General features: G+C 57.9%; 115 protein-coding genes (2 of these 115 cut by a window edge). 66 read left to right on the top strand and 49 right to left on the bottom strand.

The features are described 5' to 3' along the window. Together ACR0NN_RS19020 and ACR0NN_RS19015 are read right to left on the bottom strand one after the other, a co-directional pair. On the bottom strand, window positions 1-399 hold the 5' portion of the coding sequence (locus ACR0NN_RS19020; RefSeq protein ID WP_170725130.1) for a response regulator transcription factor. The gene continues 261 nt to the left of window position 1, outside the view; the window shows 399 of its 660 coding nt (coding positions 1-399); it begins with the start codon at window positions 397-399; its stop codon lies off the left edge, out of view. 38 nt (window positions 400-437) lie between these two features. Further along, window positions 438-1052, bottom strand: coding sequence for a PepSY domain-containing protein (locus ACR0NN_RS19015; RefSeq protein ID WP_480685306.1), 615 nt, complete (start codon window positions 1050-1052; stop codon window positions 438-440). Window positions 1053-1251: 199 nt separating this feature from the next. Here ACR0NN_RS19015 and ACR0NN_RS19010 point away from each other — a divergent pair, with 199 nt between their 5' ends. After that, complete coding sequence (locus ACR0NN_RS19010) at window positions 1252-2334, top strand: hypothetical protein (protein WP_170725131.1); 1083 nt, start codon at window positions 1252-1254, stop codon at window positions 2332-2334. 268 nt (window positions 2335-2602) lie between these two features. On the opposite strand, the gene ACR0NN_RS19005 is transcribed toward ACR0NN_RS19010, so the two are convergent. From ACR0NN_RS19005 to iolD, 7 genes are all read right to left on the bottom strand, one after another. Next, window positions 2603-2791 (bottom strand): hypothetical protein, encoded by a 189-nt coding sequence (locus tag ACR0NN_RS19005; RefSeq protein WP_170725132.1) that lies wholly within the window; start codon window positions 2789-2791, stop codon window positions 2603-2605. Between the two features lie 1364 nt (window positions 2792-4155). Beyond that, the gene (gene iolG, locus ACR0NN_RS19000; RefSeq protein ID WP_170725133.1) at window positions 4156-5145 is read right to left on the bottom strand and encodes an inositol 2-dehydrogenase; all 990 of its coding nucleotides are present in this window, start codon (window positions 5143-5145) and stop codon (window positions 4156-4158) included. Window position 5146: 1 nt separating this feature from the next. Then, complete coding sequence (locus ACR0NN_RS18995; protein WP_170725134.1) at window positions 5147-5977, bottom strand: class II fructose-bisphosphate aldolase; 831 nt, start codon at window positions 5975-5977, stop codon at window positions 5147-5149. Continuing rightward, on the bottom strand, window positions 5974-6831 hold the full coding sequence (locus ACR0NN_RS18990) for a 5-deoxy-glucuronate isomerase (protein WP_170725135.1): 858 nt from the start codon (window positions 6829-6831) through the stop codon (window positions 5974-5976). Before ACR0NN_RS18990 ends, ACR0NN_RS18995 begins: the two co-directional genes overlap by 4 nt. A 12-nt stretch (window positions 6832-6843) precedes the next feature. Continuing rightward, the gene (iolC, locus tag ACR0NN_RS18985; RefSeq protein ID WP_170725136.1) at window positions 6844-7821 is read right to left on the bottom strand and encodes a 5-dehydro-2-deoxygluconokinase; all 978 of its coding nucleotides are present in this window, start codon (window positions 7819-7821) and stop codon (window positions 6844-6846) included. Then, the gene (locus ACR0NN_RS18980) at window positions 7818-8657 is read right to left on the bottom strand and encodes a phytanoyl-CoA dioxygenase family protein (RefSeq protein ID WP_170725137.1); all 840 of its coding nucleotides are present in this window, start codon (window positions 8655-8657) and stop codon (window positions 7818-7820) included. The genes iolC and ACR0NN_RS18980 overlap by 4 nt, the downstream gene beginning before the upstream one ends. Further along, a complete protein-coding gene (gene iolD, locus ACR0NN_RS18975) occupies window positions 8657-10525 on the bottom strand; it encodes a 3D-(3,5/4)-trihydroxycyclohexane-1,2-dione acylhydrolase (decyclizing) (RefSeq protein WP_170725138.1) in 1869 nt (622 codons plus the stop codon). Before iolD ends, ACR0NN_RS18980 begins: the two co-directional genes overlap by 1 nt. Window positions 10526-10654: 129 nt before the next feature. On the opposite strand from iolD, the gene ACR0NN_RS18970 reads away from it, so the two are divergent. Genes ACR0NN_RS18970 through ACR0NN_RS18960 form a run of 3 tightly spaced genes read left to right on the top strand, consistent with a single transcriptional unit; the run spans window position 10655 to window position 13818 of the window. Continuing rightward, window positions 10655-11758 carry a Gfo/Idh/MocA family protein gene (locus ACR0NN_RS18970; RefSeq protein ID WP_170725139.1) on the top strand — a complete coding sequence of 368 codons (1104 nt, stop codon included), beginning with the start codon at window positions 10655-10657 and terminating at the stop codon, window positions 11756-11758. 19 nt (window positions 11759-11777) lie between these two features. Continuing rightward, window positions 11778-12671 carry a sugar phosphate isomerase/epimerase family protein gene (locus ACR0NN_RS18965; protein ID WP_170725140.1) on the top strand — a complete coding sequence of 298 codons (894 nt, stop codon included), beginning with the start codon at window positions 11778-11780 and terminating at the stop codon, window positions 12669-12671. Between the two features lie 13 nt (window positions 12672-12684). Next, a complete protein-coding gene (locus tag ACR0NN_RS18960; RefSeq protein WP_170725141.1) occupies window positions 12685-13818 on the top strand; it encodes a Gfo/Idh/MocA family protein in 1134 nt (377 codons plus the stop codon). Here ACR0NN_RS18960 and ACR0NN_RS18955 read toward each other — a convergent pair. Continuing rightward, window positions 13815-14819: a LacI family DNA-binding transcriptional regulator gene (locus tag ACR0NN_RS18955; RefSeq protein ID WP_170725142.1), complete on the bottom strand. Its 1005-nt coding sequence runs from the start codon at window positions 14817-14819 to the stop codon at window positions 13815-13817. The two genes, ACR0NN_RS18960 and ACR0NN_RS18955, sit on opposite strands and share 4 nt — an antisense overlap. A gap of 187 nt (window positions 14820-15006) precedes the next feature. Here ACR0NN_RS18955 and ACR0NN_RS18950 point away from each other — a divergent pair, with 187 nt between their 5' ends. The 3 genes from ACR0NN_RS18950 to ACR0NN_RS18940 all read left to right on the top strand — a co-directional run bounded on the left by ACR0NN_RS18950 (window position 15007) and on the right by ACR0NN_RS18940 (window position 17934). Continuing rightward, on the top strand, window positions 15007-15957 hold the full coding sequence (locus ACR0NN_RS18950; RefSeq protein WP_170684392.1) for a sugar ABC transporter substrate-binding protein: 951 nt from the start codon (window positions 15007-15009) through the stop codon (window positions 15955-15957). Between the two features lie 74 nt (window positions 15958-16031). Further along, window positions 16032-17144 (top strand): ABC transporter permease, encoded by a 1113-nt coding sequence (locus ACR0NN_RS18945; protein WP_170725143.1) that lies wholly within the window; start codon window positions 16032-16034, stop codon window positions 17142-17144. Between the two features lies 1 nt (window position 17145). After that, window positions 17146-17934, top strand: a complete 789-nt coding sequence (locus ACR0NN_RS18940) for an ATP-binding cassette domain-containing protein (RefSeq protein ID WP_170684390.1) — start codon at window positions 17146-17148, stop codon at window positions 17932-17934. A gap of 36 nt (window positions 17935-17970) precedes the next feature. Here the strand turns inward: ACR0NN_RS18940 and ACR0NN_RS18935 are convergent, their stop codons facing one another. The 5 genes from ACR0NN_RS18935 to ACR0NN_RS18915 are packed head-to-tail and all read right to left on the bottom strand — an operon-like array spanning window position 17971 to window position 22171. Then, a complete protein-coding gene (locus tag ACR0NN_RS18935) occupies window positions 17971-18513 on the bottom strand; it encodes a DUF3833 domain-containing protein (RefSeq protein WP_170725144.1) in 543 nt (180 codons plus the stop codon). Next, window positions 18510-19127 carry a DUF3833 domain-containing protein gene (locus tag ACR0NN_RS18930; protein WP_170725145.1) on the bottom strand — a complete coding sequence of 206 codons (618 nt, stop codon included), beginning with the start codon at window positions 19125-19127 and terminating at the stop codon, window positions 18510-18512. The genes ACR0NN_RS18935 and ACR0NN_RS18930 overlap by 4 nt, the downstream gene beginning before the upstream one ends. Beyond that, complete coding sequence (locus tag ACR0NN_RS18925; protein WP_170725146.1) at window positions 19124-20347, bottom strand: MFS transporter; 1224 nt, start codon at window positions 20345-20347, stop codon at window positions 19124-19126. The genes ACR0NN_RS18930 and ACR0NN_RS18925 overlap by 4 nt, the downstream gene beginning before the upstream one ends. Next, the gene (locus ACR0NN_RS18920) at window positions 20347-20850 is read right to left on the bottom strand and encodes a hypothetical protein (RefSeq protein WP_480685298.1); all 504 of its coding nucleotides are present in this window, start codon (window positions 20848-20850) and stop codon (window positions 20347-20349) included. Before ACR0NN_RS18920 ends, ACR0NN_RS18925 begins: the two co-directional genes overlap by 1 nt. After that, complete coding sequence (locus ACR0NN_RS18915) at window positions 20843-22171, bottom strand: NAD(P)/FAD-dependent oxidoreductase (RefSeq protein WP_480685297.1); 1329 nt, start codon at window positions 22169-22171, stop codon at window positions 20843-20845. Before ACR0NN_RS18915 ends, ACR0NN_RS18920 begins: the two co-directional genes overlap by 8 nt. A 184-nt stretch (window positions 22172-22355) precedes the next feature. On the opposite strand from ACR0NN_RS18915, the gene ACR0NN_RS18910 reads away from it, so the two are divergent. Continuing rightward, window positions 22356-23081 carry an SDR family NAD(P)-dependent oxidoreductase gene (locus tag ACR0NN_RS18910; protein WP_170725149.1) on the top strand — a complete coding sequence of 242 codons (726 nt, stop codon included), beginning with the start codon at window positions 22356-22358 and terminating at the stop codon, window positions 23079-23081. Window positions 23082-23083: 2 nt separating this feature from the next. Here the strand turns inward: ACR0NN_RS18910 and ACR0NN_RS18905 are convergent, their stop codons facing one another. Next, window positions 23084-23371: an I78 family peptidase inhibitor gene (locus ACR0NN_RS18905; protein ID WP_170725150.1), complete on the bottom strand. Its 288-nt coding sequence runs from the start codon at window positions 23369-23371 to the stop codon at window positions 23084-23086. Between the two features lie 129 nt (window positions 23372-23500). Between ACR0NN_RS18905 and ACR0NN_RS18900 the strand changes: the two genes are divergently transcribed. Continuing rightward, a complete protein-coding gene (locus tag ACR0NN_RS18900) occupies window positions 23501-24613 on the top strand; it encodes an S-(hydroxymethyl)glutathione dehydrogenase/class III alcohol dehydrogenase (protein ID WP_010438374.1) in 1113 nt (370 codons plus the stop codon). Between the two features lie 54 nt (window positions 24614-24667). Here the strand turns inward: ACR0NN_RS18900 and ACR0NN_RS18895 are convergent, their stop codons facing one another. Next, window positions 24668-25606 (bottom strand): DMT family transporter, encoded by a 939-nt coding sequence (locus ACR0NN_RS18895; RefSeq protein WP_170725151.1) that lies wholly within the window; start codon window positions 25604-25606, stop codon window positions 24668-24670. Between the two features lie 196 nt (window positions 25607-25802). Here ACR0NN_RS18895 and ACR0NN_RS18890 point away from each other — a divergent pair, with 196 nt between their 5' ends. Next, the gene (locus ACR0NN_RS18890; RefSeq protein ID WP_170725152.1) at window positions 25803-26270 is read left to right on the top strand and encodes a DUF1203 domain-containing protein; all 468 of its coding nucleotides are present in this window, start codon (window positions 25803-25805) and stop codon (window positions 26268-26270) included. Here ACR0NN_RS18890 and ACR0NN_RS18885 read toward each other — a convergent pair. Beyond that, window positions 26267-27259, bottom strand: a complete 993-nt coding sequence (locus tag ACR0NN_RS18885; RefSeq protein WP_170725267.1) for an ABC transporter ATP-binding protein — start codon at window positions 27257-27259, stop codon at window positions 26267-26269. The two genes, ACR0NN_RS18890 and ACR0NN_RS18885, sit on opposite strands and share 4 nt — an antisense overlap. Window positions 27260-27346: 87 nt before the next feature. Here ACR0NN_RS18885 and ACR0NN_RS18880 point away from each other — a divergent pair, with 87 nt between their 5' ends. The 3 genes from ACR0NN_RS18880 to polA all read left to right on the top strand — a co-directional run bounded on the left by ACR0NN_RS18880 (window position 27347) and on the right by polA (window position 31147). Then, window positions 27347-27532, top strand: a complete 186-nt coding sequence (locus ACR0NN_RS18880; RefSeq protein WP_170725153.1) for a zinc-finger domain-containing protein — start codon at window positions 27347-27349, stop codon at window positions 27530-27532. 44 nt (window positions 27533-27576) lie between these two features. Then, the gene (locus ACR0NN_RS18875; protein WP_170725154.1) at window positions 27577-28239 is read left to right on the top strand and encodes a YrbL family protein; all 663 of its coding nucleotides are present in this window, start codon (window positions 27577-27579) and stop codon (window positions 28237-28239) included. Window positions 28240-28342: 103 nt separating this feature from the next. Continuing rightward, window positions 28343-31147, top strand: a complete 2805-nt coding sequence (gene polA / locus ACR0NN_RS18870) for a DNA polymerase I (protein ID WP_170725155.1) — start codon at window positions 28343-28345, stop codon at window positions 31145-31147. 45 nt (window positions 31148-31192) lie between these two features. Here polA and ACR0NN_RS18865 read toward each other — a convergent pair whose 3' ends face one another. Both ACR0NN_RS18865 and ACR0NN_RS18860 read right to left on the bottom strand, forming a co-directional pair. Next, window positions 31193-31423, bottom strand: a complete 231-nt coding sequence (locus tag ACR0NN_RS18865) for a DUF2798 domain-containing protein (protein ID WP_170684372.1) — start codon at window positions 31421-31423, stop codon at window positions 31193-31195. Between the two features lie 73 nt (window positions 31424-31496). Beyond that, window positions 31497-32252 carry a TIM barrel protein gene (locus ACR0NN_RS18860; protein WP_170684371.1) on the bottom strand — a complete coding sequence of 252 codons (756 nt, stop codon included), beginning with the start codon at window positions 32250-32252 and terminating at the stop codon, window positions 31497-31499. Window positions 32253-32431: 179 nt separating this feature from the next. Here ACR0NN_RS18860 and ACR0NN_RS18855 point away from each other — a divergent pair, with 179 nt between their 5' ends. Then, window positions 32432-33367: a DMT family transporter gene (locus tag ACR0NN_RS18855; protein ID WP_480685293.1), complete on the top strand. Its 936-nt coding sequence runs from the start codon at window positions 32432-32434 to the stop codon at window positions 33365-33367. On the opposite strand, the gene ACR0NN_RS18850 is transcribed toward ACR0NN_RS18855, so the two are convergent. Then, window positions 33364-33942 carry a DUF1285 domain-containing protein gene (locus tag ACR0NN_RS18850; RefSeq protein ID WP_170725156.1) on the bottom strand — a complete coding sequence of 193 codons (579 nt, stop codon included), beginning with the start codon at window positions 33940-33942 and terminating at the stop codon, window positions 33364-33366. The two genes, ACR0NN_RS18855 and ACR0NN_RS18850, sit on opposite strands and share 4 nt — an antisense overlap. Window positions 33943-34006: 64 nt before the next feature. Here ACR0NN_RS18850 and ACR0NN_RS18845 point away from each other — a divergent pair, with 64 nt between their 5' ends. From ACR0NN_RS18845 to ACR0NN_RS18820, 6 genes are all read left to right on the top strand, one after another. Then, a complete protein-coding gene (locus ACR0NN_RS18845) occupies window positions 34007-35014 on the top strand; it encodes an AAA family ATPase (RefSeq protein ID WP_170725157.1) in 1008 nt (335 codons plus the stop codon). After that, window positions 35011-35886 carry a DUF58 domain-containing protein gene (locus ACR0NN_RS18840; RefSeq protein WP_170684368.1) on the top strand — a complete coding sequence of 292 codons (876 nt, stop codon included), beginning with the start codon at window positions 35011-35013 and terminating at the stop codon, window positions 35884-35886. Before ACR0NN_RS18845 ends, ACR0NN_RS18840 begins: the two co-directional genes overlap by 4 nt. Then, entirely contained in the window at window positions 35883-38645 is a 2763-nt protein-coding gene (locus ACR0NN_RS18835; RefSeq protein WP_170725158.1) for a DUF4159 domain-containing protein, read from the top strand. The genes ACR0NN_RS18840 and ACR0NN_RS18835 overlap by 4 nt, the downstream gene beginning before the upstream one ends. After that, window positions 38642-40684: a hypothetical protein gene (locus tag ACR0NN_RS18830; RefSeq protein WP_170725159.1), complete on the top strand. Its 2043-nt coding sequence runs from the start codon at window positions 38642-38644 to the stop codon at window positions 40682-40684. Before ACR0NN_RS18835 ends, ACR0NN_RS18830 begins: the two co-directional genes overlap by 4 nt. A 66-nt stretch (window positions 40685-40750) precedes the next feature. Then, window positions 40751-42964, top strand: coding sequence for a response regulator (locus ACR0NN_RS18825; protein ID WP_170725160.1), 2214 nt, complete (start codon window positions 40751-40753; stop codon window positions 42962-42964). A 9-nt stretch (window positions 42965-42973) separates the two neighbouring features. Next, window positions 42974-43432, top strand: coding sequence for a VOC family protein (locus tag ACR0NN_RS18820; RefSeq protein ID WP_170725161.1), 459 nt, complete (start codon window positions 42974-42976; stop codon window positions 43430-43432). On the opposite strand, the gene yaaA is transcribed toward ACR0NN_RS18820, so the two are convergent. The 3 genes from yaaA to ACR0NN_RS18805 form a co-directional block, all read right to left on the bottom strand. Further along, window positions 43423-44193 carry a peroxide stress protein YaaA gene (gene yaaA / locus ACR0NN_RS18815; RefSeq protein WP_170725162.1) on the bottom strand — a complete coding sequence of 257 codons (771 nt, stop codon included), beginning with the start codon at window positions 44191-44193 and terminating at the stop codon, window positions 43423-43425. The two genes, ACR0NN_RS18820 and yaaA, sit on opposite strands and share 10 nt — an antisense overlap. Window positions 44194-44226: 33 nt before the next feature. Next, the gene (gene recQ, locus ACR0NN_RS18810; protein WP_170725163.1) at window positions 44227-46266 is read right to left on the bottom strand and encodes a DNA helicase RecQ; all 2040 of its coding nucleotides are present in this window, start codon (window positions 46264-46266) and stop codon (window positions 44227-44229) included. Between the two features lie 78 nt (window positions 46267-46344). Continuing rightward, entirely contained in the window at window positions 46345-46632 is a 288-nt protein-coding gene (locus tag ACR0NN_RS18805) for a YggT family protein (protein WP_117871642.1), read from the bottom strand. 130 nt (window positions 46633-46762) lie between these two features. On the opposite strand from ACR0NN_RS18805, the gene ACR0NN_RS18800 reads away from it, so the two are divergent. The 10 genes from ACR0NN_RS18800 (at window position 46763) to smpB (ending at window position 54916) form a co-directional block, all read left to right on the top strand. Next, window positions 46763-48130 (top strand): MFS transporter, encoded by a 1368-nt coding sequence (locus ACR0NN_RS18800; RefSeq protein ID WP_170725164.1) that lies wholly within the window; start codon window positions 46763-46765, stop codon window positions 48128-48130. Beyond that, window positions 48127-48990 carry a penicillin-insensitive murein endopeptidase gene (gene mepA, locus ACR0NN_RS18795; RefSeq protein ID WP_170725165.1) on the top strand — a complete coding sequence of 288 codons (864 nt, stop codon included), beginning with the start codon at window positions 48127-48129 and terminating at the stop codon, window positions 48988-48990. Before ACR0NN_RS18800 ends, mepA begins: the two co-directional genes overlap by 4 nt. After that, window positions 48963-49847, top strand: coding sequence for an esterase-like activity of phytase family protein (locus ACR0NN_RS18790; protein ID WP_170725166.1), 885 nt, complete (start codon window positions 48963-48965; stop codon window positions 49845-49847). Before mepA ends, ACR0NN_RS18790 begins: the two co-directional genes overlap by 28 nt. Before the next feature lie 91 nt (window positions 49848-49938). Then, window positions 49939-50586 (top strand): queuosine precursor transporter, encoded by a 648-nt coding sequence (locus ACR0NN_RS18785; protein WP_170725167.1) that lies wholly within the window; start codon window positions 49939-49941, stop codon window positions 50584-50586. 264 nt (window positions 50587-50850) lie between these two features. Continuing rightward, entirely contained in the window at window positions 50851-51270 is a 420-nt protein-coding gene (arfB, locus tag ACR0NN_RS18780) for an alternative ribosome rescue aminoacyl-tRNA hydrolase ArfB (protein ID WP_170725168.1), read from the top strand. Window positions 51271-51330: 60 nt separating this feature from the next. Continuing rightward, window positions 51331-52077 carry an SDR family oxidoreductase gene (locus tag ACR0NN_RS18775; protein WP_170725169.1) on the top strand — a complete coding sequence of 249 codons (747 nt, stop codon included), beginning with the start codon at window positions 51331-51333 and terminating at the stop codon, window positions 52075-52077. 83 nt (window positions 52078-52160) lie between these two features. After that, window positions 52161-53174, top strand: a complete 1014-nt coding sequence (locus ACR0NN_RS18770) for a P1 family peptidase (protein ID WP_170725170.1) — start codon at window positions 52161-52163, stop codon at window positions 53172-53174. Window positions 53175-53287: 113 nt separating this feature from the next. Further along, a complete protein-coding gene (locus ACR0NN_RS18765; protein ID WP_170725171.1) occupies window positions 53288-53701 on the top strand; it encodes a cytochrome c family protein in 414 nt (137 codons plus the stop codon). A gap of 145 nt (window positions 53702-53846) precedes the next feature. After that, a complete protein-coding gene (gene idi, locus ACR0NN_RS18760) occupies window positions 53847-54389 on the top strand; it encodes an isopentenyl-diphosphate Delta-isomerase (RefSeq protein WP_170684345.1) in 543 nt (180 codons plus the stop codon). A 44-nt stretch (window positions 54390-54433) separates the two neighbouring features. Then, window positions 54434-54916, top strand: coding sequence for an SsrA-binding protein SmpB (gene smpB / locus ACR0NN_RS18755; RefSeq protein ID WP_170684344.1), 483 nt, complete (start codon window positions 54434-54436; stop codon window positions 54914-54916). Here smpB and glpK read toward each other — a convergent pair. The 3 genes from glpK to panB all read right to left on the bottom strand — a co-directional run bounded on the left by glpK (window position 54913) and on the right by panB (window position 58149). Next, entirely contained in the window at window positions 54913-56391 is a 1479-nt protein-coding gene (gene glpK / locus ACR0NN_RS18750) for a glycerol kinase GlpK (protein WP_170725172.1), read from the bottom strand. The genes smpB and glpK overlap by 4 nt on opposite strands. A gap of 70 nt (window positions 56392-56461) precedes the next feature. After that, window positions 56462-57313, bottom strand: coding sequence for a pantoate--beta-alanine ligase (panC, locus tag ACR0NN_RS18745; RefSeq protein WP_170725173.1), 852 nt, complete (start codon window positions 57311-57313; stop codon window positions 56462-56464). Continuing rightward, entirely contained in the window at window positions 57310-58149 is an 840-nt protein-coding gene (panB, locus tag ACR0NN_RS18740; RefSeq protein ID WP_170725269.1) for a 3-methyl-2-oxobutanoate hydroxymethyltransferase, read from the bottom strand. Before panB ends, panC begins: the two co-directional genes overlap by 4 nt. Window positions 58150-58318: 169 nt before the next feature. Between panB and ACR0NN_RS18735 the strand changes: the two genes are divergently transcribed. The 6 genes from ACR0NN_RS18735 to ACR0NN_RS18710 are packed head-to-tail and all read left to right on the top strand — an operon-like array spanning window position 58319 to window position 65729. Next, window positions 58319-59806 (top strand): ABC transporter substrate-binding protein, encoded by a 1488-nt coding sequence (locus tag ACR0NN_RS18735; protein ID WP_170725174.1) that lies wholly within the window; start codon window positions 58319-58321, stop codon window positions 59804-59806. Window positions 59807-59826: 20 nt separating this feature from the next. Then, complete coding sequence (locus ACR0NN_RS18730) at window positions 59827-60846, top strand: hypothetical protein (RefSeq protein ID WP_170725175.1); 1020 nt, start codon at window positions 59827-59829, stop codon at window positions 60844-60846. A gap of 40 nt (window positions 60847-60886) precedes the next feature. Beyond that, window positions 60887-61834 (top strand): ABC transporter permease, encoded by a 948-nt coding sequence (locus tag ACR0NN_RS18725; RefSeq protein ID WP_170725176.1) that lies wholly within the window; start codon window positions 60887-60889, stop codon window positions 61832-61834. Continuing rightward, window positions 61831-62646, top strand: a complete 816-nt coding sequence (locus ACR0NN_RS18720; RefSeq protein WP_170684338.1) for an ABC transporter permease — start codon at window positions 61831-61833, stop codon at window positions 62644-62646. Before ACR0NN_RS18725 ends, ACR0NN_RS18720 begins: the two co-directional genes overlap by 4 nt. Beyond that, on the top strand, window positions 62643-64241 hold the full coding sequence (locus ACR0NN_RS18715; RefSeq protein WP_170725177.1) for a dipeptide ABC transporter ATP-binding protein: 1599 nt from the start codon (window positions 62643-62645) through the stop codon (window positions 64239-64241). Before ACR0NN_RS18720 ends, ACR0NN_RS18715 begins: the two co-directional genes overlap by 4 nt. A 36-nt stretch (window positions 64242-64277) precedes the next feature. After that, a complete protein-coding gene (locus ACR0NN_RS18710; protein ID WP_480685288.1) occupies window positions 64278-65729 on the top strand; it encodes an aldehyde dehydrogenase family protein in 1452 nt (483 codons plus the stop codon). Here the strand turns inward: ACR0NN_RS18710 and pncB are convergent. Further along, window positions 65726-67018 carry a nicotinate phosphoribosyltransferase gene (gene pncB / locus ACR0NN_RS18705; protein WP_170725179.1) on the bottom strand — a complete coding sequence of 431 codons (1293 nt, stop codon included), beginning with the start codon at window positions 67016-67018 and terminating at the stop codon, window positions 65726-65728. The genes ACR0NN_RS18710 and pncB overlap by 4 nt on opposite strands. Before the next feature lie 164 nt (window positions 67019-67182). Between pncB and ACR0NN_RS18700 the strand changes: the two genes are divergently transcribed. Continuing rightward, window positions 67183-67716, top strand: coding sequence for a hypothetical protein (locus ACR0NN_RS18700; RefSeq protein WP_170725180.1), 534 nt, complete (start codon window positions 67183-67185; stop codon window positions 67714-67716). Here the strand turns inward: ACR0NN_RS18700 and pncA are convergent, their stop codons facing one another. Beyond that, on the bottom strand, window positions 67717-68310 hold the full coding sequence (gene pncA, locus ACR0NN_RS18695) for a bifunctional nicotinamidase/pyrazinamidase (protein ID WP_170725181.1): 594 nt from the start codon (window positions 68308-68310) through the stop codon (window positions 67717-67719). Between the two features lie 96 nt (window positions 68311-68406). On the opposite strand from pncA, the gene trhO reads away from it, so the two are divergent. Further along, window positions 68407-69312 carry an oxygen-dependent tRNA uridine(34) hydroxylase TrhO gene (trhO, locus tag ACR0NN_RS18690; protein WP_170725182.1) on the top strand — a complete coding sequence of 302 codons (906 nt, stop codon included), beginning with the start codon at window positions 68407-68409 and terminating at the stop codon, window positions 69310-69312. A gap of 64 nt (window positions 69313-69376) precedes the next feature. Then, window positions 69377-69877: a potassium channel family protein gene (locus ACR0NN_RS18685; protein ID WP_170684331.1), complete on the top strand. Its 501-nt coding sequence runs from the start codon at window positions 69377-69379 to the stop codon at window positions 69875-69877. 6 nt (window positions 69878-69883) lie between these two features. Here the strand turns inward: ACR0NN_RS18685 and ACR0NN_RS18680 are convergent, their stop codons facing one another. Next, entirely contained in the window at window positions 69884-70213 is a 330-nt protein-coding gene (locus ACR0NN_RS18680; RefSeq protein ID WP_170725183.1) for a hypothetical protein, read from the bottom strand. Between the two features lie 189 nt (window positions 70214-70402). Here ACR0NN_RS18680 and betB point away from each other — a divergent pair, with 189 nt between their 5' ends. The 3 genes from betB to ACR0NN_RS18665 all read left to right on the top strand — a co-directional run bounded on the left by betB (window position 70403) and on the right by ACR0NN_RS18665 (window position 75766). After that, complete coding sequence (gene betB / locus ACR0NN_RS18675; protein WP_480685284.1) at window positions 70403-71857, top strand: betaine-aldehyde dehydrogenase; 1455 nt, start codon at window positions 70403-70405, stop codon at window positions 71855-71857. A gap of 118 nt (window positions 71858-71975) precedes the next feature. Next, window positions 71976-74417: a GcvT family protein gene (locus ACR0NN_RS18670; RefSeq protein WP_480685282.1), complete on the top strand. Its 2442-nt coding sequence runs from the start codon at window positions 71976-71978 to the stop codon at window positions 74415-74417. Then, window positions 74414-75766, top strand: coding sequence for an MmgE/PrpD family protein (locus tag ACR0NN_RS18665; protein WP_170725186.1), 1353 nt, complete (start codon window positions 74414-74416; stop codon window positions 75764-75766). The genes ACR0NN_RS18670 and ACR0NN_RS18665 overlap by 4 nt, the downstream gene beginning before the upstream one ends. A gap of 90 nt (window positions 75767-75856) precedes the next feature. On the opposite strand, the gene ACR0NN_RS18660 is transcribed toward ACR0NN_RS18665, so the two are convergent. Genes ACR0NN_RS18660 through ACR0NN_RS18640 form a run of 5 tightly spaced genes read right to left on the bottom strand, consistent with a single transcriptional unit; the run spans window position 75857 to window position 80553 of the window. After that, on the bottom strand, window positions 75857-78019 hold the full coding sequence (locus ACR0NN_RS18660; protein WP_170725187.1) for a hypothetical protein: 2163 nt from the start codon (window positions 78017-78019) through the stop codon (window positions 75857-75859). Next, on the bottom strand, window positions 78016-78885 hold the full coding sequence (gene motA, locus ACR0NN_RS18655; protein ID WP_170725188.1) for a flagellar motor stator protein MotA: 870 nt from the start codon (window positions 78883-78885) through the stop codon (window positions 78016-78018). Before motA ends, ACR0NN_RS18660 begins: the two co-directional genes overlap by 4 nt. A gap of 46 nt (window positions 78886-78931) precedes the next feature. Then, window positions 78932-79525: a MotE family protein gene (locus ACR0NN_RS18650; protein WP_170725189.1), complete on the bottom strand. Its 594-nt coding sequence runs from the start codon at window positions 79523-79525 to the stop codon at window positions 78932-78934. Beyond that, complete coding sequence (locus ACR0NN_RS18645; protein WP_170725190.1) at window positions 79522-80046, bottom strand: hypothetical protein; 525 nt, start codon at window positions 80044-80046, stop codon at window positions 79522-79524. The genes ACR0NN_RS18650 and ACR0NN_RS18645 overlap by 4 nt, the downstream gene beginning before the upstream one ends. Window positions 80047-80055: 9 nt before the next feature. Beyond that, window positions 80056-80553 carry a flagellar basal body-associated FliL family protein gene (locus ACR0NN_RS18640; RefSeq protein WP_170725191.1) on the bottom strand — a complete coding sequence of 166 codons (498 nt, stop codon included), beginning with the start codon at window positions 80551-80553 and terminating at the stop codon, window positions 80056-80058. Between the two features lie 119 nt (window positions 80554-80672). Here ACR0NN_RS18640 and fliF point away from each other — a divergent pair, with 119 nt between their 5' ends. The 4 genes from fliF to fliP are packed head-to-tail and all read left to right on the top strand — an operon-like array spanning window position 80673 to window position 83863. Then, on the top strand, window positions 80673-82262 hold the full coding sequence (gene fliF, locus ACR0NN_RS18635) for a flagellar basal-body MS-ring/collar protein FliF (RefSeq protein ID WP_170725192.1): 1590 nt from the start codon (window positions 80673-80675) through the stop codon (window positions 82260-82262). Beyond that, entirely contained in the window at window positions 82262-82858 is a 597-nt protein-coding gene (locus ACR0NN_RS18630) for an ABC transporter ATP-binding protein (protein ID WP_170725193.1), read from the top strand. Before fliF ends, ACR0NN_RS18630 begins: the two co-directional genes overlap by 1 nt. Continuing rightward, window positions 82851-83138, top strand: a complete 288-nt coding sequence (locus tag ACR0NN_RS18625) for a FliM/FliN family flagellar motor C-terminal domain-containing protein (protein ID WP_170684319.1) — start codon at window positions 82851-82853, stop codon at window positions 83136-83138. Before ACR0NN_RS18630 ends, ACR0NN_RS18625 begins: the two co-directional genes overlap by 8 nt. Next, window positions 83135-83863: a flagellar type III secretion system pore protein FliP gene (fliP, locus tag ACR0NN_RS18620; protein ID WP_170725194.1), complete on the top strand. Its 729-nt coding sequence runs from the start codon at window positions 83135-83137 to the stop codon at window positions 83861-83863. The genes ACR0NN_RS18625 and fliP overlap by 4 nt, the downstream gene beginning before the upstream one ends. A gap of 2 nt (window positions 83864-83865) precedes the next feature. On the opposite strand, the gene ACR0NN_RS18615 is transcribed toward fliP, so the two are convergent. Together ACR0NN_RS18615 and ACR0NN_RS18610 are read right to left on the bottom strand one after the other, a co-directional pair. Next, window positions 83866-85308 carry a sensor histidine kinase gene (locus tag ACR0NN_RS18615; RefSeq protein ID WP_170725195.1) on the bottom strand — a complete coding sequence of 481 codons (1443 nt, stop codon included), beginning with the start codon at window positions 85306-85308 and terminating at the stop codon, window positions 83866-83868. Further along, entirely contained in the window at window positions 85305-86042 is a 738-nt protein-coding gene (locus ACR0NN_RS18610) for a response regulator transcription factor (protein ID WP_170613366.1), read from the bottom strand. The genes ACR0NN_RS18615 and ACR0NN_RS18610 overlap by 4 nt, the downstream gene beginning before the upstream one ends. 217 nt (window positions 86043-86259) lie before the next feature. Between ACR0NN_RS18610 and ACR0NN_RS18605 the strand changes: the two genes are divergently transcribed. From ACR0NN_RS18605 to ACR0NN_RS18585, 5 genes are all read left to right on the top strand, one after another. Next, the gene (locus ACR0NN_RS18605; RefSeq protein ID WP_170725196.1) at window positions 86260-87504 is read left to right on the top strand and encodes an ABC transporter substrate-binding protein; all 1245 of its coding nucleotides are present in this window, start codon (window positions 86260-86262) and stop codon (window positions 87502-87504) included. 57 nt (window positions 87505-87561) lie between these two features. Then, window positions 87562-88434 (top strand): carbohydrate ABC transporter permease, encoded by an 873-nt coding sequence (locus ACR0NN_RS18600; RefSeq protein ID WP_170684314.1) that lies wholly within the window; start codon window positions 87562-87564, stop codon window positions 88432-88434. Beyond that, the gene (locus ACR0NN_RS18595) at window positions 88427-89326 is read left to right on the top strand and encodes a carbohydrate ABC transporter permease (protein WP_170725197.1); all 900 of its coding nucleotides are present in this window, start codon (window positions 88427-88429) and stop codon (window positions 89324-89326) included. The genes ACR0NN_RS18600 and ACR0NN_RS18595 overlap by 8 nt, the downstream gene beginning before the upstream one ends. A gap of 5 nt (window positions 89327-89331) precedes the next feature. Further along, a complete protein-coding gene (locus tag ACR0NN_RS18590; protein WP_170684312.1) occupies window positions 89332-90429 on the top strand; it encodes a sn-glycerol-3-phosphate ABC transporter ATP-binding protein UgpC in 1098 nt (365 codons plus the stop codon). Between the two features lie 84 nt (window positions 90430-90513). Next, window positions 90514-91323 carry a methyltransferase domain-containing protein gene (locus ACR0NN_RS18585; protein ID WP_480685279.1) on the top strand — a complete coding sequence of 270 codons (810 nt, stop codon included), beginning with the start codon at window positions 90514-90516 and terminating at the stop codon, window positions 91321-91323. 59 nt (window positions 91324-91382) lie between these two features. On the opposite strand, the gene ACR0NN_RS18580 is transcribed toward ACR0NN_RS18585, so the two are convergent. Continuing rightward, window positions 91383-91991, bottom strand: coding sequence for a Tgt2/MlaC family protein (locus ACR0NN_RS18580; protein WP_170725199.1), 609 nt, complete (start codon window positions 91989-91991; stop codon window positions 91383-91385). Further along, the gene (locus tag ACR0NN_RS18575) at window positions 91981-92751 is read right to left on the bottom strand and encodes an MlaA family lipoprotein (RefSeq protein WP_170725270.1); all 771 of its coding nucleotides are present in this window, start codon (window positions 92749-92751) and stop codon (window positions 91981-91983) included. Before ACR0NN_RS18575 ends, ACR0NN_RS18580 begins: the two co-directional genes overlap by 11 nt. A 343-nt stretch (window positions 92752-93094) precedes the next feature. Between ACR0NN_RS18575 and ACR0NN_RS18570 the strand changes: the two genes are divergently transcribed. Genes ACR0NN_RS18570 through ACR0NN_RS18555 form a run of 4 tightly spaced genes read left to right on the top strand, consistent with a single transcriptional unit; the run spans window position 93095 to window position 95852 of the window. Then, on the top strand, window positions 93095-93550 hold the full coding sequence (locus ACR0NN_RS18570; RefSeq protein WP_170684309.1) for a RidA family protein: 456 nt from the start codon (window positions 93095-93097) through the stop codon (window positions 93548-93550). Beyond that, window positions 93547-94317, top strand: coding sequence for a glycerophosphodiester phosphodiesterase family protein (locus tag ACR0NN_RS18565; RefSeq protein ID WP_170725200.1), 771 nt, complete (start codon window positions 93547-93549; stop codon window positions 94315-94317). The genes ACR0NN_RS18570 and ACR0NN_RS18565 overlap by 4 nt, the downstream gene beginning before the upstream one ends. Window positions 94318-94362: 45 nt before the next feature. Beyond that, window positions 94363-95550, top strand: a complete 1188-nt coding sequence (locus ACR0NN_RS18560; RefSeq protein ID WP_170725201.1) for a GNAT family N-acetyltransferase — start codon at window positions 94363-94365, stop codon at window positions 95548-95550. Then, the gene (locus ACR0NN_RS18555; protein WP_170684306.1) at window positions 95547-95852 is read left to right on the top strand and encodes a 4a-hydroxytetrahydrobiopterin dehydratase; all 306 of its coding nucleotides are present in this window, start codon (window positions 95547-95549) and stop codon (window positions 95850-95852) included. Before ACR0NN_RS18560 ends, ACR0NN_RS18555 begins: the two co-directional genes overlap by 4 nt. Here the strand turns inward: ACR0NN_RS18555 and ACR0NN_RS18550 are convergent. The 4 genes from ACR0NN_RS18550 to ACR0NN_RS18535 all read right to left on the bottom strand — a co-directional run bounded on the left by ACR0NN_RS18550 (window position 95835) and on the right by ACR0NN_RS18535 (window position 97365). Next, window positions 95835-96143 carry a hypothetical protein gene (locus ACR0NN_RS18550; protein ID WP_170725202.1) on the bottom strand — a complete coding sequence of 103 codons (309 nt, stop codon included), beginning with the start codon at window positions 96141-96143 and terminating at the stop codon, window positions 95835-95837. The genes ACR0NN_RS18555 and ACR0NN_RS18550 overlap by 18 nt on opposite strands. A 28-nt stretch (window positions 96144-96171) precedes the next feature. Then, window positions 96172-96519, bottom strand: coding sequence for an EF-hand domain-containing protein (locus ACR0NN_RS18545; protein ID WP_170725203.1), 348 nt, complete (start codon window positions 96517-96519; stop codon window positions 96172-96174). An 11-nt stretch (window positions 96520-96530) separates the two neighbouring features. Further along, window positions 96531-96776, bottom strand: coding sequence for a glycine zipper 2TM domain-containing protein (locus ACR0NN_RS18540; protein WP_170684303.1), 246 nt, complete (start codon window positions 96774-96776; stop codon window positions 96531-96533). A 103-nt stretch (window positions 96777-96879) separates the two neighbouring features. Beyond that, window positions 96880-97365 carry a peroxiredoxin family protein gene (locus tag ACR0NN_RS18535; protein WP_170684302.1) on the bottom strand — a complete coding sequence of 162 codons (486 nt, stop codon included), beginning with the start codon at window positions 97363-97365 and terminating at the stop codon, window positions 96880-96882. A gap of 99 nt (window positions 97366-97464) precedes the next feature. On the opposite strand from ACR0NN_RS18535, the gene ACR0NN_RS18530 reads away from it, so the two are divergent. From ACR0NN_RS18530 to ACR0NN_RS18515, 4 genes are read left to right on the top strand one after another with little or no spacing between them, the layout of a single operon-like run. Then, on the top strand, window positions 97465-98676 hold the full coding sequence (locus tag ACR0NN_RS18530) for an FAD-dependent oxidoreductase (protein WP_170725204.1): 1212 nt from the start codon (window positions 97465-97467) through the stop codon (window positions 98674-98676). Continuing rightward, the gene (rsmD, locus tag ACR0NN_RS18525) at window positions 98673-99230 is read left to right on the top strand and encodes a 16S rRNA (guanine(966)-N(2))-methyltransferase RsmD (RefSeq protein WP_170725205.1); all 558 of its coding nucleotides are present in this window, start codon (window positions 98673-98675) and stop codon (window positions 99228-99230) included. Before ACR0NN_RS18530 ends, rsmD begins: the two co-directional genes overlap by 4 nt. 1 nt (window position 99231) lies before the next feature. Beyond that, entirely contained in the window at window positions 99232-99867 is a 636-nt protein-coding gene (locus ACR0NN_RS18520; protein WP_170725206.1) for an HAD family hydrolase, read from the top strand. Window positions 99868-99892: 25 nt separating this feature from the next. Then, window positions 99893-100072 carry a hypothetical protein gene (locus ACR0NN_RS18515; protein ID WP_170725207.1) on the top strand — a complete coding sequence of 60 codons (180 nt, stop codon included), beginning with the start codon at window positions 99893-99895 and terminating at the stop codon, window positions 100070-100072. Here ACR0NN_RS18515 and map read toward each other — a convergent pair. Further along, a complete protein-coding gene (map, locus tag ACR0NN_RS18510) occupies window positions 100060-100872 on the bottom strand; it encodes a type I methionyl aminopeptidase (protein ID WP_170684298.1) in 813 nt (270 codons plus the stop codon). The genes ACR0NN_RS18515 and map overlap by 13 nt on opposite strands. Before the next feature lie 410 nt (window positions 100873-101282). Further along, window positions 101283-101996 carry a DNA/RNA nuclease SfsA gene (gene sfsA / locus ACR0NN_RS18505; protein ID WP_170725208.1) on the bottom strand — a complete coding sequence of 238 codons (714 nt, stop codon included), beginning with the start codon at window positions 101994-101996 and terminating at the stop codon, window positions 101283-101285. Between the two features lie 51 nt (window positions 101997-102047). On the opposite strand from sfsA, the gene ACR0NN_RS18500 reads away from it, so the two are divergent. From ACR0NN_RS18500 to ACR0NN_RS18485, 4 genes are read left to right on the top strand one after another with little or no spacing between them, the layout of a single operon-like run. Beyond that, window positions 102048-102770, top strand: a complete 723-nt coding sequence (locus ACR0NN_RS18500) for a molybdopterin-binding protein (RefSeq protein WP_170725209.1) — start codon at window positions 102048-102050, stop codon at window positions 102768-102770. Then, window positions 102767-103477, top strand: a complete 711-nt coding sequence (locus ACR0NN_RS18495) for a GNAT family N-acetyltransferase (protein WP_170725210.1) — start codon at window positions 102767-102769, stop codon at window positions 103475-103477. The genes ACR0NN_RS18500 and ACR0NN_RS18495 overlap by 4 nt, the downstream gene beginning before the upstream one ends. A 25-nt stretch (window positions 103478-103502) precedes the next feature. Continuing rightward, a complete protein-coding gene (locus ACR0NN_RS18490; RefSeq protein ID WP_170725271.1) occupies window positions 103503-104060 on the top strand; it encodes a peroxidase-related enzyme in 558 nt (185 codons plus the stop codon). After that, on the top strand, window positions 104057-104956 hold the full coding sequence (locus ACR0NN_RS18485) for an OmpA family protein (RefSeq protein WP_170725211.1): 900 nt from the start codon (window positions 104057-104059) through the stop codon (window positions 104954-104956). Before ACR0NN_RS18490 ends, ACR0NN_RS18485 begins: the two co-directional genes overlap by 4 nt. Here ACR0NN_RS18485 and ACR0NN_RS18480 read toward each other — a convergent pair. Then, window positions 104949-105911: a sodium-dependent bicarbonate transport family permease gene (locus ACR0NN_RS18480; protein WP_170725212.1), complete on the bottom strand. Its 963-nt coding sequence runs from the start codon at window positions 105909-105911 to the stop codon at window positions 104949-104951. The genes ACR0NN_RS18485 and ACR0NN_RS18480 overlap by 8 nt on opposite strands. 99 nt (window positions 105912-106010) lie before the next feature. On the opposite strand from ACR0NN_RS18480, the gene ACR0NN_RS18475 reads away from it, so the two are divergent. Beyond that, window positions 106011-106928 carry a hydrogen peroxide-inducible genes activator gene (locus ACR0NN_RS18475; RefSeq protein WP_170725213.1) on the top strand — a complete coding sequence of 306 codons (918 nt, stop codon included), beginning with the start codon at window positions 106011-106013 and terminating at the stop codon, window positions 106926-106928. Window positions 106929-106979: 51 nt separating this feature from the next. Here ACR0NN_RS18475 and ACR0NN_RS18470 read toward each other — a convergent pair whose 3' ends face one another. Then, the gene (locus tag ACR0NN_RS18470) at window positions 106980-107885 is read right to left on the bottom strand and encodes a LysR family transcriptional regulator (protein WP_170725214.1); all 906 of its coding nucleotides are present in this window, start codon (window positions 107883-107885) and stop codon (window positions 106980-106982) included. Between the two features lie 228 nt (window positions 107886-108113). On the opposite strand from ACR0NN_RS18470, the gene ACR0NN_RS18465 reads away from it, so the two are divergent. Beyond that, entirely contained in the window at window positions 108114-108554 is a 441-nt protein-coding gene (locus tag ACR0NN_RS18465) for a DUF4399 domain-containing protein (RefSeq protein ID WP_170725215.1), read from the top strand. A 6-nt stretch (window positions 108555-108560) separates the two neighbouring features. Here ACR0NN_RS18465 and ACR0NN_RS18460 read toward each other — a convergent pair whose 3' ends face one another. Further along, window positions 108561-110588 carry an FAD-dependent oxidoreductase gene (locus tag ACR0NN_RS18460; protein WP_480685271.1) on the bottom strand — a complete coding sequence of 676 codons (2028 nt, stop codon included), beginning with the start codon at window positions 110586-110588 and terminating at the stop codon, window positions 108561-108563. A gap of 136 nt (window positions 110589-110724) precedes the next feature. On the opposite strand from ACR0NN_RS18460, the gene ACR0NN_RS18455 reads away from it, so the two are divergent. Further along, window positions 110725-111216: an RNA pyrophosphohydrolase gene (locus tag ACR0NN_RS18455; RefSeq protein WP_170725217.1), complete on the top strand. Its 492-nt coding sequence runs from the start codon at window positions 110725-110727 to the stop codon at window positions 111214-111216. Window positions 111217-111272: 56 nt separating this feature from the next. On the opposite strand, the gene ACR0NN_RS18450 is transcribed toward ACR0NN_RS18455, so the two are convergent. Then, on the bottom strand, window positions 111273-111299 hold the final stretch of the coding sequence (locus ACR0NN_RS18450; protein ID WP_170725218.1) for a hypothetical protein. 309 nt of this gene lie beyond the right edge of the window; 27 of the gene's 336 nt are visible here — the last part of the coding sequence; its start codon lies beyond the right edge, outside the window; its stop codon occupies window positions 111273-111275.

Here is a 111299-nt window from a genome sequence, read left to right as displayed (position 1 = left end):
AGAGACGTCCCCCATCTCGATCACAGGATTCAACTGACCGCTCTGTCGGCGCAGGATCGCGCGGACACGTGCGGCCAGTTCTGGCATGTGAAACGGCTTGGTCATGTAATCATCCGCGCCTGCGTCAAGGCCGTCCACGCGTTCGCTCCACCCATCGCGGGCTGTTAGGATCAACACCGGCGTCTTGATCCCTGCGCCACGCCATTCGCGCAGGACGGAGATGCCATCGCGCTCGGGCAATCCAATGTCTAGGATTATCATATCGTACGGCTCGGTCGCCCCCAAGTGAAGCGCATCCGTTCCATTGTTGGCCACGTCCACTACGCGGCCTTCTGCACTCAGAAGCTTTTTGATCTGCTCGCACAACTGCGGCTCATCTTCGGCCAGAAGTACTCTCATATTCAAAAACTACAGTCACAATGGCTCTGATTTAAGCCCTAATTTTTACCATTGCCCTTGCCGTTCCCGCCGGAATTGCCATTGCCGCCGCCTTTTCCGTTGCCACCGCTGTTGCCATTCCCTCCGGAATTACCATTTCCGCCACCGTTGCCATTTCCGCCACCGTTGCCATTTCCGCCACCGTTGCCACCGCTATTGCCGCCCCCGTTTCCGCCGCCACTGTTGCCGTTTTCGCCGCTGTTGCCACGGCTCACAGAAGTCCCACGGTTGTTTTTGGTGTTGCGATTGCTGTTGGTGTTGACATTGGCAGGGCCAGACCGGGCAGCTTTTGATATCTGCCGGGCAACACTGGACCGGTTGGAAACGACAGTACCGGTTTGTGCATTCACAATGACGCTGACAATTTTTCCGTCGGGTTTCTTAACCAGAATACGATAGTATATCTGGTCCGCCTGAAAGGCGCGCGCATCGACGGGCGTGCCACCGAAAGCTTTTTCGACACCATTGATGACCCGCTTCAGCCGGATCGTGTCACCCGTCAGAGTCGCCTTGCGCAGTTCGCCTTGCTTGAGCTCACGCGTTTGCGCTGTCGCTTCTCCACTGGGCAAAGCAACAAGCACGCTTGCAATCAACAAGAACACGTACGCACGCATGAAAGCTCTCTGTGTTTCCTGGTGCAAGCTTACGCCGTTCGACATGAACCGGTGATGAACAGGCAGTTAGCTCTGCGTTCAAGCGCACTCAAGTTTAATGGCCAGGAAGACGTTCGATTCGTGAATGAAGCGAGACCTTTGAACACAGTGACCCGGTTCTGAGAACGGGTGCCGGCCGCTTTTCGGCAAGGAGATCGATATGAAAACCACTGCTTTGGGACTGATAAAAGCCTCAACCCTGGCAATTGCATTGCTGGGATCGACAGCCATTGTCGTTACGATTGCCGTTCCGGATGTTGCTTTCGCCAAGGAAGGCAAAGGCAAGGGCGGAGGAAACGGTGGTGGAAACGGCAAGGGTGGTGACAACGGGAACGGCGGCAAAGGGAATTCTGGCAAAGGAGACCGCGGCGACAATAGCTCTGCCGGAAACAAAGGTGGCAAAAAGGGTGCAGACAAAAGCCGCGGTGGTCGGACTGCGGGAAAATCCACCACTGGCAAATCGAAGTCAAAATCGTCGCGTTCGACAGCGGGTAAGAGTGGCGAGTTTTCATTGAAGGACATCTTTGGCGGCAAAGGTAAATCGCGAAAGGTTGCCACGTCGAAGAAAGGCTCGACCACTCGCGGCGCAAAGCAAGAGCCCCGGACGTATGAAAAACCCTCAAAAACAGTGGTTGTTGAAGAATCCATTCGTCCAGCCGTCAGGACCAAAGGCAACAAGATGGCTGACCTGCTTGGTGCCCACCCATCCGAGCTGGGTGCTTTGAACGCAGCCAACGCCAGCGCAACTGCATTGGCGAATGCATCTCCAAATTCTCGGGTTGGTCGAATTGCCAACTACCGAGATACCGTGTTGGCCGGAGAGCCATTGCGCGAGGAGCTGGCGGAACAATTGGAAGAACTTGCAGGTCTTGAGCCGCCCGAGCGGACTCTTCCCGAGATCGAAGAGGATCTGGAAACTGCATTGGGCGACGTTCAGGAAAATCAGGAACGCGTCGAAGAGCTTGAGCAAGCGCTGGAAGAAGCAGGCGGAACTGACCCAGAGATCGAAGAGCAACTAGAAGAAGCACGCTCAGATTTGGAGAGTTCGGTTAACGAGGCGCAAGACCTGAACGATGAGAGGCAAGCCGCAGTCGAGTACGAAGAAGCGACGGCGGAGGTTCAGGAATTGGCTGATCAGGTCGAAGAACAGGAACTGACCGAACGGGAAGCCTTGGAAGCCGCAGCTAACAAGCCAGTCACCGATGCCGTTGAAGAAGAGGTCAAATTACTTCTGGGTCTGTAGGTACAGATCGCGGTTTCAATGTTTTTTTGGATTCTCAGTGCTGACTACTCACGGAAGTGCTGAATGCTGGGCCAGCCACATGCTTTGCAGGGATGGAAAGCGGCTGGCCCACAATTATTGGAGCCATACCAACACACCTTAAATAGAAAGCGTCGATCTTGCTGCGCAGAAAAAAGAAATCCCGCCCCAAGATGGAGCGGGATTCAGTTTTCAATTCCAATACTTAGGACAGATATCGGGAATTGTTTGGGGGTCTGCTGAACTGCCTTCAGACGTTGTTATGTGCCTCGGAAAGCCGCTTGTTTTTGACGATCTGTGTTAATGCATTTTCGATAGGAGGGAAGCGACCACTGCTCGATTTGGTCGTGGTTGACAAACGTTCTTCGGCACGTTGGCCGGAAGTTCGCATCACAGCTGTTTTGCTGGACTCTTCAGTCACAAAGGCAGGCTTATTCATGCGTTCCCCCTTGTCAGCGATCAAACGGTTTGCGACTCGTTCGATCCAACAAGATTACTTTGACTCAATTTGGTTGAACACTCTGAGAATACATTGTTCACCTTCTGTTAATGTTGTTCGCAAAACGAAAACAAATGACTAAGTGGTTGATTTCGGGGATCAATAGAACCGTTTCGATGCCTTAGGCAGGCCGGTTGCGCCTGTGCTGCGATCAATTTCGTCATTCAATTGCTTAGGTTTCTATGGTCACTCGCACATCGCGTCTGCCTCAAGTTCGTACAAGTCAGGGTAGGTCGTTGCGAATTGCTGGTTGACGCATACCGCGCGCCATGCTTGGTTTTAACTGAGCACCCTGTTTCCAGATCGCGAACTGTAAGTTTCATATTTAGCCGTGGACACAATTTCGCCACAATGCCATATTGATACAGTGGGCGGTATGTCTTGATTTTAGCACGTTCTAGTTTTTCCGACTGGATTTGAGGGGGTTACCTAGTTCGACATGCCGCCCCACGAAATTTCCTGACATGTGTTTGCGTTTGAAGCTGTGGCCGTAAGGAAAGTCCTAATTTTCTGTTTCGTAGGGAGAATCTGGTCTTGCATTTCAGCGACCTGCTTCCCTTCAAGGTTTGATCAACGTTTAGTCCATTTGCTGATGCAGGTTGGATATGTCGCTTTAGCGATGCTTTGCTGCAACAGGTCAAGTCAGAATTGAGATCAATTCGATCGGAATAATCATCCGTGAGCGGTATCTGAGCGATTATGCGCTGTATCGATAGCGAGTTTCCGCAGCGTAAACATGTGCTCACTTTTCGATCCAACAAACATGAACTATGTCGAGCATAGCATATTCGTGAGGATCAAAATGAAACTCAGTGCATTGGAAATCGTTTGCGTGGTTCTGGCTAGTGCCGTGGCTGCTGCGGGATTTGCTGGCGCTTTGAGCGCTCTCTTGTCAGCGATTTGATACCTCGGAATATTAGCAAAACTCTCTGCAATTTAGTCGGCAGCCCCTGTGAGCAAGGAAGAAACTAAAAAATGTTCGCTTTACATGGCTCCAGACCGCTTGCCTGGCGGCAGAGTTTCATAGTTCACTTGGCAGAGGGGTTGGTGAGGGGGTCAGACCAACCCCTCTGAAGGGGAATAACGGATCAATGAAAGTGGCCCGTTGAATACAAGCTAATCGATTCCGACCAACGCGCATATTGGGGGTTCCCCGTAGTCGGAATTTAATCTTTCCGACATAATCCGGACACGTGATGCATTTATTGAAAACGTGCGGCGCGCCTAGAAGATGTCTGATGATTTCTTGAGGGGGTACGAGTTTGGCGCGTCGTACCTTGCCCTCTATCGATCAACCCAACACATTATGTAAGGTGGATAACCTCACCCTGCTTAAATGATCTGTCTGCTGCGTCGGCCAGAACCTGCGCGCGGAGACCGTCAATGATACCCGGTGAAAGCGTTCCTGAACCATCGACCGCAGCGATGAAATGCGCCATCTCGGCGCGATAGGCCGCCTCATAGCGTTCCAGAAAGAAATGCTGCGCGGGCGCTTTGCGGAACCCGGACGTGGTGGCAACCTCTACCGCATTCTCCAACACGTTCTCGGCACGCAACAAGCCCTTCTCACCGTGGACTTCGATGCGCTGGTCATAGCCATAGCTGGCCCGGCGCGAATTCGAAATCTGGCAAATCTTGCCGCTGGCGGTTGTCAGGGTTACGGCTGCAGTGTCGATGTCACCGGCCTTGCCAATCTCGGGATCAACCAGCGATGAGCCGACGGCGTAGATGCTGATCGGTTCTTCGCCCAACAAAAAGCGCGCCATGTCCAGATCGTGGATCATCATATCACGGAACAGGCCACCGGAGCTTTCGATATAGCTGATCGGCGGCGGAGACGGGTCGCGCGACAGGATGGTGACAATCTCGACGTTTCCGATCTCTCCGTTGGCGATGCGCGACTGAATGTTGGCAAAGCTCGGGTCAAAGCGGCGGTTAAAGGCTGTCAAGAAGGGAACGCCCGCAGCCTCGACTACTTTGATGCAGTCGCGGATACGGTCGGCAGACATGTCCACCGGTTTCTCGCAAAAGATCGCTTTGCCAGCTTGTGCAGCATGGTGGATCAGCTCGTAGTGGGTATCGGTTGGGGTTCCAATGACCACGGCGTCGACATCAGCGCATTCGATCAGGTCGTTCGCGGGCAAGACCTGTGCACCGGTTTTCTCGGCCAGTATCTGAGCCGGTTCCGCAAATGCGTCCGCCACCGCCGTGACTTGTGCGTTGTCGATTTGCCCGATCGAGCGCGCATGAACCTGCCCGATCCGCCCGCAGCCTAGTAAGCCCATTTTCAGCATCTCATGCCCCCTTGAAGGCTTGCAGAACCCGACGAGTCGCCTCGACCACGGGTTCGTGTGTCTCTTTCAGTATTTGCACGCGATCGAACCGGTCTGGATCGGCGTTTACAGCCGTGCGCAAAGCGTTCCCAAAGGCCATCCGCAGTTCGGTCCCAATATTGAATTTGCAGATCTTCGACCCACGCGCGAGCACGGAGCGCTGCGTCACTGGTACGCCCGATCCACCGTGGATAACCAAAGGAACCTCGGTCACGGCTTCGATAGCGCGGATTCGGGCCTCGTCCAGGCCGCCTTCTTTGTTCTGCTGCAGATGTACGTTGCCGACCGAAATCGCCATCGCATCCACACCCGTCTCGCGTGCGAATTGTGCGGCCTCATTCGGGTTGGTTCCATCCGAACCTTCGCCGCCGGAATAGCCTACAAATCCGATCTCTCCTTCGCACGAGACGCCAGCGGCATGGGCCATCGCTGCAATGGCTGCGGTTTCTTCGATGTTCTGCGACAGGGGTTTGCGCGAGCCGTCGAACATGACCGAGGTAAAACCGCTGTCGATGGCGATGCGGCAGTCTTCATGGGTATATCCATGGTCCAGATGGGCAACGATGGGCACGCTGGCCCCCTCGGCCAGATGGCGGAACATCTTGCCTAAGATCGGCAGCGGCGTGTGTTCGCGACAAGATGGGCCGGCTTGAAGGATGATGGGCACGTCTTCGGCCTCAGCAGCGGCCACATAAGCGCGCGTATCCTCCCAGCCCAGCGTCACCAGTCCGGCCACGGCATAACCGCCACGCAGCGCCGGTTGCAGCACGTCCGATAATGTCACAAGGCTCATTTGAACTTGGCCACCATATCCATGATGCCCGGGATCGTATGCAATTGATCCGCATGTGTCGGCTGGAAATACTGTTTCAGCGAGCGTTGGCTGAGGCCGCCGAGAATGGTGAAATAGTACATCTCGTACCCGGGCAGAACTGCACAGGGGTGATAGCCCTTGTCGATCATAATCGTTGAGCCATCCATGATGTGATAGGCATCACCCGGTTTGTTATCCTCGCGTTGCAGCATTTGGATGCCCGAGCCGTAATTGGGCCGGAAGCGGAAATTATAGGTTTCGTCATGGCGGGTCTCGATCATCTCGCCATCGTCACCGTTGCGATCAGTGTCGTGCTTGTGGCTGGGGAATCCGGACCAGCCGCCCTGACCGACCGTGAACAGCTCGGACACCAGCAGACGCCCGACTTTGTCATGGTGATTTGCACCCAGGATGTGCTTGATCTTGCGATGGGTCTTGGTGTCGTCCGAGCCGTACTGCACTAGGTCCAGCTCGGGTACGCGGACGTCGAAGGGTTCCAGCACTCGGTCGAACTTTGCACCTGCGATAAAGGTTTCGGTTTCGTCCGTTACGCAGGTGATCCGGACTTTGGCGCCAACCGGGACGTAAACGCCTTCGGGGTCGCCATCCCAGACATCAATGGTGCGGTTGCCGAGATTGGTGAACTCGGCGCCATCCACGTCTACATCCACAGTTCCGGTAGCGGGAACAATGCAGGTCTCGTACCCCGGCACGGCATATTCGAACACCTCGCCCTTTTTCAGTTTGACGATGTTGAAATAGTTGAGCGGCACCAGATCGTGATCGGCATCAACGATGGGTTTGTTCTGGTTGTCATGGGGCGCGATATGCATCTGCGTCTCCTTTCAGGTATCCGTAGGGCCCGGGTGCCGAGCCAGAAAATCGTCAAGCTGGGGCGTCGTTGGCATGGCTCCGGCGCAACCGGGTTTCGACACGACGATCGACGCGCAGGCCGAGCCGCGCAGCACTGCATCGCGTAAGTCATGCCCTGCAGCGATCGAGGCCAGAAAACCAGCCAGGAAACTGTCGCCAGCGCCATTGGGCTTTACGGCGGTCACCGGGTAGATGCCGGTGCGAATTTCTTGCCCCTCGGTTAACGTGATGGCTCCTTCGTGGCCCATCTTGTAGATCACCATTTTGCCTTTGGCGGCGAGTTCGCGGGCTTTGTCCAAACCTTTTTCGATACCCCCGGCCATAAAACCGAATTCTTCGTCATTGCCGACGATCAGATCGCTTTCGTGTCCCGCGCGGGTCAGAACTTCTGAGGCGACTTCGGGCGACGGCCAGCTATAGGGCCGATAATCGATGTCGAAGATCACCGGCAACCCGGCGGCGCGTGCGTTTTCAAACGCTCGGAACGTGGCCGAGCGGGAAGGCTCTGCCGCAAACACGGTGCCCGCCGTTATCAGGGCCGAGAACGCTTTGAAATCGACCGCGTCCATATCCGCCTCGGTTACCTGAAAATCGGCAGCGCCATTTCGGTAGATAACGTTCTGAAAATCCTCGATGCAGCTTTCATAGACTGCCAGAGAGGTTCGCGCTTCGCCCCCCACAGCGCGGATATACCGTGTCTCCACGTCATATTCTTGCAGCCGGTTCACGCAGAACCGCCCCACAGCATCATCAGAGACCGAGGTGACCAGCGCCGCTTGTGATCCCAGCTTTACCAGTCCGGCGCAGATATTGGCGCTCGACCCGCCCAGATCGGCGCGAAACACTTGTGCATCCTCGCTTTTCGTTCCGACCGGATCGGCGAACATGTCCATGCCTGCCCGACCAAAAACAGCAAAGCGGTTGCCTTTTATGCCCTCGATGAGTGTCACTTGCGCCCCTCGGTGTTGCCTGCCCGTGCAGCATCCAGCACTTCGGGGTAGGGATAGTTCAGACCCAGCAATTGCCGCAGGTCGGGGCTGGCCTGATCAATGAATTCCTGAGGCAAGGCTGCGGGCATATCTTCCATCGGTTTGACCCATTTGGGCAGATATTGGATCAGGATCGCGCTGCGGTCGTGATCTGCGTTGTTCGGCATCGCGCAATGCCATGTCACGCCATAAAACAAAGCGACATCGCCGGGCTCGCCCGTCATGCGTTCGCATTTGTCATAGAAATTGTCTTCGGGTGTGGGATACCGCAGCTCTTTCTGCGACCCCGGAACATAGCCGGTCGCGCCGCTTTCCTCGGTGAACGGGTCCAGCAGGATCGAGACCTGTGCGTTCATCGGAAAGGATCCGTTCAGACCCACAGGATGTGTTTCAGGGCTGTGAAAATCCCAATAGGGATAATCGACATGTGGCTCTTGCCCGGGGCCGCCCGGCAGCAGGCGGTTGGCGGCGATCGAGCCCATGATGAACTCGGTTCCAAGAAACTTGCGTAAGATTTTCATCAGAACCGGATGCGCTGCCATGCGGGAAAACACATCGCCTTTGGCCAGCAGGTTCCAGACCCTTCGCTGCAGGTTCAATTTACCGTCTTCCTCGGCAGCACCTTGAAAATGCGTCACCTTCTCGGCCGCTTCTTCGGAATGCTCCATGATGATGGTGCGCGCCTCGGCGATCTCCTCGAGCGTGAAGAGGCCCGAGATGGCAACGGCTCCGCCGCCGTTCAGCAGTTCATCGACGATAACGTCAGGATCAGCGGTTTCTGCGGTGAACCGTTTCATCAGATGCCCTTACGTTGTTTTTCGCGGGTTGTTTCCCACTCGACATGCGCGTCACGGACTTTCTCGTCGGCAGAGGTGTGGGGTGTGCCAACCTCCCACCACGTATGGCCTTCGGTGGTCCAGCCTTCGTAGGCGTCCACATCCATCACGATCACATAGGTCTTGTCGCAGGCCTTGGCGCGCGTGAACGCCTCAGCCAGTTCCGCCGGGTTTGCGACCTTTTCGCTGGTCGCTCCCATAGAGGCCGCGTGGGCCGCGAAATCAACACCAAAGGCTTCGGGGATGGTCGGGCAGTCTGCCAGCAGGTTGTTGAAGCTTTCATTGCCGGTGTTGTTCTGCAGCTTGTTGATGACCGCAAAGCCGCCATTGTCCAGCACCAGAACGATCAACTTCTTTTGGCTCAGAACCGAGGAGTAGATATCCGAGTTCAGCATCAGGTAAGAGCCGTCGCCGCAAAAAGTGATCGTGTCCTTCTCGGGCTCACGCTCGGATTGGGCAATGCGCGCGCCCCAAGCGCCTGCGATCTCATAGCCCATGCAGGAAAAGCCAAACTCGACATCGACTGTGCCGATATCCTGGGTGCGCCAATTGGCAGTGACCTCGGCGGGCAAACCTCCGGCAGCGGCGACTACACGGTCGCGCGGGTCGCAAAGCTCGTTCACAACGCCGATGGCTTGCGCGTAAGAACTCGGACGGTTTCCGTAAGAGACATTCTCGGCCACATAGGCATCCCACTTGCGCCGTTCGTCCTTCGCCAGAGATACCCAATCGGATGGCGCAGTGTAATCAATCGCCTGTGTTAGAGCCTGAATTGACAGTTTAGCATCCCCGACAATCGGCAATGACATATGCTTGCCCGCATCATGTCGCGCGGCGTTGATCGAGATGAACTGGGCGTCCTTGGAAAAGGCCGTCCATGATCCTGTCGTGAAATCCTGCAGCCGGGTTCCGATGGCAACGATCACATCGGCCTGTTCCGCAATCGCGTTGGCACTGTCCGATCCAGTGACGCCGATCGGGCCAATGTTCAGCGGATGGGTCGCCAGCATATTCGCGCGGCCAGCGATGGTTTCGACCACCGGAATCTGGTGCTTTTCAGCAAACTCGGTCAGCTCGGCAACAGCTTGCGAATATTGCACGCCGCCACCCGCGATGATCATCGGGCGTTTCGCCCCCGCCAACGCCGAAGCGGCATCGGCGATCTCATCCGCATCGGGCGACTGGCGGCGAATGCGGTGCACTTTTTTCTCGAAGAACTTCACCGGGTAGTCATAGGTCCAACCCTGCACATCTTGCGGCAACCCGAGGAACGCAGGCCCGCAATCGCCGGGATCCAGCATTGTCGCAATGGCGGCGGGCAGAGACTGAATCACCTGCGCCGGATGGGTGATGCGGTCCCAATAGCGGCTGACCGGTTTGAACGCGTCATTCAGGCCGAAGGTCGGATCGTTGAAATTCTCCATCTGCTGCAGAACAGGATCGGGCAGGCGGGTGATGAAGGTATCCCCGCACAGCATCAGCATCGGCAGGCGGTTGGCATGGGCCAGTCCAGCAGCCGTCAGCAGATTCGCAGTGCCAGGCCCCGCACTTGCAGTGCAGAACATGAATCGTTGACGCAGCCATTGCTTGGCATAGCCCGAAGCGGCGAATCCCATGCTTTGTTCGTTCTGCCCACGATACAGCGGCAGCTCATCCCGCACTGTGTTCAGGGCTTCACCCAGGCAGGTCACGTTGCCATGGCCAAAAATCCCGAAACCCCCGCCACATAGGCGATATTCTTGCCCGTCGATCTCGATGAACTGGTTCGACAGCCAGCGAATGATCGCCTGCGCTGTTGTCAGGTAAACAGTGTCGTGTTGCGCGGACATGTCTGCGGGCTCCTTTAGGAAAATTGCGGTGCAGTGCCGAATGCAGCTTGCGAGAGTCCTATTCTCACGATACAAGTTTTGCAACCGGTTGCAAATGGTTTTCAAGAAAAAGCGGAGGAGCGCGTCGGAATGGCAGAAATCGGCATTGGCATTCTGGGCGGCGGATATATGGGCAAGGCCCATGCGGTGGCGATGTCCTCGGTCGGGGCTGTATTCAACACCGCGTTGCGCCCGCGTCTTGAGATGGTGTGCGCCTCTTCGCCCGACAGCGCCGAACGATACCGCAAGGCTTATGGCTTCGCGCGTTCGACCGATGATTGGCGTGTTCTGGTGAATGACCCGAAGGTTGAGGCCATTGTCATTGCAACACCTCAGGAGACCCATCGTGAGATTGCGTTGGCCGCGTTTGCGCTGGGCAAGCCTGTACTATGCGAAAAACCTCTGGGCGCATCGATGGAAGATGGCGCTGCAATGGTGGCCGCTGCCGCTGAGTCCGGCCTGCCGAATATGGTTGGCTTCAACTACATTCGTACACCTGCCACACAATTCGCCCGCCAGCTGATTGCGGATGGAGAGATTGGTGATGTCACTTGGTTCCGGGGTGAACATACGGAAGATTTCTATGCCGACCCGGACGCACCGGCCACGTGGCGCACCACGGGTATGTCCAACGGTACGATGGGTGATCTTGCACCACATATGATTAATGCTGCACTCGCCCTGATCGGCCCGATCACGCGTGTCATGGCCGAGGTTGAAACCGTTCATGTAGCGCGACCCGGTGGGGAGGTTGACAATGACGACCACGCCCAAATGATGGTGCGGTTTGACAGCGGCGCCATGGGGTCGATGTATTTCAGCCGCATCGCAACCGGGCGCAAGATGGGTTACGCCTATGAGATCAACGGCACCAAAGGCGCGATCCGCTTCGATCAGGAAGATCAAAACGCCCTGTGGCTCTATCGAATGGACGGCCCCGAGGCCGAGCGCGGGTTCCGCAAAATCCTGACTGGCCCGGCCCACCCGGACTATGAGCCCTTCTGCCAGGGCCCCGGCCACGGCACCGGATATCAGGATCAGATAATCATCGAAGCGCGTGATTTCCTGCACGCGATCGAGACAGGCACACCGGTTTGGCCAACCTTCCATGACGGGCATGAGGTCAACCGGATCGTCGCGGCAGCGCTGGCATCAGCGGCGGCGGAAAGCTGGAAAAACATCGAAGATTTCTGAGCATCGGAGACAAGACAAGATGAGCATCAGAATTGGCAATGCGCCCTGTTCATGGGGCGTGGAATTTGCGCAGGACCCGCGCAATCCGCATTGGAAAACCGTCCTCAGCGAATGTGCGGAGGCCGGGTATAAGGGCATTGAACTTGGTCCCGTGGGCTTCATGCCCGAGGACCCCGCGGTTCTGGCCGATGCGCTGGCCGAGCATGATCTGGAGTTGATCGGCGGCGTGGTGTTCCGCAATTATCACAACCCCGACGATTGGGAGGATGTGGTGGACGCCACCCACCGCACCGCGCGCGCGTTGAAGGCACACGGGGCGCAGCATCTTGTTTTGATCGACGCAATCTCTCCGCGCCGGGCACCTACAGCGGGCCGCGTTGACGAGGCCGAGCAGATGGATAAGGCAGAATGGACCGCCTATCGCGACCGTATCGCCGAAAGCGCGCGTATCGGGTCCGAAGAATATGGCTTGACCGTTGGGATGCACGCTCATGCAGCGGGCTTTATGGATTTTGAGCCGGAACTCATTCGACTTCTGGATGAGGTGGATGAAAACCTGCTGAAAATCTGCTTTGACACAGGTCATCATTCCTATGCAGGTTTCGACCCCGTGAATTTCATGCAGCGTTACGTCGACCGGATTTCGTACATGCACTTCAAAGATATCTCGCCGACGGTAAAGGCGGATGTTATCGCCAAACGGACGGGTTTCTACGACGCCTGCGGGCAAGGGATATTCTGCAATCTGGGCGAAGGCGATGTCGATTTTCCAACCGTGCGTCAGGTGCTGCTGGACGCAGGTTTCACCGGGTGGTGCACGGTAGAACAGGATTGCGACCCGACGCTTGACCCCGACCCGGTTGGTGATGCGCGAATAAACCGTGAATACCTTGAATCCATTGGCTTCAGTTGAGGAGGTCCAAACCATGACCAAGCTGAAATGGGGCATGATTGGCGGCGGCGAAGGCAGCCAGATCGGACCCGCGCACCGGCTGGGTGCGCTGGCAGATGGGCACTTTGAATTCACGGCTGGGGCGCTTGATCACAGGCCCGATGTCGGGCGCGAATATGCGCAGCGATTGGGCATCGCGGCAAACCGGGCTTATGGCGACTGGACCGAGATGCTGGCCGGTGAACGCGGGCGCGAGGACCGGATCGATCTGGTCACCGTAGCCACTCCAAACGCAACGCATTTCGAGATCACCAAGGCTTTCCTAGAGGCCGGGTTCAACGTGCTGTGCGAAAAGCCAATGACCATGACGGTCGAAGAGGGTGAAGAGATCGTCAAATTGGCCGAGAAATCAGGCAAGATCTGCGCGGTCAACTACTGCTATTCCGCCTATCCAATGGTGCGGCAGGCCCGTGCGATGGTGCGCGCTGGTGAGATTGGCAAAATCCGTTTGGTCGTTACCAACTTTAGCCACGGCCATCACGGAGACGCCACCGACGCCGACAATCCGCGTGTGCGTTGGCGCTATGATCCGGCGATGGCAGGCGTGTCCGGGCAGTTCGCCGATTGTGGCATCCACGCGATGCATATGGCCGGCTTCATTGCGGATGATGAGGTTGAGACCCTATCTGCAGATTTCGCTTCCACCATCGGAAGCCGCGAGCTGGAAGATGACGCCATGGTCAATTTCCGAACGCAAAAAGGCGCAGTGGGCAGACTGTGGACATCGTCTGTCGCCATCGGTCGGCAGCACGGGTTCGACATTCAGGTGTTTGGGGAAACCGGCGGGCTTCGTTGGGCGTCTGAACAACCGAACCAACTGATCTATACCCCCGTAGGTGGGCGTTTGCAGATCATCGAAAAGGGTGAAGGTGGATTGCATGAAGACGCGCAGCGCCTAAGCCGTGTCTCGATTGCGCATCCCGAAGGGTTCCCGTTGGCGGTTGCGAATATCTATTGCGATCTGGCAGATGCGATTGCTGGCGAATCTCGCGACGGGTTGCCCAACGCCGCAGACGGTGTGCGGTCGATGGCGGCAGTGCATACTGCGGTCGAGTCCGCAAAACAGGGCAGCGCGTGGATGGATGCACGTCCGCCGATGTTCCGTTAAACTTGCGGGGCGGGGCGCAATGTGCCCCGTTCCACCACCGAGCAGGGGAATATCCGTGCCTCTGGATATCGATCAGGCTCATTCAGGGTCGCCACCATCAACTCGATCGAGGAACTGACGATTTGTCGGATCGGCTGATGGATCGTGGTAAGGTCGATATTTTCCCACCGCGCCATTTCCATATCGTTCAGGCCGATCAGGCCAATATCGTCGGGCACCTTCAGGCCGCTGTCCCGCACGGCCGATAAAGCACCGATCGAAAGAACGTCGTCGCCGCAGAAATAAGCCTGCGCAGGTTCCGATTTCAGCAAACGCAACATCTCGCGGCGGCCTGCATCAAAGGAATAGGCGTCGGCAAAGGAATACGATGTTCGGATGCTGGGGTGCTTCGACATCTCGGACATGAAGCCAGAATACCGGTCCTGGGTCGAAGTAGCGGCCTCGGGCCCGCCCAGAAACGCAATGTTTTCATAACCGCGTGCGACGAGTTGTTGCGCCGCCATCCGTCCACATTCGGTGTTGTCGATTCCGACCACATGGACCTGAGGTGAAGATGAATAGCGCCCGAAACTGTGAACCACCGGCACACCGGCATCGCGGAATGCCTTTGAGAACCCGGGTGGCAGTGTTGAAGAGGCCACGACCACCCCGTCCACTGAATACTGGCGCAACATCCGCACTGAATTGGCCGGGTCGATCTCATCCGTCAGATTGACCAGCAAGGGGCGAAGGCCCCGATCCTGAAGGCCCCTGGTAAAAAGGTCGAAAACTTCAAGAAAGATCGGGTTGTGGAAGTTGTTCGAAACCAGCCCGATCAGCTTCGTCCGCCCAGTCGTCAGAGACGAGGCCAGCGCGTTCGGGCTGTATCCCAGTTCATGCGCGGCCTTCTCAACCTTGCGGCGCATTTTTTCGGAAACCGAGGCCCCATCAGTGAAAGTGCGCGATACAGCGGACCGGGAAACACCCGCGCGTTCTGCAACCTCTTTCAATGTGACAGCCATATTTCGTCCGACCTTTCTGAATTCTGTGGCAGTCCTTTTACCGATATTCTTTGGTAGATACAGTATGAAACACATCTGATATCTTTTGCAACCGGTTGCAAAATGTGAGCAGATATGCTCTAACTCGACTCGGAGAGGTGCAAAGGACAACCTCAATCCGCAATAACATGAGTTTTGGGAGGACATCATGACTTCACTGACGAAGAAGCTGGCGCTGGCGGCGGTGGTTGCTGCGACGCCGCTGATCGCAGCCACAAGCGCTGCGGCGGAAGGTGAGAAATACATTCTGGTCAGCCACGCACCGGACAGCGACAGTTGGTGGAACACCATCAAGAACGGTATCGCGCTGGCGGGCGATCAGATGGGTGTTGAGGTTGAGTATCGTAACCCACCCACCGGTGACATCGCCGATATGGCGCGGATCATCGATCAGGCGGCGGCCTCTGGTCCCAACGGGATCATCACCACGCTGGCCGATTTTGACGTGCTGAAAGGTCCAATCACCGCAGCAGTGGATTCCGGTATCGATGTGATCATCATGAACACTGGCACACCGGATCAGGCGCGCGAGCTTGGGGCGCTGATGTATGTTGGTCAGCCCGAATATGACGCGGGTCTTGCAGCCGGTCAGCGAGCCAAAGGTGACGGCGTTACCTCGTTCCTGTGCGTGAACCACGCGATCCAACAACCAACAGTGGCCGAGCGATGCCGTGGCTTTGCGGATGGCCTGGGTGTTGAACTGGGCGATGCGATGCTCGACAGCGGTACCGACCCGGCGGAAATCAAGAATAAGGTTCTGGCCTATCTGTCCGCCAACCCGGAAACTGATGGCATCCTCACCCTGGGTCCGGTCTCGGCTGATCCGACCGTTGCGGCGCTGAAAGAAAACGGCATGGCTGGCGACATCTATTTCGGCACCTTCGATCTGGGTGAAGAAATCGTCAAAGGCATCAAGGATGGCACCATCCAGTGGGGCATCGACCAGCAGCCGTTCCTGCAGGCCTATCTGCCGGTTGTGATTCTGACGAACTACCACCGTTATGGTGTTCTGCCGGGTAACAACATCAACTCGGGCCCCGGTTTTGTGACCGCAGATGCCCTTGAAAAGGTTGAGGAACACGCGGGCGAATTCCGCTGATCCACACCGGGTGGCGCTATAAAGCGCCACCCTCGCTTATCCCCATTGCACTTCTCTGATCGTGGAGACACCTCATGTCCACCACCCAAGTTGCTGACGAACGCATCAAGGAAATGTCCGCGCTGCGACGCTGGCTGATCCGCCCCGAACTGGGCGGGATCGTTGGCACCGTCGCCGTCTTTACCTTCTTCCTTCTGTTTGCCGCTGACTCTGGCATGTTCAACGCGCAAGGCGTGATGAACTGGGGAACGGTGTCGGCCCAGTTCATGATTATCGCTGTGGGGGCCTGCCTGCTGATGATCGCGGGTGAGTTCGACCTGTCGGTTGGATCGATGATCGGATTCTCGGGCATGATGATCGCCATCTTTCTGGTGATCCTGGGCTGGCCCGCATGGATTTCGATCATCGTCACTTTTATCCTGTGTATGCTGATCGGTGCGTTCAACGGCTGGATCGTGATACGGACAGGGCTACCAAGCTTTATCGTGACGCTTGCAGCGCTGTTTGTTCTACGGGGATTTACCATTTACCTGCCGCAGACATTCGAGAACAAAACCATCATCGGCGGTATTCGGGATGCGGCGCAGGGCGACTGGCTTGCTCCGGTCTTTGGCGGGAAGATCCTGCAAGGTGTCTTTGTCTGGCTCGGCGACAACGGCATTATCGCGACCTTTGAGCGGGGGACCCGCGCAGGACAGCCGGTGGTCGATGGTATTCCAATGCTGATCGTCTGGGCCATCGCGCTTATCATCTTTGGCCACATTTTGTTGACCAAAACCAAATTCGGAAACTGGATTTTCGCGGCAGGTGGCGACGCCGAGGCCGCGCGAAACTCGGGTGTGCCGGTGAACAAGGTCAAAGTGCTGATGTTCATGTTCACCGCGTTCTGCGCGACCGTTTTTGCCACTTGTCAGGTGATGGAGTTCGGCTCGGCCGGGGCCGACCGTGGTCTGCTGAAAGAGTTCGAGGCCATAATCGCCGTGGTCATCGGCGGCGCGTTGCTGACTGGCGGGTATGGCTCGGTCCTTGGTGCGGCTCTGGGCGCGTTGATTTTCGGTGTTGTGCAACAGGGGCTGTTCTTTGCAGGCGTCGAAAGTTCGCTGTTCCGGGTGTTCCTGGGCGTCATCCTGTTGGGTGCCGTGATCCTCAACACCTATATCCGCCGCATCATCACGGGGGAGCGCTGATATGAATCCCGAACACGCACCCATTATCCAAATGAAGAACATCGAAAAGCATTTTGGCAGTGTCATCGCGCTTGCCGGGGTGTCGGTGGATGTCTTTCCGGGTGAATGCCACTGCCTGTTGGGCGACAATGGCGCAGGCAAATCGACCTTCATCAAAACCATGTCCGGTGTGCACCAGCCCACCCATGGCGAGATCCTGTTCGAAGGCAAGCCGATGCACTTCGCTGACCCGCGCGACGCCATCGCAGCGGGGATCGCGACAGTTCACCAGCATCTGGCGATGATCCCGCTGATGTCCGTCAGCCGCAATTTTTTCATGGGCAATGAGCCGGTGAAGAAAATCGGACCTATGAGCTTTTTTGATCATGACTATGCCAACAAGGTCACGATGGAAGAAATGCGCAAGATGGGCATCAACCTGCGCGGACCGGATCAGGCGGTGGGCACCCTGTCAGGTGGTGAACGCCAGACGGTTGCTATCGCACGGGCGGTGCATTTTGGGGCCAAGGTTTTGATCCTGGACGAGCCGACCTCTGCCCTTGGTGTGCGTCAGACGGCCAATGTGTTGGCGACCATCGACAAGGTGCGCAAGCAGGGCATCGCGGTTGTCTTCATCACCCATAACGTTCGCCATGCCCTGGCGGTGGGGGATCGGTTCACGGTTCTGAACCGGGGTCAAACGCTGGGAACCGCGCAGCGTGGCCAGATAACTCCAGAAGAATTGCAGGACCTGATGGCCGGTGGTCAGGAAATGGTCGAGCTTGAGGGCAGCCTAGGCGGAACCGTTTAATATCCTTGCACCCCGCTGGCCACGCCGGTGGGGTGACTACCTTTTCTCAAAATACAGAATGACCTCACCCAGCCGCACGCCAAAGCGCGAGACATAGGCACGGTTCAGCAGCCGGTCATCTGACAAGAGCCACATCCAGTCATCGAAATTCACCCGCATGGTGCCATCTTTGACTGGCAGGTCGATCTTGTATTTCCAGTTGAACGTATCGCCCCGCTCAATCCCCGTGGCCTCACCCAAAACGCCCGGTGCCGTACCGTTCCAGGTGTCCTCACTGGTCTTGGTCAGCGTCCAGATGCGCTGTTCTGTGGCGCCGTCGTCATACACGAAATCCTCTACCAGTGTGAGCGTTTTACCATCCCATGCGCCGTCTATATCGACCTTAAAGCGGCGCGGGACGTTGCCCAGAACATCTTGAAACTGACCATAGGCGACCGTTTTGCCTTCAAAGAACTCTTCAAGGTTCAACTGGCGATCTGACAGGAACGTCTTGGGGATGCGCGGTTTGGCCGAGCAGGCGGCCAACACCGCGAGCCCTGCGATGGCGACTACCGTGATCAGAGTGCGGCGGGCAATCATTGCAGAGGCCTCAGTTCAGAGTCTGTATCGTAGCCATTTGCTCCATGCAGATGGGCCGTTTTAACTTCGGGCGCGGGGCGCATTGTGGCGACCAGTTCAGCGACCTTGATCCCGAACTTGCGCATCTCGGACCGGTTCATGATCGCTCCGTTTTCTGTCAGGTACATCCAGTCGGTCACATCCAGCGTATGCCCGCCCGCATCCTCGGGCAGGATGATCCGATAAGTCAGCTTGACGGTCGCGCCCGAGATTTCCCCTTTGCCTTCGCCGACAATATCGTCTGCTGTCGCGATGAACGTGTTGCCGGTACCCAGCGTCAGATACCATTTGCGGGTCATCTGTTTGCCGTTGGAATAGGTAAAGTATTCGGACAGCGTGCCGGTATTGCCGTCCCATTCGCCTATCATGCGTGCGACAAAGCTGTTCGACATCTTGCCGTTGGGGCCATAGATTAGCCCCTCTGACAGGATCTCTCCGTTCAGGTTCTTTTTCAGCGAAAACTCTGGCCCGGTTCCGCTGTAGTCGGACGGAGATTGCGAGCGGAAGCTTAGGAACCGGTTCTTCACAGCAAACAGCGCGAAGAGAGCGAGCAGACAGATCAGGAGCGTTTTCATTTGGCGGAGACCTCCGTCGGGAGCGTCAGGACCATGCCAAACGCTCCGAGTTTCAAGATGCAGGGCAGCACCGCATAGGCGAGGGTGAGCGTGTTCAAAGCCTCAGCCGAATTGGCTTGTCCTGGCGTAAAGCCGCTGCGTTCCAGCAGGGGTAATGTAAAAAAGGCAGCCAGCGCGAGCCCCAGCTTGCCAGCGAAAGACCAGATACCGAACGCGGCTGAGGCATTGAGCCCGGCCCGTGTCAGAACGACCGAGAACATCGCTGGCAGCACCACCATGTCCGCGCCCAAAGCAGCGCCGGATGCAAGGCAGATAAGGGCGAACCACGCCAAATTACCGGGCGCCAGTAGGGCGGCGCCTACAAAGCCGAGAATGGCCAGCGGCATTGCGATTATCAGAGTCTGTTTTGGGCCAATTCGGTTGCTGAGTTTTGCCCAGAACGGAACGCTGAGCCCGGCGCTAAGGAAGAACAAGATCAGCAGCGGCCCGGCTTTGCCCGGTAGCTGAAGACGATCTTCGACGAAGAATAGAAACAGGGTCGACGTGATGGCGACGGGCAAGCTGTTAACCAGTGCCAGCGCGAGCAGGCGCAGCGCTCCGGCTTTTCCCAGCCCTGCAAAGGACAATCCCTGCCCGGTGATCGGGGTGCGTCGCCACATCGGCAGGGTCACGGCCAGAGTCACAACGGACAAAACGCCAAGAAACAGCCCAAACGCTGGATACCCTTGGGCGCTAGCCCCCAACGTTACGAACAAAGCGGGCGCGGCGGCGGCGATGATGACGCCGGTCAGTTGCCCGCCTTCGCGAAAGGCCGCCAGTGTCATCAGTTCTTTGGCGCTGGCTTGTTTGGCTAAAGTGGCGCTGCGGCCATAGAGCAGGATGGTCCCAAGGCTGTAGGCCGAGAATAACAGGATCAAAATAGACACTAATGCAGCAATACTCGCCCCGTTTTGCAAGCCGAAAAGAAGGGGGAATCCAACCGCCAGACCCAGCGCAGCGGTGGCGGCAAACAGCATTTGCCCTCTGGGCCAGCGATCAATCGCCCAACCGATCAACGGGTCCTGCACCAGATCGATCAGCCGAATGGCCAGCAGTACGGTCCCGATCACCCCCAGCCCGATGCCGAGGTTCACCGCGGCAAAACGCGGCAAGTGGATGTAAAGCGGAATACCCGCAGCAGCCAGCATCAACGCATAGAGACTGACACGCGGGTACAACATCACTGCCCCTTCAACTGCTGTGTGAATGAGGCGGATCGTGTGTTGTCGCCCAGAAAGATCGACATGAAGCTGCGGGTGATGCCGGGATTGGTCAGGGTGCAGGTATTGCGCCCATTGCGCCAGAAGCTGACGCTGTTGGGGCCCTGCGCGATGGCCAGATAGCTGTCGCCCTTGCTGACCGCCTGAAAACAGGTCTGTAACTGAGCTTCTGTCGGCGCGGGATTGCCCTGCCGGGCCATCTCTTCCAGCGTCGACTCGACCAGCGCTTTCTGTTTCAGGTTCTTTCGGTAGGTCAGTTGCAGGCCGAAATTCTCGTTCCAGCTGAATGCCGCACCGCCGGGAGTGTAGAGCTTGGCGTCATACAGCGGCAGCCCCAGAAACCTGAAGGTCGAGCTGCCGCGCAGCTCAGGATCGCTGATCGCATCGGACAGGGGCGAGGCCGCCAACCCGCCGGGGAGCAGCAACGCCAATGACAGCAACGCAGCGCGACGGGTTTTATGCACTGGCCGAAACAGCGAGGTCCGTATCCGGGATACCATTGTCAGCTCCGATGATCTGCGGGGTGCCGGTGAGGCGCTCGACAACATGCATCGCGCTGGCAATCCCGTCTTCGTGGAAACCATGCCGGTTATACGCCCCCGCAAACCAGGTCCGGTTCTGCCCCTGCATCTCGCGAATTTGCCCTTGAGCACGAAGTGCGGCTTTGTCGAATACCGGATGGGCGAATTCGACCTCGTCATAGATTTTATCCGAGGGAATGTCGGATGAGGCGTTCAGCGACACAAACAGCGGGTCGGAGTCGGGGATATTCTGAAGCCGGTTCATCCAATATGTGACCCCAACATTGCCCTTTTGCGACCTGTAAGTCCAACTGGACCAACAGGCGCGACGGCGCGGCATTTGGCCAGGATCGCAATGAAGGATGGCTTTGTTCGGTTGATATCTGATCGCACCCAACGCGGCTTTTTCCGCCTCGGTTGCTGCATCGCCCAGGATGGCGAGGGATTGATCGGAGTGGGTGGCCAATATGATCTCATCAAACAAAGCAGCCTCGCCACCTGCATGTATCGTCACGCCCAGATCATGACGCTCGATCCGCAGAACGGGCGACGCCAGACGGATATCTGACCCACGCGCCCGCAGCGCGGCTTCGATCCGGCGGACATATTCAATGCTGCCGCCTTTCACGGTGTACCACTGGTGCTGATTGGCACGGCCCGAGGCCAGCAGCGCGTGATTGCGGAAGAACTGCACCAGTGAGCGGGCGGGGAACTGATCGACAAACTCAACCGGTGTCGACCAAATCGCGCCGCACATCGGCATCAGGTAATTGTGACGGAACCAATGGCCGAGGCGGAGTTGATCCACCAGCTCTCCGATGGTAGTGTCATCGTCCTGCGCGGCTTCGGGGGCCTCTTTGCCGAAGCGCAGAATGTCGGCGATCATCTTGTAGTAGGCTGGACGCGCGAGGTTACGTTTCTGCGCGGTCAACGTGCGCAAGTTGTTCAGCCCATATTCGATGCGGCCATTATCAATGGTTGCGCCAAAGCTCATTTCGCTTTTGGTGACCGGCACGTTCAGCTCATCAAACAGACGGGTCAGATAGGGATAGGTGACATAGTTGAAGACGATGAACCCGGTATCCACCGGTTGGTCACCATTCTTACCGGCCATCACGGTGCGGGCATGACCGCCAAGTCTCGGCTCGGCCTCGAACACGGTGATATCATGATCTTCGGAAAGATAATAAGCTGCGGAGAGACCTGAAATGCCTGCGCCTATGACTGCGATTTTCTTGCGTACGCCCCGGGTTTCGTCGAACATTCCATCCTCGTTATTCGGTATTTACAACAGGATACGCAGGGAATGGGCGTTTGGATCAACCGGATTAGAAGTTTTTTTCCAACGCACTATGTTGTGGTGTCTGGCCAGATGTTTCGAACACCGGGCGTGATCCATTGCGACCATCTGATCGTATTGGTTTCAGGAGCACAAAAAAGACATTGGCATGAGCAGATTTGACGGAAAAGCCTATTGGATCATCGGCGCCAGCGAAGGGCTGGGCCGCAGCTTGGCTGAAAAGTTGAGCAGCGAGGGCGCGCATCTGATCCTGTCTGCCCGCAATGCTGAGCGATTGACTGAGATCTGCAGCGCCTTGCCAAATGCGCGTGCCGTGCCGATGGATGTGACCGATCTAGACACCGTGCGCCGCGCGGTGGCAGATGCTGATGCGTTTGACGCTTTGGTCTACAACGCGGGCGCTTATGAGCCGATCAACACGTCGGATTGGGATACCGAGGCCGCGCTGGCCATCAGTGATGTCAATTATTCCGGCGCACTGCGGGTGTTGGGTGAAACAGTTCCCTCCCTTGTCGACAAGGGTCGCGGAGATATCACGCTGATTGGATCTCTGGCCGGATATCATGGGCTACCCAATGCCATTTCATACGGGGCCAGCAAAGCGGCGCTGATCTCGCTGGCCGAGACGATGCGGCACGATCTGGCAGGCTCGGGCGTGACGGTGCGCATCGTCAACCCGGGCTTTATCAAGACCCGTCTGACCGACAAGAACAGTTTCAAGATGCCGATGCTGATGACACCCGAAGACGCCGCCGACCGCGTATTGCGCGCCATGTCTCGTCGCCGGTTCCGGACTGATTTCCCTGCACCGTTTTCATGGGTGGTGCGCCTGATCGACTATCTGCCCGACCTTTTGGTCTATCGGGGCAAGTGAGCTTAGCCGCAGGTCAGTCTCTGAATAGTGCCCGCGCCATTCACATACACATTCAACCGGTCGATGCGATAATCTTGGGTTGCAATGTCATCTGGGCCCAGAACACGTGACCGTTCGGGCAGTTCGGCTTGAATGTTTGAGACAGGCTGACCAATCGTGTCCGCAAAAGGCTCGCCCTTGCAAAAGGCCAAATCTACGGTCGCGTCATCCGTATCAAGTGCTGTGTCTTGAGGCGTTGGGGTTTCTGTACAGGCGGCTAATAGCATAAGGATCGGGAAAAAACGGTACATTGGCGCAGGGCTTTCTGGTGATGTCGTTTCTGAAATATCAAAGATTTAGCCAACCTGTCATGAAAGCGCAGTTGAAAAAACCCTGTATTTGACGCAGGGTCGGGCAAAACAGACAGGGAGAAAAGCTAGATGCGTACCCGTGCCGCCGTTGCCGTTCAGGCAGGCAAACCTTTGGAAGTGATGGACGTGAACCTTGAAGGCCCCAAAGCCGGAGAGGTTCTGGTGGAGATCAAGGCCACCGGCATCTGCCACACCGATGAATTCACCCTGTCCGGCGCGGACCCCGAAGGTCTGTTCCCCGCTATTCTTGGCCATGAAGGTGCAGGCGTTGTAGTGGAAGTCGGCCCAGGCGTGACCAGCCTTAAACCTGGCGATCACGTGATCCCGCTTTACACACCCGAATGTCGTGAATGCGAATATTGCTTGCACCCCAAGACCAACCTGTGTCAGGCGATCCGCGAAACGCAAGGGCAGGGCCTGATGCCCGATGGCACCTCGCGCTTTTCGACGCTGGATGGCGATCCGATCCTGCACTACATGGGCTGTTCGACTTTCTCGAACCACACGGTTCTGCCCGAGATCGCGCTGGCCAAAGTGCGTGAGGACGCGCCGTTCGACAAGATTTGTTATATCGGCTGCGGCGTGACCACTGGCATCGGCGCAGTGATCAACACGGCTAAGGTGGAAATCGGCAGTCGTGCCATCGTGTTCGGTCTGGGCGGTATCGGCCTGAACGTGATCCAGGGCCTGCGTCTGGCCGGCGCGGATCAGATCGTTGGCGTTGATCTGAACCCAGCCAAGGTGGAGATGGCGACCAAATTCGGCATGACCGATTTCGTGAACCCTTCCGAGGTCGAAGGCGATTTGGTACCTTATCTGGTCAATCTGACCAAGGGTGGCGCGGATTATACCTTTGACGCAACTGGCAATGTCGGTGTGATGCGCGCCGCGCTGGAATCGGCGCATAAGGGCTGGGGTGAATCGATTATCATCGGTGTGGCCCCTGCGGGCGCTGAAATCTCAACCCGTCCGTTCCAACTGGTCACCGGTCGTTCATGGCGTGGTACTGCCTTTGGCGGTGCGCGTGGTCGGACTGATGTACCGAAAATCGTCGATTGGTACATGGATGGCAAAATCGAGATCGACCCGATGATCACCCACACCATGGGCCTGGACGATATCAACCACGGTTTCGACCTGATGCATAAGGGCGAGAGTATCCGATCAGTGGTCGTCTACTAAGGCTCTATACCGGCTGAAATGGATTGCACGGCGCTCTGCAATGCGCGCCGTTTCTTATTCTCCGGGCCTCGTCGCTCCGGTATCCGACCGGGGCGACCTGACGCGCAGCACGGGCGTATTGACAGAGGTAGTGTTGGACCGGCTCTCGCGCCAGACCACAAAGACGCCGGATGCAATGATGACGCTCGCACCAACCGCAACCCAGATATCCGGGTGCTCGCCAAAGAAAATCACGCCGAAAATCGTCGCCCAGATGATCTGGCTGTATTGGCTTGGCGCAACCACCCCGGCGGGGGCAGCGCGATAGGCGAGAATGATCAGGTGCTGCGCGATTACCGAAAACACGCCGACAAGCGCCATCATCGCCAGATGCAGTAGAGTTGGCGGTTGATAAACCGCCGGTTGGGCAATGCTCATAACCGCGATGGCCAGTAGCATCGGATAAAGGATCAACACGGCAGAGCGCTCTTCGCTCCCGATCTTGCGGACAAGAACCGACGCAAATGCGCTGCAAAACGCTGCAGACAGAGCCGCCAAATGACCCAACGTGATATCGGTCGCCCCCGGGCGCAGGACGATTAGTACGCCGATCAGGCCGACACCCACGGCGGCCCACCTCTGCGCGCGGACCACTTCACCCAGAATCGGGATCGACAGGACGGTCACGATCAGCGGGAAAGAAAACAGCAGTGAATAGACCTGCGCCAGCGGCAGAACCGAAAAGGCATAGAAGGCGCACGACATGGCCGTGAGCATGGCCGCCGATCGCAACAACACCAGCCAAGGATGCCGCGGCAGGAAATTCCCGGTCGTCCGGTCCGCCAGAATGGTCACGGCCATTGGAACAAAGGAAAACAGCGTCGCAAAAAAGATGATCTGCAAAACCGAATAGGTGCCACCCAGCACTTTGATCAGCACGTCATGGGTCGCGAAGACGGCAAAACCCAAGAACGCGAAGGCAAGCCCACGAAGGGTGGTGTTCTGAGCGCTCATGACAAAAGCCTCAATCATCTATGGATCGTTTGGGGTGTTTGATGCTTGCTTAGACCCAAATTGATCCGACGGGTAGCCCTTATTTTATCGCTAACATTCTTTGGCAGGCAGGGTTGCAGATTTTGCAATGCGCAGGAATCGGGTCGAGTTCAAATACAGCGATTGTCATGATCGCTTCAATTCAAGGAGATACATCATGCACAGAATATCAGCCCTTCCGACAGAGCAGGTTCAGGCCTATCGCGCAGGAGCGCCCGATGGATACGGTAACGCGCCAGAGCGCGCGGTTTCCAATGGGGCAGGCAATCCCTGCCGCCATTGCATGACATACATTCCAGAGGGTAAAGAAATGCTGGTACTGGCGCATCGGCCCTTCCCGGAACCACAGCCATATGCGGAAACTGGCCCGATCTTCCTGTGTGCCGACGACTGCAGGCGCTATGAAGATAATGATACGTTGCCCGAGGCACTGACCGACTCTCCCAACTACCTGATCAAAGGCTATGGTGCGGACGATCGGATCGTCTATGGAACCGGGGTTATCACTCCGCAGGCCCAGTTGCAGGAGGCGGCTGAAAACATCTTTTCCCGCGCTGACGTTGCTTATATCCACATCCGATCCGCTTTGAACAATTGCTACCACGCGCGGATCGATCGCGCCTAAAGCTTGACGCGGTGCATCCCACGACGGGGCTGGTTCGGGTCATCGACCGAAACGTCGTCGGCCCGGCTTGAGGTGAGGGCAAGGAACACATCCTCTAGGTCGGCCTCTTCGGTGCGCACATCCCGAATGCGGATACCGGCTTGGCGCACCGCCTCTAATACTTGTTCGGCGGTGGTCAGGGTGCTGCGGTACTGCAGCACCAGATCGCCATTCTCGCGCTGTGTTGTGGTTACATCGTCAGTTTCGGGCAGTGTCTGAACCGGGCCATCCGGAACGATCACCATGGTCCGGCTGTCCATCCGGCCCAGCAGGTTGGCCGTGCTGTCCTGAGCGATCTTTTCACCATGATTGATGATGGCGATCTCGTCGCACATCTCTTGCGCTTCTTCCAGATAATGCGTGGTCAGGATAATGGTCATGCCCTGTTCGTTCAGCTTACGCACATTGGCCCACAGCATCTGGCGCAGCTCGATATCTACTCCGGCGGTGGGTTCGTCCAGCACCAGAATTTTGGGATGATGCACCAACGCCTTGGCCAGCAGCAGACGTCGCCGCATCCCACCCGAGAGCGTGCGCGCATAGGCATCGGCCTTATCGGCAAGGCCGACGAGTTCAAGAATCTCATCGCTCCGCCGGTTCGATTTGGGAACACCATACAGGCCGGCCTGAACCTCCAACGCGCCGCGCGGCGTAAAGAAGGGGTCGAGGTTCAACTCTTGCGGCATCACGCCAATGGCGGCACGGGATTGGCGTGGGTTACGATCCTGATCGAAGCCCCAGATCGAGACGTTCCCGGATGTTTTGACAACCAACCCCGCCAGAATGTTGATCAGGGTCGATTTGCCTGCGCCGTTCGGGCCAAGCAGACCAAACACAGACCCTCGCGGCACGATCAGATCAATGCCTTTCAGCGCTTGTTTCTCGGGTTGGCCCTTGGCCCCGCGATAAGTCTTGCGCAGTGAATTGATTGTGATTGCCGCATCGGACATGTGGCCCTTGCCCCCGGATTGCTCATCGCTCATAAACGCACCTATTACATGCCCGCGAGGCCGACAACCAAAGAAGGATCGCCAGCCGTGACCACCGAAGCGCCGGAAACCAAGATTGTCGATTCAACCCGCGTCGCCTGCGATGGCGGTGAGGGTGCGCTGGGCCATCCGCGCGTCTGGCTGCAGATCCCCGAAAGCACCGGTTGGGTCGAATGCCCCTATTGTGACTGCAAATATGTGCTGCGCGGCGCGGTTTCTGAACGGGACGCATAAGGGCAGTCAGGGCGGCTAGCGGTCGGTATCGGCGAGTATTGAAAATGCTGTTCACAGCCAAAGCGATCAATCTTTCTGACAGCCAGCCAATCGCAAATGGGACCGTGCGCAGTGTCTTTGACTTTCCCGGCCACCCAGACCTGCTGATCAAGGTTTTCACCCGCTCTGGCGATCGCGTCTCGCATCGGCTTGGGAAACGTTTGGCGTGGAAACTGTTCCCCGAGGCGCAATATCGCAGCACCTTGAAAGAGCTGGAATGCGAGCTGCGCGTATCATTGAAACTCGGAGCGAATATCGAGCACTCTCCCCTGTCCAGAATGTTGGGTGTGGTCCAGACCACCCGTGGGGCAGGTGTGGTTGTCGAGCGTATCGCGGGTCTTGAAGGCGGGCTTGCTCCAAAGCTCTATGAAGTCATTCGTAGCGGGCTGGATGACTCGGCTCTGGATGCGCTGAACAGATTTGTCGGGCAGATGTTCGACCTTCATATCGTCGCGCGTGACGTCAAAAGCTCGAATATCGTCTACGGAACACGAGGTGCAGGCCCGGCCTGTTTTCTGATCGATGGGTATGGAGAGCGGAACTTGGTCCCGTTACGCAGCCTGTCGCGTCGTTTGAATGATCGCTCGCTGAACAAACAGTTCGCGTTGATTGCCGAGAAAGCCGGTTTGGCATGGAATGCAGATCAGCGCTCTTTTTCGAATGGCTGAGGCCAGGCCTCAGGCAAATCCGTCGTAACGAATTGGATAAGCGGCCTCGTCTTTCGTTCTGCGCTTCGGTACAACTTGGCGCAACACTGCGCAGGAGCCTCACATGACCACGACCCAATTTGGAAAAGGCTGCCATCTGCACCTGATTGATGGATCGGCCTTTATCTTCCGCGCCTATCACGCGCTGCCGCCACTGACGCGGAAATCGGATGGGCTGCCGATTGGGGCTGTTTCAGGGTTCTGCAACATGCTGCAGAAATATGTTGAGGGGAACGCCGGGCCAGATGCGCCGACCCATGTGGCGGTGATCTTTGATAAGGGATCACACACCTTCCGCAATGACATGTATGATCTCTATAAAGCCAATCGTGAAGCGATGCCCGAGGATTTGCGCCCGCAGATGCCGCTGACCCGAGAGGCGACAAAGGCCTTCAATATCGCCTGCAAAGAGTTGGAGGGGTATGAGGCCGACGACATCATCGCCACCCTCGCCGTTCAGGCGCGTGAGGCCGGTGGGCGGGTGACCATTGTGAGCTCGGACAAAGACCTGATGCAGCTGGTTGGCGGTGGTGTCGAGATGCTGGATGCGATGAAGAACAAGCGCATCGACCGCGATGGCGTTTTCGAGAAATTCGGTGTAGGGCCTGAGCGTGTGGTTGATGTGCAGGCGCTGGCGGGGGATTCGGTTGATAACGTTCCCGGGGCACCGGGCATTGGGGTGAAGACTGCGGCGCTGCTGATCAATGAATACGGCGATCTGGAAACCTTGTTGGACCGTGCCGAAGAGATCAAACAGCCCAAGCGCCGCCAGACCCTTATCGAAAAGCGCGATCAGATCGAATTGTCGAAAAAGCTGGTGCAGCTGGACGAGAACACACCGCTGGATTTCACTCTGGACGACCTTGAGGTGAAAGACCCAGATGCCGATACCTTGCTGGGCTTTCTGGCAGAGATGGAATTCCGTACCCTTACGAAACGTATTGCCGATAAGCTGGGGGCCGAAGCGCCTGTTATCGCTGATGCACCTGCTCCGGCGGTCGAGGAGGCAGAGGTTGAGGTATTGCCTTTCGATGCATCGAAATATGAATGCGTCCGCGACGCGTCCGCCCTACAGAAATGGATTGATCAGGCGTATGAGCGTGGTTGGGTGGCCGTCGATACCGAGACCACCGGCTTGAATGAAATGATCGCCGACCTGGTGGGGATTTCGCTTTGTGTCGAGGCTGGTGAGGCCTGTTACATCCCCCTTACCCATCGGGATGGATCGGCAGATGATCTATTCGGTTCAGACGCATTGGCTGAGGGGCAGATGCCACTGGATGAGGCTCTAAACCTGCTGAAACCGATGTTTGAGGATCCGTCGATCCTGAAGATCGGGCAGAATATGAAATACGATGCCAAGATATTCAGACGCTACGGTGTAAATGTCTCTCCGATAGATGACACGATGCTCATGTCTTACGCGATGCACGGCGGTGAGCATGGGCACGGGATGGATACGTTGTCTGAACGTTATCTCAGCCATACGCCGATTCCGATCAAACCGCTGCTAGGCTCGGGCAAGTCGGCGATCACGTTTGACAAAGTGCCGATAGACGAAGCGACTGCCTACGCGGCCGAGGACGCGGATATCACGCTGCGCCTTTGGAAGCTGTTCAAGCCGCAGCTGCACCAGGTGCAGGTGACGACGGTTTACGAAACGCTTGAACGCCCATTGGTACCGGTGCTGACCGAGATGGAGATGCATGGCATCAAGGTTGACCGCGATGTTCTCAGCCGTATGTCAAACGCGTTTGCCCAGAAAATGGCCGAGTTAGAGGCTGAAATTCACGAGTTGGCGGGCGAAAGTTTCAATGTTGGCTCACCCGCCCAGCTGGGTGAAATCTTGTTCGATAAGATGGGGCTTGAGGGCGGCAAGAAAGGTAAAACTGGCAAATATTCGACTGGGGCTGATATTCTTGAGGACTTGGCCACCGAACATGAATTGCCGCGCCGGGTGCTGGACTGGCGGCAGCTTTCAAAGTTGAAATCGACTTACACCGACGCGTTGCAGACCCATATCAACCCAGACACGGGCCGGGTGCATACGTCGTATTCGATCACTGGGGCGAATACCGGCCGTTTGGCCTCTACCGATCCGAACCTGCAGAACATTCCAGTGCGGACCGAAGAAGGCCGCCGTATTCGCGAGGCGTTCATAGCCGAGCCGGGCAATGTGCTGGTCAGTCTCGACTATAGCCAGATTGAGCTGCGGATATTGGCCCATATCGCGGATATTCCGACCCTGAAACAGGCCTTTGCCGATGGTTTGGATATTCACGCGATGACCGCGTCCGAAATGTTTGACGTACCGCTGGACGAGATGACACCCGATATCAGGCGGCAAGCCAAGGCGATCAACTTTGGTGTGATCTATGGCATTTCGGGCTTTGGCCTTGCGCGCAATCTGCGCATTCCGCGCGCGGATGCGCAGGGCTTTATTGATCGCTACTTTGAACGTTTCCCCGGTATTCGTCGCTATATGGACGACACGATCGCCTTTGCGAAAGAGAACGGGTATGTCCAGACCCTGTTCGGGCGGAAAATCCATACGCCCGAGATCAATGCCAAGGGGCCGCATGCCGGGTTCTCGCGCCGCGCGGCGATCAATGCGCCGATCCAAGGCACGGCGGCGGATGTGATCCGGCGCGCGATGGTGAGGATGCCGGATGCAATCAACGGCCTGCCTGCCAAGATGCTGCTGCAGGTGCATGACGAATTGCTGTTTGAGGTGGCTGAAGATGCGGTGGATCAGACTATCTCGGTCGCGCGCGCGGTAATGGAGGGGGCGGCGGACCCTGCGGTTAAGCTTGAAATCAAGCTGGTCGCCGATGCTGGCCAGGGCGCGAACTGGGCGGAGGCGCACTAGGGGCAGCGCTGCTCATCAAGCCCTGCGGGCCCTCTTTGCAGCGGGTCAGGCCTCGGGCCTGACTAGGCGAGCGATCAGTCGTTTCACGGACGGACCCAGTGTCAGGATCACAGTGAAGGCAATGGGCCAGCAAAAGGCCCAGGATGCCATCCAATCTGAAAATGTACTCGGGCCAAGACCAATTGCCTTGAGCGTGGCAATGCCGGTGACGATGCAGGACATCAGGCCGGACATGATCAGGGAAAACAGAGCATTGGCATAGCGGGCAGGGATCATGCAGGGCGTCCTTGGTGTGGCGATGCCCCCAATTGCGCGATTTTGGCCCAAAAATCCAGCGTTCATCCCGACGCTATTGCCGCATCCACGCCAGCGAGTCCTGGGTCCGCTGGGTTGAGGGCGTGTATTCTGCACTTACCCAGCCATCATACTCGGATTGGTCAATCGCAGCGAAGAGCGTTGGGAAATCCATCTCACCTCGCCCGGGTTCCGAGCGATCCGGCGCGGCCCCGATCTGAGCATGCACGATGCGAGGCTGAAAGTGGTGCCAGACTGCCAGCGCGTCCCCATGGATCATCTGTGCGTGAAAGCTGTCATATTGCAGTCCGACATTTGCTCGGTTCACACGATCCAGCACTTCGGCGGCCAGATTATAATCGTTCAGGTAATAATCCGGCTGCGAAATCGGGTTCAGTGGTTCGATGGTAAACTGTTGATCTGGCGCAAAATCTGCGGCCCATTGCAGGTTCTCGACAAAGCAGGCGAAGGCCTCAGGGCCAGAAGAATACCCTGACATAATGTGAATCCTGTGCGGCCTGAGGACACTGGCATAGCGCAAGACGCGGCGAATGTCGGACTGAAACCGAGGGCCACCACCTGGAACGGCTGCATAACCCGGCTGGCCGCCAGTATAATTCGGGGGTGGGGCGTTGATCAGGACCAGATCAAGCCCGCTTGATAACAGCGCCCGGCGGGTCTCTTTGGCAGCCAGATCGTAGGGAAAGAGGATTTCAACCGCTGTAAAACCGGCCTGCGCAGCGGCAGTAAATCGGTCGAGATAGGGCAATTCAGCAAACAGAAGCGAAAGATTGGCGGCAAATCTGGGCATTGGTCATCCGGTGTCGAGCTTTGCGGAACCTAGCGATCACAACTGCACTGTGAAAGGGCCTGAAAACGACAGATTGTCGAAAATCGGCCAGATAAAGGATTTCGAATCAGGAAGCATCTGACCGATGCGGCGCTTCATTGCGAGGGCCGTGCCAACAAGAAGGTTTGATGACGATGGCCATGAGCCCCGAACCCGCGCGCGGGCACGCTCTTGCTGTAGCCGAAAGCCGACAGGCCGCGTTCACCGGCAATACGCTTGCCGTGGCTTCGATGTTGACGTGGGCGGCGGGGTTTCCTGCGGCTGAGGTGTTGTTGCAAAGCTGGCCACCCATCGCGCTGTTTGCAGCGCGGATGACTTTGGCCGTGCTGGTCTTGGTGCCGATCTGGCTGGTACTGGATGGGCCGGAACAGGTGTTGCGTGCCCGGTGGCGTCATGCCTTTCTAGTCGGTGGTCTGGGACTTGGGTTGGGGATGTTCCTGATACTTGTGGCGCAGAAGCTGACCGACCCGGTGACCGTTGTCATTATCGCCTCGTGTGCGCCTTTGATTGCGACTCTGTTGGAACTGGCCGCTGGAACACGCCGATTACGCTGGAACTTTGTGCTAGGCATGGTGATTTCAATCATTGGTGGGCTGATTGCCACCAGCGCCGTGGCCCCGGCTCAGTTAGGGTTAGGCGCGGCACTTGCAGTTTTTTCAACCGCGCTGTTCTGCTGGGCCAGTATGGCGACTGCGCGCGACTTCCCCGAGCTCAGCCAGTTAGGCCGCGGCACCATTACCTTGGCGGGCGGATTGTTGACCGCCGCTGTTCTGGTGCCGGTTGCCGGTTTTCTGGGGCTGCAGGTCATGCCCTCTCGGCCTGTTGATACGGCGCAGATAGGAATGCTGGTATTCTATGCCCTGTTCTCATTGGGCCTGAGCCAAGTGTTCTTCATCGCATCGGTAGGGAAACTGGGTGTGGCGCTTGCGTCATTCCACATCAACACCGCACCGTTTTATGTGATGGTGATCATGATGGCGCTGGGTGAGGACTGGAACTGGACCCGCGCGCTGGGCGCCGCGATTGTGGCGCTGGCGGTGGTGTTGGCACAAGACCGCAAACCGCGACCGGTTTAATCCATCAGCGCGTCAGACGCGATCAGCGGGAAAAAAAGGCCCTCGGACCAAACACCGAACCAGCCATCGTGATGGCTACCGATCTCGACCAGCCGATAAAAGCTTTTGCGATCAATACGCGCTTCGAGGTTCGCGCGAACCAGTATGTAGGGGGACGGCTCATCTGTTTCCGCATCAAAGACAATGTGGATCGGATGCTCAGGCCCGGCGATGGCGGTATCGCCCATCTGTGTCGTAAAGGTCAGACGCTGAACCTCACCTTCGCCGTCCTGCTCGAAATCAACGGCAATGAACGGCGCATCCTCGACAGTGATTCCCACCTTTTCGACCGGGGTGACGAGGTAATATTTGCCCTCTTCTTTCTTAAGAATTGAGGAAAATAGCTTAACAAGCTCGAACCGGGTGATCGGTGAGCCTAAATAACTCCAGGTACCATCTTTTGCGATCTTGATGTCCAGATCGCCGCAAAACGGAGGATTCCATAGGTGAACCGGCGGTAAACCCCGCGTTTCGGCCGCTTTGACCGAAGCCGCCAGACCATCTGGAGAAGGGGTCACGGGTTTTTGTCCGCTCATTGCTTTTGCCATTTCCTCTCAGCGCGATACACTTCAATCATAACAGTCCACGGAAGGGAACCTCATGTCCGAACCTGCCGACCTCGTGTCCGAGATCGAAGCGCTGGAAAACAAGCTGCAAGAGGCCAAATCCTCGATCACCCGCCGCTTTATCGGGCAGGAGAGGGTCGTGGACCTGACCTTGACCGCGCTTTTGTGCGGCGGTCACGCTTTGTTGATCGGTTTGCCGGGTCTGGGAAAAACGCGGCTGGTCGAGACGTTGTCGACCGTGATGGGCCTGCATGGCAATCGCATCCAGTTCACGCCGGACCTGATGCCCGCCGATATTCTGGGCTCCGAGGTTCTGGACACCGCCGAAGACGGCAGCCGCCACTTCCGTTTTATCTCAGGTCCGATTTTTTGCGAATTGCTGATGGCGGATGAAATCAACCGCGCCAGCCCCCGGACCCAATCGGCGCTGCTGCAGGCAATGCAGGAACAAACCGTGACGGTTGCGGGTGAAGACCGGGATCTGGGCGTGCCGTTCCACGTGCTGGCCACGCAGAACCCGATTGAGCAGGAGGGAACTTATCCACTGCCCGAAGCTCAGCTTGACCGCTTTCTGGTTCAGGTCGACGTGGAATACCCCGACCGCCAGACCGAACGCGACATTCTTCTGGCCACAACAGGTGTAGAAGAAGCAGAGGCGCATCAAATATTCACCAAAGAGGATTTGCTGGCCGCGCAGGTCCTGCTGCGCCGGATGCCGGTGGGCGAGTCGGTTGTCGAACTGATCCTCGATCTGGTTCGAGCTTTCCGCCCGGATGAGGCGGGCGTGTCTGAGCGGGTCAAGGAAACCGTTGCCTGGGGCCCTGGTCCACGTGCTGCGCAGGCACTGATGATGACCGTGCGAGCCAATGCAATGCTGCAGGGGCGCTTGGCCCCGAATGCCGAAGATGTACTGGAGATGGCGCGCCCGGTCCTCAGCCACCGGATGGCGCTAAACTTTGCGGCGCGTGCCCGCGGCGACAGCTTGTCTGATCTGATCGAGTCAACTGCCGCCGGTCTGGTCCGCACCGAGGCTGCGGCGTGAACGCCGCCCAGACCCTACGCGAAAGGTCCGAGGCCGAAGCGTCTCGGCTGCCGCCCCTTTTGGCGCGCGCCGAACATTTGGCCGGAACCGTGTTGTTGGGCGATCACGGGCGCAGACGCTCGGGTCTGGGGGATGATTTCTGGCAATATCGGCCCGCACAGATCGGTGACAGCCGCCGGATGATTGATCACCGGCGTTCGGCCCGCGGTGATCAGCAATTCGTGCGCGAGCGGGAATGGCAGATTGCGCAGTCAATCATGCTTTGGGTCGATCAGGGCGCATCGATGCGGTTTGCATCGGATAAGACCCTGCCGACCAAGGCCGACCGCGCCCGCCTTTTGGGATTGGCAACCGCCATTCTGCTGGTGCGCGGTGGTGAGCGGGTTGGTCTGACCGGTACAACCTTACCTCCACGCCGGGGCAACGCGCAGATCATTCGGCTGGCGCAGGCATGGTCCGAAGATGCACAAACCGATTACGCCCCGCCCGAACACCGGGCCATGATCCCGCATGCGCGCGCGGTGTTCATCTCGGATTTCCTTGGATCTCTGGATGAGGTCGAGCTGGCCCTGACCAAGGCTGCTGACCGTGGGGTCCGTGGCGTGTTACTGCAGGTGCTGGACCCCAGCGAAGAATCCTTTCCTTATTCCGGGCGCACCATTTTTGAAAGCGTCGGCGGCACCGCCCGACATGAGACATTGAAAGCCGCGGACCTGCGGGATCGCTATCTGGATCGCCTTGCGGCGCGCAAGGATGCGCTGACTCAGCTGTGCCGCGCGACCGGATGGCAGATGGGGCTGCACCACACGGGCGACAGCGCGCAATCGGCTCTATTGTGGCTCTATCGCGCCTTGGATGGGGGTGCGCAATGACGGTTTTGGCGGGCATCGGCTTTACCGCGCCTTGGATTTTGCTGGGTCTTCTGACCCTGCCGATCCTATGGCTGATCCTGCGCGCCGTCCCACCTGCGCCGATCCGTCGCCTGTTCCCGGCGGTTACCTTGCTGCTGGGTCTGAAGGATGACGAAAGTGTCTCGGATCGGACCCCATGGTGGTTGCTTCTGCTGCGAATGCTGGCGGCGGCGGCGATTATCATCGGGCTGGCGGGGCCGGTACTGAACCCCTCGCGCGATGAAACCGGATCCGGGCCGCTGCTCCTGGTGTTGGATGCGAGCTGGGCGGGTGCGACACGCTGGTCATCAACGCTTGATCAGATCGACGCACAACTGACCGAGGCCGGGCGTGCGGGTCGCCCCATTTCGATCCTGCGCCTGACCGAGCCAGAGGCCCCAGTGTTTCAGGCTGCCGAGGCATGGCGTGGGCGGTTGCCAGGCCTCGCACCGATGCCGTGGCAGCCGGCCGATGTGCAGATTGACCAAACACTGGCCGTTCTGGAGCAGGTCGAGGGCGGCTTCGATACCCACTGGTTCAGCGACCGCCTGTTTTTTGATGGCCATGAGCGTCTGACTTCCGCTCTGCAAGCGCGTGGGGATGTGATCGTTTACCAATCCTCTGCGCCTGTAACGGCGATCCTGCCCGCCACGTATCAGGACGGTGCCATCCAACTCAACGTTCTGCGCGCTAATCCGGGGCCTGCCGAAAGCGTCACTGTGCTGGCGCAAGGGCGCGACCCGGCTGGTGCGATGCGCGTGTTGCAATCCACGCCGCTTGAGTTCGAAAGCGGCTCTACTCTGGCGCAAATCGATTTGGCGTTGCCTTCTGAATTGCGCGCCCGGATCTCTCGGTTCGAGCTTCAGGGCCAGCGCTCGGCCGGCGCGGTGACACTCACTGATGACAGCCTGCGCCGACGCGAGGTTGCTTTGATCGCCGGGACATTGAACCGTGAGGGGCTAGAACTGCTCTCGCCGCTGCACTACCTGACCCAGGTTCTGATCCCCACTGCAGATTTCGTCGAAGGTGGTCTGGCCGAAGTTCTGCCCGCCAACCCGGATGTGATCGTGCTGGCGGATGTGGCCAAATTGTCCGACTCCGAACAGGCCGGAGTAATCGAATGGGTCGAACAGGGCGGTCTGTTGTTGCGTTTTGCCGGCCCTCGCATGGCCGCCAGTGATCTGGGTCGCGATGCCGAAGATTCTCTGCTGCCGGTCCGCCTGCGCAGCGGTGGCCGATCGGTCGGCGGCGCCATGAGTTGGGGTGAGGCCAAGGGGCTTGCGCCCTTCCCCGAAGAATCGCCATTCTATGGTTTAGAGATCCCAGAAGATGTCTCAGTGACCACGCAGGTCATGGCACAACCAGACCCTAATTTGGCGGATCGGGTGATTGCATCGCTCTCTGATGGCACGCCACTGGTCACCCGCAAACCACTGGGTTTGGGACAGGTGGTTCTGTTCCACGTCACCGCGGATGCCGAATGGTCCAGTCTGCCTTTGTCGGGTCTTTTTGTTGAGATGCTGGATCGCCTCGCCGTCGCCTCAGCCGCCAAATCACGGCAAGAGGCGCAGATGCAAGGCACCGTATGGGAGCCGGTCCAAATCTTGGACGGCTTTGGTACTTTGACAGACGCAGGAACAATGCCCGGTGTCGATGGGGTCGAGCTGGTTTCTGGCCAGATCGGGCCAGACCTGCGCCCGGGGCTTTATGAAAGCGGTAAACAAAAACTGGCGCGGAACGTTCTTGCCGAGGATGCTGTGCTGTCGCCGGTGGCATGGCCCGCTGATGTCCCGATCAGGGGTCAGGAGATCAGCACCGAGACCCCGTTGGAGGGGTTGCTGCTTGGCCTTGCGCTATTGCTGCTGACGGTTGATGTGATTGCGTCTTTGGCGCTGTCGGGGCGATTGGCCAAGGCCACCCCCGTCGCCTTTGCGCTTGCTGCCATGTTCCTTGCATCCGAGGTTCAGGCGCAGAACCCCGATGACACCGATTTCGCGTTGGGCGCGACGCATGAGCTTGTGCTGGCGCATGTACTGACCGGGAATGCCGAGGTCGACGATATCGCATTGGCCGGGTTGCGTGGGCTTGTGCAGACGCTGCATTTCCGTACCTCGGTTGAGCCTGCCGACCCGATCGGCGTTGATCTGGAGCGTGATGAGCTGGCATTCTTTCCATTGCTCTACTGGCCGATTACGCCTGATCAACCGCAACCCTCGGTCGAGGCCTATGCTAAACTGAACGCCTATCTACGTTCGGGTGGGATGATCCTGTTTGATACGCGCGATGCCGATATCGCCGGTTTCGGGGCATCCAGTCCCAACGGGCGCAAACTGCAACAATTGGCGGCACCGCTGAATATCCCCTCATTAGAGCCGGTCCCGCGTGACCACGTGCTGACTCGCGCCTTCTATCTGCTACAGGATTTCCCCGGGCGCTATTCCGGCACCGAGGTCTGGGTCGAGGCTGCACCGCCCGATGCCGAACAGATCGAAGGGATGCCTTTCCGAAATCTCAATGACAACGTCACACCCGTGGTGATCGGCGGCAATGACTGGGCCGGGGCCTGGGCGGTGGATCGCAATGGGCAATCTTTGCTGCCTGTGGGCCGAGGCTATGCTGGGGAACGGCAGAGAGAGCTTGCCAATCGTTTTGGTGTTAATCTGGTGATGCATGTTCTGACCGGGAACTACAAATCCGATCAGGTCCACGTGCCCGCCCTTCTGGACAGGTTGGGACAATGACCGGAACCATCATCTTTGACCCGCTTATCCCATGGCCGATTCTGGCGGTTGTGGCATTGATTGCCTTGTCAGGCGTGGTTCTGGCACTCTTGCGCGGCCTTTCGGGCTGGGCCTTGCGCGGGTTGGCAGCCCTGGTTGTCCTCGCCGCCCTCAGCGGCCCTGTTTATCAGGTCGAGGATCGCGCTCAGCTGACCGATATCGTGCTGATGATCGAGGATGAAAGCGCCAGCCAAACCCTGTCGGATCGCACCGAACAGACCGCCCAGACCGCAAACGAACTTGCCGCCGAGATCGAAGCCCGCGATAACACCGAGCTGCGCCGGATTCAGGTTGGTGACGGTGATGGGGATGAGGGAACGCAAGTGATGGCCGCCCTGAATGCGGCGTTAGCTGAAGAACCCCGGGCCCGGATTGCGGGCATCATCATAGTCTCGGACGGTATCGTTCATGACGTAGACCAAGCACCTGATCTGCCCGCGCCGATGCACTTATTGCAAACCGGGCGCGAGGGCGATTGGGATCGCCGCCTGATCGTTCGCAACGCCCCTGCCTTTGCCATCATCGGAGAGCCCGTGACACTGACCCTTCGGGTCGAGGACACCGGGGCCGCACCAGTCGGCGTTGCGAATGCACCGCTGGAGATTTCGGTCGATGGGGGAGAGCCCGAGCAATTCACCATTCCCATCGGGCTGGATGTCGAACTGCCGATAACGCTGCCGCATGGCGGACGAAACGTCATTCAGTTTACTGTCCCGCAGGCCGAGGGCGAGCTGACTGATCGCAACAACACCGCTTTGATCCAGATGAACGGCGTGCGCGATCGTCTGCGCGTCCTGCTGGTATCGGGTGAGCCACATCCGGGCGGGCGCACTTGGCGCAACCTGCTGAAATCTGACAGTTCCGTCGATCTGGTCCATTTCACCATCCTGCGGCCACCGGAAAAGCAGGACGGCGTGCCAGTGGATGAGCTTTCGCTGATCGCATTCCCGACGCGTGAGCTGTTTCTGGAAAAAATCAATGATTTCGACCTGATCATCTTCGACCGCTATAAACGGCGCGGCATCCTGCCCGCGATCTATCTGGACAATGTGGGCGATTACATCGTCAACGGCGGCGCAGTTCTGGTTGCTGCGGGCCCCGATTTCGCCACAGCCGACAGCCTGTTCCGTTCACCACTGGGGCCGGTTCTTCCGGCAAAACCCAGCGCGCGCGTCTATGAGGAGCGTTATGTGCCAATGGTCTCAGAACTGGGTCAGCGACACCCGGTGACCACCAATTTGGGCGATGCTGAGACATGGGGCGCGTGGTTGCGCCAGATCGACGTCAGCCAATTGTCCGGTGACATGCTGATGACCGGAGTCGATGACCGCCCGCTGCTGGTGCTGGATCGTGTGGGTGAGGGCCGTGTGGCCCTGATGGCCTCAGATCACGCATGGCTGTGGAGTCGCGGCTTTGAGGGCGGTGGCCCGCAACTGGAACTTTTGCGCAGGCTGGCGCACTGGATGATGAAAGAACCCGAGCTTGAGGAAGAGGCCCTGTGGGCCGAGGCAAACGGCCAGTCCATGCGCATCATTCGCCAAACGCTGGAGGATGAGGTTGGCCCCGTCACCGTCACCCGCCCCAACGGCGAGACTTTGGAGATCACGCTGAACGAAGTCTCTCCCGGTCGGTTTGAGGCTCAATATTTCGGCCCTGAGATTGGCCTCTATCGTCTGGAAGAGGGCGAACATTCTGCGGTGATTGGTCTTGGCCCCGCCGCACCCAAAGAGTTTGAGCGCACAATCGCGACCGATGAGATCCTAAATCCGGTTCTCGCCAGCCTGCGCGGGGGTACGATCCGGGTAGAAGAGGGCCTGCCTTCAATCCGAAATGTTCGCGCTGGTCGACCCGCAGCCGGTCGCGGCTGGATCGGCCTGACCCCGCGCGACGCCTATGAAACTCGTGATGTCACCCAGGCTGGCTTGCTTCCGCCCTGGCTGGTGCTGTTGTTGGCCGGTGGATTCCTGTTGGGCGGATGGTTGCGCGAAGGGCGTCGCTAGACCGCTTAAGCACTTTTTCATGCTCTCCCGCGATGCTCGGCGCAAAGTATCGCGGGAACACGATTCATGAGCCTTGCAGAAAAACTGGCACAAGAGCGGCGCGCACGTTTGGCCGCCGAACGGCTTTTGCACCTGAAACAGGCCGAGCTGTCTGCCGCCAATCGCAAACTAGGCCGCCACGCCATCGCGCTTACGCGCCAGATCGATGAAACCCAGGCCGAAGTTGCGACCGTTCGGGATGAGAATGAAAAGGTCAAATCAGACCTGACCGTGGCCCATGCCAAGGTCGAAGTGGCCGAACGTCGTTTGTGGCATTCGGTCCAGACCATCCCCGACGGTTTTGCCTTTTTCGATGGCAAAAACACATTGGTCGGTGCGAATGCTGCTTATCTGAGTGTGTTCGATGGGTTGGAGGAGGTCGCACCGGGAATTTCTTACACGCGTATTCTCGAGATTCTGACCCATGAAGGGATCGTGGATATCGGTGCGGAAAAGATCGAGAATTGGCAGGCCCGCATGCTTGCGCGTTGGGGGCAACCTCATCCCGAGCCCGAAGTAATCCAGCTGTGGAATGGTCAATATATCCGTCTGATCGATCAGCGCGGCCACGGGGGCGACGTGCTCAGCCTTGCGCTGAACATCACCGCTTCGGTCCGGCATGAGGCCGAGCTGAATGCCGCGCGTGAACGGGCTGAGGCGGCCAACCGGGCCAAATCCGCCTTTCTGGCCAATATGAGCCATGAGATTCGCACCCCGATGAACGGCATCGTTGGCATGACTGAGTTGCTAACCGAGACGCCGATGAACGAAGAACAAAGGCTCTATGTCAGTACAATTCGCAATTCGGGCGAGGCTTTGTTGGTCATCATTAACGATGTTCTGGACTATTCCAAGATCGAAGCCGACAAGCTGACGCTGCACCCCGAACAGTTCGATCTGGAACGCTGCATTCTTGAGGTCGCAATGCTGTTACAACCCAGCGTGCGCGATAAGGGCCTGACCTTGCTGGTGGACTATGACCTGTTCCTGCCAACGCTCTTTGTGGGTGATCCTGGTCGGATTCGCCAGATACTGACCAACCTTGTCGGCAACGCGGTCAAATTTACCACGCAGGGTCATGTCCTGATCCGGGTGACAGGTGTTCCGGACGCAACGACCGAGAGCTGCGATATTCACGTGGCCATTGAGGATACGGGCATTGGGATCGAGGCTGACAAGGTTCCGCATATCTTTGGGGAATTCAATCAGGTCGAGGATGCCCAGAACCGCCAGTTCGAAGGCACGGGCCTTGGTCTCGCGATCACCAAACGTCTGATCACCATGATGGGGGGCACGGTTTGGGTCGAAAGCGAACTGGAAAAGGGATCATGCTTTGGCTTTCGCATATCGATGCCGACCGCAGAAGGCCCGCAACCGGCACCACCCGATTTGGCCGGGCAGTTGGGGCGTGTTCTGGTGGTCGAGGATATGGCCGTCAACCGTGCGATCCTGACCAAGCAATTGGACCGGCTCGGGTCTCAGGCGCTCACGTGCTCGACCGGGGCCCAGGCGTTATCTGCGATCGATAAATCCATTGATCTGGTTCTGTGCGATCACGATTTGCCGGATATGGACGGGTTAGAGCTTGCGACTACGCTGCGCGAAAAGGGCTGGGGTGAGCTACCCATCGTGGTGATGTCGGCCAATCCCGGCGTAATTCACGCCGACCCAGCCCATCGCCTGATTGACGGCGTGTTGCAAAAGCCCATTCCCCGGGCCGAGTTGTATTCCCGACTGATGGCGATGGGCGCGCCCGTATTCAAACCGAATCGCAGTGACGACCGGGCGCCTGATGGCCCGTCTAAACCCAAAGTTTCACAGGATCAGAGACTGATGCGTGTCTTGGCCGCCGAGGATAATCGGACCAATCAGTTGATACTTGGAAAGATGACGAAGGATCTGAACATCGATCTCGAATTTGTCTCGAACGGGCTGGAGGCGGTTGAGGCCTATTCCAGCTTTGACCCGGATTTGATTTTCATGGACATCTCGATGCCCAAAATGGACGGCAAAGAGGCCACGGGTGAGATTCGACGTCGTGAAATCGGGACCGATCGCCATGTTCCTATCGTCGCGCTGACTGCGCATGCGATGGCAGGCGATGACCAAGGTATTCTTGCGGCGGGGCTGGATCAGTATTTAACCAAACCGTTGCATAAGACGCTGATTCACAAGATGATATTGGAACACCAACCCGCTGACGTCCGCGCGGTTGGTGCGGATGATGAACGGGTGGAATAGGACAATTTGATGTCGGATCAGCGTGGTTTTCAGCCCAGAGGGTTGGGTGAGATTGCAATTCGATGTGCCGACATGGGCGCGATGGTGCAATTCTACGAGTCGGTGATCGGATTGCAGCGTCTGCAAGGCGATCACAACTCTGCCATCACATTCTTCAAAATCGCCGAAGGGTTCGGGGGACACACGCAGGTGCTTGCCCTGTTTCATCATTCGGTTGGATCTGAAACCGGATCAGAGACACCGAACAAAGCCCCGGTGACAGGATGTGCCTCGGCGTTGCACCATATCGCACTGTCTGTGCCCTTTGCAGAGCAAGAGGCTGTCATCCGTTGGTACGAACAAATCGGTCAGCCCTATCGTGTTGAACAGTTCGGCTGGATCGGCTGGCGCGGAATTTTCACTCAGGACCCCGAAGGCAACACGGTCGAACTTGTGGCTTACGATCCGTCGATGCTGAATCAGGCCTGATAGGGGCGCACGAAAACAGGCCTCTCTTCCGAGGATAAATCTGCCCGGTATTCATATCCCCCGCTGTCGAAATCAAGCAGTCCTTTGGGATCAGTTAGGCGGTGTTGGATGACATAACGCGCCATTGCGCCACGTGCCTTTTTGGCAAAGAAGCTGACGATTTTAGGCGCGCTGCCTTTGTCTTCCATAAAGATAGGGGTCACAACGGGCAGCTTCAGCGCTTTCAGATCGACCGCGCCGAAATACTCTTGGCTGGCGCAGTTCACCAGAACCTTGCTTTCGGCTACGGTGGCTTGTGCATTCAGTGCTTTGCTCAACTGATCGCGCCAGTATTCATACAGGTTCTTGCCACGGCGGGTTTTCAACTTGCTGCCCATCTCAAGCCGATAGGCCTGAATGGCATCCAGCGGGCGCAATACGCCGTAGAGGCCGGATAAGATGCGCAGGTGATCTTGCGCCCAGGCCATTTCATCCGCGTCCAGCGACGCGGCTTCAAGACCCTGATACGTGTCACCCGCAAAGGCCAAGGCGGCGGGGCGTGTCGCATCTGTCTCGGGTGCATCTGAAAACACGCGATATCTATCACGGTTCAGGCGGGCCAGATCATCGCTCAGGTCCATCAGCTTTTTCAGATCACCCAACGTCAGGTTGCGCGCGGTTTTCGACAGGCGGATTGCGTCGTCTTGAAAAGCGGGTTGGGTCACGTCGACATTTCGTTCCGCCCAATCCAGCCGTTTGGCCGGGGAAATCACTACCAGCATATCCGCCCTCGTTTCTTGCCTGTCGTTGGGTATCTAGCCCGCTTGTTGCAGCACGTCCAGAAACGCCGCTCCAAACCTTTCGTGTCGGCGGTCACCCAGAACTTGCTCCATCCCGCGTGGATCGTCCGGGCGTAACTGCGCCACCTTGGCCAGTTGCGAAGCGGTGCAGCTGAGCGGTTTGTCAATACCGTCGGGCCCCCGAGACAACTCGGACTGCACCTTGAGCAACTGATCATAAATGTCGCCCTGATCGCGGCCTGCCAGCTTGCGCCTTGCGGGGTGAAGCTCTTCCACCGCGCCTGTCAAAACCTCAAGGAACGTCACGCCATAGCGCTCCAGCTTCTTAGCGCCGATACCGCTGATCCGGGCCATATCGTCCAGATTTGCGGGGCGGGTCTCGGCCATTTCGATCAGGGTACGGTCGGGAAAGATGACATAGGCTGGAACCCGTGCAGCCTCGGCCAATGCGCGGCGTTTGGCTTTGAGCGCCGAAAGCAGCGGCGCGTCTTCCTCGGACACTATCGCCTTAACCGCGGGTCGTCGCGAGGCTTTGCGGATGGTATCCTTACGCAGATCGATCTGCGCCTCGCCCTTCAGGATCGGTTTGGCGGTTTCGGTCATGCGCAGTGCACCGTGGCGCTCGGGGTCGGGACGGACCAGATCGTGGCCCATCATCTGACGAAAGATCGCCTGCCATTGCGGGCGCGACCAGTCTTTGCCGATGCCCCAAGTGGACAGCGTGTCATGCCGCCGCGCCCGGATCTTGTCGGTCTCATTGGCCAGTAGAATGTCGATCAGGTGGCCCGCGCCAAACCATTCCTCGGTACGCAGGATTGCGGACAAAGCCATTCGAACAGGCGTGGTGCCATCGAAGACCTCGGGCGGGTTGTCGCAAAGATCGCACTTACCACAGGCTTCAGCGAGTTCCCCGAAATATCCCAATAGGGTCTGACGACGGCATTTCAGGGCCTCAGCCAAACCCAGCAACGCGTTAAGGCGCGCATGATCCGCCATGCGCCGCTCGGGCGGGGCCAAACCTTCGTCGATCTGGGAGCGACGCAATCGAATGTCATCGGGTCCGAATAAGGTCACTGTTTCAGCAGGGGCCCCATCGCGGCCCGCACGGCCGATTTCCTGATAATAGGCCTCAATCGATTTGGGCAGGTCCGCATGCGCAACCCAGCGGATATCGGGTTTGTCGATGCCCATGCCAAAGGCGACCGTGGCGACGACAATCAGCCCATCCTCTCGGGCGAAACGTGTCTCGACTATACGCCGATCTTCGGCCTCCATCCCGCCGTGATAGTGACAGGCCGTGTGGCCTTCGGCGCGCAGGGCTTGAGCCAGCACTTCGGTCTTGTTGCGGGTTCCACAATAGACGATGCCGGATTGCCCTTTGCGCGCAGAGGCAAAGTCGAGGATCTGTTTGCGCGGCCCGTCCTTGGCGGCAAAGGCCAGATGGATATTGGGCCGATCAAAGCCACGCAGGAATTTGCGCGGCTTAGAGCCGTCAAACAATTTCTGAACGATCTCATCCTGCGTTTCCGCATCCGCCGTTGCGGTGAACGCGGCCAGAGGCACATCCAAGGCGCGCCGCAGCTCTCCAATCCGCAGGAAATCAGGGCGGAAGTCGTGACCCCATTGGCTGACGCAATGCGCCTCATCCACCGCGATCAGGCTGACGTTGATCCTGCGCAGCATTCCCAGCGCTGACCCAGCCGCCAGACGTTCCGGTGCCATATAAAGCAGTTTCAGCCGCCCGGCCTCTAACGCCTCCCAGACGGCATTGGTTTCTTCGGGGGTGTTGCCTGACGTGAGCGCCCCGGCCTCAACCCCAGCCTCTTGCAATCCGCGCACCTGATCCCGCATCAGTGCGATGAGAGGTGAGATCACGACGGTCACGCCGTCTCGCAACAGTGCAGGCAATTGGAAACACAGGGATTTACCACCACCCGTGGGCATAATCGCCAGCACGTTCTCACCCGCTGTCACGGCATCAACAATCTCTTCCTGCCCGGGGCGGAAGGCGTCGAATCCAAAGACATCGCGCAGCAAGGGTGCGGAGTCGAACATCTGCGGGGTGGCCCTGTTTTATGGTTTATCTGCTCTTAAGACAGGACCATCACATACTAAGATTCGGTGAACAAGAGGTCAGTAGAAATAGACCGCATTGTTGATCAGAATTATCCGCAGCGCATAAACCCCGATCAGTACCACCAAAGGCGTCAGATCAAGCCCGCCCATATTGGGCAGGATGCGGCGGATGGGGCCGTAGATCGGCTCTAATATGCGGTTCAGGCCGTACCAGATTTGCGCGACAAGCTGTTGATGCAGGTTCAACACCTGAAAGTTGATCAGCCAGCTCATGATCACATGGGCCAGGATGATGAACCAGACGATGTCCAGGATCAGCAGCAAGATTTGGATCAGCGACAGCATGGGCACTTCCTTTTTCGCGTTTGCAGAGACCTAAGCGCAGAGGTCGCAAAGAGCAAGCCTGTCCCAACACAACCCTTGCGAAAAAGCCCAAAGCCCCGTCTTATGAAAACAACGAAAAACAGAGGCATCGATGGCAGTAATATCCAAGCGCAAGCGTATTTGGGGCTGGTGGTTCTTTGACTGGGCGAGCCAGCCGTACCATTCGCTATTGGTGACCTTTGTCTTTGGTCCTTATTTCGCGGGTGTTGCCGCTGGGTATTTTGCCGGAACCGGGCTGGACGCGCAGGCTGCCGCCGCGCGGGCGCAAACGGTTTGGGCCAATTGCCTGACCATCACCGGATTGATCATCGCTTTTGGTGCGCCTTTGCTGGGCGCGATGGCAGATGTCTCAGGCCGCCGCATCCCCTGGATATTTGGATTTTCGGTTATGTACGCCGTGGGCTCGGCGGCGTTGTGGTACACGATGCCCGACGGCTCGAACATGTGGCTGATGCTATCGGCATTTGGTCTGGGCTTTGTGGGCGCGGAATACGCGCTGATTTTCATCAACTCGCAATTGCCCGATTTGGGGGACGACGATGAGGTTGGAGAGATTTCGGGTTCGGGCTTTGCCTTTGGCTATTTCGGCGGGCTGATCTCACTGGCGATCATGCTGCTGTTGTTTGTCGAACAACCCAACGGCAAGACGCTAATCGGGATCGAGCCTGCCTTTGGGCTGGACGCTGCTGCGCAGGAAGGCACGCGCTTTGTCGGACCGTTTACCGCAGGATGGTTCATCTTGTTCATGGTGCCCTATTTCTTGTGGGTGCGCGATGATCCTAACAGCGGCAAACATGGCGGCTTGGGCGAGGCTCTGCGGCTGTTGGGCAAATCCATCTCGGACCTGCGCCACCGGGTCAGTCTGGCGACCTATCTGGGCTCGTCCATGTTCTATCGTGACGCGCTGAACGGGCTTTACAGCTTTGGTGGGGTCTATGCGCGGCTGGTGCTGGAGTGGGACCTGATCAAGATCGGCGTGTTCGGCATTGTCAGCGTTCTGGCCTCGGCCATATTCGCATGGATCGGTGGCAAGATGGATCGGAAATTCGGCCCTAAACCGGTGATTATGATCACTATCTGGGTGTTGATCTTTGTCTGCGTCACCATTGTGTCGATGGATCGAACTCAGATTTATGGCATTGCCTTACCCGAAGGCTCGGGCCTGCCGGATATGGTGTTCTTTGGCTGCGGTATCCTGATCGGCGGCATGGGTGGCGTTTTGCAATCGGCCAGCCGATCGATGATGGTACGCCATACTGACCCCAAGGCCCCGGTCGAGAGCTTTGGCCTGTACGGTCTGTCGGGCCGCGCCACCGCCTTTGCTGCACCATTGTTGATCGGGATTGCAACAACCGTAACCGGGAATGCGCGATTGGGGGTGTCTCCGATCATCGGGTTGTTTATTCTGGGGTTATTCCTGATGCGCTGGGTGAAACCGGAAGGGGATCAGAGCAGATGAATTTATTACGCTTTTTGGCCATTCTGGTCGTAACAGTACTGGCAGGCACAGCTGGGGCACAGCCCTTGGCCAAACAGTTGTTTGGAGCCCAAAAGGTTGGGTCACAGCAAAAATCAGCGGCATTCGGCAGTTATTCGCGCGGATGTGCAGCCGGGTCAGTGCAATTGCCCGAAACCGGTCCAACTTGGCAGGCTATGCGCCTGTCGCGTAATCGCAACTGGGGGCACCCCGAGGCGATCGACTATGTGCAAGACCTCAGCCGATTTGCCGCCAAGCAACCGGGGTGGAACGGTCTCTATATCGGCGATATCAGCCAGCCGCGTGGGGGGCCAATGACTTCGGGCCATCGCTCGCATCAACTCGGGTTGGATATCGATATCTGGATGTTGCCTGGGGACAATATGCGCCTCAGCCGCAAGGCGCGCGAGAATATCTCGTCAATTTCATTGCGTCGCTCGAACGGAGCCTATGTGAACGGCAACTGGACTAAGCAGCATCATGCGGTTCTCCGCGAGGCTGCAAAGGACAAGCGCGTCGCCCGGATATTTGTTTTCCCCGGCGCCAAGGTGCAGATGTGCAATGATGAGAAGGGCAACAAGGCTTACTTGCGCAAGATCAGACCATGGTGGGGGCATCACTATCATTTTCACGTGCGTCTGAAATGCCCAAGGGGTTCAAAAGGATGCGTCAATCAGGACCCGCCGCCGAAGGGCGATGGCTGCGCCGAGGCGCAACAATGGGTGCGCAATATTCTGAACCCGCCGCCACCTGATCCAAACGCGCCTGCACCCAAAAAACGCAGAGAGTACCGCCTGGCTGATTTGCCCCAGCAATGCACCGCCGTCTTGCAATCCAACTGATTGCGGCTTTGCTTTGGATTGGACCAGCCTGGGCGGTCGATCTCAAGCGTGCTTCGCTGCTGGAAAGCTATGATTGGCGCTATAGTGCCGACTGGTTTGGCGGGTTTTCGGCGATCCATATCTCGGGGAATGGTCGCCATTTGATCGCCGTCAGCGATCGATCGCGATTGGTGTCGGCGCGGATCGAGCGGGACGGCACTCAAATCCGCAACATCCAGCTCCTTGAAAACTGGTTGATCCTGTCCAGTAAAGGCCGTGTCTTGAAGGGGTGGCCAGGGGATTCCGAAGGGATCGCGATTGCGCCGCATGGCAGCTTCTATATCTCGTTCGAAGGGGTCCACCGCATAGCGCACTACTCCGCCCCCGGTGCCAAGGCGCGTGTTCTGCCGCGCCCCCGAGAGTTTCAGAACCTCGATGATAACGGCTCATTCGAGGGGCTGGCGATTGATGATCAAGGGCGGCTTTATACTCTGACCGAAAAGAGCCGGACCCGGCGCGGCGATATACCTGTCTATCGCTGGGATGGCAGCCGCTGGTCGACGCCTTTTGTGTTGCCACCGCGTGGAAAGTTCCTGCCGGTTGCTGCTGATTTCGGTCCGGATGGGCGGTTTTATGTTCTTGAGCGGGCTGTTGCTTTCATCGGCTTCCGCTCACGTTTGCGGCGTTGGGAGATCGCGAACGATATTCCGCAAGCCGAAGAAATTCTATTCGAGACAGACACGGGGACCCATGACAATCTCGAAGGTCTGTCGGTTTGGCGCGACGCAGATGGACACTTGCGCGCAACGATGGTGTCGGATGACAACTTCCTTGCCCTACAGCGCACTGAGTTGGTGGAATATCTGCTGCCCGATTGACAGGTCCAACACAAAGGTCTAAACGCACGGCCTGCCCTGGGATGAGCCCGGGGCCAAGTCGCCGCTACCTTGTCAAAACGGGCATCTGAAAATGCAACGCAGCTATATTCCCGGCATTCTTGCCATGGCCTCGATCGTCGTGGCCTCAAACATTCTGGTCCAGTTCCTGATCTTTGACGGGCTGTTGACCTGGGGTGCATTCACCTATCCGCTGGCCTTTCTGGTCACCGACATTATGAACCGCGTCTACGGCGTGGGCCCGGCCCGCAAGGTCGTATTCGCCGGCTTTGTCACCGGCATCATCTGCTCGCTAATCGGCAGCCAGATCATGCTGCAGGGTGACGGCTTCACCTATGCTGCCGTGCCGCTGCGTATCGCAGTTGCTTCGGGCACCGCCTTCCTGATCGCACAGCTGACCGATGTCACCGTGTTCAACTCGCTGCGCGGTGGCCGCTGGTGGCGCGCGCCGTTGGTCTCGACGCTGGTTGGCTCGGCGCTGGATACGGCGATCTTTTTCACTCTCGCCTTCTCGGCCTCGGTCACCTTCTTCGGTGCCAACGCGGATGCCGCGATCAACTGGGCGTGGGAGCCTGTGCCGTTTATGCTAAGCGGCCCGATGGCCCCACTCTGGGTAACGCTGGCCTTCGCCGACTGGCTGGTGAAACTGTCGCTGGCGCTAATTGCCCTGATTCCGTTCAAGGTGATCGTTGCCCGTTTGACCGCCGCGCAACCTGCATAAAAAAAGTGCTTTGAGATTGGCGCATCTTGTGTCAGGCTCAAAATTAACCGCAACAGATAGAAAAGGAGGTGATCCAGTGTCGAGAAAGAGATTGGAGAGAGGTGTCGGAACAACCGGGGGGATCGCCTGTTAAGGCAGCCCTTGGCGGAGCGCGCGCTCCGGCTGGTCGATTGATCTAACCGACCCAACCTCCTGAACTTTCGAAGGGCCGTCCCACCGGGGCGGCCCTTTCTGTTTCGCCCGCTAACTTGTAAGGTCCGCCCCATGTTGCACATCACCGAGGATATCATCCTGCAGGACTGGGAAATGACCGAGAACTTTGTGCGGTCCTCTGGCCCTGGCGGACAGAACGTCAACAAGGTCTCCACGGCAGTTGAGCTGAGGTTTGAAGCCGCGCGCTCTCCTTCTCTGCCGGACCCGGTCAAGAACCGGCTGAAACGTCTGGCCGGGCGGCGCTGGACCAAAGATGGTGCGATCATCATCCAATGCGAAGAAACCCGCAGCCAGGCCCGAAATCGTGAAATCGCCCGCGCAAGACTGGCCGATTTGATCACTCGTGCGCTGGTCAAACCCAAGCGGCGCATTGCCACCAAGCCCACCTATGGATCCGTTAAACGACGGCTCGCGGCGAAGAAGGCGCGCGGCGATGTCAAAGCCCTGAGGGGCAAAGTCTCTGAAGATTGATCTGGCAGTTTCCGCCCGCCTTGCTACTCTGCCGAGGTAATACGCAGGGGAGGTAAAGCCATGAGGCTTGACGGAAAAACCGCGATTGTGACCGGCGGTGCATCCGGATTTGGTGCGGGGATCGTGCAGAAGTTTCTGGCAGAAGGCGCCCACGTGCTGATAGCCGATATCAACGGCGACGCGGCACAGGACTTGGCGGCGCAACTTGGACCGAACGCGCTGGCGCAACAGGTGGATGTAGGTGATGGAGCTTCTGTTCAAACCATGGCGGACGCGGCTCATGCCGAATTCGGTCAGCTTGACATATTGGTGAATAATGCTGGCGTAACCCATTTGCCAACACCGCTTGAAGAAGTCAGTGAGGCAGACTTCGACCGCGTTTTTGCGGTGAACATGAAATCCGTTTACCTCACCGCGCGCGCCTTTGTTCCGCAGATGAAGGCCAACGGCGTAGGCGCGATCCTGAATGTTGCCTCAACGGCCGGATTATCACCTCGCCCCAACCTCAATTGGTACAACGCGTCCAAAGGCTGGATGATCACCGCAACCAAAACGATGGCGATTGAACTTGCTCCCTCGGGTATACGCGTCAACGCAATCTGCCCGGTTGCTGGTGAAACGCCATTGCTGAAATCCTTCATGGGGGAAGACACGCCTGAAATTCGCGCCAAATTCCTGTCGACCATCCCACTGGGGCGCTTCTCTACACCCGAAGATATGGCGAACGCGGCCTGTTTCCTGTGCTCGGACGAGGCCAGTATGATCACCGGCACAGCCCTCGAAGTGGATGGCGGCCGATGCATCTGATCCGCCTCTTCATCTGGCCATAAATATCCCCGCCGGAGGCAGCGCGCCTCAGCGCACTTCCCGTTCCAAATCCCGAGACGAAAATGACACCCGGACCCAAAAACCTGATCACTGATGTCCCCGGCCTTAAAGTCGGCAACGCGCAAGATGACACGCTGAAATCGGGCACAACTGTTTTGACGGCGGACCAGCCTTTCACCGCCTCGGTGCACGTGATGGGAGGAGCGCCGGGCACGCGCGAAACCGATCTGTTGGGACCCGACAAATCCGTGGACCACGTCGACGCGATTGCCTTGTCTGGAGGTTCGGCCTTTGGTCTCGATGCCTGCTCGGGTGTGTCAGATGCCCTGCACGCAGAAGGGCGCGGATTCAGGGTGGGCTCGGCTGTTATTCCCATTGTCCCGGGGGCGATTCTGTTCGATCTGCTCAATGGCGGCAATAAGAACTGGACTGAAAACCCCTATCGCGCGCTTGGGAGGACCGCCTATCAGGCTGCATCACCAGAATTTGAACTGGGCACGGCGGGTGCCGGAACTGGCGCATTAGCCGCGATGCACAAGGGTGGCCTGGGTTCGGCGTCGCTAAAATTAGAGGATGGAACAACGGTCGGAGCATTGGTTGCTGCCAACCCGATTGGCAGTGTGACCACCCCGGGCGATCGTCATTTCTGGGCAGCGCCGTTTGAGTTGGATGGCGAGTTTGGCGGGCTTGGGCCAGATCCCGCATCAGGCCTAGGCAGGGCGCATGTCAGCCGCAAGGCTCAGGCAATGCATGCAGTCCCGCCGGATCGTACAAACACCGCGATAGCCGTAGTTGCAACCGATGCTACATTGACCAAACCGCAATGTCAGCGGATGGCCGTCGCTGCCCATGACGGCATCGCTCGTGCCATTGTTCCAGCCCACACACCCGGAGACGGAGACCTTGTTTTTGGCCTCAGCACAGGCGCGCGCAGCGTTGCGCCCGAGGCGGTGGCAATGATTGGGCACGCGGCTTCGATGTGTCTGGCGCGGGCGATCGCGCGGGCAATTTATCTGGCCACGCCCAGCACCAATGACCTTCTGCCCTGCTGGTCACAGTTACATGACTTCGGTTAAGGACAGCGCCAGGGCGGCGTGACACAGTGCCATCGCGCGGCAATCTGCGCGTTGACTCTCTGCTGCGCCAGCAGTCCATTCGGTGCAGCTAATTCGTATCGGAGCAAAAAGCTATGAATCGTATCCTTGCCACCGCTGTTGCCGGTCTGCTGGCCCTTCCTGTTTACGCAGAAGGCGACGCTGAAGCGGGTAAGAAAACCTTCAACAAATGCAAATCCTGCCACATGATCGCTGATCCTGCGGGTGAAGTGATTGTCAAAGGCGGCAAGACAGGTCCGAACCTTTACGGTATCGCGGGTCGTACCGCCGGAACCGAAGAAGGTTTTAGATATGGCGACAGCCTTGTCGAAGCTGGTGAGAATGGTCTGGTTTGGGATGAAGAGACCTTTGTGGCCTATGCTCAAGACCCCAAAGCGTTCCTGAAGGATTATCTTGGTGAAACCTCGGCCAAGTCGAAAATGACCTTCAAATTGAAGAAGGGCGGTGAAGACGTCTACGCCTATATCGTGAGTGTTTCCGGCGAATAAAACCGTCAGCAAAATCTCGGACGAAACAAGAAAGGCCGCAGCCCCTGCGGCCTTTCGTGCGATTGATTGATGTCGCCATCCGCGTCACTTTGGGAGAAAACCGGCAAAACCGCACGGACCGGCAATCGCCAGCAGGAGACAACAGATGGGAATCTTGATCCCGGCCTGGGTTGAGGGTGAACTGACACCTGTCGACAAGTTGGAGGCCCATGAAAAAGGCCTGAAGCACAAGGCCGTTTCAGTCTTCGTTGTGCGCGGGACCGAGATATTGCTGCAACGTCGTGCGTTGGGCAAATACCATACGCCCGGCCTCTGGGCGAATACCTGTTGCACCCATCCCGACTGGAACGAAAGCCCCTCGCACTGTGCCGTTCGTCGCCTGAACGAAGAGCTGGGGATCACCGGGCTTTACCCCGAGTATCGGCATCGGTTGGAATATCACGCGGATGTCGGCAACGGTCTTGTCGAAAATGAAGTGGTCGATGTCTTTCTGGCCCATGTGCGCGGTCCGTTGAAAATCGAGCCTAACCCGGACGAAGTGATGGATATTCGCTGGGTCGATTATCATGATTTACTGGCCGAGGTGAAACGACACCCGGACCGGTTTACGCCTTGGCTCAAGATTTATCTGCACAACCACGCTGATACGATCTTTGGCCCTGACTTGATAATCTCAGCCAATTCATAACCTCGTCTTGCAAGGCGCGCGCAAGCGGCATACATCAACGCGTCATGGCCAAGCAGAAGCAGAACACTGACCCGAATTACAAAGTGATCGCCGAAAACCGGCGTGCGCGCTTCGATTATGCAATCGAGGACGATATCGAATGCGGTATCGTGCTGGAAGGGTCCGAGGTCAAATCCCTTCGTGCGGGTGGCTCGAACATCGCTGAAAGCTATGCCTCGGTCGATGATGGGGAACTGTGGCTGATCAACAGCTACATCGCGCCGTATGAGCAGGCCAAGGTCTTCAAGCATGAAGAGCGTCGCCGCCGTAAGCTGCTGGTCACAAGCAAGGAATTGTCGAACCTGTGGAACGCGACCCAGCGAAAGGGCATGACGCTGGTGCCGCTGGTGCTCTATTTCAATCACAAGGGTCGGGCGAAGCTGAAGATCGGCATCGCCAAAGGTAAAAAGCTGCACGACAAGCGCGAAACGCAAGCCAAGCGGGATTGGTCACGTCAGAAGCAGCGCCTGATGAAAGACCACAGCTAGAACGCCATGGCCGCCTGAACCGCGCGTTGCCACCGCGCGTAAGCCGCGTCTCGGTCGGCATCGGCCATCGCAGGTTCAAACCGGCGATCCAGATCCCAGGTTTCGGCAAATCCTGCCTGATCCGGGTAGACACCTGCTTTCATACCTGCCAGCCAAGCAGCCCCAAGCGCGGTGGTTTCCTGCATCACAGGGCGGTCGACTGGCGCGCCCAGTATGTTCGAAAGCCCCTGCATCGCCCAGTCAGACGCGCTCATCCCACCATCAACGCGCAGGATCACGTCAGCCTTTGCACCCCAATCGCCCTCCATCGCGTGCCACAGATCGCGGGTCTGGAAGGCGATGCTTTCCAACGTGGCGCGCGTGATCTCGGCCCGGCCTGAATTGCGGGTAAGGCCGAAGATGGCGCCGCGACAATCGGGTTTCCAATACGGCGCGCCCAAGCCAGTGAAGGCAGGGACGAGGACCACATGCTGGGTCGGATCGGCTTGCGCGGCCAGTTCACCACTTTGCGGGGCCGCATCAATGATCTGCAACGCATCGCGCAGCCATTGCACCGCCGCACCCGCAATAAAGATCGAACCCTCAAGCGCATAGGTTTTTTGCCCGTCCAGCTGATAGGCAATGGTTGTCAGCAGTCGGTTCTTCGATTCCACCGGCTGTGCCCCGGTGTTGAGCAGCGCGAAACATCCTGTGCCATAGGTGGATTTCATCATGCCCGGCTGAAAACTGGCCTGTCCGATCGTTGCGGCCTGCTGATCCCCTGCCACGCCCAGTATAGGGATGTTGCCACCCAGCAGCTGCGTTGATCCGAAATCCGCCGCACAATCCCGCACGTCGGGCAGCATGGTCCCAGGGATATCCAGCAGGTCGCAAATTTCGCTGCTCCATTGTCCCTTGTGGATGTCAAACAGCAGGGTGCGGGCCGCATTGGTGGCATCGGTGGCGCGAACGCGACCTTCGGTCAGGCGCCAGATCAGGAATGTGTCGATGGTGCCGAACAGCAACTCTCCCGCAGCGGCGCGCTCGCGTGCGCCGGGCACGGTGTCCAGCAGCCACTTGACCTTGGTTCCCGAGAAATAGGGGTCCAGCAGCAGGCCGGTCTGGGCGGTCACATCGTCCTCGCACCCGGCTTTGCGCAGGCGTTCGCAGATGTCGGCGGTGCGACGGTCCTGCCAGACAATGGCGTTATGGATCGGGGTGCCGGTGTTGCGATCCCAGATCACTGTGGTTTCACGCTGATTGGTAATCCCAATCCCGGCGATCTGGCTGGCAGCGACGCCGGTGGTTTTCAGTACTTCCCGGCAAACGGTCAGAACGCTGTCCCAGATCTCCTCTGGGTCATGCTCGACCCAGCCTTCCTGCGGGAAATACTGTGTGAACTCGCGCTGAGCTGTACCGACGCGCTGCATTTGCGCGTCAAACAGGATCGCACGAGACGATGTCGTGCCTTGATCGATTGCCAGAATATAGGTCATGCCTGCGCCCCTCCCGCCATGGTTTTGCGGGACTTTAGCGCAAACAATGCTGCGCGTACCAGAGGGGAAATCAGACCGGCGAAACCGGTAGATTGTCGATCAACCGAACGCTATCGGCCCAAGCGGCCGCAAACAACCGAGCCGGTCGGGTGGCATGGGTCAATGGTTCCAGCGTTTCGGCACAGCGCAGTTCAAGGTATTCGACATTGGTAAAACCAGCGGCCAGCAAATCCGCCTGCGCCTGCTGCGCCAGCGCCTCAAAGGCGTCTCCGTGTTCCATCGCCTGTACAAGCGCGCGCATGATCCGGTGCTTTTCGGAGGCGATCATCAGACCGCCCTCTGACAAAAGTTGATTGCGCGACGACATCGCCAGACCCGAAGGTTCGCGTATTGTGGGGCAGCCAATCACCTCAATCGGAATATCAAGATCTTTGGCCATCCGACGCACGATCATGAGCTGCTGATAGTCTTTTTCCCCGAAATAGGCTCGATTTGCCTGCGTCTGCAGAAACAGCTTGGCGACGACGGTTGCTACTCCGTCGAAATGCCCAGGTCGGAATTCACCCTCCATCACATCGGTCAGGCCCGAGACCGAAACAGTGGTTGCGAACCCTGCGGGATAGATCTGATCCGGGTCAGGTACATAAATTGCATCGACATCGTAGGGGGCCAGTTTCGCGGCATCCTCCACTTCGGTACGCGGATATTTGGCAAGGTCGTCTGCGTTGTTGAACTGTTTGGGGTTCACGAAGATGGTTACAATCACTCGGTCACAATCCGCCTTTGCGGATTCCGCCAAGGACAGATGCCCGTGATGCAGCGCGCCCATGGTGGGTACAACGCCGATCACTTCCCCTTTTTGGTGCCACTCACGGGTCAGAGCGCGCAGGTCAGCCAATTGGCGCAGGATGGGCGCGGTCATGCGTTGGGTCCTTTGGCGGGCGCCGTGTCGGCAAAGACATGTTCATCTGTGGGAAAGCTACGGGCACGCACATCGGCTGCATATTCAGCAATGGCCGCTTCGGCCATCGGACCCAGATCAGCATATCGTTTGACGAATTTTGGTTTGAACTCTGTGAAGAAACCCAACATGTCATCCACGACCAGAATTTGACCGTCACAACCAGCCGAGGCACCGATCCCGATTGTTGGAATCGCAATCTCTGCGGTGATCCGGTCGGCCAAACCCTGCGGAACCTTCTCTAACACGAGTGAAAATGCCCCTGCTTCGGCAACGGCATGGGCGTCGGCCGACACGGACTCGGCCTGCTCATTGCGGCCCTGAACCTTGTAGCCCCCCAATGTGTTGATCGATTGTGGTGTCAGTCCGATATGCGCCATCACCGGGATGCCGCGTTTCACGAGAAAGCGAATGGTCTCGGCCATCTCCACGCCGCCTTCCAGCTTGACCGCCCCAGCGCCGGTCTCAGACACTAGCCGGGCTGCGTTGCGGAAGGCCTGCGCTGGGTCATGCTCGTAGCTTGCAAATGGCATGTCGATCACCATCATCGCCTTGTCCAGACCACGGGCAACGGCCTGGCCGTGCATGATCATCATCTCCATCGTTACCCCAAGGGTCGATGTCAGCCCATGCAGCACCATACCGACGCTGTCACCGACCAGAACAAAGTCGCAATGCGCGTCCATCAGGCGGGCCATCGGCGTGGTATATGCGGTCAGCGAGACCAAGGGGTCCGTGCCTTTCCGGGCGCGGATATCCTCGGCGTTTGGGGCTTTCTTGCGGGCGGTGGCGCTCATGATCGCTCCTCGCTGGGTCATGTTGCAGCGCGGCATAGCAGATGCGGCAGGTGCAAAGAAACCCCGGTTGCGCCAACAATCCCTTGATTGACCCGGGGTTTCTGGCAGGATCAGTCTCAGAACGATCCGTAGTCATCGGGACAGTCGTACAATGTGGGGAGAGATTTTTATGACAAAGCAGCGCTTTCGCTCGTTCGCGTCGGCATTGGCCCTGGGTGCCAGTCTGATTGCCACGCAAGCCTTGGCAAAATCAGATATCACCATCGGCATACAGCTGGAACCGCCGCATCTGGACCCAACCAGCGCTGCCGCACAAGCCATCGATTCGGTTGTTTACACCAACATTTTCGAAGGCCTGACCCGGTTCATGGGTGACGGTTCGGTGGTTCCAGGGTTGGCTGAAGGTTGGGAAATCTCGGATGATGGCACCGTCTATACCTTCAAACTGCGCGATGGCGTGACGTTTCACGACGGCACCACGATGGATGCCGAAGACGTCAAATTCAGCCTCGATCGTGCCCGTGCCGAAGATAGCGCCAATGCGCAAAAGGCGTTGTTTGCCGGGATCGAAGCCGTCGAAGTGGTGGACCCTCTGACCGTGCAAGTGACATTGAAGGAACCAAACGGCAATTTCCTTTTTAATCTCGCCTGGGGTGATGCAGTCATCGTCGCTCCGGAAAGCATCGAGAATATCAAGACCAACCCAGTGGGAACCGGGGCCTTCACCTTTGCCGATTGGGTGCAAGGCGACAGCATCACCCTGAACCGCAATCCCAATTATTGGGGCGACCAACCTGCGTTAGAGACTGCAACGTTCAAATTTATCTCGGACCCCACGGCTGCTTTTGCGGCCATGATGGCTGAGGATTTGGATGCGTTCGAAAATTTCCCAGCGCCCGAGAACCTGCCGCAGTTCGAGGCTGATCCACGTTTTAAGGTTCTTGTCGGCTCGACCGAGGGTGAGACCATCCTGTCAACCAACAATAAACAGGAGCCGTTTGATGATATTCTTGTCCGGCAGGCCTTGGCCCATGCAATTGACCGGCAGGCCATCATCGACGGTGCGATGTTCGGTTATGGCACACCCATCGGCACGCATTTTGCACCGCACAATCCGGCCTATGTCGATCTGACCGGTAATTCGGCCTATGACCCTGAGAAAGCCAAGGCCCTTCTGGCTGAGGCAGGCTATCCCGACGGATTTGAAACCACATTGCATCTGCCGCCGCCCTCCTACGCCCGGCGCGGGGGCGAGATTGTCGCCGCCCAGTTGGCCGAGATTGGGATCAAAGCCGAGATCATCAATGTAGAATGGGCGCAATGGCTGGAAAGCGTATTCAGGGGCAAAGAATTTGGACTGACCATTGTCAGCCATACCGAGCCGATGGATATCGGTATCTATGCCCGCCCCGACTATTACTTCCAGTATGACAGCACGGATTTTCAGGCTTTGATGGATACGCTGAACTCCACCACAGACCCTGATGAACGTACACGTCTGTTGGGAGAAGCGCAGCGCCTGATATCGACCGACTACGTCAATGGCTACTTGTTCCAGTTCGCCAAGCTTGGGGTGGCCAAAGCCGGGGTCCAAGGCCTGTGGGAAAACGCGCCCACTGCGGCGATCGACCTGACAGCCATCAGTTGGGACGAATAGATCCAATAAGGGGGCTGCGCATGATCAGACTATTCCTCGCCGCTTTTATACTCGCGGCGCAGGTCCTATTCGCGCCGACCGCGCGAGCCAACACGCCGCTGCAGCAGGCGGTGGCGTTGTGGCTGCAGGGGAATGATATGCAATCCCTGCCTTTGCTGGCGGATCTCGCCAACAAGGGTGTTGTCGAAGCACGTTTATTGCTCGCCAGGATCGAGGCATCGGATCTGGGCCCATCGCCCTATCGCCAATCGCTTGATCCTGATCAATCGCGTGAATTGTTCCGCCAAAAAGATCTCAGTGCTTTCGGGCAGTCCTGGCTGATGGTCGAAGTGCGGGACGGAAATGAGCTTGCACAGGCTCTAATGCAGGCAAAACGGCCAGAGCCCGATCTTGATCTGATTGCGCAACTCAACGCGCTGGGCGAACATCAGGCCACGGATTACCCCACCCGGATCGTGGCGCTGTATGGCGATGATGACCAGCGCGGGCGCTTGTTGGCAGACGATCAGGTCATGCAGGATTTGAAACCTTATCTGACCTATCTGTCTGGTCAGCCCGAACCACGTGGCGACGGCCTTGCCGCGCTGCGCCATATTCAAACTGATCCGGTGGACGCGAATTCGGAGCAGGCATTAGACATGGCAGGCCTGCTGGCGCTTGGGTTGGGATATGGCGACGTATCCCCGGACAATCCGTGGCGGCCAGCGGTTGAAGATTGGCTGATGACGTCGGCATCAACCCGGCCCATCGCGCAGCTTTGTACTGATCAATGTGCCGATGAGGCACCCGATTGCGCCTTCGCATTTCTAGCCTTATCGGGCGGTTATTTCGAAGTGATCCGTACCGATAGCCCGCTTGAAACCGTTATCCCGCAAGCAGAGTTTCTGGACAGCCCACGTGCCCGGTTGATGGTTCTACGTCGCGCGACGCTGGCCCGCACGGAAACCAATCTGGAATGGCTGTCCGAGACCGAGCCCGCCGCTGAACTATCCACCTGTGCAATCAACCTGATTCGGACAGAGCGGCAGGCCTACAAGTAGATGCTGGACCCGCGCATTCCGCACACTTAACCTGTTACCAATGCTACGTTATGCCCTCAAACGCCTTCTCTCGCTGATCCTGAGTCTAGCCGTTGCCTCGGTCGTCATCTTCGCGGTGATCGAGGTTGCGCCCGGCGATCCGGCGTCTTTTATGCTGGGCGTGAATGCGCAGCCCGATACGTTGGCTGCATTGCGGGCAGAGCTAGGCCTCGATGTCTCAAAGATCGAGCGGTATTTCAATTGGGTCGGCGGGATGCTGGTCGGTGATTTCGGTACCTCCTACACCTATCGCACCCCCGTATCGCAGATGATTGCCGATCGGTTGTGGGTGTCGCTGCCGCTCGCGCTTTATGCGCTGACGCTATCCACGTTGATTGCCTTTCCGGCTGGTATCTACGCCGCTGCGCGACGCGGCAAACCGGGTGATGTGGCCGTGATGGGCGCGACCCAGCTTGGTATCGCTGTACCGAACTTCTGGTTTGCCATGATGCTGGTTTTGGTTTTTGCCATCAATCTGCGCTGGTTCAACGCTGGAGGGTTCGCAGGCTGGGAAAACGGCGTGTGGGTGGGTCTGCATTCTTTGACCCTGCCTGCCATTGCTTTGGCTTTGCCGCAGGCGGCGATCCTCGCTCGGGTCATGCGATCAGCGCTCTTGGACATTCTGGCCGAGGATTTCATGCGCACCGCACGTGCCAAAGGCCTTTCGCGCCGACAGGCGTTGTGGCGACACGGTGTACGGAACGCTCTGATCCCGGTGCTGACAATCATCGGGCTGCAATTTTCCTTCCTGCTGGCCGGCTCGATCATCATCGAGCAGGTATTTTATCTGCCCGGCCTCGGGCGGCTGGTGTTTCAGGCGATCTCGGCGCGTGATCTGATCGTGGTGGAATCGGTTGTCATGCTGCTGGTCTTCGCCGTTATCATGGTGAACTTTCTGGTCGATCTGGCCTATGCCGCCGTCGATCCAAGACTAAGGAGCAGGACATGAGCCGCAACCTGATCCTTGGTGCTGCACTGTCTTCGCTGGTACTTCTGGCGGCGCTCGTGTCGTATGTCTGGACGCCATATGACCACGCCGCGCTGGACATCCCGGCCAAGCTGCAACCGCCAAACGCACAACACTGGTTTGGCACGGATCATTTCGGGCGCGACATGTTCTCGATGATCATGGTCGGCGCGCGCACATCGATTGCGGTGGCGTTGGTGGCCGTCGGGATCGGAATGGCGCTGGGCGTGCCCTTGGGCCTGACTGCCGCCGCGCGCAAAGGGTCTTGGCTGGACGAGGTCATCATGCGTGGCAACGATCTGGTCTTTGCCTTCCCGTCTCTGGTTATCGCCATTCTGATCACCGCCGTCTTTGGCGCAGGGGCAATAAATGCGATCATCGCCATCGGTATCTTTAACATCCCTGTCTTCGCCCGCATTACCCGGGGCGCAGCGTTGTCATTGTGGGAGCGCGAGTTCATTCTCGCCGCCCGCGTATCCGGCAAAGGCGCGGCGCGGATATCGGCCGAACATATCCTGCCCAACGTCGCCAATCTGTTGATCGTTCAGGGCACTATCCAGTTCTCGCTGGGCATTCTGGCCGAGGCCGGGCTGTCTTATGTCGGCCTTGGTGCACAACCCCCCACGCCCAGCTGGGGCAGAATGCTGGCCGACGCGCAGACAATGGTCAGTTTTGCCCCGCATTTGGCTCTGATTCCGGGTCTGGCGATTATCGTGACCGTGCTGGGTTTGAACCTGCTTGGGGATGGCTTGCGCGATTGGTTGGACCCTCGGATACGGGTGGCCCGCGCATGAGCCTGCTACAGATCAAGGACCTTTCGCTGACCATTCATGGCACGCCGATCCTGAAACGGATTAACCTGTCGATAGCGCCGGGGCAGATCGTGGCTGTCACGGGCGAAAGTGGTTCGGGCAAATCCATGACCGCCCTTGCCGTAATGCAGTTGCTGCCGAACGGCGCCAAAGCAGATGGGGTGCTGCAGCTTGAAGGTCAAAACCTGCTGAGCCAGCCCGAAGCTGAGATGTGCGTTCTGCGAGGTGCTGCGATCGGAATGGTGTTCCAAGAGCCAATGACCGCCCTGAATCCGGTGAAAACCATCGGCGATCAGGTGATGGAGACCATCCTGATCCACAAGGCCATGCCCCCCGCACAGGCGCGCGCACGGGCCGAAGAGGTTTTGGCGCGGGTCGGATTGCCCACCGAGCGGTTCCCTATGACACGCTTTCCGCACGAGCTGTCGGGCGGACAGCGTCAGCGTGTGGTGATCGCCATGGCGATTGCTCTCCGTCCCCGGCTGCTGATCGCGGATGAGCCGACAACGGCGCTGGATGTGACCACGCAGGCGCAAATCCTTGATCTGCTAAAGGGGCTGGTGTCGGAATACGGCATGGGCCTGCTGATGATCACCCATGATCTGGCTGTGGTTGCCGACATGGCGGACCAGATCGTGGTTATGCGGCATGGAGAGGTGGTTGAAACCGGCGCAACCGATCATCTGCTGAACCATATGCAGCACCCCTATACCCGCATGTTGTTCGAGGCTTCGGGGCATCAGGTCAACCTGCCTGCCTCTCCTGCGCCGCGCCCATTGCTTGAAGTCGACAATGTGGTGCGGGAGTACCGCCTGCCCAGAACGCGCTTATTCGACACGCCAGGTCACCATCGGGCGGTTGATCAAGTCAGCTTTACTCTGAACCGGGGTGAACGTTTGGGGTTGGTCGGAGAGTCTGGATGTGGAAAATCGACCCTAACACGGGCCATATTGGGGCTCGAAGAGGTTCAGCAGGGACGAATTACTCTGGATGGTCAGCCTGTATTCTCAGGCCACAGACCCAATCTGGCCGTGCGTCGTAAGATGCAGGTTGTGTTCCAGGACCCATATGGCAGCTTCAATCCCCGCCACCGGGTCGCACGCCTGATCACCGAGCCGTTTCACCTGCTCGACACCCCACTATCCGGATCCGAGCGGCAGGACCGCATCGCCGAGATGCTGAGCGCTGTGGGTCTCAGCCCCGATGATGCGGGCAGGTACATTCACGAATTTTCGGGCGGGCAGAGGCAGCGGATTGCCATCGCCCGCGCGTTGATCATCCGGCCCGAACTGATCCTGTTTGATGAGGCGGTCTCGGCGCTAGACGTTTCGGTCCGCGCCCGTATCCTCGATCTGCTGGCCGAACTTTGCGCGACCTATGACCTGACATACCTGTTCATTAGCCACGATCTGAGCGTGGTGCGAACGATCACGGACCGCGTGTTGGTAATGCAGGCTGGCAAGATCGTTGAGCAAGGTGAAACTGACCAGGTCTTCACCCAGCCTGAACACCCATACACGCGAACACTTATAGATGCGGCCCCGAGTCTGCCTGAGATTGGAAAAGGTGCCGCATGAGAAACACCTACTTAGAGCCTGATTTTGGAGTTTCTAATGTCTAATCCCCTCTGGTTCGATCCCAACCTCTGCCTGATTGGTGGGGAGTGGATAGCGCCCGCCTCGGGCCAATCGCTGCCTCTGACGAACCCCTCGGACGGTTCAGAAATCTGTCAGATCGCCCGAGGTAGTGAAGCCGATATCGACGCCGCCGTGCGGGCCGCCCGAGCCGCCTGCGAGAGCGATTGGGGTCGGATGACAGCGCTAGAGCGTGGGCGGATTCTCAACCGTATAGGGCAATTGGTTCTGGAACGCGTTGAGGATCTGGCGCAGCTAGAGGCGATGGATGTCGGCAAACCTCTGACCCAGGCGCGGGCGGATGCGATTGCTTTGGCGCGATACTGCGAATTCTACGGGGGTGCGGCGGATAAGGTTATGGGGGAAACTATTCCCTATCTCGATGGATACACCGTTTATACACTACGCGAGCCGCATGGCGTGACCGGCCATATCGTGCCATGGAACTATCCGATGCAGATCATTGGCCGTTCGGTCGGCGCTGCGCTGGCGATGGGCAATGCCTGTGTGCTGAAACCTTCAGAAGAGGCGTGCCTGACCGCCTTGGCATTTGCCCATCTGGCGCTTGAGGCTGGATTACCGCCCGGAGCTTTGAACGTGGTGCCCGGCTTGGGGGCCGAAGCAGGCGCCGCATTGTCGGCGCATCCGGGCGTCGATCACATCTCATTCACTGGTTCGGTTGCTACGGGTGCATTAGTGCAGCAAGAGGCAGGTCGAAACGTTGTTCCTGTCACGCTGGAACTGGGCGGCAAGTCCCCGCAACTGGTTTTTGACGATGCCGATCTGGATGCGGCGCTGCCGTTTCTGGTGAATGCGGGCATTCAGAATGCAGGCCAGACCTGCTCAGCCTCGTCGCGCATTCTGGTGCAGCGGGGTATCTACGAAGGTGTCAAAGCCCGCATGGCAGAAGCTTACAGCCAACTAACGGTGGGCCCCGCGATGAACGACCTGCGCGTCGGGCCGTTGATCTCGGAACGGCAGAAACAGATCGTCACCCGCTTTCTGGAGAAAGGCGCAGATCTGGCCATTACCGGACAGGGACAGATCGTAGAAAACGCCCCTGAAAGTGGGGCCTATGTTCAGCCTACTCTCTTTGCCGATGTCCCGCCTGATCACGTACTGGCGCAAGACGAAATCTTTGGACCCGTGCAGGTTTTAATCCCGTTTGATACTGAAGAGCAGGCTCTAACCATCGCCAATTCCACCGACTACGGCCTTGTCGCCAGCGTCTGGACCCGGGATGGTGCCCGCCAGATGCGACTGGCCAAAGGGCTACGGACTGGGCAGGTATTCATCAATAACTACGGCGCAGGCGGCGGTGTTGAGCTGCCCTTTGGAGGTGTCGGGAAATCCGGCCACGGCCGCGAAAAAGGGTTCGAGGCGCTCTATGGGTTCTCGCAACTAAAAACGGTTGCCGCCTATCACGGCTAAACGATGACTTCGATCGCCTGCTGAGCTCCCACGCCAAACACACGCTTGTACCGCTCGATCTGATCGGTAGGTCCCATGGCCTTTTCCGGGTTGTCCGATAGCTTGACTGTCGGGCGACCATTTGCCGAGACCGCCTTGCACACCAGCGAAAACGGGGCCAGCGCGTCATTCGGCACCAGCCCCCTGAAATCATTGGTCAACAGCGTCCCCCAGCCGAAGGAAACATTGGTCCTGTCCGCGAACTTTGCATGTAGTTCGCGAATTTTGTCGACGTCGAGACCATCCGAGAAAATGACGCGTTTTTGCTTTGGGTCCTCACCACGTGAATTCCACCAATTTATCGCGATTTCGGCCGCGGCGGCAGGGTCCCCGCTGTCAATTCGGATGCCAGTCCATCCGGCCAGCCAATCAGGGGCGCGGTCCAGAAAGCCTTTGGTGCCGTAGGTGTCGGGCAGGACAATGCGCAGATTGCCGTCATGTTCTTCGTGCCAATCGCTGAGAACATCATACGGGGCCTGCGCTAGTTCGGTGTCGTTTTCAGCCAGGGCAGAATAGACCATCGGCAGCTCATGTGCGTTAGTGCCGATCGCCTCAACCTCGCGTCGCATGGCGATCAGGCAATTTGATGTACCGGTAAACGAAGGCCCCAATCCTTCGATCATCGCCTGCACGCACCAATCCTGCCACAGAAATGAATGCCTGCGCCGCGTGCCGAAATCTGCGATCCCCAACCCGTCGATAGTGCGAAGCTGAGCAATCTTTTCCCAAACACGCGTCATCGCGCGCGCATAAAGCACCTGCAGCTCGAACCGGCGCATGCCGTTCAGCACTGCGCGGGACCGCAATTCCATCAGAACCGCAAGCGCAGGGATTTCCCACAACATGACCTCGTGCCACTTGCCCTCGAAGGTCAGCTCGTATTGGTCACCTTTGCGTTCCAGATGGTAGGGCGGCAGGCGCAAATCTTCGAACCATTCCATGAAATCCGGGCGGAACATCTGGCGTTTGCCATAGAATGTATTTCCGCGCAGCCAGGTGCTTTCGCCCCGGCTGAGGCTAAGCGAGCGGATGTGATCCAACTGCTCGCGCAGCTCACCTTCGTCGATCAAATGGGCCAATGGAACGTGATTCGAGCGGTTGATCAACGAGAATACGACGTCGGTTTGAGGCTTATTTCGAAACACTGACTGGCACATCAGCAGTTTGTAGAAGTCTGTGTCGATTAATGACCGCACAATTGGGTCAATCTTCCATTTGTGATTGTAGACCCGCGTCGCGATATCGACCATGGGGACCTCCTGCAATTTCCGTTGTTAGATCAATCGGAGCACGAAATGGCAAGAGTCGCGGGATTGGGAACAATGCCTATGACTGAACACATTACGGGCTTATTGTGGGTTACCTTCACGCTTTAGTGAGGGGTGGGGATGGAAATGAAGGTTGTAGTTAGTGTATGAGTCTCGAGTACGATTTTGACATTGTTGCCATAGCTCCGGATGAGGTTGATCCCGAGCATGGCCATACAGCGATAACAGGACGGCCCCCAGTGCGGGCGCAGTTCAGGGATATCAAGACAGCGGACGCCTTGCGCGCTGCGTCACCCAAGATTCGCAGGATTTTTTTGGAATCCGGCTTTAGCTTGTATGGGGCAGATGGGCATTTGGCGCGTGGCTATTACAGGCCGGAAGATACCCATGATCGCATTGCGATTCTGAAGCGTCTTTTTGCAAATGTACGGAACATGGGTGTTCAGGGTGAGTACAGTGGGGAATTCGACTTCCATCACTTTCTGGCCCATATCAGAAACGCAAAGCCGGGTTCCGTGAAACGGTCGGTACCAGATCGGCCTTTGCAACCACCGCGCCCTAGACCCGAGCGATCAACGCGTCGCTCTGCAACCGGTCGTATCGGGTTCGCGCTGGGGCTGGCCGCCATCTTATATGTTCTGTTTAGGCTGCTTGCGGCCCATGGCGCCTCTTTGGGTTAATCAATCCAATTGAACATCTGCATCACGCATGGCCTGCTCTCCTGCGGCCAAAGAACCGTCCATATCGATGGCACGGCACAGTTCGGTTTTGACGGTAACCTCAAAGCCAAGCCGTGCCGCATCAACGGCCGAATAATGCACGCAGAAATCCGTCGCCAGCCCAACCATGGTCAGCTGCGTGATCCCACGTGTCTCAAGATATCCCTTTAGACCGGTTACTGTGGAATGATCATTTTCGAAGAAAGCAGAGTAGCTGTCGATGGCGCTGCGAAAGCCTTTGCGGATGATAAGATCACCATCGGTACGCAAATCAGGATGAAAGGCCGCCCCCTTGCTGCCCTGCACACAATGATCTGGCCACAACACCTGTGCGCCGTAGGGCATGTCGATTAACTCGAACGGGGATTTGCCGGGGTGTGAGCTTGCGAATGAGGAATGGCCTGCAGGATGCCAGTCTTGCGTCAGGATCACTGCGTCGAATCCATCCATGATCGCGTTGATCGGAGCAACGATTTCATCCCCTCCTGCGACGGCAAGCGCGCCTCCGGGGCAGAAATCATTCTGAACATCGATAACGATCAGCGCGTGGGCCATGTCGGTCTCCTTCTCTTACGATATCGGTATGGCGCGCAGCGGGTGTCGTCAATGCAGTCTCTTGTGTGTTTTCACCAAGGGCATTAGATCGCGCACATGTACACTATTGCTGCTCTCTATCATTTCACGCGTTTCTCTGACCCTGATGCGTTGCGCCCAGCCTTGCAAGAGCTTTGCCGTGCTCAATCGGTCAAGGGGACCCTTCTGCTGGCGCAGGAGGGGATCAATGGCACAATTGCAGGCCCTCGGGACGGGATCGATGCGGTGTTGGCGCATATTCAAGCCTTGCCGGGATGCGCTGATTTGGAGTGGAAAGAGGCGAAGTCAGACCATCCGCCTTTTGGCAAGATGAAGGTCCGATTGAAGAAAGAGATCGTCACAATGGGTCAGCCCGATGTCGATCCGCGCGCCAATGTTGGCAACTATGTCGAACCTAAGGACTGGAATGATCTGATCCGCTCGGACGATGTGGTGGTGATCGACACGCGCAACGATTATGAGGTGGCGATTGGCACATTTGAGGGCGCAATCGACCCTAACACAGCAAGTTTTCGCGATTTCCCCGCTTGGTGGGAAGAAAACAAGGATCGGTTTCACAACAAGCGCGTGGCTATGTTCTGCACTGGCGGAATACGTTGTGAGAAATCCACCAACTACCTGCTGGGGCAAGGGGTTGAGGATGTCTATCATCTGAAAGGCGGTATCTTGCGATATCTCGAAGAAATGCCGCCCGAAGACAGCAGCTGGCAAGGCGATTGCTTTGTCTTCGACAACCGCGTCTCAGTGGGGCATGGGCTGGTCGAAGGCCCACACAAGCTGTGCCACGGGTGCCGCCGTCCCATCCTGCCCGAAGATGTGAAACGCCCCGAGTACGAGCATGGTGTGTCGTGCCACCGATGTGTCGATGAGACCTCCGAACAGGACAAGGCGCGATTCCGCGAGCGGCAGAAACAGATCAAACTGGCCCGCGCACGGGGTGAAGAGCATCTGGGGTCCGACTGATTTCAGCTTGCAGGTCGCACTGGAAATCGGATGATGAAGCTCAGGCCTGACAGACGGAGCGCCCATGACCCATGAACCCAGAACTCTGGAAGAATGGAAATCCACCCTGCTGGCGGCGTTTGGGCTGGTTCTGGCCAGTTTCCTTGCTTGGTATGGCCTGTCGCGCCTGAATGAGACGGCAGCAGGTGATACGATCGGGACGATTGCATCGATCGGTCTGGTCATCTGGATGGTGTCGCAATCTTACTACTACCTGACACAGGTGAAATCCCCGCGCAAAATACTGTTCCTGATGGGGGTGTCCTTCATTCAAGTCGTGCCCTTCCTATTTGCCGCCGTCTACGGGGCCTTCGGGTACGCGGATCGCTGTGTTGTCGGTGCCAAAGGACCGGCGGATATCCTGTATTTCTCATATGTCACCTTCACCACGGTTGGATATGGCGACATGTCTCCGATCGGGCTGTGCCGCGGCCTGGCCGTGGCCGAGGCTGTGACGGGCTATATTCTGTTGGGCATGTTTGTTGCCGCTGCCGTTGCGCTTTATTCACGCAACCACAGCAAGTAGAGCGACCTATTTGTTCTGATCGATCCAGCGCGACATCATCTGCTTGTCGCGGAAACACTCGGACGGGATTGGGCGGCGTTTGCTGCGCGAGATACGCTCGGCAAAGGCAACCTGCTTTCCGGTCGGATAATTTGCAAACGGCGACGGGTCATGCGGTTTATGCACCGATATCCAATCTGACAGGGATTTACGATCGCGCTGCGCTTCGACCGGAATCTCAAGTGCTGATTGCCGCGCGATAGCTCGGGCAAAGCGCATCTGCCGGTCTGTCACGGGCAATAGGTGATAATCATTTGACGGGCCGCCAAGGGCGGAATTTCGCATGTTCTGGGCCATCGGGTAATCCTCTGACTATGTAGAACATAAATAGAACATTAACCTTTTATTTCAAGAATTGGCTGTTAAATCTCGGCGAGAACATGCCAATCCTGTAGTTTATTGACTGATCAGTTAATAATATATAACCGAGTCCGCGACGCATGAGATTCCTTTTTTCCAGAGGGATCGAACAAAAAGGGAATCGGCATGAAGTTTCAGCCCAAGGCCAGCCATTTCATCAACGGTGAGTATGTCGAAGATACAAATGGTGCACCCATCGATGTCATCTATCCAGCCACCGGCGAAGTCATCGCGCGGCTGCATTCTGCGACGCCTGAGATCCTGGAACAGGCTCTAAACAGTGCAAAATCGGCCCAAGCAGACTGGGCTGCCATGTCAGGCACCGAACGGGGCAGGGTGTTACGGCGTGCTGCCGACATCATGCGGGATCGCAATCGTGACCTCTCGATCCTGGAAACTCATGACACGGGCAAGCCTCTGCAAGAGACATTGGTGGCTGACGCGACCAGTGGTGCCGATGCGCTGGAGTATTTTGGCGGTCTGGCCGGGTCGTTGACCGGTGAACACATACCGTTGGGTGGCGGAGATTTCGTGTATACCATTCGCGAGGCTTTGGGTGTCTGCGTTGGTATTGGGGCTTGGAACTATCCGACACAGATCGCGTGCTGGAAAGGCGCCCCGGCGCTGGCTTGCGGAAACACAATGGTTTTCAAACCGTCCGAAACGACGCCTTTATCCGCATTGCAGGTGGCAGAGATTCTGGTCGAAGCGGGCGCACCCAAAGGGGTCTACAACGTTGTGCAAGGCTACGGTGATGTCGGGGCTAAACTGGTCACCGACCCGCGCGTTGCCAAAGTCTCACTGACCGGGTCGGTCCCGACTGGGCGCAAAGTCTATGCGGCGGCGGCTGACAGCATGAAACACGTCACCATGGAATTGGGCGGCAAGTCCCCGATGATCGTGTTTGACGACGCAGATATCGAGAACGCCGTATCCGGCGCGATCCTGGGCAATTTCTATTCCTCTGGGCAGGTCTGTTCCAACGGTACCCGTGTGTTTGTGCAAAAAGGTATAAAGGAAGCATTCCTTACGCGCCTGACCGAACGCCTTGCCACTGCAAAAATTGGTGATCCGCTTGATGAAGAGGTCAACTTTGGCCCGATGGTCAGCGAAAACCAGATGAATATCGCCCTAAGCTATGTCGAAAAAGGCAAGGCCGAGGGCGCGCGGTTGGTCTATGGCGGTGAACGGGCTGCAGGCGATGGATTCTATATGCTTCCCACAGTCTTTGCTGACGTCACCGACGAGATGGCAATCGCCCGAGAAGAGATTTTTGGCCCCGTCATGTCAGTTCTTGATTTTGACACCGAAGAAGAGGTGATGGCCCGTGCCAATGACACTGAGTTCGGTCTGGCGGCTGGAGTTTTCACCAATGATCTGACCCGCGCCCATCGCATCGTGGCAGGATTCGAAGCGGGAACTTGTTATATAAACACCTATAATCTCGCCCCCGTCGAAGCGCCGTTCGGCGGGTCCAAGATGTCGGGAGTTGGACGCGAAAACTCGAAACTGGCGATCAATCACTTCAGCGAGGTGAAAACAGTGTATGTCTCGATGAATGATGTTGAGGCGCCCTATTGATCAAAACCGATCAAGCAGGTTCTGTTTCCGACATTTCGCGTCGGGAACAGAGCATAACCTGACATCCACCTGTGGCTGACTTTCCTGCAAGCGCCAAGACCGCAAACAGGAGTTCACCATGAAAACGCATGCTCAGGCCGTAGTTATTGGGGGCGGTCTTGTTGGCTGCTCGATATTGTATCATCTGGCCAAGCTGGGCTGGCGTGATGTGGTGTTGCTTGAACGCGATGAGCTGACGTCGGGTTCAACCTGGCATGCTGCGGCGAATATCCACGGGCTGCATGACAACAACAACATCACCCGCATCCAGCACTATACAATGAATTTGTACAAAGAGCTTGAGGCCTCGACCGGCCAAGGCTGCGGCGTGTTCCAACCCGGTTCGCTGTATCTGGCGCAGACAGAAGACCGTGAACATCAGCTCCGCCTGCAAGAAGCGAAGGCGCGGTTCTATGGTCTGAACTTCCATGAGATTAGCCGCGAAGAGGCCAAAGAGCTGCACCCTCTGGCGCAGTTCGACGATATTCGCTGCATCATGTACGAACCCGATGGCGGCAATGTCGATCCCTCGGGCGTGACTCATGCCTATGCCGCTGGTGCCCGCGCGATGGGGGCCACGATTGAACGGTTTTGCCCCGTAATAGGGACTGAACAGCAACCAGATGGGTCCTGGATCGTGCGCACCGAAAAAGGTGTCATCCACACCCAATGGGTGGTGAACGCAGGCGGTCTGTGGGGGCGTGAAGTTGCGGCGATGGCCGGGATTGAATTGCCGTTGCAGCCGACCGAGCATCAGTATTTTGTCACCGAAACCATTGACGAGGTCGCCAATCTGGACCGCCGTCTGCCCTCGATCGCCGACCGGGATGGCGAGTATTACTTCCGGCAGGAAGGCAATGGTCTGCTCATCGGTGCCTATGAGAAGGACATGAAATTCTGGGCCGAAAACGGCACCCCGCTGGATTTTGCGCATGACCTGTTCCCTGACGATCTGGACCGGATCATGGAAAACGTCATCCGCGCAACCGAACGCGTACCCGTTGCCGCCACGGCGGGCGTTAAACGGGTGATCAACGGGCCGATGATCTGGTCACCCGATAGCAACGCGATCTGGGGTCCGGTGCCCGAGTTGCAGAACTATTTCTGTTGCACCGGCATCATTCCCGGTTTCTCGCAATCGGGCGGGCTGGGCCTGTTGTCGGCGCAATGGATGATTGAGGGTGAGCCGCAATATGACATGTTCGCCTGGGATCTGGCCCGGTTTGGTGACTGGGCCGACAAGGCCTTTACCAAAGCGCGGGTCGAAGATGTCTATACCCATCGCTTCGCCATCCATTTCCCCAACGAAGAACGCAGCGCCGGACGCCCGGCCCGGGTGCGCCCCGCCTACGAGATGCAAAAGGATTTGGGCTGTGTCTTTGGCCTGAACTGCGGCTGGGAACATCCCTTGTGGTTCGCGGACCAGCCCGGCGCACGGGAAACCAATGGGTTCACGCGCCAAAACTGGTGGGAACCCGTGGGCCGCGAAGCGCAGATGCTGCGCGATCATGTCGGTGTCATCGATATCTCGAACTTCGCCAATTATGTGATCAAGGGGCCGGGTGCCCATGACTGGCTGGATGCCCTTGTCGCCAACCGGGTCCCAACCGAGGTTGGCCGGTCCTGTCTGACGCCGCTTATCTCGGTGCGTGGTGGTGTGGCAGGTGACTTCACCATCACAAAGGTTGCCGATGAGGAATACATGATGATCGGTTCGGGCATGGCCGAGCGGTATCATCAGCGCTTTTTCAACATGATCGAACTGCCCGAAGGCACCACGTTCGAGGTCGCTACCGATCGCATTGCAGGCTTCAACGTGGCCGGGCCCAAAGCGCGCGACCTGCTGCAGCGGCTGACCAACGCGGATCTGTCGAATGAAGCCTTCCGCTTTATGCGTTCACGTCGCATCGAGGTGGCCGGTATCGCCTGTCTGGCCATCCGCGTCAGCTTTACCGGCGATCTGGGTTGGGAATTACACTGTGCGGAATCCGATCAAATCAGGCTCAATTCCGCACTTCTCGAAGCCGCCAAAGACCTGAACGGCGGCCCGGTGGGGGGCCGCGCGCTGGGATCGTTGCGTATCGAAAAGGGCTATGGGTCCTGGGGGCGGGAATATTCTCAGGAATACTGGCCGCAAGAGGTTGGCCTGGCAGGTTTGATCAAGCTGGATAAAGATTTCCTGCACAAGGATGCCTACCTAGCAGTCAAAGACAACGCTCCGCGCGAAGTTTTGTGTGTCTTTGAGGTCGAAGCCTCAACTGCAGATGCCACCGGAGGTGAGCCAATCTTTACCCCCGATGGCACCCCTGTTGGCCGTGTAACATCTGGCGCATATGGCTATTCGGTCGGCAAATCCCTGGCCCTCGGCTATGCAAACCCAAGTGCGGCAAAACCGGGCGACACTGTCGAGATATTCATCCTCGGTGCCCCCCACAAAGCCCGCATCCTCACAGAGCCCCCATTCGATCCAAAGGGGCAGAAACTTAGGGGTGAAATACCTGCGATAGAGCCTGCACAATGACGAACACATTTGGCCGGGTCAGTGATTTTATACTGACCCGTACGGCCGAAGAGATACCTGTATCTGCAAAGGAAACGGCGGCGTTGTTGCTGCTTGACACGCTCGGTGTTCTGATCGCGGCTGGTCCGATGCAGGCCGGGGTCATAGCGCGTGACACTGCGACATTGCTCTATGCAAGTTCAGACCCTGATTTCAGCGCGCGGATGCTGTTTGATGGCCGCTGTGCCAGTCTGGCCGGTGCGGCCTATGCCACTGCGACGCAGACTGACAATCTGGATGCGCATGATGGCTTTAATCCGGTCAAGGGGCATATCGGGGTCGCCGTGGTTCCCGCGCTTGCTGCGCTGGCGGAACGATCGCCCGAGTTAACAGGTCCGGACGCACTTGCAGCGCTGATCGTTGGGTATGAAATCGCCGGTCGGGCAGGGCTTTCTTTGCATGCCACCGTCACCGATTATCATACGTCCGGGGCGTGGAATGCGTTAGGCGTGGCTGCCATGGCGGCGCGCCTGCGCGGTCATTCACCCGAACAGCTCCGCCAGGGGTTAGGGATCGCCGAATTCCATGGGCCGCGCAGTCAGATGATGCGCGAGATCGCGACCCCCACCATGTTGCATGACGGCTCTGGCTGGGGTGCCTTGGTTGGTCTGTCGTCGGCCGTTTTGGCCGAACGCGGATTTACCGGCGCCCCCGCCATCACGATCGAGGCCGCCGAGGTGACACCGCATTGGGCTGATCTGGGCAGTGTTTGGCAGGTCGAGCAGCAATATATCAAACCCTATCCGATCTGCCGTTGGGCCCACGCCGCAATTGATGGCGTTCGGGTGCTGATGCAGCAACATGGTTTGTCGCACCAGCAGATCGAACGCATCCGTATCAACAGCTTTCATGAGGCGACCTGTTTGTTTGCGGGCCACCCGGAGACCACGTCACAAGCGCAATACTCCCTGCCATTCGCCGCAGCCGCTCAAGCGGTACATGGTCGCATTGGGGTTGAACAAATCTCGGGGGCAGGTCTGTCAGATCCCGACGTAGCAAGGGTGATGTCAAGGATTACCGTCACCGAAAGCCCGCGCCATTCGGCTCGGTTCCCTGACGGAAGATGGGCGGATGTGGTGATCGAAACCTCAGATGGAACCGTCTATGACTCTGGCGACCTGAACGCACGTGGTGGTCCCGAGGACCCGCTGAGTCGTCAAGAGATTATCGACAAGTTCACTGAATTTGCAGCCCCGGTCTTGGGATCATCACGGGCAGATCAGATCTGTCAATTCATTCTAGAGCTACCTCAGGTGACGTCGCGCTTTTCCGGCTTGGCCGAACTTATCTACGATCCACCCGAAGGCTGACGAAGTAGTTGCCAAATTCTCTTGATTAGACCCGATTAAGGGGCGACCGCTCGTCTGCGTGTACCTCGAGTGCAATAGATTGAAAATGAACTAACCCTCTGGGATTTGGGTCGTTGGATGAGCCTGCACCTTCTCAAGCATTTCAGTGATCTGTTCGCGCGCCATAGCACTGTCTTGCAACAGCGTTGCCGCGTCCGATAACGGCTTGTCCGGCTGCCGCTCTATCGGGTTGGTCAGAGACATTCTGATCCGTGTCAGATCGGCGAAGACATTTGTTCCAACGCTTTCCTCGTTGTCCGCACCGGCCAGCCAGGAATAGCGGTCCGCCGCATCGGTCTCGCCAATTTCACGAAGCGCATGCGCGGCCGCTTCGAAATCCCCAGCCTTTTCCATAGCTTGGGCACGCAGCTCATGCGCACTGTCTGACGCATCTTCCTCGATTTCCAGCAGAGCCTTATGCGGGCGACCATTCAAAAGCGCAGCGCGCGCTCGAACCTGTGCACGATCAAACTTTTGCCCTCGATCCTGAGGGCGATTTGACAACGCATAGGCCTGCGCAGGAAATCCCAAATCGACCAATCGTTCTGCCGCAGCGACGACAGTCCCGAGCGTGAGTGCATTTCGCTGCTTGTCAGTCATCGCGAAAACATGTCGCAGGAAGGTGATGTCATCTGCCCGCTCGGCAAGCAGCTGGTGCACTTGATCACCTGTTCTGTGCCATTCGCGGGATTTTGGAGCGGCCTTAAGGCCATCCATGGCACCAGCAAAATCATTTGACAAAGCCATAGCCAGCGTGTGCGCTTGCGCCATCATTGGGCCAAGATCAGCTTTCCGAAGCTCACGGGCATAGCTCGCGATTAGGTCAAGCTCTTTGGGTGATACCGCCCCTCGATCTGACCAGCGTTTCTCGATCAAGCGGGCCAAGGCCAGTGGTGCCTCGGTTGCGGCGCTGGAATCGGAAACAACTTCGCCTAACAGCGATTCAGCGGTGTCGGTGTCGCCTTGTGCATCCGCGATTTTGGCTTTCGTCAGCGTTATGTCGGCAGGCTTTACTTCGAGCACTCGTTCTACTGCGCGCAATACGCGGCGTGATGCTTCGAGATGGTTCGCGGAAACAAGAATCTCTGCCAAGTCCGGGCCCAAATTCTGCCGAAGATGCTGCGGAAGCCGCCCAAAGCTGCGTTCAATCGCCTTCACATCGGCATCCGAATCCAGTTCTCCGGTGCTTAAAAGCGCCCAGAGCCCGGCGCTTCCTTCGCAGCGTTGCAGCTCTTCGAAGGGGTTAGGCGTTGGGGTGGGCAAATTGTCCATAACAGATGCAATGATCGCTAGCCTGCTCTGTTCACTCGTGGAGTCCGATTGCAGCGACAGCGCTTGGAGCGCTTCGGCGCCAAATCCGAAATATGTGTAGAGCTTTGCCAGATCCATTGCGAGTGCTTGGTCAAGCCGATCGAATTCCTGAAACAGCCCAATCCGCAAATCTGCTACGCCCATAGAAAACGGCCCAGTGCCCGACCATGCGTCGAATGCCAATTCGCTATCGGTGATACATTCAGGTTTGTCGTCGATCTGCGGGATTGCCAGATGAGCCAGCCCTGAAACGTCATCGAGAACCGATGATACGCGCAGATTTGATATCGGTTGCTCTGATGATCGCAACGGCCCAAATTCGGTTGAGTGCCTGCGCCCTACGCCTGCAAGATGAAGGTCTATGACTTCTCGATCTGCGCTTTGCAGGATACGCGATATTAGCTGCTGTTCGAAATCTCGTTGATCCAGATCCAACAAAGGTAGCGCCAGTGCAGCGGCGGGGACTTCGGCAAAAGCAGTCTCTGCGGCTGATTTTTTCTCAACAGACGGCGATGCAAATGGCGTCGGCGTGTCACTTGCAGGTGGTGGCTTGCCTGGGCCGATATCTATCACCACCATGGTTTGCCTGTGTAGAAATGCCGTGGCCACGCATTCACATCCGAATGTCATGTCCAGCGCAGCTCCCGGTTCGGATTGACCCAGCGATTGAAGCCTGCCGCCCGACAGCCGATTGAAAACCGACGTGGTGTCGAACGAGACGTTATCTATTGCGACACGAAGTTGAGCGCCATTCGGACCTTGATCCAGAGCCCATTCTGTACCTGCAGGCACCTGCACCACCAGACGTGTATATCCATCATGTTCGCCCGAACGCACGCGCAAGCTTTGTGCGGAAACGCCGGTGCCAATGGCAAACAAGACCAATGTTAGTAAGCGGATCATGCTGCGGCCTGTTTGATTTCCTTCAGTGCCTCTTCAAGCTCGGAAAAGCCCGGGCGATTGTGCGTTGGAGTGTTCTGACGGCCCACTTCGATGCACATCGCCGCATTGTGGTTGTGCAGGTTCGCCACCAGAACCTCTTTGATGAGCTGATAAAAATGGTTGTCCTCCTCGACCACGGTTTTCAGCTTGCCCGCGAAGGGCCCGACCAGCCCGTAGGCGAGGAAAACGCCCAGAAATGTGCCAACCAGCGCGCCGCCGATCAGTTTCCCCAGAACTTCCGGAGGCTGGTCGATCGAGCCCATGGTCTTGATCACCCCCAGAACGGCGGCCACAATCCCGAGGGCTGGCAATCCATCCGCAACAGTTTGCAGCGCGTGGCTTGAGTGCATGGCGTGGTGGAAATTGGCCTCCATCCGCTTTTCCAGAACCTCTTCGACCTGATGCGGATCGTCATAATTCATCGCCGCCGACCGCATAGTGTCGCAGATCAGATCCACCGCCTCTTTATCGGCTTGAATCTTGGGGTAACTGGAAAAGAGCGTCGAGTTTTCCGGCTCTTCAATGTGTTGCTCAACTTCGACCGGATTTGCACGCGCGATTCTGATCAATGAAAACAGCAGGCACAGCAGATCGCGATAATCTTCGGGCTTCCACTTCGGCCCCTTGAACACCTTGGCGATATCCTTGGCAGTATGTTTGATACCACCCATATCATTGCTGATCAGGAACGCGCCGACGGCTGCCCCTCCGATCATCATCATCTCAAAAGGCAGTGATTTCATGATGATGGTCATCTTGCCACCGGCGGCCAGATAGCCACCGAACACCATGACAAATATGACTGCAATTCCGATGATTCCGATCATGAAAAATCTCCGGTGTTAGGGTTGCATTGCTGATCACGCATCGGCTTTATTCCTGCGGTGCACGGGCGTTGCGCCCGGCCATGATCACGCTGATCGTATAGGCGGCTTGGGGGCTGAGACCGGCCATCACGTTGGCGGCGGCGTCGGGCGGCATACGGGATAGAAAACCAGCCGCAAATACAGCGTCCATCGTCTCGAACAAAGCGGCGGCATCCTTGGGTTTCATGCTCTGATAAACGTCGGTCAGTTGCGTCAGATCGGTTTCGGCGGCCTTTTCGGCAATCGCCACCGTTTCGCGCAGGGCTTCTTCGGCCTCTTGCAACATGATCAGACGGGTTTCGATAGCCTCATCCGCGATGTCCAAAGCCCGCTCTCGGTCGATTATCGTATTCTCGCGCCGGTTCAGTTCGTCCTCACGACGCAGCAATTCTGTCAGCAAAACTTGCAGATCGGCTGCGCTGGCCTCTGGATTCTCAGCGCCGTCCAAGGCGGTCATTTCGGGATCGGCCCCACGCGCCAGAGCTGGACCGGCTTCAAGCCCGATCCGAATGACTGCAGAGCCGACCATCAGCAATGAGATAACCGTCAGAACACCCCCGCGCGTGCGTTGGGCTGGCGCTCTGGTTTTGCTTCGGATCATTGCGCCGCTCCGCCTGATGTTGCGGCGTGTCGAAAGAACATGAGCCCTTCGGGTTTTTTTTCCGCTGGCTCGGGTGTGTCCTCTGCGGCCTCAGCAGGCGGATCGGATTCTTCATTGGGCGTTTCGATTGCCGGTTCAGGCGTGTGCTTTGGCGTGTCCGAAACCTCATCCGCCCTGTCTTCATCAGGCTTTTCAAGCGGGTGTTCCTCAGGCGTTTCGGGTTCTGACGGATCGTCTTGCACAACATCATGCATCGAAGCCATCATCAGCTCCAATCGCTGTGCAACGATTTCCGCCCGTTCGGTCAATGCCTGCAACGCGACCCCCGAATCGTCAGAAGCCTGGCGCGCGCTATCCAGAGAATTGCGTAATTCCTCGGCCTGAGTGGACAGAACAGAAACCGCACCGCCCACGCCTTTCTCCAGATCGGTAAATCGTTTCAGACGCCGCGAAAGGACGAAACAATACAACCCCGCGCCAAGCGCACCTGCAACCAGCAGAATATCGGCAATCAGCTCCACCTTCGCCTCCTAGTTCAACACAAATTCCATCACCAAAACGTCGCGTACGCGGCCTTCACCCACGACGATTTCGATGCGCCGCAGCAAGTGCCCGCGTATCCTCATCAAAGCCAAAGAGTCTTCGAGATCGGTTAATTCCACCGCCCGCAGATAGCTGTTCAGAACATCCATGATTCGGGGCTGCATCTTTTCAACCTCGGCGGCATGGCCCGCATTCACCTCAAGCTGTGCATGAAATTTCAGATGACGCGAATCATCTGTTCTGACCGAGAGAATCACCGGCGGAAGATCGACAAATTTCACATCGGGAAGGGCTGTTACAGAAATCTCGTCGCCCTTCGCTTCCGTATCTTTCGCCTTCTCGCCAACCCCAATGGGAAACAGGCCGGACGCGGTTACGAAATAGCCCCCCGCACCACCCGCGATGGCCAGAATCAGGCCAACCAACAGGCCCTTTTTCCCTGACTTCTTAGGGGCTTCTGCCTCATCTGCGGTTGCGTCGGTCATGCGGTCCTCATCTATTTGTTCGGCAACCGTCATAACCCCTCAGGGACTAACCGATTGTTAAGGGCAATCGTCCAAACAAGGGCAGAGCCGCACAGAATGTCGGTGAGTCGGAGGTGAGCGTGCAGCAGATCGGAACTGTCTGGGCAAGTTTGGACAGGCGTAAACAAATTGTCGTAGCTGGTGCGGTTGCACTGGTGTTTCTAGGTGTGCTCGCGATGTCGCGACTTGTAACAGCACCGTCGATGACCCTGCTTTATGCCGGGCTCGAAAGCGGGGCGGCTGGCGATATCGTGCGGTCATTGGATCAGCGCGGTGTTGCCTACGAAATACGTGGTGGCTCGATCTACGTCCCGGGTGCGCAACGGGATGAGCTGCGCATGACCTTGGCCAGCGAGGGCCTGCCTGCAAACGGCAATCGGGGATACGAATTGCTCGATTCCCTCAGCGGCTTTGGCACTACATCGCAGATGTTTGATGCCGCGTATTGGCGCGCAAAAGAAGGTGAACTGGCGCGTACGATCGTTGGCAGCCCGCATGTCAGCCAGGCACGGGTCCATATTGCCAATGGCTCGGCCAATCCGTTTCAACGCAGCGTGGCACCCACTGCGTCGGTTTATTTGGTGCCTTCGGGCGCGCAGATCACGGGCGATCAGGCCAAGGCGATCCGGTTTCTGGTGGCCTCAGCCATAAGTGGGCTGGCGCCGGAAAATGTCACAGTTGTAGATTCGAACGGTGCCGTGATTGGGGCGCAAGATACGGCTGTGGCTGCGGATACCGCAGATGACAAGGCGCGCCAACTGCGCGAAAAGGTCTTGAGGCTGGTTGAAGCTCGGGTCGGCACGGGTAACGCGGTGGTCGAAGTCAGCGTCGACACTGTGACCGAAACGGAATCAATTCGTGAGCGGCGTTTTGATCCAAAGGGTCGTGTTGCAATCAGCACCGATGTTGAAGAGCGATCCGATAGCGCGCGCAATCAGTCGGCAGATGTCACCGTGGCCTCGAACCTGCCTGATGGGGATGGGGCCGGCGGCGACGAATCTAACTCAAACGCCACTCAGACCCGTGAGCGGGTAAATTATGAGGTTTCCGAGACCGAGCTTGAAGTGCACCGTGCACCCGGAGCGATCAAACGCCTGACAGTTGCCGTTCTGGTCAACGGCGCGCGAACCGTGGGTGCAGATGGTGTCGAGAGTTTTGAACCCATGCCGCAACCCGAGCTGGATGCGCTTGAGGAACTTGTTGCCTCGGCGGTTGGTTTTAATGCTGAACGCGGCGATGTGATCACTCTGAAATCGCTCGATCTACCTGTGGTCGAACCACAGGGCACACTGGTATCGGCGTCGATCTGGCAGAAGATCCATTTGGATGTCATGTCGCTGATCCAGATGGTGGTTTTTGCGCTGGTCTCCCTTGTATTGGGTCTGTTTGTCATCCGTCCGATCCTGACGAAATCCGCCGTACCGGCGCTACTGCCAGCGGGCGTACCGACTGATGCCGATCCCGCCGCTTACCTCACCGGAGAAATCGCCAGCGCAGACACGCAGGACTTTGCGCCTCTCCCGGATCCGGCACAGCCGAACGTCCCAGCGCTTGCCAATACGCGCGGTGAAGATCCAGTTGACCGTTTGCGCGCCATGATCGGCGACAAGCAAGAAGAGACGGTTGAGATCCTGCGTAGCTGGCTTGAAGAAGGCGAGGAGAAGGTGTGATGTCGATCGCTCATCTCCTTGAAGATTTCACTGCTCCAGCAGCGGGTGTTGCGGTCCATCTCATGGATGAGGACGCGTTGGAAGAACAACGTCTTGCCGCGTTTGAACAAGGCTATGGCGCAGGCTGGGAGGATGCGATTCAGGCACAAGAGCAGGGCGGGGTACAGCTTAGCTCTGATCTGTCTGCAACACTGTCCGATCTGTCATTCACCTATCAGGAAGCGTTGACCCGCATGACATTGTCACTGGAGCCTATGTTCCAGAGCCTAGTTCAAGTTGTTTTGCCTGAGACCGTCGAGCGCAGCTTCGCCACGCGGATAGCCGAGCAGTTAAGCGAAATGGCTCGCGAGCAGATCGGGCAGCCGATGCAACTCACTGTCCCGGTCGGAACGGCAGAGCAGGTCGAAGCAATCTTGCCGCCTGAATTCTCGCCGCGCCCGCATGTGTCTGAGGACCTGTCCTTAGAACCTGGGCAAGCGCGTTTGCAGGTCGGAACGGCACAGCGCGAGGTGGATTGCGCCGCGCTGCTTTCGTCTATCGCTACAGCGTTTGACGCATATCTGTTTGAAGCAAAAGAGGCATTGTCAAATGAGTGACCCCCAACCCACAAAACCCGAAAGGCCCAACCCGTTTGAGGCTGTCCCGATCGAGGTCACAGTATCGGTCGGACGGGCGCGGCCGCTGATCCGTGATCTGCTGAACATGGGCGAAAATGCCGTTCTTACGCTGGATAAGCGGATCGAGGACCCTGTTGACCTCTATGTCGGGGATCAGTTGGTTGCACGCGGCCTGTTGGAAGAAATGGAAGGGGATCAGGCCGGACAACTGGCCGTGCGGCTTACTGAAATCTCGGATCTGCAAAACGGGATCGGATGATGCGCCACCTGTTCTGGCTGGCGCTGTTGCTGGCCATACCCTCCGGCGGGGCAGCGCAGGAATTGTCGCTGTCTTTGGGCGAGGGCGGATCGATCTCGGCCCGAACGATCCAACTGATCCTGCTGATCACTGTGCTGAGCCTAGCACCGGGTCTGGCGATCATGATCACCTGTTTCCCGTTCCTGATCACCGTACTGGCGATCCTGCGGCAAGGGATCGGGCTGCAGCAATCGCCACCCAACATGCTGATTGTCAGTCTGGCGCTGTTCTTGACCTACTTCATCATGGAACCCGTTTTTACCGAAGCGTGGGAGACGGGGATTCAGCCAATGTTCGAAGAAACGCTCGACGTAGAACCTGCGCTTGAGCGCGCATTAGAGCCGTTTCGCAGTTTCATGGCGGCGCGTCTGGATGCTGATACGTTTCAGGCTATGGTGGCGCTGCGCCCGGATGGCGCCGAGATGCAATTGTCGCCTCAAGCGCCACTGTCCGTTCTGATGCCTTCCTTCATGCTGTCAGAGATTGCGCGCGCTTTTCAGATCGGGTTTCTGATTTTTCTGCCATTCCTGATCATCGATCTTGTCGTTGCGGCGGTGCTGATGTCGATGGGGATGATGATGGTGCCCCCGGCAACGGTCTCATTGCCGTTCAAGCTTGCGTTCTTTGTGATCGCGGATGGTTGGGCGTTGATCGCCAGCGCACTTGTGCGCAGTTATGTGCCCTGACTCTATTGCCGGGTTATCTGAAGACGGGCGCGCAAACCCTGTTCTCCGGCTTCGAAACTCAGTGTTCCGCCATGCTGCTCGGCGACGGTGCTGGCGATGGTTAGGCCCAATCCGAACCCATCCGATGATCCGATATTTGATCCGCGCTGAAACGGGGCCAGCAGAGCCTCGATATCCTCAACTGAAATATCGGTGCCCTTGTCCTCGACAATGATCGTGGCAGTTTGGGCATCGGTCTCTAGCGCCACCTCAGCCCTGCGTCCGTATTTCAATGCATTGTCGATCAGATTTGTAAGTGCGCGTTTCAATGAAATCGGGCGCCCCATCACCAGAATGCGCCGTGTTTCCGGAAGCGATCCATGCCCACGGCGCGACATGAAGACAGAAGGCGCGCCCTCGACGGCCACCGGTTCAATCTCCTTCAGTGAGACAGGCCGATCCATGTCCTGATAGTCGGCCACCAGCGACTCGACCAAAGAGGTCAGAGAGATCTGGCGCGGCTCCTCGACGCTTAGTTCCGATCGCGTATAGGTCAGCACGCTTTCGATCATACCGGTCATCTGGTCCACATCGGCCTCAAGCTTTTCGCGCAGCTCGTCATCGGGTATCAGCGCCGCGCGCAGCCGGACACGGGTTGCAGGCGTCCCCAGATCGTGGCTTACGCCCGATAACACAATGGCGCGTTTTTCAAGCTGAGCACGTTCGGCGTCCAAGTGGTCATTCACAGCGGCAACAATATCGCGCAGCTCTTCGGGCCCGTCCGCATCATAGCTTTGCGGCCCGCCGCGCCGCTTGCGGTCGCCAAGGGCCTGCGCAAAGCGGGTGAAACTGTCCGAGACATTCCCGACCGAGGTCAACAACACCGCCAGCGCGACGATCCCGATCAATATGGCAGGCAACCGCAGATCAACCGGCGCGGCTTTGCAGCCCCAGATTTCAGTGCCATCGACCTGCTGCCAGACCCCACGTCCAAACTGCGCGATCAGGATCGGCTCGCTGCAATAGGTCGCCAGCAGGCGGGTCAGGTTGCCCATCTTTTCGGGGCCGGTTTGATCGCTGCCCGACACAATATCCGAGACTGGATAGACCAGTTGATCCGACAACACCGCCAGCGTTAGTTCGCGCCCGCTTAGGGGGGATGAACTGTCGGTCAGGATCGACAGATTGGTGACAAAGCTGCGGCCAGAGAAGCCGGGCATTTGCTGGAACTCTCCCATATCCGCCAGCGCGGCGGCCGGGGCAGGCAAGGGGGAAATCGACAGGCCAGGCGGTGGCGCCGTACCCGTTCGCAGATCTTCGTAAACCGTGAAGCCAGCAACAAAGGCTTTGGTCAAATGCCGGTTCCACGCTTGAGCTGATGCAAACCACATCCCGGCGGCGACCAGCCCGGCCGTAAAGGCGGACAGGGTCCATACCCATCCAAAACTGCGCAGCCGCAGGGTCATGCGTCTTCGTCCACCGAGACACTTGCGGTAAAGAGGTATCCGACCCCGCGTTCGGTGCGCAGCATTTGTGGCTCTTTGGGATTGGCCTCGATCTTCGAGCGCAGGCGCCCCACCAGCATGTCAATCGCGCGGCCTTGCGCCTCGGGCTTGTCGGCCTCACCGGTAACATCCAGCGCGGCGGCGATCTCATCCCGCGTTAACGGGATATGCGGGTTGGCCAGCAGAACTTTCAGCAAGGCGGTTTCGCGTTGCGACAGGGAGACCAGATAGCCCTCGGGCGAGTGCACTTCGTCGCGCTTGCCGTCAAAGACCCAACCATCAAAGTGAAAGGTACGGGTGCGGCGGCGATAGGCCAGCGAAGGCGTGCGTTGCGCCCGCTGCATTACCGCACGGACCCGGGCCAGCAAAAGCTGCGGGTTGAACGGCTTGGCAATGTAATCATCCGCACCAACCTCATAGCCCGCCATACGCTGATGATCCGCCGACAGGGCCGAAACCAGAATGATTGGTACATCCTGCTCGGCTCGCAACCGAGCGCAAATCTCAACGCCATTCTCATCGCCCAGCATCACGTCCAGCAGGATCAGGTCGATCCGGCCCGAGGTCAGATGCGTGCGAATTTCATGTTCGGAACTGGCAGGCAGCGCGATATACCCGTTCTGCTGAAAGAACTGGGTCATCATCGACCGCATCTCTGAATCGTCGTCCACCACCAAGAGCCGGGGAATGCCCACTCTGATTCTCCTCCTCAATTTCCTCCGCGTCCGCCAATTGTAACGAATGGAAACGGATTCAAGCCCAACGTAACACGGGGTAACAAAAGCGGTGAAAATTTCCAGCTTGTCGGGGTTTTGCTTGGGATTACGCGTTGCCAGGCGACAATCTGTTAGCGCTATATCGAGCATCGCCGCCTACTGGGTGGCACAGAGTTCTCAGGGAGGAGACCAAAAAATGAAGCGTTTTGCATTTGCCACTGTGTCGAGTCTGGCCATTGTCGCCGGATCGGCTGTTGTGGCCGAACCACAGGCTGAGGTTCTGCATTGGTGGACGTCGGGTGGCGAAGCGAAATCGGTCGCGGTATTGCAAGAAGAGTTCGCCTCGAACGGCGGCACCTGGACCGATATGCCGGTCGCGGGCGGTGGCGGTGATGCGGCGATGACCGCGCTGCGTGCTCGCGTTCTGGCGGGCAACGCGCCGACTGCTGTTCAGCTGAAAGGCCCGGCCATTCAGGAATGGTACGAGGAAGGCGTTCTGGCTGACATCTCATCAGTGGCCGAGGCCGAAGGCTGGGCGGACGTTCTGCCTGCATCCATCGCGGGCCACATGCAGTGCGAAGGCACATGGTGTGCGGCACCTGTGAACGTGCACCGCGTGGACTGGATCTGGGCCAATGCGGATGTTCTGGCTGCTAACGGCATCGAGATGCCGACCACTTGGGACGAGTTCAACGCTGCTGCTGATAAGCTGCAGGCCGCTGGAGTGATCCCGCTGGCCCATGGTGGTCAGGCATGGCAGGACGCAACCGTCTTTGAGACCGTGGTTCTAGGCATTGGTGGACCCGAGTTCTTCCAGAAAGCGCTGGTTGATTTGGATCCCGAAGCGCTGACCTCGGATACGATGGTTCAGGTCTTTGACCAGATGCGCACCCTGCGCGGATACGTGGACGAGAACTTCTCGGGCCGTGACTGGAACTTGGCCACTGCGATGGTCATGAATGGTGAAGCGGCGTTCCAGATCATGGGTGACTGGGCCAAGGGCGAATTCCTGGCCGCTGGCAAAAAGCCCGGCGAAGATTTTCTGTGCGCCTCGACCCCCGGTGACGGATATCTGTACAACGTCGACAGCTTTGCCATGTTCGATGTGGAAGGTGACGACAAGAAGGCGGGTCAGGACCTTCTGGCCAAGCTGATCGTTGCACCGAACTTCCAGAAAGTGTTCAATCTGAACAAAGGTTCGATCCCTGCGCGGACCGATGTAGGCCTGGAAGACTTTGATATCTGCGCCAACCTGTCGGCGGAAGATATGGGCTCGACCTCGGCAGGTGGCTCGCTGTTGCCGTCTTACGCCCACGGTATGGCTCTGCGCGGTGCGCAGTCTGGTGCGATCACTGATGTTGTGACCGCGCATTTCAACTCGGATATGTCGTCAGCTGACGCGGTTCAGCAACTGTCGGCCGCAGTGGCAAACAGCTACTGATCCAAATCGCTCTGCCCCCTATAGTGAGGGGCAGAGCACCTTTCCCCGGAGGCTAAAATGTCCGAATGGCTGGAAAACCACCTGCCCAAGGTGGTGCTGGCACCGTCGTTCATCGCCGTATTGATCTTTGTCTACGGATTTATCGGATGGACCGCATGGGTGTCGCTGACCCGATCGAAACTATTGCCGAAGTACGAAATCAAAGGCTTCATTCAATATGAACGCCTGTTCGAGTCCCCCCGCTGGGACACGGCAATCAATAACCTTTACATCTTTGGCGCGCTGTTCATCGTGATCGCAATGGTGCTGGGCTTGTTGCTGGCCATCCTGCTGGATCAGAAGATCCGCGTCGAAGGGGCCATTCGCACGATCTACCTGTACCCCATGGCGCTGTCGATGATTGTGACCGGCACAGCGTGGAAGTGGATACTGAACCCAGGTCTGGGCATTGAATCCATGGTGCAGGGCTGGGGCTTCACAAATTTCGAATTCGATTGGCTGGTGAACCCCGACTACGCCATCTACACCATTGTGATGGCCGCGATCTGGCAAAGCTCGGGTTTTGTCATGGCGCTGTTTCTGGCCGGTTTGAGGTCGGTTGATGGTGAGATCATCAAGGCCGCTCAGGTCGATGGTATCCCCACATGGCGCATCTATACGGCGATCATCATCCCGTCGATGGCCCCGATCTTCCTGTCGGCTTTCATCGTGCTGGCGCACCTCGCGATCAAAAGCTTTGACCTTGTCATCGCCCTGACGGGTGGCGGTCCGGGCTACGCGACCGATCTGCCAGCCACCTACATGTACGCCATGGCCTTTTCGCGCGGTGATATTGGTCAGGCGGCTTCATCCGCGATGATCATGATGCTGGTCGTCTTTGCCATCGTGGTTCCTTATCTTTATTCAGAGCTGAGGGCGAAAAATGACTGATCTGTCGATGCCCCAAACCGAAACCCGCACCCAGAGCGCCACAGGCAAGATCGCCCTGCGTTGGCTGCTTTACGTCCTGCTGGGCCTCTTCGCGCTGTATTACCTGATGCCGCTGTTCGTGATGTTGACCACATCGCTGAAGAGCCTTGAGGAAATACGCACAGGCTCGTTGATCTCACTGCCACGCGAAGTCAGCTTTGACGCCTGGAAAACTGCATGGTCTGGTGCCTGTACCGGTATCCAGTGCGAAGGGCTGCGGCCTTATTTCTGGAACTCGGTTCTGATCGCGGTGCCTGCGGTGGCGATCTCGACCCTGTTGGGCGCGCTGAATGGCTATGTCGTGGCGCAATGGCGGTTCAAAGGGGCCAACATCATCTTCTCGCTGATGCTGTTTGGCTGCTTCATCCCGTTCCAGGTTGTTCTGCTGCCGATGGCGCGTCTGCTGGGCATGATGGGCATCGCAGGCACCATTCCGGGCCTGATCTTTGTCCACGTCATCTACGGGTTGGGCTTCACCACGCTGTTTTTCCGCAACTACTATGTCACCATCCCGGCTGAGCTGACCAAAGCAGCGCGCGTTGATGGGGCCGGGTTTATGCGGATCTTCTGGTCGATCTTCCTGCCGCTATCGCTGCCCATCATCGTGGTGACCGTCATTTGGCAGTTCACGCAAATCTGGAACGACTTCCTGTTTGGCGTGTCGTTCAGTCAGGCAGGGACACAGCCCGTGACTGTTGCGCTCAACAACATCGTAAACTCCACCACCGGCGTCAAAGAATACAACGTCGACATGGCTGCCGCGATCATCGCGGGGCTGCCGACGCTGCTCGTCTATGTCGTTGCCGGTAAGTATTTCATCCGCGGCCTGACCGCTGGCTCAGTGAAGGGATAAGACCCATGGCTCCCATCCTTGATATTAATAATCTCTACAAGAATTACGGCGCGACCGAGATTCTGAAAGACATCAACATCTCGATCGAACCGGGCGACTTCCTGGTGCTGGTTGGCCCCTCGGGCTGCGGTAAGTCCACCCTGCTGAACTGCATTGCAGGGCTTGAGGAAATCACCGGTGGCACCTTGTCCATCGGCGGCAATGACATGACTCACGTCAGCCCCAAGGACCGCGACATCGCGATGGTGTTCCAGTCTTACGCATTGTACCCGACCATGTCGGTGGCCAAGAACATCACCTTTGGCATGAAGGTGCGCGGGGTCGATCAGGCCACGCAGGAGGCCAAGCTGAAAGAGGTCGCCTCGCTGCTTCAGATCGAACCTTTGCTGAACCGTCGCCCCAGCCAATTGTCGGGTGGTCAGCGTCAGCGGGTCGCGATGGGGCGAGCCTTGGTGCGCGATCCCAAGCTGTTCCTGTTTGACGAACCGCTATCGAACCTTGACGCCAAGCTGCGGGTCGAGATGCGGACCGAGATTAAGAAGCTGCACCAAACACTGGATGCCTCGATCGTCTACGTGACCCACGACCAGATCGAGGCGATGACGCTGGCCACCAAGATCGTTGTGCTGAAAGGCGGGATCGTACAGCAGATTGGCACCCCGGCCGAGATCTACAACAACCCGGCCAACCTGTTTGTGGCGGATTTCATGGGCTCTCCGGCGATGAATCTGATCCCGGCGCAGGCGTCGAACAATGGTTCGGGGACGCAGATTTCAATCGCGCGGGAAACCGGGGATACGCTGGTCTTAACCGATGCGCGCGCGCCGGAACTGCCTCAGGATGTCATCCTCGGTCTACGCCCGGAAGACATCGCCGAGGCCGGTTTCCGTGCCGGGGCAGGCGTGCAAGAGGCCGCCTGTATGGTCGATATGGTCGAACCCGCAGGGGCCGATACTTACGTGGTCTCGGAACTGGGCGGCAAACAGGTCACGGCGCGCCTGCATGCCGAAACCAGCGCGCAGGCCGGTCAGATGCTGAACCTCGCTTTTGACATGAGCAAGGTGTCTTACTTTGCCAAGGAAACGGGTGAACGGCTGAATTAAAGCCGCAGCACATCAAATGTGGTCGGTTTTGGCCGGTCACTTTGAAATGTGCTAAACTTGGGACATAGCGAAGGGAGGCGCGCTATGTCCGATCCATACTCCGATCTTGCTGGCCAAGACATCTCGATTCAGGAACGTATCGCTGAGGCGATGGAAGCCCGGTGTCTGGAACCGGCGCAAAAAGAAATCAGAAATGCATACCTGAGCGACCTACTCGTCCCGGATGGTGGTTTCGCGGTTGAGTTGGGTTCTGGCACCGGCCATGTCACGCATGAGCTGTTGTCAGTCGCCGGAGTGGAGCGCGCGCTGGGCATAGAGCCTTCGCCAGTCATGGTCGAACGTGCCCGCAACAGCTTTGCAAACGAAGGCGCCCTCGTTTTTGAGACCGGTGATGCCAAAGCGACCGGCCTGGAAGACAATTCTGTAGACCTTGTTCTGGCGCACACCCTGTTGTGCCATGTACCGGGTGCTGAAGATGTGATTTCCGAGGCGTTTCGGATACTGAAACCCGGTGGGATATTTGCGATTTGTGATGGGGATTATGACACCGCCACCGCACAGATCGCCGATTATGATCCTATGGATCAGCTTGTCCGGTTCATGATCAATCAGAACGTCACCAACCTTTGGATCATCCGTCAGATAGGCGGATTGCTGACGCAGGCCGGGTTTGAACTGGGCCGCCGCCGGGGGCACGGATATGTTGCCGAGGGCGAGGCGACTTACTTCCTCACCGTCATTGATAGGGGTGCGGACCGAATGGCGGAAACTGGGTTGCTACATCCCGAAACGGCACAGGCGCTGAAATCCGAGGCCCGGGCGCGCGTGTCAGCAAATACGTTCTTTGGCTACATGTCTTATGTCAGCCAGATCGCGCACAAGCCTGTCCCCTGAATAAAAAAGCCACCGCGCGGACGGGCCGGGCGATGGCTGGGCTGGATTAGAAACTTTGCTTACCCTGTCTTACCCAGATCCTTGATCAGACGGTTCAGATCGCCGCCGCGCGCATCCAGCATGGCGCCGATTTCGGTGCGTTCGGTCAGCAGCAGGTTCACGCCTTCGATGAACATGTTGTAGAACTTGCCGCGCCCCGATTTGTCGGACACAAGGAAGGTTACTTCGAACGGGGAAGAGCCACGCAGCTTGACCGAGGTTCTGACCTCGTATCCGGTCTTGATCTTGCGGGCGTTGCGCACGGTGACTTCTCCGCCGATGAACTCGCGGAACCGGCGACCGTATTTGCGTGAGATATACCCTTCGAACGCTTTGGTGAATTGGCGCAATTGCGCCGAGGATGCTGTGCGTGCATCTGCCCCCAACGCATAGCGGGCCATGATCGGCACATCACCGTATTGCACGAAAATCTTCTGGAAATCGCGCAGCATGGCGTTCTCGGATTTGCCCGAGTCGATGATCCGCGTGATATCGGCCACCACGCTGTTGACCAATTGCTTGGCCTGCGCTTCGGTCAGCGCAAAGGCGGGCAGAGGCAATGCGACAACTGTCATCCCGGTCAGGGCGGTGGCCACAAAACGACGTCGGTTCAACAGGTTATTCAGCATAGGGGTCCTCATACGGGTCAAGATAGGGGTCTCTGACAGGGTCGGTCCCGGTGGTGGCGTAGGGATCGTCATACAAACCCAGATAGGCGTCCTCATCATCCCTTGCCAGTTCAAAGCGGCGGTTTTGCAAAAAGATCGTGCGCGCCTGCGCGTAACTATCTGCACTTTCATACAGAATCGAATCGACCGTGTCCGAGAACCGTCCGCGATCCCCCATGCGCCGTACGACTTCGGCATAGACACCGATATTGTCGACTGGGCGGGTCGGGCTAAAGTTGATCGGGTTCGAGAACAGGTTGACCACAACGCCAACCGCATCGCGCGCGGTGGACGGGCCGTAGAAGGGCAGTTCCACATAGGCACCTTCGCCCACGCCCCAGACATGGAGGGTTTCGCCGAAATCCGTGTCGACGGGGGGCAGGTTCAGCTCATCCGCCGGGGCAGACAGACCAAAGCCGCCCACGGTCGAGTTGATCAGAAAGCGCAGCAGCGCATTGCCGGACTGTTTCAGATTGCCTTGCAGCAGATAGTCCAGCGCCTGCCCGGGCATCGTCAGATTTTCGGCAAAGTGATTGAAACTGGTGACCATGGGATCGGGCACGATCTTCACATAGCCTTTCGAGGCCGGCCGGAACAAGAAACGGTCGACACCCAGATTGAACTTGTGAATGCCGCGGTTGGTCCCTTCATAGGGGTCAAAAATCTCACCCCGTGCTGCTGCGTCCTGAGGCTGCGTCGCGCAGGCCGACAAAACCGTCATGAGGGCTAGAATGATCAGGTGCTTCAGGCGGATGTAGCGTGGCACTGTCTTCGTTACTCCGAAAATCGCCCGGTGGTGTGCCGAGCCTTCAATCAATACGGCCGTTACGCTCATGGTGGCGCAATTGGTCTCACATATAGGTTTCGCGCAGAATATGAAACAACAACTCGCGTTTATCTTATCCAGTGGGATGCCGTAAAGTGGCTGGAATTCAACACTTCCTGAATAAGAGGAGACCTGCCCAGTTCGCAGGCAATGGGAAAAATACCGCTTTCCCGCTTTCCGAAACCTGCGTTCCCGGTTAGCGTCCGCGCGGAATCACTATGAGATGAGGATCAACCACATGAGCATCGCAGCAAAACTGGACAGCCTGGGTGTCAGCCTGCCGGACGCGCCTGCGCCCGCAGCGAACTACGTTCCTTTCGTGCGCATCGGCAACATCGTCTATGTCTCGGGCCAGATTTCCAAGGCGGATGATCTGATTACCGGTAAGCTGGGTGATGACATGGATGTCGAGGCAGGTGCAGCTGCCGCCAAAGTCTGCGCCATCAACCTGCTGGCTCAGGTCAAAGCGGCCTGCGGCGGCGATATCGATAAGCTGGTGCGCGTGATCAAGCTGACCGGGTTTGTGAACTCGACCGCTGATTTCACCGCGCAGCCGCAGGTGATTAACGGGGCTTCGGATTTTCTGGTCGAGGCGCTGGGCGACGCCGGTCGTCACTCGCGTTCAGCCGTCAGCGCAGCCTCGCTGCCACTGGGTGTCGCGGTTGAAATCGAAGGCATCTTCGAGGTTCAATGACGCCCTCGCTGCCTTCTGCATTTCTGCAACGCCCGATAGCACATCGGGCGTTGCATGATGTCGCCAATCAGCGGCCCGAGAACAGCATGGCCGCCATTCGCGCTGCGATAGAGGCCGGTTACGGGATCGAGATTGATCTGCAGCGCACCCGCGACAACCGCGCCATGGTGTTTCATGACTATGACATGACCCGCCTGACCGGGCAGCCGGGTCCGATCCAACAGATCACGGCGGCGCAGGCGCAGGTTCGGCCACTGCTGAATTCTGACGGCGAAGGCATCCCCTTGCTGTCAGAGGTGCTGGACCTTGTTGCTGGCCGCGTGCCTCTCCTGATCGAATTGAAGGATCAGGATGGCGCAATGGGTCCTGATATTGGTCCATTGGAAGCGGATGTCGTTGATGTGCTGAAAGATTACGCCGGGCCAGTCGCCCTGATGTCATTCAATCCGCATGCGGTTGCAGAGCTTGCGCGCCTTGCGCCACATCTTCCACGCGGTCTTGTCACTAGTTCTTACGATCCCAAGGTCGAGCTTTTGCCGCAGACCGTTTGCGATCATCTGCGCAATATTCCCGATTTCGATCGTGTTGGCGCAAGTTTCATCAGCCACGAAGCCTCTGATCTTGATCGCCCTCGGGTCGCTGAGCTTAAGGCGCAGGGTGTGCCGATCCTGTGCTGGACCATCCGCTCGCCCAAAGAAGAGGCCGAGGCGCGCAGGGTTGCCGATAATGTGACCTTCGAAGGCTATCTGGCCGAACATCCCGCTTGATCCCGCTGTGCGCGATCACAGATAAAGGAACAGCGCGGAGGGCACATGGATCAGGCACAGATTGAGGTTCGGGTTCTATCATCGCTCTCGCAGATTTCCGCGGGCGATTGGGACAGTTGCGCCTGCCCCGAGGCGTCAGATGGCGGGCGCCCGCTTGATCCGTTCACAACGCATCGGTTTTTGCTGGCTTTGGAAGAAAGCGGTTCGGTCGGGCCAGGAACTGGCTGGCAACCGCAATATCTGACGGCCTATCTGGATGGGATGCTGATCGCGGCGGCACCGATGTATGCCAAATCGCATTCTCAGGGCGAATATATCTTCGATCACAGCTGGGCCCATGCGTATGAAAGCGCGGGCGGGCGGTATTATCCCAAGCTGCAGATTGCGGTGCCCTTTACACCTGCAACCGGTCGGCGGTTTTTGGTGCGACCTAGCTATGATGCGGTTGGCATCTCGGCTTTGGTGCAAGGGGCGGTGCAACTGGCTGCCGAGAACCGGATTTCTTCCCTGCACGCCACTTTCTGCACCGAAGCCGAGGCGCTGGCAGGGGAACAGATGGGCCTGATGGTGCGTCACTCGCAGCAATTTCACTGGCTGAATGACGAGTACACCGACTTTGGCGAGTTTCTGGCCGCCCTGTCCTCGCGCAAACGCAAGAATATCAAAAAAGAACGCGCGCAGGCCTGCGATTTCGGCGGGCAGATTCGCACCATCACCGGCGATGATCTGCGGCCCGAGCATTGGGATGCCTTTTGGCGGTTCTATCAGGACACCGGCGCGCGGAAATGGGGCTCACCTTATCTGACGCGGCAATTCTTTGATATCGCTCAGGAAACCATGAGGGATGACATCGCCTTGGTGCTGGCCGAACGCAACCGATACCCCATCGCAGGGGCGTTGAACTTCATCGGGCGGGAAACGCTCTTTGGCCGCTACTGGGGCTGTGTCGAGCATCACCCCTGCCTGCATTTCGAACTGTGCTATTATAGGGCGATCGACTTTGCCATTGCAGAAGGCCTGGCCCGGGTTGAGGCCGGTGCACAGGGCGAGCACAAGCTGGCGCGCGGCTATCTGCCAACGCGCACGCATAGCTTGCATTGGGTTGGCGATCCGGGTTTTGCTGATGCGGTTCAGAAATATCTGGACGCCGAGTCCCACGCAGTGGGAGAAGAGATCGAGATTCTGACGGATTATGGCCCGTTCAGGAAATCGAACCCGGAGGAACAGCAATGACCGAACTTCTGTCAACCGAGACCCGCGGCCCGCTGCTGGACCCGCTGTTCAGAAATGGCTGGACTATGGTCGAAGACCGCGATGCGATCACCAAGACCTTCATCTTCGATAATTTTGTCGCCGCCTTTGGCTGGATGACGCAGGTGGCGATCTGGGCCGAGAAATGGAACCACCATCCCGAGTGGTCGAATGTCTACCGCACGGTCGAGGTGGTGTTGTCGACTCATGATGTCGGCGGTCTGTCTGCACAGGATGCTAAGCTGGCCCGCAAGATGGATAGCCTGTTAGCGGTTGTCGGGTGATCCTATGCCACCGGCCAGCAATGTTGCTGTTCCCAGCTGCTTGAACTCGGCTGGGGTGATCGTGCCATCGCTGACACTGATATTGCCCGGAATCCTGATGGTTCGGGTGCCGACGGACCGCACGCTGCGGGCCGCCGGGTTGATGTCCAGGCACCGATTTTCATAGCAGGTCAGACCAGCAGTATTGATCTGAATCTGCACCTGCCCGTCAGGGCCGGTCACCACCGGAGCTTGCGGTACGTCACATGCAGCCAACACCGCCAAACTGCCAAGGCAAATCCATTTCTTCATGACGCGCTCCTGCCAACGGGGTTGGCGCTCAGTCTAATTGGCCATTGCCATCCTGATCTGCAGCTTCGAAATCACTTTGCATCTGGGCGGCATACTCTGCCTTGGAAATAAGGCTATCGCCGTTCCGGTCAACAGCCTGAAACTGCTTGATATCCAAAAACGGCTTGGCTTCGCTCAGGCCCAGAGTGCCGTTCTTATCCTCATCCATCGCCTGAAACGCATAGTCGGAAAAGGCGTTGAATTCATCCTTGGACAAGAAACCATCATTGTTGGTGTCGATATTGTTCAGCTCGGCCTCATGCAGTTCCTTGACGCTCTCGGCATTTGCGGCTCCGGTCATCATGAGGGCGACGGCGACAATCAGTACTCGTTTCATCTCTGGTCTCCTCAGCACGCGTAACGTTCGCCAGACACACCACCGGCAGCAGCGCCCGCTGCGGTTAGAATGGTCTTGCCCGAACCACCACCAAATTGATTGCCGATCACCCCGCCGATCAGCGCACCGCCGATGGTGCCGCTCAGGCAAGCGATCTCATGCTGCCGTGCCGCCTGTTGCTGGGGGGTGGGGGCAGGACCGCAGGCTGCCAGGGCGCCGGCGCTGCCAAGAAACAAAGTGATTAATTTCAGTCGCATCAATGAACTCCCACGATGTATGGGCCAAGTATTGGCACATCGGGACGTTGCATCAAGTTAAATGCGCTTCATGTGGCCCCGACGGTGCCGGGGCCAGCAAAGATCAGATGGATTCAAGCAGCCCTTCACCGGCCGAGATTTCGCAAGCACCGGGGTTTTCTTCCAGGTTCAATGCAACAATTTTGCCGTCTTCGACCAGCATCGCATAGCGCTTGGACCGTGCCAGCAAACCCACCGGTGGTGCGTCGAAATCCATGCCGATGGCCTTGGTAAACTCAGACGCCGCGTCAGCCAGCATGGTCAGTCCGGCCGCTGTCGCGCCGGTGCTTTCGCCCCAGGCACCCATCACGAACGGATCGTTAACCGAAATACAGATGATTTCTTCCACACCTTTGGCATCGAACTGGTCCTTGGTTCGCATGAAGCTGGGCACATGCGCGGTTGTGCATGTCCCGGTAAACGCGCCAGGCACGGCAAAGATCACAACTTTGCGCCCTTTGGTTTTGTCTGAAATCCGTACCTCTTCAGGGCCTTCGGCTCCCATCTGTGTCAGCGTCGCTTCGGGCAGCATGTCACCTGTTGAAATCATTTTTGGGCTCCTGTCATTTGGATTTGCAGAGTCGGGCTTTGTCGCAATATAGGTGGTCGCAACTGATAGACCATGGGTATTCTGCAAGGTGGGCACAACATGAGCCATATCGTCGTGATCGGGGCAGGCCAGGCCGGTGCTTCTTTGGTGGCGCGGCTGCGCAAGGACGGGTTCGAGGGTGATATCACGCTGATCGGAGCCGAGCCGCATCTGCCCTATCAGCGCCCGCCCTTGTCCAAGGCTTATCTGCTGGGTGAGATGGAACTGGAACGCCTGTTCCTGCGGCCCGAGAGCTTTTATGCCGAGAACAACATCACTTTGCGCTTGGGCCAGCCTGTGACGGCGATTGATCCGGATGCCAATACAGTGACCGTCGGCGATGACGTGATCTCGTATGACGAACTGGCTCTGACCACTGGCTCCGACCCGCGCCGCTTGCCTGCAGCAATCGGAGGCGATCTTGAAGGCGTACATGTGGTGCGCGATCTGGCTCATATCGACGAGATGGAGCCTCGGGTGGTCGACGGTGCGCGCGCGCTGATCGTAGGGGGCGGTTACATCGGGCTTGAGGCTGCCGCGGTGTGTGCCAAGCGTGGGGTCAAAGTGACTTTGGTTGAGATGGCCGACCGCATCCTGCAGCGCGTCGCCGCGAAAGAGACCAGCGATTATTTCCGCGCGCTGCATTCCGAATACGGCGCTGACATTCGCGAAGGTGTCGGGCTAGATCGTCTGGTTGGCGAGGCTGGCCACGTGACGGGCGCAGTCCTGACCGATGGCACCGAGTTGCAGGTGGATTTTGTCGTGGTTGGCGTTGGCATTGCGCCATCGACTCATCTGGCTGAGCTTGCAGGGCTCGAGCTGGACAACGGCATCAAGACCGACGCCCATGGCCGCACCTCGGACCCGTCGATCTGGGCGGCAGGTGATTGCGCCTCGTTCCCGCATGGCGAAGGTCGCATCCGACTGGAGAGCGTGCCCAACGCCATCGATCAGGCCGAGATTGTGGCTCAGAATATGCTGGGCGCCGCCAAGGATTACACCGCAACGCCATGGTTCTGGTCAGATCAATATGACGTCAAGCTGCAGATCGCTGGCCTGAACACTGGCTATGACCGCGTCGTGACTCGCAAAGGTGAGGGCGCGACGGTGTCCTTCTGGTACTATAAGGGCGATCAGCTGATCGCGGTCGACGCCATGAATGACCCGCGCGCTTATATGGTCGGCAAACGCCTGATCGATGCGGGCAAGACCGCTGATCCCGCTGTTGTTGCCGATCCTGAGGCGGACCTGAAGCCGTTGCTCAAAGCGTGAGGATCATCGCCGGAGAGTTCCGGGGCCGGGCCTTGGCCTCGGTCGGCAAGGGCGATGCGGGTGCACATCTTCGGCCCACCACCGACCGGGTGCGGGAAAGCCTTTTCAACGTCCTGAACCACCAGATCGACTTTGATGACCTGCACGTGCTGGACCTGTTCGCTGGCACCGGTGCATTGGGGCTTGAGGCGCTGTCGCGCGGTGCAACTCACGTTACCTTTGTCGATGACGGACGGGTTGCACAAGGTCTGATCCGCAAGAATATCGACCTGACCGGAAGCGCCAACCAGACTACTTTGATCCGCCGCGATGCGACCCGGCTTGGCGAAAATCCGGCAACGGCCTGCGATCTGATTTTCCTTGATCCACCATACGGAAAAGCCCTGGGTCAAAAGGCGCTGACATCGGCGATCCAAGGTGGATGGCTGGCCGATGACGCCCTGATCGTCTGGGAGGAGAACGCCCCCATGACCGCGCCCGAAGGCTTCACGCTGCACGACACGCGGAAATACAGCGACACACATATTTCCATGATGTGGCGAGCCGGGGGCTGAAATGCACGATCTGGTCATCTTTGATTGCGACGGTGTTCTGGTCGATAGCGAGGTTACCACCAATCAGGTCATGGTCGACAATCTCGCCGGATATGGCCTGCACCTGACTTTGAGCGATTGTATGTCGATGTTTGTCGGCGGTACCATGTCGGGCGTGCGCAACAAAGCGCGCGAGATGGGTGCGGATCTGCCGGATGACTGGACCGAACAAATCTACGCCGAAATCTATGCCAGACTGCGCGAAGGCACCCCGCTGATCGACGGCATTCCCGAATTGCTGGCACAACTCGACGCAAGCGGCATGTCCTATTGTGTTGCCTCAAATGGTCGGCCCGAGAAAATGCAGATCACTCTGGGTCAGAACGGGTTATGGGAGCGGTTCAGTAAAGTGGTGTTCTCAGCCCATATGCTGGGCAGCGCCAAACCTGATCCAGCGCTGTTTCTGACCGCCGCGCAGCATTTCGATGCCAAATCCCCGGTTGTGATCGAAGACAGTGAAAACGGCGTGACCGCTGCGATACGGGCCAATATGCGCTGCCTTGCCTATGCCGCCCATGACGACGGCGCGCGGTTGTCTGCACTCGGGGCTGAGGTTTTCACGGATATGTCACACGTGCCTGGGCTTTTGGGACTCTGACCGAAAAACATGTTATGGTCGGCGCATGGACCGCGCCATTACACCTCCGCTTTGGGCCTTTTCGACGGATAGCGACACCGCGACAGGACCGCCAAGCAAGCCGCTGCGTGCGCCGATTTTCATCAACGACGCGGTGATACCGTGGCGGGATGAGACATTGCTTCTGAAACTGTTACGCGATCAGGCGAGCGATCAGGACGAATAGGTCGGGTGATACTTGCCGCCCGGCGAGAGCGTGAAGATCTCAACTCCATCTGCCGTTACACCGACCGAATGCTCAAACTGCGCCGACAGAGACTTGTCGCGGGTCACGGCAGTCCAGTCATCGGCCAGTGTCTTGGTTTCAGGCCGTCCCAGATTGACCATCGGTTCGATGGTAAAGAACATACCCTCTTCCAACACGGCTCCGGTGCCCGGGCGGCCATAGTGCAGAACGTTAGGCGGCGCGTGGAAGACACGGCCCAGCCCATGGCCGCAGAAATCGCGCACGACGCTCATCCGGTGTGCCTCAACATAGGCCTGAATCGCGTGGCCAATATCACCGAACGTATTGCCCGGCTTGACCATCTCGATGCCCTTGAACAGCGCGTCATGGGTCACTTGAATCAGGCGTTCCGCCTTGCGCGGCAGTTTGCCTGCCACATACATACGCGAGGTATCGCCGAACCAGCCATCAACAATGACGGTGACGTCGATATTCAGAATGTCGCCATCCTTCAGCTTTTTGTCGCCGGGGATACCGTGACACACCACATGGTTCACGCTGATACAGCTGGCATGCTGATAGCCTTTGTAGCCAATCGTCGCCGAGGTCGCGCCCGCATCCTCGACCATCTGAGTGATCAGACCGTCGATTGCACCGGTGGTTTGACCGACAAAGACATGTTCAGCAATGTCATCCAATATCCGCGCAGCCAGCGCCCCTGCCGCGTGCATCCCGGCAAAGTCACCCTGTTCATAGATGCGGATACCGTCCTTGGTCAGACGGCCACGATGTTCTTTCATCGATGCGAGGCTCCAAATGTTGCGCGCAGCATGTCTTTTACGCTGCTTGTGCAGAAAGTTCCAGAGGGCTCGGCGTCACAGTCCGGATGACATTCCTCCAACCCGTGATATCTGAACCTTAAATTGACCAAAATCTCCGAGAGAGATAGTGTTCATGTCCGCTTACACAAGGATGATGTCATGAGCATAAGTAACCTGTTGGTTTTAGGGCTTTTGATTCTTATCACTTTGTGTGGTGTGATCTGGCTTGTGCGTAGGGCAAGACGAGTCGCTGCGCCAATGACGCATGTGCCTCATAAACCCGGGCCGGGATACGATTCCGCCGAAATGGCACGCAGCAAAGAAGCTGGGAGCGGGTATAATCGTTGACTGGCTGAATTGATGAAAAATCCAAGAAGCTGTTGCGCTGCTCATCCGTTTGAAGCGGTGATATCTCGTGTTCGATCATACCAGACTCCGTCAGGCGAAATGCGAGTGCAGCAGATTAACCGCTCCACCCCTTGCGCCTGCGCGTCCTCAAACGTCGCCGCATAGGTCGGATCAATGTCCTCAGCCAACGCGAACCGGTCGCAATCCGTGCGTTGCACCAGATACAGCATAATCGCTCGGTGGCCCTGCGCGGCCATCTTGGTCAACTCTCCCAGATGTTTGGTGCCTCGCGCCGTCACGCTGTCGGGGAATTCGGCCAGACCGGGCTGGCGGGACAGGGTGACGCTTTTGACCTCAACATAGGCGTCCGGCAGACCGGGCTGGGTCAGCAGGAAGTCGATGCGGCTGCTCTCGCCGTATTTGACCTCGGCCCGCAAGGTTTCATAGGCGGCCAATTCCGAGATTTCGCGCGCCTCCAGCGCTGCGCGCAGGGCCTTGTTGGGGACCGAGGTATCGACCCCGGTGAAATGCCCGTTCTCGTGATCCACCAGCCGCCAGCCGTATTTCAGCTTTTTCTTGGGATCATCATTGGGCTCCAGCCAAATTTTCTCACCCGGTTCCGCCAGTCCCATCATCGAGCCGGGATTGGCGCAATGGGCCGTCACCTCGCGCCCGTCTTCCAACGTACAATCGGCCAGAAAGCGTTTGTAGCGGCGGATCAGGCGGGCGGGGATAAGGGGGGTTTCAAATCGCATGGCCTAGGGCCTATACCTGCCCTAACGGTCGATCAAGAGGGAGGGCGTTCCATGGCCAATCCAACTGCTGCGATGCTGGTGATCGGGGATGAAATCCTGTCGGGCCGCACACGCGATGCCAATATGCACTATCTGGCGGCTGAGCTGACCAAGCAGGGCATCGACCTGAAAGAGGTGCGCATCGTCAGCGACGACGCCCCGGCGATTGAGGCGGCGGTCAAAGCACTGTCCCAGGCTCATGACCATGTGTTCACCAGCGGCGGCATCGGCCCCACCCATGATGATATCACCGCCGATTGCATTGCCCGTGCCTTTGGTGCGCATATCGATGTGCGCGATGATGCCCGCGCTTTGCTTGAGGCGCATTACGAGAAATCCGGGCTGGAACTGAACGCGGCCCGCCTACGCATGGCGCGTATTCCGGACGGGGCCAATCTGATCGATAACCCGGTCTCGACCGCACCGGGTTTTACCATCTCGAACGTGCACGTCATGGCGGGGGTGCCGCTGGTTTTTCAAGCGATGGTGGCCAGCGTTCTGCCCTCATTGACCGGGGGCAACCCGCTCTTGTCGCAAACCCTTCGCGTGGATCGGGGCGAGGGTGATATCGCCGCGACCTTGGCCGTGCTGGCCGAAGACTTCGACGACCTCTCCATCGGGTGCTATCCGTTTCAGACGAATGGCGTTTTTGGAGCAAATGTCGTGGTGCGGGGCACCGATGGCGGGCGCATTGATGCCGCGATGACCCGCCTTGCGAAAGAGATCGAGCTTTGAGCACCGATTGGGCCGCAATCGTCGATGGCACATGGCCCGCTGCGGCCTATCAGACGCAAGGAGCCTTCAAGTTGCGCCAGGGGCAGGGCGGTGGCTCACGCGTTTCAGCCGCCAGCCGTATCGGAGAGGTAACCAACGCAGATATAGACGCTGCTGAGGCCGCGATGCAGGCGATGGGGCAGAAGCGCATCTTCTGCCTGTGGCCGGGGGATGAAGCGCTGGACGCGCAGCTTGCCGACCGGGGCTATGACATTCTCGACCCGGTCAATATCTACGCCTGCCCGGCGCAGCAGTTGACCGATATCCCGATCCCACGCGTGACCGTGTTCAACATCTGGGAACCGCTGGCCATCATGCGCGAAATCTGGGCACAGGGCGGGATCGGGCCGGAACGGCTGGCCGTCATGCACCGGGCGAAGGGCCCTAAAACCGGCCAGTTGATGCGGCGCAGCGATCAGCCTGCGGGTGCGGGCTTTGTTGCGATTCATGACGGTGTTGCCATGATGCACGCGCTGGAAATCCTGCCCGATCACCGCCGCCACGGTATGGGCGCGTGGTCCATGCGTGCCGCGGCGTTCTGGGCGCTGGACAATGGGGCCAAGACGCTTAGCGTGATCTGTACCAAGGCGAATGACGGGGCCAATGGGCTCTACCAGTCGCTGGGGATGGAGATCGTCGGAGAATACCACTACCGACAGCGCATCTGAGGAGAGCGAATTGAACGCACAGGATATGCCCACCGCCCTGAACCTGCCAATGGCAGACCCGCTGCCGCCCGAGACGCAGAAATACTTCGATATCTGTGTCGAGAAACTGGGCATGGTGCCGAATGTGCTGCGAGCTTATGCCTTTGACATCGACAAGCTGAACGCGTTTACCGCGATGTACAACGACCTGATGTTGGCCGATAGCGGGCTGACGAAGCTGGAACGTGAGATGATTGCGGTCGTGGTGTCTTCGATCAACAAATGCTTCTATTGCCTCGTGGCCCATGGAGCGGCGGTGCGGCAGCTTTCGGGTGATCCGCAACTGGGCGAGATGTTGGTTATGAACTACCGCGTCGCTAAGCTGGATTCGCGCCAACGCGCGATGCTGGATTTTGCCGCCAAGATGACCACCGCCAGCACCACAATCGAAGAGCCTGATCGCCAGCAATTGCGAGATGCCGGGTTCTCGGACCGCGATATCTGGGACATCGTGAATGTCGCCGGTTTCTTCAACATGACCAACCGCATCGCCAGCGCTACCGCAATGGTTCCGAACCCCGAGTATCACGCCCAGTTCCGATGATCCGATTCCTGTTCCTTAGCCTTCTTCTGGCTGTGCCTGCGCAGGCGCAGGAGCTGACGCTGCCCGCCAGCGCCCGGCAGATATCAGACCGCACCAGCGCGCTGGACAGCTATGACCTGCCTACCGGTGTGTTTGTCGATGGCACCGTGCCATACCGCACGGTTGAGGGTCAGGTCGAGCGTCTGACATGGCGCCTGCAGGCGGGCTCGAGCACAACGCTGCAAATCCTCGTTCCGCTACGGGATCAGCTGCAGGCGCAAGGCTTCGAGATCGCCTTTGAGTGTGAGGCCCGCACCTGCGGTGGTTTCGATTTCCGATTTGGCACCGAGGTTGTGCCAACCCCCGACATGTATGTGGCGATCCACGACTATCGGTTTCTGGCCGCCACACGAGGCGACGAGGTGTTGAGCCTGCTGATCAGCCGCAACCCGCCCGACGGCTATGTGCAAATGATCCGCGTGACCCCGGTGGGCACTCAAGCGGCGCCGCCACTGGTGATTGAAGAAACGGTGGACAACTCGGCGGGTCTGCTTGGTGAGCTCATCAGCAATGGTCACGTCATCCTCGACGATCTGCACTTTCGCACGGGCGAAGTTGCGCTGGGCGAGGGGCCTTTTGCCTCGCTGAACCTGATTGCAGGTTATCTGGCCGATAATCCTTCGACCCGTTTGGCGCTGGTCGGGCACACGGATGACACCGGCGCGCTGCAGGCCAATATTGCGGTCAGCACCAAACGGGCCGAGGCGGTGCGCGACCGCCTGATCGAGGCCCACGGAGTTGCTGCCGACCGGATCGAGGCGCAGGGCGCAGGTTACCTCGCCCCGATCACCTCAAACGCCACGCCCGAAGGCCGCGATATCAACCGCCGGGTCGAGGCTGTCTTGTTGGTCAACTGACCCACCACAGATACAACGGCAAGCCGATGGTGATGTTGAACGGGAATGACACGCCCAGCGACAATGTCAGGTAAATCCCCGCCTCCGCCTTGGGCAATGCGATCTTCATTGCCGCAGGTACGGCGATATACGAGGCCGAGGCCGACAGCACCATGAACAGGAACAGGCTGCCTTCGGGCAGGCCGATCATCGCGCCAACTGCCCAGGCCATCAGCGCACCGATCAGAGGCATCAGCACGCCAAAGGCAAACAGACCCACCGACAGCTTGTCCCGGTTGCCAATCAGGCTGCGCCCCGCCGACAGGCCCATATCCAGCAGGAACAGGCACAAGATGCCGGTGAACGGCGTGACGATAAAGGGCGCAATCATCTGCATCCCTTCACCCCCGGTGATCGCTCCGATCAGAAAAGCTCCGGTCAGCAGCACAATCGAGCCATTGGCCAGCAGATCGCGCCACAGCTTGTCGTCCTTCACGCCGTTGCTGCCGGTCTTATGCGCCAGCCACAGCGCCGACAGGATCGCAGGCACTTCCATTGCGGCGGCCACGGCGACCATGAACCCGTCATGGGACAGCCCCACCAGATCCAACAGGCTGGTGGCGGTCACAAAGGTCACAATCGAGATCGAGCCATAGTGCCCCGCCACCGCCGCCGCGTTCAGCGGGTCAAGCCGGGTAATCACCCGCAACAGGCCAAAGGCCACAAAAGGGATCGCAAAGGACAGGGCAACGCCGCCCAATAGGGTCAAGAACAGCTGTAGGTGGATGCCATGCGCGGCCAGGCTGGCCCCGCCTTTGAACCCGATGGCCAACAGCAGATAGAGCGACATGAATTTCGCCGCCCCTGCCGGGATCGAGAGATCGCTGCGTACAAATGCCGCCAACAGCCCAAGGGCAAAAAACAATATGGTTGGCACCAGCAGGTTGCTGGACAACGTTTCAATCACACCGGGCATGTTTAGGCTCCTGTTCCCTCAGTTTCGGGGCTAGGTGCCTTGTCGAATTGATTTCGCCAAATACTATCTTTCTAACTTTTACATAGTTATAAACTATATATGCGCCCAACCTTACGCCAACTGGAATATATCGTCACCGTCAGCCGCTTGGGGCGTTTCAGTCTGGCCGCCGACGTTTTGAACGTCAGTCAACCCAGCCTGTCGGCCCAGATTGCAACGGTAGAACAAGAGCTTGGCGTTCGAATATTCGATCGCAATCGCGGCGGCGTGCAGGTCACAGCAAAAGGTGAGGATTTTATCTCGCGCGCGCAAAAGATCCTTGCCGAGGTCAAAGACCTGCGCCACGCGATGTCCAGCGATTTGCCGGTTGGCGGGCGTCTACGCCTTGGGGTTTTGCCTTCGATCGGGCCCTATCTGCTGCCGCAGGTCATCAAAGAGGTACACCGTCTACGCCCGGGTCTCCGCATCGTTGTGCGCGAAGAAAACACCCGTGACCTGGAACAGGGCCTTAAGACTGGACGCTTTGATCTGATCTTGTCGACGCCCGAGGACCATCCAAATACGATTCAACAGCGATTGTTCAATGAAACCCTCTGGGTTGCAGTTGCCGTTGATGACCCTTTGGCCCGCGATCTACATGGCGTCGCGGCGCAGGACCTGCAAAACCGGCTATTCCTGACGCTGGATCAAAGCCATCGGCTTTCGCGCATCGTTTATGCGCTTGCGGCGGAATGCGGTGGAGTGGTGTCGGATGAATATGAGGGCACCACGCTCGATTCCATCGTACTTATGGCGGCCTCTGGGGTTGGTGTTGCGGTTCTGCCGGACCTTTATGCGCGCAGACAGGGAATTTACCGCGACGAAGTGCGCCTGCGCCCCTTGTCCATCCCTAACGCCAACCGCGATATCGCCTTGCTGTCGCGCAATACCGAATCTCTGCTGCCCGGGCAAACCGTGCTGACCGAAAGCCTGCGATCAGTCGCGCGCACCATGGGTCTTTCGGTGATCGGCCCATAAAAAAGACCCGTGCAATTCAGCACGGGCCATCTAGGTGCCGTAGGGAGAATTTTACCAGTCCATCGGGCCCTTTTCCGCAAAGGACTCGACGAGGAAATCGATGAAAGCCCGAACCTTGGGCTGGGTAAACCGGCCCGGCGGGTACACTGCGTAGACGCCTTGAACTTCATCCGGTAGCGATGGCATTGCGTCCACCACCTCACCCGATTTCAGCGCGTCAGCATAGAGATAGCTGGGCAGATGTGCGATCCCCAGCCCCGAAATGGCCGCGTTCAGCAGCGATTGCCCGTCATTCACGCTCAGCCAGCCAGCAGTGCGGACCTGACGTTTTTCACCCGAAGGTGCCGTCAGCTTCCACACGCTGCCCGAGGATTGGCTGGAGTAATGCAGCAATTTGTGTTCGTTCAGATCGTCGATCTTCTGCGGGCGACCGAACTGTTCGATATAGCTGGGGGCCGCAACCATGCGTTTTACCGTTTCGGTCAGCTTGCGGGCGCGCAGGGTGCTGTCTTCCAGCTCGCCAATGCGCACAGCAACGTCAAAGCCTTCGGAAATCAGCTCAACATAGCGGTTGTTCAGCACCATGTTCACAGTGATATCGGGATAGGCCGACAAGAAACCAGACAAGACAGGCGACAGGTGATTAACGCCGAAATCTGTGGCCACACTGATCCGCAGAAGACCAGATGGCGCAGATTGCATCGAGGTTACCAGCGCATCGGCCTCGCCTGCGTCGTTCAGCACCCGGCGCGCCCGGTCATAATAGGCCAACCCAATCTCAGTTGGTGATACCCGACGCGTTGTCCGGTTCAGCAGCCTTGCCCCCAACCGCGCCTCAAGGCTCGAGACGTGCTTGGACACGGCTGATTTGGAAATGCCCATTTTCTTGGCCGCGTCGGTGAAACCACCTTGGTCCACCACGTTGGAAAAGGCCTCCATTTCAGTCAGTCGATCCATTCTCGTTCCCCAGGTCTTCTGTTCGTTGTCTCTTTATCGCGATCAATCTGGGCGAGAACTGGGCAGACATGGGATAATATCAGGGTTTTGAATTGGATCGTTTGCGACTAGGAAACGCCGAAGCCACTTTGCGCTACCCCCATCTATCCGCCATAAAACCCCGGTTTCTGGACTTTTTTCCAATCGTGCTATGCTGAGAATGGCATTTTTGTGACCACGGAGGAGATTATGAGACCCTTTTTGACAGCTGCCACCTTATGTCTGTGCGCAAGCCTTGCCTGGGCGGGTGGGCCAACACCATCGAACCCCGATGCGAAGGTCTATTTTGTCAATCTCTCTGACGGCGATACCGTGCAATCTCCCGTTACGATTGTATTCGGCCTTAGTGGAATGGGTGTCGCGCCCTCGGGAACCGAGAAGGAAAACACCGGCCACCATCATCTGCTGATTGATCGCCCGCCCATTGGACAAGGCGAGGACGGCGCGGATGAGCTGGCCTATGGCCTGCCTGCGGATGACAACCATATCCATTTCGGCGGCGGTCAGACCGAGGTGACACTGGACATGACTCCGGGCGAACACACGCTGCAGTTGGTACTCGGCGACGCCGGGCACGTTCCGCATGCCACGCCCATCGTGTCCGAGGTGATTACGATCAACGTTGAATAGCGCGCATCAGAAGCTGGCTGCCAATCGTGTGCCCTGATTGATCGCGCGTTTGGCGTCCAGCTCGGCGGCCACATCGGCTCCGCCAATCACATGGGGCGTTATCCCGCGTTCGATCAACGCATCGGCCAGTGACCGATCCGAGACCTGACCGGCGCACAGGACAATCGTATCCGCCGGGATCACGGTTGGGTTTTCGCGGGTTTCGCCAAAGCTGACATGCAGGCCGTCCTCATCAATGCGTTCGTAATTCACACCGCCTACGAAATTGACGTCCTTCATCTTCAGCGTGGCTCGGTGAATCCAACCCGTTGTCTTGCCCAACCCCTTGCCGTGACGCTGCGCCTTGCGCTGCAGCAGTGTGACCTGCCGTGCGGGAGCCTCGGGCTGCGGACCTTCGGGCGCCAGACCCGCGCGATGCTCGGCGGGATCGGTCACACCCCATTCTTTCATCCACAATGGAAGGTCCGTGGTTGGGCTGTGGCCGTCCTCAAGCAGGAACTCGGAAACATCGAACCCAATGCCTCCAGCCCCGATCACCGCGACGGATTTGCCAACCTCGGCCTTGCCGCGCAACACGTCGATATAGCTGAGCACGTTGTCCCGATCCTGCCCCGGAATTTGCGGATCGCGAGGCGTGACACCGGTGGCAATGACCACTTCGTCATATTCGCTAAGATCATCCGCGCTGACCTCGCGGTTCAGTTCCACGGTCACGCCCAGATCATCCATCATGGTGCGGTACCAGTCGACCAGCCCCCAGAACTCTTCTTTTCCCGGTACCTGTTTCGCCATGTTCAATTGCCCGCCGATTTCATGCGCACGGTCGAACAAGGTGACGTCATGGCCGCGCTGGGCTGCTGTCATCGCGGTGGACAGACCAGCGGGCCCCGCGCCTACGATCGCAACCGTCTTGCGCGTCTCAGCCTTGTCGATCACAAGTTCAGTCTCGTGACACGCACGCGGATTGACCAGGCATGAGGTCAGCTTGCCACTGAACGTGTGGTCCAGACAGGCCTGATTGCAGGCGATGCAGGGCGCGATCTTTGCGGCCTCACCGGCAATCGCCTTGTTCACGAAATCCGCATCGGCCAGCATCGGGCGGGCCATCGACACCATGTCGGCGCAGCCGGTCGCCAATACCTCTTCGGCAACTTCGGGCGTATTGATCCGGTTCGAGGTGATCACCGGGATGCCGACTTTGCCCATCAGCTTCTTGGTGACCCACGCAAAGGCCGCGCGCGGCACCGAAGTAGCTATCGTCGGAATCCGCGCCTCGTGCCAGCCGATCCCAGTATTGATGATGGTGGCCCCGGCCTGCTCAATCCGCTGTGCCAGTTCCACAACCTCGTCGTGGGTCGAGCCATTGGGCACCAGATCGATCATCGACAGGCGGTAGATGATGATGAAATCACTGCCTACCGCCTCGCGCGTGCGACGCACCACCTCGATGGGCAGACGCATCCGGTTCTCATAGGACCCGCCCCAACGGTCGGTGCGCTTGTTGGTGTGGGTCACCAGAAACTGGTTCAGGAAATACCCTTCGGACCCCATGATCTCGACCCCGTCATAGCCCGCCTTTTGGGCCAGGACGGCGGCATTCACGATATCCGCGATCTGCTTTTCGATGCCTTCCTCGTCCAATTCATGCGGCGGGAACGGAGAGATTGGCGATTTCACCGGGCTCGGGGCCACGCATTTCGGCCCATAGGCATAGCGCCCTGCATGCAGGATCTGCATCGCGATCTTGCCACAGGCCTCATGCACGCGCTGGGTAACAATGGAATGGTTCGCCACCTCGGTGTCATTGGTCATCATCGAGGCGCCCGGCAGCACCGATCCCTCAAGATTCGGGCCAATCCCACCTGTTACCATCAAGGCCACACCGCCGCGCGCGCGATCCGCATAGAACTCTGCCACGCGGTTCCAATCGCCGGTCTCTTCCAGCCCGGTATGCATCGAGCCCATCAGCACACGGTTCTTCAGCGTGGTGAATCCCAGATCCAGCGGGGCCAGCATGTTTGGGTACGCAGTCATGGCAAACTCTCCCTCCCGTCATTGCCCGTCAGATTGACCTTCGCGTCAGCGTTGTCACGCGAAACCTAACGTCATTCTCTTTGCCTTTGGCGCACCGCTTGCTAGAGACGCAGCAAAGCATGTTCACGAGGCCCGTATGACACCTGATGAGATCGCCAAATTGCCCTACCGCCCTTGTGTCGGGCTGATGCTGATGAATGCCGAGGGTCAGATTTTCGTGGGCCAGCGCAACGACCGGCACAAAGACGCCTGGCAGATGCCTCAAGGCGGTGTGGACAAGGGTGAAGACCCCCGCGATGCAGCGCTGCGCGAACTGTGGGAAGAAACCGGAGTGACCGAAGATCTGGTCGAAATCATCGCCGAGACCGACGGCTGGCTACCTTATGATCTGCCCCACGACATCGTCCCCAAAATCTGGAAAGGTCGGTATCGCGGGCAAGAGCAGAAGTGGTACCTAATGCGCTTTCTGGGCCGGGATGAGCAGATCAATATTCAGACCGAGCATCCCGAGTTTACCCAGTGGAAATGGCAGGCCCCGTCGCGGTTGATTGAAGAAATCGTGCCCTTCAAGCGGGATGTTTACGAAAAGGTGATTACCGAGTTTTCAAGCCTCATTCCGAATGGCTAAAGCTAGCTCTGAAATTTCAGAGCCGGTTCTAAACGGTTGGCTGTGGCGTTCCTTGATTAAGAATGAAAAACCGGCAGTGCCAC

Source organism: Ruegeria sp. BA2, assembly GCF_056539605.1.
Note: the sequence above shows the minus strand (reverse complement) of the source record. Positions and strands in the feature narration are given on the sequence as shown.

Bases quoted from the DNA above. Each gene is read 5' to 3' on its own strand.
- ACR0NN_RS19015 (WP_480685306.1), bottom strand. From the start codon at position 1,052: ATGCGTGCGTACGTGTTCTTGTTGATTGCAAGCGTGCTTGTTGCTTTG.
- ACR0NN_RS19010 (WP_170725131.1), top strand. From the start codon at position 1,252: ATGAAAACCACTGCTTTGGGACTGATAAAAGCCTCAACCCTGGCAATT.
- ACR0NN_RS19005 (WP_170725132.1), bottom strand. From the start codon at position 2,791: ATGAATAAGCCTGCCTTTGTGACTGAAGAGTCCAGCAAAACAGCTGTG.
- iolG (WP_170725133.1), bottom strand. From the start codon at position 5,145: ATGCTGAAAATGGGCTTACTAGGCTGCGGGCGGATCGGGCAGGTTCAT.
- ACR0NN_RS18995 (WP_170725134.1), bottom strand. From the start codon at position 5,977: ATGAGCCTTGTGACATTATCGGACGTGCTGCAACCGGCGCTGCGTGGC.
- ACR0NN_RS18990 (WP_170725135.1), bottom strand. From the start codon at position 6,831: ATGCATATCGCGCCCCATGACAACCAGAACAAACCCATCGTTGATGCC.
- ACR0NN_RS18980 (WP_170725137.1), bottom strand. From the start codon at position 8,657: ATGAAACGGTTCACCGCAGAAACCGCTGATCCTGACGTTATCGTCGAT.
- iolD (WP_170725138.1), bottom strand. From the start codon at position 10,525: ATGTCCGCGCAACACGACACTGTTTACCTGACAACAGCGCAGGCGATC.
- ACR0NN_RS18970 (WP_170725139.1), top strand. From the start codon at position 10,655: ATGGCAGAAATCGGCATTGGCATTCTGGGCGGCGGATATATGGGCAAG.
- ACR0NN_RS18965 (WP_170725140.1), top strand. From the start codon at position 11,778: ATGAGCATCAGAATTGGCAATGCGCCCTGTTCATGGGGCGTGGAATTT.
- ACR0NN_RS18960 (WP_170725141.1), top strand. From the start codon at position 12,685: ATGACCAAGCTGAAATGGGGCATGATTGGCGGCGGCGAAGGCAGCCAG.
- ACR0NN_RS18955 (WP_170725142.1), bottom strand. From the start codon at position 14,819: ATGGCTGTCACATTGAAAGAGGTTGCAGAACGCGCGGGTGTTTCCCGG.
- ACR0NN_RS18950 (WP_170684392.1), top strand. From the start codon at position 15,007: ATGACTTCACTGACGAAGAAGCTGGCGCTGGCGGCGGTGGTTGCTGCG.
- ACR0NN_RS18945 (WP_170725143.1), top strand. From the start codon at position 16,032: ATGTCCACCACCCAAGTTGCTGACGAACGCATCAAGGAAATGTCCGCG.
- ACR0NN_RS18940 (WP_170684390.1), top strand. From the start codon at position 17,146: ATGAATCCCGAACACGCACCCATTATCCAAATGAAGAACATCGAAAAG.
- ACR0NN_RS18935 (WP_170725144.1), bottom strand. From the start codon at position 18,513: ATGATTGCCCGCCGCACTCTGATCACGGTAGTCGCCATCGCAGGGCTC.
- ACR0NN_RS18930 (WP_170725145.1), bottom strand. From the start codon at position 19,127: ATGAAAACGCTCCTGATCTGTCTGCTCGCTCTCTTCGCGCTGTTTGCT.
- ACR0NN_RS18925 (WP_170725146.1), bottom strand. From the start codon at position 20,347: ATGTTGTACCCGCGTGTCAGTCTCTATGCGTTGATGCTGGCTGCTGCG.
- ACR0NN_RS18915 (WP_480685297.1), bottom strand. From the start codon at position 22,171: ATGTTCGACGAAACCCGGGGCGTACGCAAGAAAATCGCAGTCATAGGC.
- ACR0NN_RS18910 (WP_170725149.1), top strand. From the start codon at position 22,356: ATGAGCAGATTTGACGGAAAAGCCTATTGGATCATCGGCGCCAGCGAA.
- ACR0NN_RS18905 (WP_170725150.1), bottom strand. From the start codon at position 23,371: ATGTACCGTTTTTTCCCGATCCTTATGCTATTAGCCGCCTGTACAGAA.
- ACR0NN_RS18900 (WP_010438374.1), top strand. From the start codon at position 23,501: ATGCGTACCCGTGCCGCCGTTGCCGTTCAGGCAGGCAAACCTTTGGAA.
- ACR0NN_RS18895 (WP_170725151.1), bottom strand. From the start codon at position 25,606: ATGAGCGCTCAGAACACCACCCTTCGTGGGCTTGCCTTCGCGTTCTTG.
- ACR0NN_RS18890 (WP_170725152.1), top strand. From the start codon at position 25,803: ATGCACAGAATATCAGCCCTTCCGACAGAGCAGGTTCAGGCCTATCGC.
- ACR0NN_RS18885 (WP_170725267.1), bottom strand. From the start codon at position 27,259: ATGTCCGATGCGGCAATCACAATCAATTCACTGCGCAAGACTTATCGC.
- ACR0NN_RS18875 (WP_170725154.1), top strand. From the start codon at position 27,577: ATGCTGTTCACAGCCAAAGCGATCAATCTTTCTGACAGCCAGCCAATC.
- polA (WP_170725155.1), top strand. From the start codon at position 28,343: ATGACCACGACCCAATTTGGAAAAGGCTGCCATCTGCACCTGATTGAT.
- ACR0NN_RS18865 (WP_170684372.1), bottom strand. From the start codon at position 31,423: ATGATCCCTGCCCGCTATGCCAATGCTCTGTTTTCCCTGATCATGTCC.
- ACR0NN_RS18860 (WP_170684371.1), bottom strand. From the start codon at position 32,252: ATGCCCAGATTTGCCGCCAATCTTTCGCTTCTGTTTGCTGAATTGCCC.
- ACR0NN_RS18855 (WP_480685293.1), top strand. From the start codon at position 32,432: ATGAGCCCCGAACCCGCGCGCGGGCACGCTCTTGCTGTAGCCGAAAGC.
- ACR0NN_RS18850 (WP_170725156.1), bottom strand. From the start codon at position 33,942: ATGAGCGGACAAAAACCCGTGACCCCTTCTCCAGATGGTCTGGCGGCT.
- ACR0NN_RS18845 (WP_170725157.1), top strand. From the start codon at position 34,007: ATGTCCGAACCTGCCGACCTCGTGTCCGAGATCGAAGCGCTGGAAAAC.
- ACR0NN_RS18835 (WP_170725158.1), top strand. From the start codon at position 35,883: ATGACGGTTTTGGCGGGCATCGGCTTTACCGCGCCTTGGATTTTGCTG.
- ACR0NN_RS18830 (WP_170725159.1), top strand. From the start codon at position 38,642: ATGACCGGAACCATCATCTTTGACCCGCTTATCCCATGGCCGATTCTG.
- ACR0NN_RS18825 (WP_170725160.1), top strand. From the start codon at position 40,751: ATGAGCCTTGCAGAAAAACTGGCACAAGAGCGGCGCGCACGTTTGGCC.
- ACR0NN_RS18820 (WP_170725161.1), top strand. From the start codon at position 42,974: ATGTCGGATCAGCGTGGTTTTCAGCCCAGAGGGTTGGGTGAGATTGCA.
- yaaA (WP_170725162.1), bottom strand. From the start codon at position 44,193: ATGCTGGTAGTGATTTCCCCGGCCAAACGGCTGGATTGGGCGGAACGA.
- recQ (WP_170725163.1), bottom strand. From the start codon at position 46,266: ATGTTCGACTCCGCACCCTTGCTGCGCGATGTCTTTGGATTCGACGCC.
- ACR0NN_RS18805 (WP_117871642.1), bottom strand. From the start codon at position 46,632: ATGCTGTCGCTGATCCAAATCTTGCTGCTGATCCTGGACATCGTCTGG.
- ACR0NN_RS18800 (WP_170725164.1), top strand. From the start codon at position 46,763: ATGGCAGTAATATCCAAGCGCAAGCGTATTTGGGGCTGGTGGTTCTTT.
- mepA (WP_170725165.1), top strand. From the start codon at position 48,127: ATGAATTTATTACGCTTTTTGGCCATTCTGGTCGTAACAGTACTGGCA.
- ACR0NN_RS18790 (WP_170725166.1), top strand. From the start codon at position 48,963: ATGCACCGCCGTCTTGCAATCCAACTGATTGCGGCTTTGCTTTGGATT.
- ACR0NN_RS18785 (WP_170725167.1), top strand. From the start codon at position 49,939: ATGCAACGCAGCTATATTCCCGGCATTCTTGCCATGGCCTCGATCGTC.
- arfB (WP_170725168.1), top strand. From the start codon at position 50,851: ATGTTGCACATCACCGAGGATATCATCCTGCAGGACTGGGAAATGACC.
- ACR0NN_RS18775 (WP_170725169.1), top strand. From the start codon at position 51,331: ATGAGGCTTGACGGAAAAACCGCGATTGTGACCGGCGGTGCATCCGGA.
- ACR0NN_RS18770 (WP_170725170.1), top strand. From the start codon at position 52,161: ATGACACCCGGACCCAAAAACCTGATCACTGATGTCCCCGGCCTTAAA.
- ACR0NN_RS18765 (WP_170725171.1), top strand. From the start codon at position 53,288: ATGAATCGTATCCTTGCCACCGCTGTTGCCGGTCTGCTGGCCCTTCCT.
- idi (WP_170684345.1), top strand. From the start codon at position 53,847: ATGGGAATCTTGATCCCGGCCTGGGTTGAGGGTGAACTGACACCTGTC.
- smpB (WP_170684344.1), top strand. From the start codon at position 54,434: ATGGCCAAGCAGAAGCAGAACACTGACCCGAATTACAAAGTGATCGCC.
- glpK (WP_170725172.1), bottom strand. From the start codon at position 56,391: ATGACCTATATTCTGGCAATCGATCAAGGCACGACATCGTCTCGTGCG.
- panC (WP_170725173.1), bottom strand. From the start codon at position 57,313: ATGACCGCGCCCATCCTGCGCCAATTGGCTGACCTGCGCGCTCTGACC.
- panB (WP_170725269.1), bottom strand. From the start codon at position 58,149: ATGAGCGCCACCGCCCGCAAGAAAGCCCCAAACGCCGAGGATATCCGC.
- ACR0NN_RS18735 (WP_170725174.1), top strand. From the start codon at position 58,319: ATGACAAAGCAGCGCTTTCGCTCGTTCGCGTCGGCATTGGCCCTGGGT.
- ACR0NN_RS18730 (WP_170725175.1), top strand. From the start codon at position 59,827: ATGATCAGACTATTCCTCGCCGCTTTTATACTCGCGGCGCAGGTCCTA.
- ACR0NN_RS18725 (WP_170725176.1), top strand. From the start codon at position 60,887: ATGCTACGTTATGCCCTCAAACGCCTTCTCTCGCTGATCCTGAGTCTA.
- ACR0NN_RS18720 (WP_170684338.1), top strand. From the start codon at position 61,831: ATGAGCCGCAACCTGATCCTTGGTGCTGCACTGTCTTCGCTGGTACTT.
- ACR0NN_RS18715 (WP_170725177.1), top strand. From the start codon at position 62,643: ATGAGCCTGCTACAGATCAAGGACCTTTCGCTGACCATTCATGGCACG.
- ACR0NN_RS18710 (WP_480685288.1), top strand. From the start codon at position 64,278: ATGTCTAATCCCCTCTGGTTCGATCCCAACCTCTGCCTGATTGGTGGG.
- pncB (WP_170725179.1), bottom strand. From the start codon at position 67,018: ATGGTCGATATCGCGACGCGGGTCTACAATCACAAATGGAAGATTGAC.
- ACR0NN_RS18700 (WP_170725180.1), top strand. From the start codon at position 67,183: ATGAGTCTCGAGTACGATTTTGACATTGTTGCCATAGCTCCGGATGAG.
- pncA (WP_170725181.1), bottom strand. From the start codon at position 68,310: ATGGCCCACGCGCTGATCGTTATCGATGTTCAGAATGATTTCTGCCCC.
- trhO (WP_170725182.1), top strand. From the start codon at position 68,407: ATGTACACTATTGCTGCTCTCTATCATTTCACGCGTTTCTCTGACCCT.
- ACR0NN_RS18685 (WP_170684331.1), top strand. From the start codon at position 69,377: ATGACCCATGAACCCAGAACTCTGGAAGAATGGAAATCCACCCTGCTG.
- ACR0NN_RS18680 (WP_170725183.1), bottom strand. From the start codon at position 70,213: ATGGCCCAGAACATGCGAAATTCCGCCCTTGGCGGCCCGTCAAATGAT.
- betB (WP_480685284.1), top strand. From the start codon at position 70,403: ATGAAGTTTCAGCCCAAGGCCAGCCATTTCATCAACGGTGAGTATGTC.
- ACR0NN_RS18670 (WP_480685282.1), top strand. From the start codon at position 71,976: ATGAAAACGCATGCTCAGGCCGTAGTTATTGGGGGCGGTCTTGTTGGC.
- ACR0NN_RS18665 (WP_170725186.1), top strand. From the start codon at position 74,414: ATGACGAACACATTTGGCCGGGTCAGTGATTTTATACTGACCCGTACG.
- ACR0NN_RS18660 (WP_170725187.1), bottom strand. From the start codon at position 78,019: ATGATCCGCTTACTAACATTGGTCTTGTTTGCCATTGGCACCGGCGTT.
- motA (WP_170725188.1), bottom strand. From the start codon at position 78,885: ATGATCGGAATCATCGGAATTGCAGTCATATTTGTCATGGTGTTCGGT.
- ACR0NN_RS18650 (WP_170725189.1), bottom strand. From the start codon at position 79,525: ATGATCCGAAGCAAAACCAGAGCGCCAGCCCAACGCACGCGCGGGGGT.
- ACR0NN_RS18640 (WP_170725191.1), bottom strand. From the start codon at position 80,553: ATGACCGACGCAACCGCAGATGAGGCAGAAGCCCCTAAGAAGTCAGGG.
- ACR0NN_RS18630 (WP_170725193.1), top strand. From the start codon at position 82,262: ATGTCGATCGCTCATCTCCTTGAAGATTTCACTGCTCCAGCAGCGGGT.
- ACR0NN_RS18625 (WP_170684319.1), top strand. From the start codon at position 82,851: ATGAGTGACCCCCAACCCACAAAACCCGAAAGGCCCAACCCGTTTGAG.
- fliP (WP_170725194.1), top strand. From the start codon at position 83,135: ATGATGCGCCACCTGTTCTGGCTGGCGCTGTTGCTGGCCATACCCTCC.
- ACR0NN_RS18615 (WP_170725195.1), bottom strand. From the start codon at position 85,308: ATGACCCTGCGGCTGCGCAGTTTTGGATGGGTATGGACCCTGTCCGCC.
- ACR0NN_RS18605 (WP_170725196.1), top strand. From the start codon at position 86,260: ATGAAGCGTTTTGCATTTGCCACTGTGTCGAGTCTGGCCATTGTCGCC.
- ACR0NN_RS18600 (WP_170684314.1), top strand. From the start codon at position 87,562: ATGTCCGAATGGCTGGAAAACCACCTGCCCAAGGTGGTGCTGGCACCG.
- ACR0NN_RS18595 (WP_170725197.1), top strand. From the start codon at position 88,427: ATGACTGATCTGTCGATGCCCCAAACCGAAACCCGCACCCAGAGCGCC.
- ACR0NN_RS18590 (WP_170684312.1), top strand. From the start codon at position 89,332: ATGGCTCCCATCCTTGATATTAATAATCTCTACAAGAATTACGGCGCG.
- ACR0NN_RS18585 (WP_480685279.1), top strand. From the start codon at position 90,514: ATGTCCGATCCATACTCCGATCTTGCTGGCCAAGACATCTCGATTCAG.
- ACR0NN_RS18580 (WP_170725199.1), bottom strand. From the start codon at position 91,991: ATGCTGAATAACCTGTTGAACCGACGTCGTTTTGTGGCCACCGCCCTG.
- ACR0NN_RS18575 (WP_170725270.1), bottom strand. From the start codon at position 92,751: ATGACGGTTTTGTCGGCCTGCGCGACGCAGCCTCAGGACGCAGCAGCA.
- ACR0NN_RS18570 (WP_170684309.1), top strand. From the start codon at position 93,095: ATGAGCATCGCAGCAAAACTGGACAGCCTGGGTGTCAGCCTGCCGGAC.
- ACR0NN_RS18565 (WP_170725200.1), top strand. From the start codon at position 93,547: ATGACGCCCTCGCTGCCTTCTGCATTTCTGCAACGCCCGATAGCACAT.
- ACR0NN_RS18560 (WP_170725201.1), top strand. From the start codon at position 94,363: ATGGATCAGGCACAGATTGAGGTTCGGGTTCTATCATCGCTCTCGCAG.
- ACR0NN_RS18555 (WP_170684306.1), top strand. From the start codon at position 95,547: ATGACCGAACTTCTGTCAACCGAGACCCGCGGCCCGCTGCTGGACCCG.
- ACR0NN_RS18550 (WP_170725202.1), bottom strand. From the start codon at position 96,143: ATGAAGAAATGGATTTGCCTTGGCAGTTTGGCGGTGTTGGCTGCATGT.
- ACR0NN_RS18545 (WP_170725203.1), bottom strand. From the start codon at position 96,519: ATGAAACGAGTACTGATTGTCGCCGTCGCCCTCATGATGACCGGAGCC.
- ACR0NN_RS18540 (WP_170684303.1), bottom strand. From the start codon at position 96,776: ATGCGACTGAAATTAATCACTTTGTTTCTTGGCAGCGCCGGCGCCCTG.
- ACR0NN_RS18535 (WP_170684302.1), bottom strand. From the start codon at position 97,365: ATGATTTCAACAGGTGACATGCTGCCCGAAGCGACGCTGACACAGATG.
- ACR0NN_RS18530 (WP_170725204.1), top strand. From the start codon at position 97,465: ATGAGCCATATCGTCGTGATCGGGGCAGGCCAGGCCGGTGCTTCTTTG.
- ACR0NN_RS18520 (WP_170725206.1), top strand. From the start codon at position 99,232: ATGCACGATCTGGTCATCTTTGATTGCGACGGTGTTCTGGTCGATAGC.
- ACR0NN_RS18515 (WP_170725207.1), top strand. From the start codon at position 99,893: ATGGACCGCGCCATTACACCTCCGCTTTGGGCCTTTTCGACGGATAGC.
- map (WP_170684298.1), bottom strand. From the start codon at position 100,872: ATGAAAGAACATCGTGGCCGTCTGACCAAGGACGGTATCCGCATCTAT.
- sfsA (WP_170725208.1), bottom strand. From the start codon at position 101,996: ATGCGATTTGAAACCCCCCTTATCCCCGCCCGCCTGATCCGCCGCTAC.
- ACR0NN_RS18500 (WP_170725209.1), top strand. From the start codon at position 102,048: ATGGCCAATCCAACTGCTGCGATGCTGGTGATCGGGGATGAAATCCTG.
- ACR0NN_RS18490 (WP_170725271.1), top strand. From the start codon at position 103,503: ATGCCCACCGCCCTGAACCTGCCAATGGCAGACCCGCTGCCGCCCGAG.
- ACR0NN_RS18485 (WP_170725211.1), top strand. From the start codon at position 104,057: ATGATCCGATTCCTGTTCCTTAGCCTTCTTCTGGCTGTGCCTGCGCAG.
- ACR0NN_RS18480 (WP_170725212.1), bottom strand. From the start codon at position 105,911: ATGCCCGGTGTGATTGAAACGTTGTCCAGCAACCTGCTGGTGCCAACC.
- ACR0NN_RS18475 (WP_170725213.1), top strand. From the start codon at position 106,011: ATGCGCCCAACCTTACGCCAACTGGAATATATCGTCACCGTCAGCCGC.
- ACR0NN_RS18470 (WP_170725214.1), bottom strand. From the start codon at position 107,885: ATGGATCGACTGACTGAAATGGAGGCCTTTTCCAACGTGGTGGACCAA.
- ACR0NN_RS18465 (WP_170725215.1), top strand. From the start codon at position 108,114: ATGAGACCCTTTTTGACAGCTGCCACCTTATGTCTGTGCGCAAGCCTT.
- ACR0NN_RS18460 (WP_480685271.1), bottom strand. From the start codon at position 110,588: ATGACTGCGTACCCAAACATGCTGGCCCCGCTGGATCTGGGATTCACC.
- ACR0NN_RS18455 (WP_170725217.1), top strand. From the start codon at position 110,725: ATGACACCTGATGAGATCGCCAAATTGCCCTACCGCCCTTGTGTCGGG.